Genomic DNA, 92798 nt, shown 5'->3' on the forward strand with positions numbered 1-92798 from the left:
TTACATAGGGACACCCCCCGCAGACTTTCCAGGGAAAGCAGGTTATTAGCGAACGCCGCAATGTGTGAAGCGGACCCCGTATTCCACAAGCAGGTCATGCAGGAACCGCGCGCTGTTCCTCGAAATAAGGGCGCAACGATTTGTATACAGGCAGCGAATCGATTGCGACCGGCATCGTAGAAATCACAGGTGTGGCATGGCTGTAGCAAAGCATCAGCATGCTGAGCGCAGCTCGCCGACCTCGTTGACCAGCTGCGACGACAATCGACGATGGCGTCAGCCGATCTTTCTGCAGCGCAGTAATGAGCTGGGTCGCACTGGGCATCGTCATGCCCTGCGGCCCGCGCGCAGAACATGCTCGCCCACGAATCGAGAGGGTCATCATGAATCACGGCGTCATTGTCAATGAACGTCATCGCTCAGTGTGGGACTTCTCTCGTGATATGCAGTTTGACGCGTAAACTCCCGGAGGCCTGATTTCGGGCACGTTGGTATTTCAACGTTTTCGTTGTCACATCAGCGCGAAACCTCGTCTTCGTCCATAAACTCCCGGGAGATTACCGCCATTTACGCCATTCCCGACAAAAGTCCCGGGAGTTTGCCGCCATTGTGACGTTTCCGTCAGAAGTCCCACGCACCGGACCTGTCGCGCCCGAGTATGCCGGCGAGCGCCCTCGGAAGGGTACTCTAAACGCACTCATTCGATGGCGACAACCGTCCGGAACGTGTCTGGAACGGCCTGTTTCCGTGCATTCAAAAACGGCGCGATTGCAACGTTCCTTAGGTTGGAATCGTTGGAATCGCGCCGTTTTGGCGGGGTGTGGGCGGTTACTTGGACACGTTGAACTTGAATTCGACGATGTCGCCGTCCTGCATCACGTAGTCGCGGCCTTCAAGGCGGAGCTTGCCTTCCTCCTTGATGGTGTTCATCGAACCGTTGGCCGCGACGAAGTCATCGTAGGAGACGATTTCGGCCTTGATGAAGCCACGCTCGAAATCGGTGTGGATCACGCCTGCGGCCTGCGGGGCGGTCCAGCCCTTGTGGATCTGCCAGGCGCGCACTTCCTTCTCGCCGGCGGTGAGGAAGGTCTGCAGGCCGAGAATGTCGAATCCGACACGGGCGAGCTGGTCGAGCCCGGATTCCTTCAATCCGGCGTCCTCGAGCATTTCGCGCGCGTCAGCCTCGTCAAGCTCGGTCAGATCGGCTTCGAACTGGGCATTGAGGAAAATCGCCTTCGCGGGAGCCACCAGATCGGTGAGCTTCTTGCGCAGCTGCTCGTTGGACAGTTCGGCGTCGTCGACGTTGAACACGTAGATGAACGGCTTGGCGGTCAGCAGGTGCAGGTCGTAGATGTCGTCCTTGTTGATCTTGCCCGCCTGGGCGGCGTGGTCGATGGTCTCGCCTGCTTCGAGGATCTTCTTCGCCTCGTTGACGGCGTTGACGTATTCGGGCGTCACCTTCTTGCCGCGCAGCTCCTTCTCGAGCTTCGGCAGCGCGTTTTCGATGGTCTGCAGATCGGCGAGGATGAGCTCGGTGTTGATCGTGTCGATGTCGTCGGCGGGATCGACCTTGCCGTTGACGTGCACGATGTCATCGTCTTCGAAGGCGCGCACGACCTCACAGATCGCGTCGGCTTCACGGATGTTCGCCAGGAACTTGTTGCCCAGTCCCTCGCCTTCGGACGCGCCTTTGACGATGCCGGCGATATCGACGAAAGTGACGGTCGCGGGCACGATCTTCTCGGTGTGGACGAGCTTGGCGAGCACCGGCAGCCGGTCGTCCGGCAGGGGAACGATGCCGGTGTTCGGCTCAATGGTGGCGAACGGGTAGTTCTCCGCCAGCACATTGTTGCGGGTGAGCGCGTTGAACATGGTGGACTTGCCGACGTTCGGCAGGCCGACGATTCCGATAGTTAAAGACATGCTTTCCAGTGTAGAGGCATGATGGACGTAATGCATGCCTACGGCACGTCACCGTACCGACCGGCGCGGGCATGCCGCCGGCCAGTCGATACGATTCACACGGATTCGTAATCCGTCTGCGGCAGTCAGCCTTCCACGGCCTGTACCGCGGAAATCACGTCACCGCGGAATCCGTGCTGTTCCAACGCGACCACGCCGCGGATTGTCGCGCCGCCCGGAGAGCAGACCGCATCCTTCATGGCCGCGGGCAGGCGTCCGTCGCTGATCTGCAGCGCACCCGTACCCTCGACCATCTTCGCGGCGAGACGGTAGGCGCTGGCCCGCTTGAGCCCATACTGCACGCCCGCGTCGGCGAGCGCCTCGATATACATTGCGGTGAACGCCGGGGCGCAGCTGGAAATGGTGCCCGCCTGGGACATGTGCGCGGTGTCGACGGTCTCGAGCATGCTGACCGGTTCGAGCAGCGCGTGGACGAGCCCAGCCTGGTAGTCGGTGAGATTGTGCTTGTCTTCGACGACGCTGACGCCTTGGCCCACCGCGATCGGCGTGTTGGGGATGATGGAGATGTGCGGAGTATGGTCCTCGAGCACGGCTTCGAGCTGGTCGAAGGTCCACCCCCAGGCGACGCATACGACGATGCTGTTGGCCAGCTCGTGCCTGATCGGCGTGACGACCTGTTCAATGAGGTTCGGTTTGACGGCGAGGATGACGATATCGCTGGCGGCCGCGACTTCGGTGGCGCTGTGCATGGGCCGTACGCCGAGCGCGGCAGCGGTGTCCGCGAGCTTGTCGTAGTGTCCCGCGCAGGCGAGCATGTGTGAGCCTTCAAGGACTCCCCCGTCCACGAAGCCTTGGGCCATGGCCTGCGCCATGGCGCCGTAACCGATGAATCCGACGGTGGTGTCGCTCAGTTGTTGGGTCATTGGGTGGTTCCTTTCTTGGATTGTCGCCGGCGCCATGCCGGCCATGGTATGCGTTCCGAAACGATCGCACAGGGTGCCGGGCGCGTCATTTGACGCCGGCGAGATCACCTCGCCCCAACGCTTCCCCGTATTCGCGGGCGAAGACCCTGGGGTCGGTGCGCAATCCGTCATGCTCGTACTCGTTGGTCGTCCAGTAATGGCTGTTGCCGACGCGGGACAGGGTATCAAGCTGAAGTGTCGAATCGACGTACATGTCGTCCACGTAGACGGTCGCCTGCAACGGCACCTCGTTGCGCTCGAGCTGGCCGGCATCGTAGATCTTGCCGAAATGGGTGTCCTGCATGAGGATGTCCATGGCGGCGGCGAAGGGGCGCAACGCCCGCTCCTGCCGGAACATCCACGGGAAGATCGCCTCTCCGGTGAACAGCAACGGCCGCGCGGACACGGAGAATTGCGGCCGGGCGTCGTAGGCGCGTTGGGCGGCCCAGTTGACCGGATGCTCGAGCTCGCCGTCCGCGTAGATGAACTCCTGGAGCGGCCAGTACAGGGGGCGGGACGCGGTCGTGTCCATCACATGGGTGAGGAATTCGTCGGACAGCGGGGATGAGGCATCCGCGGAACCGTCGCCGTCGACAAAGGCCTCGTCGAATAGCCAGTGGATCTGTTCGAAACTCGGTTTCATACCGAACCCGCCGCCCAAGGTCTGCACACGTTCGACGGTCAGCGGGTCGCCGTTGGGCAACGCCACTCCCCCTTGGGCCACCCGGTCGGCCACGGCGGCGACACGCTCGCGGTCCTGTGGGTAGCGCGCGTAATACTGCATGGTCTTCGATTCCATGCGCGGGAAGGTGTGCGCGTACACGTCGTCCGGGTCAGCCGGCACATGCGGAATGCCGCCATTGGTGAAGCATGCGGCAAGCCCTTGCGGGAACAGGGACAGGTAGCTCAAGGTCAGGAAGCCGCCGTAGCTTTGCCCGAGCGTGACCCACGTGCGGCCGCCGAACGCACTCAGGCGCAGATGCTCGAAGTCCCTGATAATCGAATCGGCGAGGAAACGCTTGAGATATGCCGCCTGCGCCTGCGCGTCCCCGATACGGGACATGGCATGCGAATCGACACGCGAGGAACGCCCGGTGCCACGCTGGTCAGGCAGCACGACCCGGAAATGCTTCAACGCCTCGGCAAGCCACGCGTCCCCGCCGTCATAGCCCATCGGGCGCGGACCGGCACCTCCCGGCCCGCCCTGCAGGAACAGCAGCAGCGGCAAGTCCTCATGCTCGCGACCCGCTTCGCACACCACCCGGTAGAACAGCCGGATCGTCTCGCCCGACACTGATTGCCCGGGCGTGTCGCCCCGCCAGTCCAGCGGCACGTCAATCGCATGATCTTCGATATACCGCCCCGGAACGTAATACTGCGCCAACGCCGTCACCGTACACCTCCCAGCCGTGAATCCGGCCTATCAATCCGTTATGCCCACCATAGCGCCACCCCGGCCTTACCTTGCCTTTCCCTGTCTTTGCTTCGTTCTTCCCGACTTTCATCCTCGCGCATGATGGCCGCGGTGACCGCCCGACGCTAGGGTGAATGACATGCATTGGATGACACGGATGACCTCATGGGCCAAAAGCCACGTACTGGCGGTCGATACCGCCATGACCATACTGGTCGCCGCGCTGTTCCTGTTGATGACCGCCTCTACCGGCTCCACCCCCGGCGTACTGTTCTCCTGCCCCGCGATGGTATGTAATCTGTGGCAGATCGCCATGCTGATTCCCGTAGCCACACGCCGGTGGCGTCCGGAGCCGAGCGCGTGGGCGATCGTCGCGGTCTCGGTCGCCCAGCTCATCATCGGGCCGTCGCTGGTGCCCGCGGACCTGTTCGCGTTAACCGTCCTGTACGCCGTCATCGTGTACGGCAATCCAAGCCGAAGCCGCCTGTTCGCCTGTCTCGGACTCGCCCTCGGCATCCTCGCCTCGCTCGCGCTCGCGGTTTCCACCAGCGTCGGGCCGGTGTTCGGCACCGCGACCTCGCCGATCACCGTCACGTTGTGCCAAGGCAGCGACCCGCATACCTGCGCGCAGAATTTCCTCTCGACATTCACAGGCGGCCTGATCCTGATCACCCTGTGCATTATCACCGCGATGTTCCTCGCCTACTGGCAGCGCGCCCGCAACGCCACCATCGCCGCGCTGAGGGAGCGCAATGCATCCCTCAAGGCCGGCGAGCAGGAGCGGCGCCGGATCGCCGCGCTGGCGGAGCGCGCCCGCATCGCGCGCGATATGCATGATGTGGTCGCGCACACCCTGTCGATCATCATCGTGCAATCCGATGGCGGCAGATACGCCGGCGCCTCGAATCCGCAGATCGCCAAGGACACCATGCACACGATCGAGCATGAGTCGCAACGCGCGATGGAGGACATGCACCGTCTGCTCGGCGTGTTCGGCGAACCCGACCACGCCGACTACCGGCATGTCGCCGCGCTAATCGACGAGGCGCGACGTTCCGCGGCCGATATGGACATCAGCTATCGGATCGTCGGGGAACCGCACCCGGCGCGGCTGAGCGAAACCGCGAGCACGGCGATGTACCGCATGGTGCAGGAGGCGCTGACCAATGTGCGCAAATATGCCGGCCCCAATGTGCATGTGGAAATCGAAGAAGCGTGGTCAGGCACCGGCTTGACCGTCCGCGTCACCGATGACGGGCGGGGCGCCAGCGCGGCGGCGGACGGTCACAAACCGGGATTCGGCCTGCAAGGCATGAGCGAGCGGATCGCGATGGCCCACGGCAGCGTGCAGGCCGGGCCGAGGCTCAGCGGCGGCTTCGAGGTCCTGGCGAGCGTGCCGTACCGGGACACCGAAGACCAGGCGAATGTCAACGCCACACCGGCGACCGAGACGCCGGCGACCCGCATGCCGACCGCCCGCGAGCCGATGCAGGATGCAGCCCAATCGGCAATCCGGAACAAGTCCGGCAACGTACCCGCGCATGCAACTGATATACAGCACAGCAAAACAGTCACGTCTGCCCTGCCGACCCCAACGCATATCACGGGTCTGGTGAACCGTTGTCTTCATGACAATCGCCCCTCACTGCCCAAGCCGGGAAACAAGGCGGGCGGCAAGAGGAATGCGGTCGAACGCATGTCCGTATGGTGGGAGCAGCATTACCTCATCGCGGATATCCTGACGGGCCTCATGCTCATCGCGTTCTTCGGCCTGTCCGGCGTGAATGTGGGCAACAACCTCGAATTCGTGCTCACCGGCAACCAGACCAACGCCATCAGCCAGGCCATCATCTGGACGGTGACGGTTTTGGTTATCCTGCCGTGGATGTTCCGACGTCGCTTTCCCCGGGCAAGCGCCATCTTCGCGTTTATCTTCGCAGTACTTCAACTGCTGGTCATGCCGTGCATCCTGTTCGTCAACATCATGACGCTTGGCGTGCTCTGCGCCGTAATCCTCTATGGCGACAAGCGCTCCACCAACCGTGCGGTCGCCGCCGCCGGCACCGCCACATGCCTGTGCACGCTGTGCGTGTTCTCCGGGGCCATGGGGTATGCCTCCCTGCTGGCCATGCTCGCCGACCTGACACGGCTGCAACGCCCGAACGGCACCACGCTGATCGAGACGGTCTCCGTGTTCATCACCGTCGCGCTCCTGTGCTTGATCGCCATCATCTCTGCATTGTGGAAGCGCACGAGCGGCAATGACGCGCTCGTATTGCAGGCGCGCCAGCAGGCGCTCAACGAGGAGGCGCGCCAGCAGCAGGTGCTCGCCGCGAACGTGGAGCGCGACCGGATCAGCGCGAATATCCAAAGCGAAGTCACCGACACCCTCCAATCCGTAATCGCACGTACGCATGAAGGACTCGCCATGTTCGAAGACGCCGAGCGCGAGGGCACCGAACCGGATGCGGCAGCCGTCTGCGAAGCGTTCCGGCAGATCGGGGAACAGGGGCGTGCCGCATTGGCGCGCATGCGGGAGCTGCTCGGCGTGCTACGCAAAACCGGGTTCAGCGATGAAGACCACGACCACAGCGCGGATATCGCCCCACTCGCCCCGGTTACCCCGGGGGCTGTATCCGATGCGCTACCTGCCGCCGAAACTGCCGCCTCCGGCACCCCCGCCGCCACCGCCGAATCCGCCGGATGACCCAGAACCTGAAGTGCCGAGCGTGGTCTGCACCGCGCTCTGGACTTCAACGAACCCGGCATTGAGCTGCGCACCCAGATCCGCGAAAGACGACGACGCGAATGCCGCGACACCGGACCCGCCGCCGGCTGCGATGCCGGCGATGACGGCGCTGGGCAGCATCGCCGGACGGTACATCCAGTACAGCAAGGTGCCGTCCGCGTGGTCGTCAAGCCATTGCGGGTCGGCCAGTTCGGGAACCGCATGGGCAAGTTGGGCCATCACCCGTTCGGACAGGCCGAGCGCCGCGGCATACACCAGGTAGCTGTCCCACAATGCGAGATCGGTCGTCCCACGATCCGTAAAATCGCTGAAATCGTTGAGATACCGCTTGAAAGCGTCCAACTGTGAGGCCAGCTGACGACCGTGCTCATTCAAACCGGAGAACCGCATCAGACCCATGCAAAGGGCCACACACAGCGCGACCGGAAGTATCGTCACCGCTTGCAAGAACAGGCTGTCCGCAAGCAATGCGCAACCCGCCACCAAGTAGATAAACGCGGCGATACTGACGATGATGCTCCCCCGGCCTGCGGGCACGGTGAGGTTCAGCTTCGTGAATTCCTCCTCAAGCAACGCCACCATGGTCTGCTGTTCTTTCGCGCCGTGTTCCCAATCCTTCATCAAGGAACGCATCTGCCGCATGTCGAACACCCGTGTCTTGCCACGCTCCCCTACCGTTTCAAGGAAATCCAGCAGGTCGCCCTCGCTGTCGCACAGGTGTAGCGCCGCGCGGCCGCCGGGTTCATCACAGCCGGGTTCGATAACGATGGTCACGTCATCGGGTTTGACGGCGACGGCCGCACGCCCGCCGGACCGGTCCACGCGGTATTCGAGGGCCGGAGACTGCCCGACACCCGACAGCACGGCGGCGCCATCCGCTCCGGATACATCGATGCCGTCATACGATTCGGCGGCTCCCGGGAGGATCCTGATGGCATGCTTGGAAGCGAGCGACAGCATGGTGGCGCTCAACGCGCGCGCATTCGTCTGCGAAGAGGTGCAGTGCTCGATCAGCGCGTTAAGCCGCGCGGCATTGTTCGGCGTCAGGTCTGGCGGTTCGCGGCGGTATACGGTGTCCTTGGGAAACGACGTCTTGCGGATGTTGCCGCGCAGACATGCGAGCATGGCCACACACAGGATGACGCCGATGGCCGCGATAATACAGGTGCGCATGACGAGTTCCCGGCGTTGGGCGTCACGGTGTCTCGCCCAGCTGTCCGCCTTGGCTTGCTCCGAGGCGATCAGGCCCTCCCGGTGTTCACCCAGCTCCTGGCGGGCGACATCGTTCATCTGGGAGATATCGACCATGGCGACCACGTCGAGGTACATGCCGGACTTCACATTCTTCGCATTGAAACGCACCGTGCCATCCTTGTCACGCGTAATCCGCGAGTCCGCGCCCTCGAAGTGCAGCCATGCCTTTGAATTCTTCGCCGTGACGCCATCGGGGAATGTCACCGTGCCGGTCACCTCGCCGATCGGGACGCTGTTTGTGGCGCCGATCGGCTCCCACTGGAATGCGGCGACATCGTCGTAGGCGGTGCAAACCCCTTCGAAGGTCATGGTGATGTCGAAACCCATGCTGTCGGCGTTCTCGGTCACGGGGATATTCCATCCGATCTCGATGGTGGGATATCGGTCCGAATAGCCGCCCGAGGCGTCCGGCTTGTCGCGCTCCGGGTCATACGTCTGCGTGCTGACTCCGGCGCGTTTGATATACCAGTGTCCCGCATACGTGGAGTCCCACAGTGATGCGGACTGGCTGCCGGGCACGACCGGGTCGGCCTGGGTGTAAGTCTTGCCGGTCGTGGTGTCCGTGACGCTCACCCCGGTGATGGCGGTGAGTTGGTCGGGATCAAGACGATACTGCTGGTACAGTTGCCGCCAAGGCTTGTTTCGTTTCTTCAGCATCACATCGATATGCTCACGGATTTTCAGATCGCCGTTGCGCTGGACTTCCACCTGGTAGTCGGCGCTCCGATACGTCATGTTCGCGGAAGGGTGCAAATCGGCGTAGGTCCTGACGATGACGAAGGTGCAGGCGAGCACCACCGCGATCGCGATACCGACCGCCCTTTTCCATGCGCCGGCTGTATACTTCACCGCTCACCACTCCTTGTGCTCTCTTCAAGCGACCTCTCCCGCCGCGGCGGGCAACACCGTCGGGGCCTGCGCCCGGGCGCGCGGTCCGGCATCAGGGCGCTGCGCACAGCCGCCATGGCCGGCCTCTCATCCGTACCAGTATTCCAACAGTCGGGTACATCGGGGTTCGTCGCTGCAGTCGCTGTCCGTCCCGCGAACGCATACGCGCACGATATGGGACCGCATCTGGCGAGCGCCCCCGTCACCGGATACAGTGGAGACCATGAATCAACAACAACACATCCGTGTGGTCATCGCCGACGATCAGGAACTCGTCCGCGCGGGGTTCGCCATGGTCATCGGCTCCCAGGCGGACATGGAGGTGGTCGGGCAGGCCGGCGACGGCGACCAGGCTGTCGGGTTCGCGCAAGAGCTGCATCCTGATGTCGTGCTCATGGACGTGCGCATGCCCGGCATGGACGGGATCGAGGCGACCCGCCGAATCACCGGCATGGAATCCGGTTCGCCGCGAACGGGTGACGACGGCACCGGGCATGTCACCCGTGTCATCATCCTGACGACCTTCGATCTGGACGAGTATGTGATGTCCGCCATCAATGCGGGCGCGTCGGGCTTCCTGCTCAAGGACACCGAGCCGGAGACCCTGTTGGCCTCCATCCGTACCGTGTACCAGGGCAACGCGATCATCGCCCCGTCCGCGACCAAGCGGCTGATCGAAAACATGGTCGAAGGCAAGCTCGCCCCCACCCCGCAGCCGGGGGTTTCCGACGGTTCGGGAACGCAGTACACCGATCCGGAACTCGCTGAATTGACCGAGCGCGAGCGCGAGGTGCTCATCGAAATCGCGCACGGGCTGAGCAATCAGGAGATCGCCGACAAACTGTTCATCAGCCTGCCGACCGTGAAAACGCATGTGGCGCATATCCTGGCGAAGATCAATGCGCGCGACCGGGTGCAGGCGGTCGTGTTCGCCTACGAGAACGGGCTGGTCCGCCCCTAGGCGCGACGCACCGAGCCGCATTCGGGTATGCGGAAACGCTGTGGCCCGCCACTGCATTGTGCAGTGGCGGGCCACAGCGTATCCGCCGGCTGGTCCTACCAGTGGCGCCGGCATCGGGACGCCGCTGAAAATCAGGCTTCAGCGAGCGCCTCGACCGGCGGCGTCTTGACCGCTCGTCGTGCGGGGAAGACACTGGCGAGCAGCGCGGCGAGCGCGGCGACCAGCAGGACAATCAGATCGAGCTTCCAATCACTGATGAACGCGGTCGTACCATACGGGCTGAGCACCATGTAGGAGCCGACCCAGCCGAAGGCGATGCCGAGAATCTCGCCCGCGATACCGGCGACCAGCGAGATGACCAGCGATTCGACGGCCAGCGACCAGCGCAGCTGGCCGCGGGTCATGCCGATGGCGCGCAAGGTAGCGGATTCGCGGGTGCGTTCGATCACCGACAGGCTGAGCGTATTGGCCACACCGATCAGCGCGATGAGCACGGCGACCGCGAGCAGGGCGACCAGGAGCGCGAGCATGGTGTCGACGATCTGGTTCCATTGGACGCGTTCCGCGATCGGGCCGGACAGGGACGCCCCTGCGCTTTCGCCGATCGCCGTCTGCGCCTTGGTGAGGATATCCACGGCCGACGCCTTGGACGTGTCGACGGCGGCGAGCAGGATGTGCCCGTCGGATTGCACTTGATTTCCCGTGAAATAGGATTCGTTGACGAACAGGGTGACACTCACGTCCGGGTCGACATTGCGGTAGTCCTTCTGGGTGACATCGAAGGTCAGCGATTGGGCTTCGGACGTGTCGGCGCCGCCGCCGCTTGATGCGGTGAAACTCACCTGGCCGTTCTTGAACGACAGGACCTTGCCGGTGATTGCGGAGTACGTTGGCGCCAGGGCCTTGCCATTGTCGAGGCTGACTCCGCTCAGGTCGGCGTGCAGCACCTTCGACAGGGTTGCGGTGTCGGGCACGCCGATCAGGGTGGCGCTGCGGTCCTCGCCGCCGACGACGACGGAACCACGGGCGATCGGCGCGTACAGTGTCGAGGTCACGCCGTCGATCTTGCCGATCTTGTCGGCGGTGGACTGGCTGAGCCTGCTGCCTTTGGCGATCATATCGACGCTGTAGTGCGTGTCAAGGGTGTTGTTCATCGTCTGTTTGGCGCATGCCGCGCCCGTTGCGATGCACGAGACGAGTGTCACGCCGATGAGCAACGCGACACCAGTGGAGGCGACACGCCTGGGGTTCTTCTGGATGTTGGCGTGCGCGATTTTCGCGGAAGGCCCGAACAGCGCGGCGAACGCCCCGCCGAGGCGCATGAGCAGCGGCATCCAGAAAGCGGCGGTGACCACCAAGCCGATGAAAATCAGGGCGCAGCCGGCGATCGCGGACAGCAGCATCGTCGAATACCTGTCGTTGAGATCCGAGGACGACAGCGACGAGCGGAGCATCGTCACCGCGCCGACGGTGAGCACCGTGCCAAGCACGATCAGCAGGAAGCCGATGACGCCCCGTGCAAGGCCTGCACGCTTGTTGTCGCTGATTTCGATGGGCCGCAACGCTTCCAACGGGGTGACCCGCGTGGCTGAACGCGCCGAGCCGATCGAGGCGAGCATGGTCATGACCACGCCGAACGCGAGCGGGATGACGAAGACCTGCCAGGTGAACACCAGACCGCCGGTCATGCCCAGGCTCGTAAGCGCATGGCTATGGATGACAATCGCCATGAGCGCGGCGCCGAACGCAATGCCCAGCACGGAGGAGACCAGGCCGAGGATACCCGCTTCGGCGATGACGGAACGGTACAGCTGCCCCTTCTGCGCTCCGATGGTGCGCAGCAGCGCCAAGGTACGGCGGCGTTGGGCGACCAGCACCTGGAAGGTGTTGGCGATGACGAGCGCGGCCACGAACATCGCGAGGATGCCGAAGCACATGAGGAACACGGTGACGGCGTTGGTGCCGGACTGGCTGAGCGACTTGAGCGCTTCATCCCCCGCCTTCTGCCGGGTTTCGATGCTGAAGCCTTCGGGAAGCAGCTTCCTGATTGTGCGGACTGCGGTATCGGCCTTCGATTCGTCGACCTTGAGGGTCATGCCCGAGAACATGAGGTCGGAGAAACTGTCCGCGCCCTGGAGTTTCGCCATGGTCTTGTCGCTGATCACCGCAGCGCCGCCATAGGAACCGAACGCGCCGTTGGTGTCTTCGGTGAAACCGCTCACCGTCAGCTCGACCGTATCGTCACCGCCCAAGCCCGAGCCATAGTTCGCGGCGACGGATACGCGGTCGCCGATCTTCACCGACAGCTGGTCGGCGAGCTTGGCTGGCAGGGCGATCTGCGTATCATTCGCAGGCTGGCTGCCCCTGACAATCGTGACCGGCAGCAGGCTGTCATCGCTTGACGCATTGATGGCGAGCAGCGTGGCGCTTTTCTCGCCCGCCACCGCGTTGATGGGTACGTTCTGCCCGATATACCCGGCTTTCACACCGTCAGTGGAGGCGATACGTTCGGCCTTCGCCTCGCCGACGGTCGGCATCGGACCCGAGCCGCTCATCGCCGACGTGTTTTGGATGATGTAGTTCGCCTGCGCATACTGGGCGGTCAGCTGGTTGTGCAGGGTGTCGTTGAGTGTATTGCCGAACAGGAAGGTGCAGGCGATGAACGCCGTGCCGATGAGAATGGCGATTCCGGCGGGAATCAGCATCTTCATGTTCTTTTTCATCATTTTGATCGTGATCGACCACATGGGAGTGTCCTTGCTTGTCTCGTGTCTCTCGTTCAGCGGTTGAGTCCGGCATCCGGCACGGCGGCGACGGGCGGCTGCGGCACGCCTTCGGACAGGTTGAGGGTGGCGCGGCGGCGTTCCTGCATGAGCAGTTCACTCATCTGGTCGGCGCTCGGGTGCTCGACATCGGCGACGATCTGGCCGTCCGCGAACACGATGGCGCGGTCCGCATAGGAGGCGGCGACCGCATCATGCGTGACCATGATGATGGTCTGCCCCAGTTCCTTGACCGAACGCTTGAGGAAGCTCAGCACCTCGGCGCTGGAGACGGAATCGAGATTACCGGTCGGCTCGTCGGCGAAAACGACGGACGGCTTGCCGATGAGCGCACGCGCGATGGCGACGCGCTGCTGCTGTCCGCCAGACAGCTCGTTCGGGCGGTGGCCGAGCCGCTCACGAAGGCCCAGCGTGTCCACAAGCATGTCGAACCACTCACGGTCGGGCTTCTGGCCGGCCAAGGTCAGCGGCATCAGGATGTTCTGTTCGGCGGTGAACATCGGCAGCAGGTTGAAGCTTTGGAAGATGAACCCGATCTTGTGCCGGCGCAGCAGGGTCAACTGCTTGTCGTTCATCGTCGTGATATCGGCGCCGTCCAGCAGGATATGGCCGCTGGTGGCGGAATCGAGGCCGGCGAGGGTGTGCATGAGCGTGGACTTTCCGGAACCGGACGGGCCCATGATCGCGGTGAACTTCCCTCGTTCGAATGCGACGTTGACGTGGCGCAGCGCGTGGACCGCGTTCTCGCCGGTACCGTAGATCTTCACCAGGTCGACAGCTTCGACGGCTATGGGATTCGGGGTTGTCATGGATCTTCCCTCCACTCGTTCGTCCGGAACCTTTCCTGGACGCATATCCTCAATGTACCGAAACGAGGAGGGGAAACCCATCATGCGCGAGATGGAAAACGCGTCCGATGGGGTATCATCCCCGAGAATGACGGCATCGGTGGAATCCCCGAGCATGTTGACGGCACGCCGGGGCATGGGACCGGGGACGCACCATCGGGTGGTACTTGCGGCCTACAGCGCGACCATCGCGGCGATCGCAAGGACGGTGAACACGATGGTCGCCGCGAGGATCGCCCAGTCCGCCGGCCGCATCGCCAGCCGCACCCGGTAGGAGCGCTTGACGCCGGGCAGGCCCAGGCCGCGCGACTCCATGGCCCAGCCGACGCTCCGGCTCATCCGGTAGGCGCGGATCAGGACGGCGACGATCACGGGAACCCATGCGCGCGCCCGTGCCAGCATCAGCGCGAACGGGTTGCGGATGCCTCGCATCCGTGCGCCTTCACCGGACAAATCAAGCCCGCGTGCGCGTTGGGCGTCACGCACCTGGGTAACAATCCGTGCGAAAACCGGGATATACCGCAACGCGGTCGCCAGCGTCAGACCGGCGCTGTACGGCATGCCCAAAGCGACCGCGCCGCGGATGAGCTTCGCCTGACTGGTGGTGAACAAGGTCAGGAAGCAGGCGAAGCCGAGCGCCGGAATGCGCAGGCCCATCACCGCGGCCATGAGCAGGTTCTCTTCCGTCAGCCGCAGCCACCCCCAGTCCGCGAATACATGCGTGCCGGAACGGTCGAATATCGGCCACAGCACCACGATCAGCGCGATGATGACGGAGAGAATGCGCCACACCCATGCGATGTTCTTCCACGGAATATGGTCGGTGAGGAGTATGAGATGCTCAAGGACCAACACGCCGAGGATGAACGGCCAGCTGCGCCACACCAGGCACAGGACAAGCAGGACGAGCGAGATGAGGAATTTGACGCGCGGGTCGACGCGGTGCAGCCAGCCGTCGCCGGGAACGTACAGGTCGGCGTCCATCAGCGGCCCTCCCCATGTTCGCAGGGTTCCGGCAGCCCGTGTTCCAGCTGTCCGTGTTCCTGCTGCGTGTGTTCCTGCGACTCAATCGGCCCGGCGGCACGCACGTGCCCGTCCTCGAGTTCGATGAGATAGGTGCAGCGTTCGCGCACCGTACGCATGTCGTGGCTGATCATCACCATGGTGGCGCCTTGCCGGTTGCGTTCCGACGCGGCGTCGAGCATCATGCCGGACAGGCGGCGGTCCAGCCCGGCGGTCGGTTCGTCCAGCACGAGGATCGGCGTGTCCATGGCCAGGACGGACGCGAAGGCGACCAGACGGCGTTGACCGTAGCCCAAGGTCGCCGGAGATTGTCCTGCGACGTCCTCGAGGCCGAAGCGGTTGAGCAGCCGGTCGACACGGCGGCTGATTTCCTCGCGCGGCACACCGAGACACAACGGGCCGAAGGCGATTTCCTCGCGCGTGGTGGAGCAGAAGATCTGATGGTCGGGGTTTTGGAACGCGTATCCGACATGGGAGGCCATCTCGCCGACGCGGCGGCCGCCCACATGCAGCCCGTCGACAGTGACGGTGCCGGCACTGGGTCGCAACATGCCGTTGAGATGACGGGCGAGGGTGGTTTTGCCTGAGCCGTTGCGCCCGATCAGGCCGACGAACGCGCCCCGGTCGATGGTCAGGCTCACGTCGTCGAGGGCGGCGGAACCGTTGCCGCCTTCGGGGTACCGGTAGGTGACGTGTTCGAAGCTGATCGCGGGCTGCCGGTCCCCCGTCCGCGGGACCGGGGCGGTGGCGATTGCCGGCGGGCCGGGTTCGCGCCCGGGCAGGGCGATCCCCAGCTCGACCAGCTTGTCCCGATGCGTTGTGAATAGCGTGGTATCGCCGAGTGCGGCGATGCTGCCCGAATCCAGCAGCATGATGTGGTCGGCGTACCGGGCAAGCCCGTCCGTGTCCTGCTGGGCCATGACGATCGTCAATCCACGGGTTGCGCGGATCGTGTCAAGCGCGCGGAACACTTCTCGGGTGCCTTCCGGGTCGAGCGCCGCCGTCGGCTCGTCGAGCACCAGAATGCGCGGATGGCAGGCCAACGCCGCGGCGATCGCCACCCGTTGCATCTGCCCGCCTGACAGGCTTGTCGGCACACGCCGGCGGTATCCGTCCATGCCGACCAGGTGCAGCAACCCGTCGATGCGTTCGTCCATACGGCCGGAATCGACACCGCGGCTTTCCATCGGGAAGGCGAGTTCGTCTTCCACACTGGCGCAGAACAGCTGGGATTCCGGGTCCTGCTGGACGTATCCGACATCGCTTGACAGTTCGGCGATGCTGCATTCGGCGGTGTTGCGCCCGGCGACGGTCATCGTGCCGCGCATGGTCCCCTCGTCCGGATCCGGGATGATGCCGGCAAGCGCCATGCACAGCGTGGATTTGCCTGCCCCGGTCGGGCCGATGATACCGGTGAATGATCCGGACGGGACTGAGAAATCCAGCTCGTTCAATGCCTTGACCGGTTCACCGTCGTCGGTCTGTGGGGTATACCACCAGCTGAGGTGGTTCGCCGTGATGATCGGGGCGTCGCTCATATCAGGTCGTTCGATTGCCTATGCCGTTGTCGCCGTCAGCGTGCTTCAGTTGACGCTGCCCGTCGGATGGCCGGAACCCGACGTTTCGGTCTGTTCTGCGGCATCGCTACCGGTCTTGGCACCGGTGGTTGCGCCGTTGCCGGTGTCAGCGGATGCCTCTGCCTTGTCCTCAGGAATCGCAACGGCGGGCTTAACACCCAGATTGCCCATGCGCACCAGCGGCGGATAGGCCTTGCGGACCGCGGCGAACAGGGCGTAGGCGATGACCAGGCCGACAACCATCTGCCCGGTGTTGCCCAGGACCTCACCCAAGGCCGGGCCCCAGCCGGACAGGATGCCTCCGGCGATGAGGTATCCGAGCACCTTCCACACGCCGGCGATGACTGAGCCGACAATCATATCGGCCGGACGGAACTTACGCACAATCAGCCCGACGAGCACGGCTTGCAGCCCGTCGATGACGAAGGTGAACGCCGCCCACTGCGGATAACCGGACAGCAGGTCCGACAGCGCCGGCCCCAGTCCGCCGATCACGCCGCCGACCCACGGGCCGAACGCGTAGGCGGAGAAGAAGATTATCGCGTCGGACAGGTTGAGATACCCTCGTGTCGGCGTCGGCAGCTTCACCAGCATGGTCAGCACCGTGGTCAGCGCGGTCATGATGGCGATCAGCGGAATCATACTTGCCTGGAATTTTGCTTTGGCTTGTGCGGCCATATTCCCTCTCTTCCTGAACAATCGATCCTGACGCACCCGAATGCGGGTGCGTCAGGCCAATATCTTACGTATGCCGGGCCCGCGATCGGTCCCCACGTCCATATCGCGTGAGCCCCGCGGCTCAGCTTTTGACCGTCAGCTTGTAATAGTCCGGTAGCCCCATGTAGTTGAAGGACAGCGAACCGACTTGCTTGCCGGCGCCTGCCGTCACATTCGTATACCACAGCGGGATCACCGGAAGGTCCTCGAACAGCAGTTCCTCAGCCTTGTGATAGTAACCGATCGCCCCGTCGAGCGTGGTCTGGCGCGCAGCCTGGTCGATCAGCGCGTCGAATGCGGCGCTCTTGTAATCGCCGTTGTTCAGGCCCTTGCCGTCCGCAGACGCGGAGTCATACGCCTGTACCAGGTACCCTTCGGGGTGCGGATAATCAGATTGCAGGCCTTGGATGAACGCGGCACCGACCGTTCGGTTGTGGATCGCGGTGCTCAGCTCCTTGGATGTCGAGAAAATCAGCGGTTGCGCGTCGATGCCCAGGGCGTTCCTGATGGAATTGCGAATCGCGTCGATCCACGGCTTGTTGCCGCTGTCCGCGCTGTAGGCGAGTCGGAAAGTCCCTTCCCACGGGTTGATGTCATCCGCCTGTTTCCAAAGTTTCTTGGCTTGTGCCGCATCATAGTCGAGTACGGAGGCGCCGGAGAGGATCTTGCTGTATCCGGCGATGGTCGGCGCAGTGAAGTCGGTAGCCTTGGTGGCGGTTCCGTACAGGACCTTCGTGATGATCGTCTCACGGTCGACGGCATGGGCGATCGCGGCGCGGCGCAGCTTGCCTTCCTTGCCGGAGAAGTGCGCCATATTCTGTGGTATCGTGAACGATTTGAAGCCCGGACCTGCCTTGCTGACGGTTTGCAGCTGTTCTTGGCTGTAGGTTTTCAGCGCGCTTGACGGAATGGAATCCAACACGTCGAGGTTGCCTGCCAGCAGGTCGGAGTATGCGGCGTCGAGGCTCGTATACAGTTCGTAGGTCACTCCCTTGTTCTTCGCCTTGCGCGGACCGGTGTACTTGGGGTTGGGCACGAGTTTGATTTCCTTGTCATGCGACCAGGATGCGAGCTTGTACGGGCCGTTGCCGACCGGGTGTTCGCCGAATGCGTCGATGTCCTTGTAGGCGCTTTGCGGCAGCGGCAGGAACGCCACGTCGCCGACCTTGTACGGGAATGAGGAGTCGGGTGCGGCGAGCGTGACGTCGAGCGTGGTGTCGTTGACGACCTTCAGACCTGACAGCTGGGCGTTCTTGTCGCCGTTTTCGTCTTGCAGCGCGTCGTACCCCTTGATGGTGGAGAAGATGGCGGCCCCCAGCTGCCCGTTGGCCGCGTTCGCCGCGAAGGACCATGATTTCGCGTAGGTGGAGGCGGTGATCTTCTCGCCGTCGGAGAAGACGAGTCCCGAACGCAGTTTGATGGTGTATTCCGAGGCGTCGGCGTTCGGGGTGATGGACGTGGCATCCGCGTAGACCAGTTTGCCGGAGGCGTCGAAGGTGACCAGACCTTCGTACAGCTGCGTGACCACCTTCCATCCGGCGAGGTCGTCGGTATTGCTCGGGATGAGCCCCGCCGCGGGCTCCACATTGTTGACGGTGACGATGTTCCCGGCACTCGACGACGCTGAGGCGGACGCGCCCGCGGACGGCCCCGATGAGCATCCCGACAGCATCATCGCGGATGCGGCGAGGACCGCGATTGCGGCCCGGTGCAGGAAGGCACGACTGCTGTTCTTCATGGTCGGCTCTTTCTCTCATTCGATGGGGTCATGCTGTGCGGTTGTCACGCGAACCGGCCACGCGGGCGCGGTTGCGGACGTGTATGGCGCACGTGTACGGCATGCGAAGTCCACCATCAACATTCCATAGTGTCGAGGACATTGTGCTCAGAACGCAATCCGCGGATACCCCGCCAATCGCAAGTTCACGTGTAACGTCATGGAAACCCGGCTGTCAAGCCGTGCCAATCATGGCTTGACAGCCGCACCGCGATGACACGACTACAACATCACAAAAACGCGGGCGCGACGATCACTCGCCGCGCCCGCGCAACCAATCGCACAAGGCTATGCTTGCACCTGAGTGTACTTACTTGGCGTCACTTGGCCAGACCGGACTCACGCAGCGCCTTGAAGCCGCCCTCGAGGTCCTCGATAATGTCGTCGATGTTCTCGAGGCCAATGGACAGGCGGATGGTGCCCTGGTGGATGCCCTGGTCCTCAAGCTCCTCCGGGGACTCCTGGGAGTGGGTGGTGGAGGCCGGGTGCACGACGAGGGACTTGGCGTCGCCGACGTTCGCGAGCAGCGAGAACAGGTGCAGGTTGTTGATGAACACGCGTGCCGCGTCCTTACCACCCTTGATGTCGAAGGTGAAGATGGAGCCGCCGCCGTTCGGGAAGTACTTCGCGTACAGATCGTGGTCGGCGCGTCCCGGGACCGCCGGATGGCTCACGGACTCGACTTCCGGCACGGTCTGCAGGTATTCGACGACCTTCAGGGCGTTCTGTACGTGGCGCTCGACGCGCAGGGACAGCGTCTCGGTGCCCTGCAGGAGCAGGAACGCGGCGAACGGAGAGAGCGTGGCGCCGGTGTCGCGCAGCAGGATGGCGCGGGCGCGGGTCACGAAGGCCACGGGGCCGAGGGCCTCATAGAAGTTGAGGTTGTGGTAGGAGGGATCCGGCTCGGTCAGGGTCGGGAACTTGCCCGGAACCGCGGCCCAATCGAACTTGCCGCCTTCGACGATCACACCGCCCAGGGTGGTGCCGTGGCCGCCGATGAACTTCGTGGCGGATTCCACCACGATGTCGGCGCCGTGCTCCAGCGGACGGAACAGGTACGGGGTGGCGAAGGTGTTGTCGACGACGAGCGGCAGGTTGTGCTTGTGGGCGATGTCGGCGATGGCCTCGATGTCGGCCAGGTCGGCGTTCGGGTTGCCGAAGGTCTCGATGTAGACGAGCTTCGTGTTGTCCTGGATGGCGTCCTCGAAGTTCTTCGGGTCGCTCGGCTCGACGAAGGTGGTGTTCACGCCGTCACGCGGAAGCGTGTGGCGCAGCAGGTTGAAGGTGCCGCCGTAGATGTGCTTGGAAGCCACGATATGGTCGCCGGTCTGCGTGATGTTGCGCACCGCGTATTCGACGGCTGCTGCACCGGATGCGACGGCGAGGCCGGCGGTGCCGCCTTCGAGCGCTGCGATGCGGTCCTCGAACACACCCTCGGTGGTGTTGGTCAGGCGGCCGTAGATGTTGCCCGGGTCCTGGAGGCCGAAGCGGGCCTCTGCATGATCGAAGTTATGGAAGACGTAGCTCGTAGTGGCGTAGATCGGGACCGCGCGGGAATCGGTGGCGGGATCCGCCTCTTCCTGGCCGACGTGCAGCTGGAGGGTCTCGAAACGGTAATGGTTGTTCTTCTCAGCCATGATGTGCTCCTTGGGTTGGTGGTGTGATTGTCTTTCCGTCTTGCCCTCACGCCCCTGTTGTGCAACCGGTTCGTTGAGGTGTTGATTGAGAGATTAGGACACCTGTGCAAGCACTGCAAGGGCGTTGTTATCGTGCTTAGCTATAACCGCTTCATGGCGCTTGGAATCACAGGATTTACGGCATGCGCCGAATCGTGGAATCTTGCCGGAACCAGCCGACACGCCGGGAAAGCTGCGATACTGGGGCCTCTTTCGCCCTGCGGCATCGTCATCACGCCTCCAGGTCAGGACAAGACCGCATACTACAGTCGTTGGCGACGCGGCCGCCATGCCGGCACGCAGAAAGGCTGTCCAATGACCCGAGATGTGACGCTCTACCATCGTGACCCCCGGTATATTCCCCGCGTGGCGGCGGTGCATGACATGTGTGGCTACGGCAAGTGCTCCCTGACCGCCGCGATCCCGATCCTGTCCGCCGCGGGATGCGACGTGTGCCCCGTGCCGACCGCCCTGTTCTCCGCGCATACGAGGTACGGGGTGTTCACCATGCATGACACGACCGATATCCTGGACGGCTACCTGGATGCGTGGAAGCAGGAGAACGTCGACCTCGACGGCGTGTACAGCGGGTTCCTCGGTTCCGCCGCCCAGGTGGCGATCATCAAGCGGCTGTACCGCGACTATCCGCGCGCCTTGAGGCTGGTCGACCCGGTGATGGGCGACGGCGGCGAATTGTACGCCACGTACACCGATGACCTCTGCCGAGCCATGGGCGAGCTCGTCGACGGCGCCGACGTGCTCATGCCGAACATGACCGAGGCGAGTATCCTCATCGGACGGGATTACCCCGGGCAGAACCTCGAACGGCGGCAAGTCGACGACGTGCTCGATGCGCTCCTGTCCCTTGGCGCGCGCAACGTGGTGCTCAAGGGCATCGACCGCGGGGATGGCAAGCTGCGCAATTATGTGGCCAGCGCCTCGACCGGCGTGGACGGCGCGTGCGAGCTCGTCCATGACAAGCTGCCCTATATGACGCACGGCACCGGCGACGCGTATGCCTCGGCATTGTGCGGCGCGATCATGGCGGGGCGTACGCTGGCCGAATCCGCGCGTATCGCCGGGGAATTCGTACGCCACGCCATGACGCATACCGTCGACCAGCCGCATCACGAGGAACGCGGTGTGAGCTTCGAACTCGACCTCGCCGATCTGACCGGGCTGGTCGATAGATGAACGCGATGACGATGAACACGATGACAGGGCAAACCCGCGGCATGCCGGGCCCTGTCATCTTCTGACCACATTGTCCCGTCGGGCTGGCGCTCCCGCAGCACCGCATGGTGCAATAGCCGCATGGACCACAACAACCAGATATCATCATGCAGCTATCCACAGGCTCATGGGCAGGCCGCCGACATGCTCGCGCGGATGCGCACCACCCTGCTCGAGCCGTCCACTTCGACGAAGGCGCTGGGAGCCGCGGGTGAACAGTACGCCGCATACACGCTGATCGCCCGCGACTGGCACCTTATCGCCGCCAACTGGCGCACACGGTACGGTGAGATCGACCTGATCATGCTCGCCGACGACTTGACCCTCGTATTCGTCGAAGTGAAAACGAGAAGGTCATCGCGCTTCGGCAGCCCGCAGGAAGCCGTGCACGTCGGCAAACAGGCGGCATTGCACAAGACCGCCCGCCTGTGGCTCAACGAGCATCAGGACAACCGGCCGTATTACCACGCGATCCGTTTCGATGTCATGAGCATCGAGATCGGCGGCGGCGACATCAAGGTACGGCATATCCCCGGAGCGTTCTGATGGTGCGGATCGGCAGCGCCTCATCCGTCGGGTTCCTGGGGCTGCGTGCCTTCACCGTGCATATGCAGGCATTCGTGTCCCAAGGATTGCCGTATTTCTCCATCATCGGGTTGCCTGATGCGTCGCTGAGCGAAGCCCGCGAACGGGTCAAATCCGCGTGCCAGGCCGCGGGCTTCAGCTGGCCGCAGACCAGAGTGACCGTGAACCTCTCCCCCGCCTCCATGCCCAAACGCGGATCATCGCACGATCTGGCGATCGCGGCGAGCGTACTCGGGGCGGCGGGGCGGATCAGCACCGACCTGCTCGCACGGACCGTGGTACTCGGTGAAGTCAACCTTGACGGCAGTGTCCTGCCTGTGCCCGGCGTGCTTCCCGCCGCCTTGCACGCCAAGGCGCGCGGCATGGCACGCATCATCGTCCCCGAGGCGAATGTCGAGGAAGCCGGGCTTGTGCCGGATATCGCGGTGACCGGCGTACGCCATGTCGGCGAGCTCATCGAGTTGCTGGGAGGCGAGGCGACCTACACGCTCGGTGAGACGCAGGATGTCTCCGACGGCGACGGACAGGCGGTGGAGGCGCCCGCGATCGGGGATATGGCCGAAGTCATCGGGCAGGATGATACAAAGTGGGCGCTCCAGGTCGCGGCGGCAGGCGGGCATCATGCCCTGCTCGTAGGGCCTCCGGGAGCGGGCAAGACCATGCTGGCTTCCCGGATTCCCGGCATCATGAGGCCGCTCGGCGAGGCTGAACAGCTCGAGGTCGCGTCCGTGCGCTCGCTGTGCGGCACACTGCCGCGCTTCGGTATCAGCGATATTCCACCGTACGAGGCCCCGCACCACAGCGCCTCGGCCGCCGCGCTCGTCGGCGGGGGCAGCGGCATCGCGACACCTGGTGCCATTACGCGTGCGCATCACGGCATCCTGTTCATGGACGAAGCGCCGGAATTCGCCGCCCGCGCCCTGCAAACACTGCGCGAGCCGCTGGAATCCGGATGTATCGCCTTGTCCCGGGCCAAAGGCACCGCCTGGTATCCGGCACGATTCCAGCTGGTCATGGCGGCGAACCCATGCCCGTGCGGCTATGCCTATGGTGACGGCGAGCGCTGCACGTGCAGGGAACGTGACCGGATCCGGTATTTCTCAAGACTGTCCGGCCCGATTCTCGACCGTATCGACATCCAGGTGGAGGTCCCTCCCATCAGCGGAATCGTCGCCGGTGACATGCCGCAATGCGCCAAGGACAGTGCGGCGATGCGGCAGGAGGTCGCACAGGCCCGCGATTGCGCGGCGGAACGTTTCCGCGCGCAGGGATGGTCCTGCAATGCCCAGGCCGATGGCGCATGGCTGCGGGCCAACACGTCCAGGCAGGCCGTCGAACTGGTCAACCGGGCTCTGGACTCCGGCAGGTTGAGCCTGCGGGGAGCCGACCGTGCCATGCGCCTGGCATGGACGCTTGCAGACATGCGTGGCGGAACATCGCCTGACAGGCAGGATATGGCGCAAGGCATCGCCCTGAGGACACGGATGGCTTAGAGGCGGACTCCCCGGCGGCGTTCCCCGGCGTTCCGCCCCACCTGCCTTCCACAGATGCATGAGCAATGAAAGGACCACCATGAATGCAACAGACCAATATCGGCAACCCGGTGACGACACCCTTGCGCGGGCGGCACTGACTTTCGTCGTGGATAGCGCGGACGCCTTGATGTTCGCGACGCTCAAAGGCGCGCCGGACGCCTGGAGCGTATTGTCGGCCCTCCATTGCAGCGCCCCATGGTCGGTACATGCCCGGCACGGGTTGCACGGCGCGGCGAACCGGCAGTTGGAATCCTGGTTCGCGGCGGGGACCGCCCGGTGGGGCTGCCGCGTGGACGGGCGTGCGATGTCGACATTCCGTACATCACTGGCGGGATGGCAGTCCCGGCTCGGCAAGCTGTTTGAACAGCTCGGTATCGCTGGAATATCGTACGAGCAGACACCGTGGCGGCAGGATAACGACGATGGTGTCCCGATGCCATCCGCGCTCGCACAGGCGCTTGTGGATGAAGCCACGCGGCATGGCCGCTTCTGGATCATCGGTCCGGACAGCCCGTGGTGGCCGGTTCAGATCGATGACCTGCCGATTCGCAGGAACTGGGCGGCCCCCTTGTGCCTGTGGGGTATGGGGCGTCTTGCCGCATTGCGTGCCTGCGACAAGCCGCTGGCGATTGTCGGTTCGCGCGGGGTCAACGAATACGGCCGTACAGTCGCGCATAGCCTGGCACGCCGCGCAGCAGCCGACGGGCATGCCGTGGTGTCCGGCGGTGCGATGGGCGCCGATGCCGCCGCGCATTGGGGTGCGATCCGGGCCCGCGAACGGGTGGGGATGGCGGCAGGACCGACCATCGCCGTCTTCGCGGGAGGGCTGACGCATATCGGGCCGCGCAGCAACCAGCTGCTGTTCGACGCCATCATCGGCAACGACGGCGTATTGCTCAGCGAGTCATTCCCCGGCACCATCCCGCAAGCCCACCGGTTCCTGCTACGCAACCGCATCATCGCGGCACTGGCGTCCACCGTGGTCATCGCCCAGGCCCGCCGGCGCTCCGGCGCATTGAACACGGCGACGTGGGCCGGGGAAATCAATCGGGAAATCTACGCAGCCCCAGGCGACATCACGACTCCCGGCAACAGCGGGTGCAACCGGCTCATCGCCGACGGGAAGGCCCAGCTCCTTGCCAGTTGCGAGACCGTGGACGGCATCTGCCATAGCCCGCATACCCCAGCCCACGCGGATACCGGGCCGGCCAAGCCCAGCAGCTCCCCGCAATCGGCCGGCGTACCGGCGCCTCACGCATCGGACGGGTTGCAGGAACGCGTGTTCTCCGTATTGGGCGGCATGGCGGCACGCCGTCCGGCCGGCCTGGAAGATCTTCACCGCGCATTGCTTCGCGATGGCGCGGCGGCACCGACCGTACAGGAACTGCTCGCCACGTTGGGCATGATGGAGCTTGACGGCGTGGTCATCCGTTCAGACGGTGGATTCATGCTTGCCACTGGCAGCGGCTCAGATCGACCCGCGGGCCGTCCGCACCGGCATTGCCTTGCGCCTGGGGATCAGTGAACGCCACGCCTTCGCTCTCGAGCAGCGCCCGCTGCCGGTCCGGCCCGCCGAACGCGAAACCCGGGGCGAGAGAGCCGTCCCGGAACACGACACGATGGCAGGGAATCACCCCCGGCTCGGGGTTCGAGTGCAGCGCATACCCGACCATGCGCGCATTGCGCGGCTTGCCGACGAGCGCGGCAATCTGCCCGTACGTGGCGACGCACCCCGCGGGAATCCGTTTGACGATCTCATACACCTGGTCATTGAACGATTGGCCCATACCGTTATTATCCGTCCTGCGAGTCGCCGACTCGCCCCCGTCCCCAAGGCTGCGGGGCGCTTCGTCCTGCCTTGTGCGAGAATCGAGGGTATGAGTCCGAAACATGTGGAACAGATGTACGATGCCCTGATTGTCGGTGCCGGTGCGGCTGGCTTGTCCGCCGCGCTCGGATTGCTGCGTTCGGAGCATATCTCGGCGATGGCGCAGGCCGGGCAGGCGCCGAAGATCCTGGTGGTCTCCAAACTGCAGCCGCTGCGCTCGCACACCGGTTCCGCGGAAGGCGGTATCGCGGCCAGCCTGGGCAACGTGTCCGAGGACGACTGGCACTGGCATTATTACGACACGGTCAAGGGCGGCGACTGGCTGGTCGACCAGGATGCGGCGCAGCTGCTCGCCCAGGAGGCCCCAGTCACCGTCATCAATCTTGAACGCTCCGGGGTCGCCTTCTCCCGCACCGCCGACGGCCATATCGCGCAACGCAAGTTCGGAGGCCATACCGCGCGGTTCGGCCAGCAGCCGGTCCCCCGCGCCGCCTATGCGGCGGACCGTATCGGCCACCAGATTCTGCATACCCTGTGGCAGCAGTGCATCGCGCAGGGCGTCGAGTTCGCCGAGGAATGGTACGTCACCGACCTCGTGCTTGACGACCGCCGTGAGCGTGTGGAGGGTGTCGTCGCCTATGACACGCACACCGGCAAGATGCACGCCCTGCACGCCCGCAACGTGCTGCTCGCTACGGGAGGCGCCGGGCGGCTGTTCCACACCACGTCGAACTCGTGGGATCTGACCGGCGACGGCATGGCGCTCACCCTTGAGGCCGGGCTGCAGCTTGAGGACAGCGAATTCGTGCAGTTCCATCCCACCGGGCTTGCCCACACGGGAATCCTCATTTCCGAGGCGGCGCGTGCCGAAGGAGGCGTCCTGCGCAACAGCGATGGCGAGGCGTTCATGCAACGCTACGCACCCGGGCACGCCGATCTCGCGGCCCGCGATGTGGTCAGCCGCTCGATCATGGCCGAAATCGACGCCGGCCGGGGCGTCGCCGACCCGAAGGATCCGCAAGGCCCGCACGATTGCGTCTGGCTGGATATGACCGGCATCGACCCTGACCATATGCACGCGGTGCTTCCCCAGGTCGTGGAAACCATCGAGGATTATGCCGGTATCGACCCGACCAAGGACTTCGTGCCGGTCAAACCGACCGCACACTATACGATGGGCGGCGTGCCCATCACCACAGACGGCGAGGTCTACACGTGGACGGACGGCGAACGCCACACGGTCGCCGGCCTGTATGCGGCCGGCGAATGCTCCTGCGTGAGCGTCCACGGCGCGAACCGTCTCGGCGGCAACTCCCTGCTGGACGCATGCCTGTTCGGGCAACGTGCGGGTGCCGCCCTGGCAACGCGCATCGCCAGCTCCCCCGCTGTGACCGGCCGGGCCGATACTGCGGCGTACACCATGGAAGAGGACTCGACGGACCAGCCGCTTGACATTGTCGAGGACACCGCGCGCAAGCGCCGCAGCGAGCTGGACGCCCTGCTCAAGCCGGGCAAAGCGGCCGTTCAAGATGCCGACAGCGAAGCTGCGCCGCAAGTGCAAGACGACAACGCTTACCGGCTGCTGGCGGATCTCGGTACGGCGATGGAACGCGCCCTCGCCGTACGTTGCAGCCATGAGAGCATCGCCGAGGCGTTGCGCCTAGTCGGCAACGATTTCACCGGACGGGCGCGAGCACTCCATGCGCATACCGATTCGCCCACGTTCAACCAGGAAATCACCGCAATCTGGGAAGTCAGGCATCTGCTGGAGCTCGCCAAGGCGATGCTGCATGCCACGGACGCACGGCATGAATCCCGCGGATCGCTCAAACGCACCGATTTCCCGGACCGTGATGACGAGCATTACCTCGCCCACTCCATGGTCGGCAGCGCCGGCACGGTCACCTGGCAGCCGGTGCATATCGTCGATATGCCCCCGCAGACGCGCGAATACTAATCGGGCACCGCTCGTGGCACACTATATTCGGTTTTGACAACAGGAGGCTGGCAATGAATGGAAATGACGGGACCCGTGTCCGGGTGACACTGCGGGTGCATCGTTTCACCCCGCGCCCCGAACGCGACCATGCCCGCTCCGGCAGCCCGTTCGCGAAACAGGGATCACCCTTCGGCTCGGGGACGGCGCGCAGGCGTCCGCGCGGCAAACAGTGGATCCAGGAGTACGCGCTTTCGGTTCTGCCGGACACCACAGTGCTGGATTGTCTGCTCGACATCAAACGCACGCAGGACCCGAGCCTCGCGTTCCGCTACTCCTGCGGGCATGGCATGTGCGGTTCGGACGCCGTGGCCATCAATGGCACCCCGACACTGCTGTGCACGGCGAAAGTCAAGGACTGGGCCGTCAGCCAAGCCGCGCAAGGCACGACGGACGCCGATGGGTTCCGCAAAACCACGGGAGCCACAATCGACGAATCCGGCGACAGCGCACCGGATGGTGACACCAACGCCCTCCTTGTCATCGAGCTGTCGGCGTTGCCCGGGTTTCCGGTCCAGCGTGACCTGATCGCCGACATCGACCCGATGCTCGAGCAGATCAAGCGTCTCAAGCCGTATCTTCAGGCAGACGGCCGGCTCGCCACCACGAAGGACGGCAAGATCGACGTGTTCGAATACCTCCAACGGCCCGAGCAGCTCGCCGCGTACGAGACGCTGAGCAATTGCATCGCCTGCGGCGTATGCGAGGGAAGCTGCCCGGTGTTCGCCGGCGGCGAGGCGTTCATCGGGCCGGCGGCCCTCATCGCCGCCTCACGCTTCATCAACGATTCACGCGATACCGCTGCCGAGGCGCGCATGGACGCCATCGACACCGCGGATGGCATCGCGGCCTGCCAGTCGGTACGCGCCTGCTCGCGCCACTGCCCGCGTGGTATTGATGTCGGCGAGGAAATCTGGCAGCTGATCGCCAAAGTCAAGGAACGTCAGTGATGCTTCCGGCGTACGATACACTGGACACGCCCTGTACGCCGGAACACAGTAGGTAATGGGAACGAACGCCATGGAATACACCACATCATCATCCTTCGCCTCCGCATGGTCGTATGTAGAAGATCATGCGCTTGAACGACAGTCCCCGGGTCTACGGGAGGCGCGAGCGCGGGCCACGGAGGCAGGTATGCCGCAAGGGTCCGCGGCCCAGGCGGAATTCCTGGGTGTCATCGCGCATATGATCGACGCCGCTTCGGCGATTGTCATCGGCACCGGCTCTGTTGTCGAGACCATCCAGCTGCTTGACAGTCTCGGCGAGCGCGGACAGCTGACCACAGTGGATTCATCGGCGCAAGGCATCGCACTGACCCGTACGCTGCTGCATGACGTTCCTGACGGCTCTCTGGCGACCTTGCGGGCGGTGAATGCGCCGGCGCGCGTGTTCCTCCCTCGTCTCAACGCCGAGGATTACGATCTCATCGTCGTCGCCGGGGACGCCGACAATTATCCTGCGGCCTATCTTCAGGCACCCCGGCTGCTCAGAAGCGGCGGCATGGCGGTGTTCACCGATATGCTCGCAATCGCCGGACAGACGGATGCCGGCGTACTTGACCCGGACGACCACAGCGCGAAAGCGGATGTTGTCCGGCAGCTGCTTGACGATATCGAGGCCGATGAGCGTTTCAGCAGCGTACTCACGCCGATCGGTACCGGCACGCTGCTGGCGGTCAAGCGCTGACTTGCCGCCCGGCGCGAGTCTTACCGGTTGCCGAGCGCCATGCGCACCGCCTGTTCCGCGTCATCGGTGAATCGCACCAGGTGCGGGTCGAGCGGCGAAATCATGTGGCGCCCTTCGACGGTCGTCGTCACCCAGTCGAACAGGCCCTGCCAGTATGCCGTATCGAACAGTACGATCGGCATCGACTTGACTTTATGCGTCTGGACGAGGGTGAGCAGCTCGAACATCTCGTCCAACGTGCCGAATCCGCCCGGGCAGACGATGACACCGGACGAGTATTTCATGAACATGGTCTTCCGTACGAAGAAGTACCGGAAGCTCATTCCCAGATTCACCCATTCGTTGAGCCCCTGCTCATGCGGCAGCTCGATACCCAGGCCGACCGATTTGCCGTTCATCTCGCTGGCGCCCCGATTCGCCGCCTCCATGATGCCCGGCCCGCCCCCGGTGATGACCGCGTAACCGGCTTTGGCGATATGCTCGCCCATGGTTCGTGCGGCATGATAGGCGGGTTCGTCACGCTGGATACGCGCAGAACCGAATACGCTGATAGCCGGGCCAAGCTCGGCGAGCGCCCCAAACCCGTCCACGAATTCCGCTTGGATGCGCAACACGCGCCACGGGTCCATATGCAGCCAGTCGGTGGGCTGGTTTTCACGCAGCAGGTTCGCCGTGGCGCTTTCCTCGGGGATCATACGGCCTCGGAGCATGACCGGTCCGGCCATATAGGTCATCTGGTCGTCGTCCATACGGCGGGGTGTGGGCTGCGTTGGTGCCGGGGACTGCGCGTTGTCTGTCATCGGAATGCTCCTTCAATGGGTGTCGGTATGCGCATGGCCGGCATGGCCTGCGCTGCCCCGGTTGTCAGGGAATACCACGCTGCTGACGGCTTGCGTGCCATCAGGCAATATGGTGATTTTCTCCGGCGCCCGGGTCTGTCCTGCCGCGGATGGCTGCGCCATGGACGGTGCGAGCCGCTCATATCGCCGAGACTGGCGGCTGAGCAGGATTCCGGAGATCGCCGCGGCGAGCAGCGAAGCCATGAGCACGCCGAACCGGGCCTCTGCGGACAGCTCGGCATCAGTGTAGGCGAGCGTCGCAATCAGGAAGGACACCGTGAAGCCGATACCGCATGCGCAAGCCGCCGGGAACAGGTCCCGTACCTGCAGCCCCTTCGGCATGCTCAATCCCCCGAATCGTGTCGACAGCCACGCCGTGAGCATGATGCCGAGCGGCTTGCCGACGACAAGCGCCACCATGATACCGACAACAATCGGCGAGATGAACAGCAGCAGCGACAGCGAACCGATATGTACTCCCGTCGCGAACAACGCGAATATGGGCAGCGCGAGCAACGCCGAGAACGGCTGCAGCTTGTCGTGGTACCGTTCGGCGCGCGGCGACGCCTCACCGTACATCTCTCGCGCCGGGGTCAGCAGCCCCACCAACACTCCTGCAAGCGTGGGGTGGATGCCCGCCTCGAACATCATGATCCATGCGAGGATACCGACCGCCCCCACCGCCAGCCATGGCACACGCCGGCGACGGACCAGCAGGTACCAGGCGACGGCGCATGCCGCGATACCGACGAACCAGTACCAGCCGTTGAGCGAGGAGAAGAACACGGCGATCAGGATGATGGCCAGCAGGTCATCAACGGTGGCGAGCGTCATGAGGAACGCCCTGATGGATCCGGGAAGCGCCTTGGCGAACAAGGCGAGCACCGTCAGGGAAAAGGCGATATCCGTAGCCGTCGGGATCGCCCAACCGTGCGATACCGTGCCCAGAGGCACCACTGCGCCGGTAGCGATGGTCATGCTGCCGGCCGCAGGCGGCGCGAACTGCGAGTACAGGCCGACCACCGCAATAAACAGGACCGGGGGAACCAGCATGCCTCCCACGGCACACAGCATCGGGACGGCGGCGGCCTTGGGGTTTGCGAGGGAGCCGGTGGTGAGTTCCTGTTTGAGGTCCAATCCGACCATCAGGAAGAAGATGGTGAGCAGGCCGTCCTGCGCCCAATGGCTGACTGGCAGGACCAGATTGGTGCCGGGGATGCCGATGGTGTATTCGGCCACGGCCTCGAAGCCATGCATCGTCCACGGCAGGTTCGCCAGCAACAGGCCCAGTAACGCGAAACCGAGCATGATAAGCCCGGATATACGGTCAGAGGCGGCAATACGCCTGATGGTCGTCCAAACTCCGCGTCGTTGTGTCATATCGCTCCTGTCACCGGCCATGCCTGGTATTCGGGAAAACCTTACAATCCCATTGTAAAAAACCGCTGTGCGGTTGTTCCGCCCGGAGCGGACATGACTGCACACCGTGGCCCCGGCTCGCGTACCTTCACGTACCTTCGCGTACCTTCACGCGGCGAGCGGCACCGATCGGGCAGGCCCGGCGCATCAGTGTGTCGGGCCCGCGAATCGTGTCCCGGACCGGTGATGCCGGGCTACCGACGCTCACGACACACTCAGCATCGGCACAAGGTATTGCGCTGAGGCGTTCCCCAGCGTCGGCAGAAGGTGTGATACACGGTTTGCGAGTTCCAGGAGCGGCGGCGCCAGAACGTGCGTTGGTCTATACGCCCCCCAAAGAACGAAGTCTAAAGCACCACGTTTTCCTACACGCCTGTTTTCCAGCGCCTCCCCCTGCCGTGCATGCCACGGCATACGTCACATGTCGGATACCAGGTGTTCCGCCTCACCCGGGGACGGTAATGCCGGGTTGCGTATGCCCGGGCATACGTCACGCGCCGGACGGGAGACGTCCCGCCCTATCCGGAGGACGATATACCGGGTTGCGTATGCCCGGGTATGCACAACCCGCAGGACACGGCCCTGTACCGCTGCTTCCCGTCGATATCCGCTCAGCGGTGCATGTCACGGCATACACGACGCGCACGGAGACCGGAACAGTACTCCCGGCCCCACGCCTCACCACCAGTTGGTCTACAACCCCAAGGGCGCGAGGTCCCTCTACGAGGACAGACCGGCCGGAGAACACGAAACCCCCGAATTTCTTCGGGGGTTTGAAATGTGCGCCAGACAGGATTCGAACCTGCAACCTGCTGATCCGTAGTCAGCTGCTCTAATCCATTGGGCTACTGGCGCATGTGCTTTCTTCTTGCTGATTGCTCAGCTCGTTTCCGGCAACTCCATTACTATACAATGCGATGACCAAATCACCAACTCACGGCGTGTCGCCTTGCAGGAGCGGGATTCTAGGCGACCGCATCATGCCCGGCGCGGCCCGTCACGATACGCATCATCGTCATCGGAACGAATAACGGCGATGTCGGCGGTCTGCGCATCGTCATCCCCGCCGTCCCCGCCATTCACTCCAGGCAGGGCATCACGCACATCCGCAAGCCGCTGGCCGGGAGCCAACGGTACCGGCCTCCCACCACCGTCGATGGCATCGGCGTCCACCACCACACGCGCGACATCATGCCACTGCGGCAGCTCATACATCGTATCCTCGAGTGCACGCTCGATGATGGACCGCAATCCTCTGGCACCGGTCCCCTGGCGGATGGCGGTCGCCGCGATTGCCTCGATCGCATCCTGCGTGAATTCGAGCCTCACCCCGTCAACCATGAACAGTTTCTGGTACTGCTTGATCAGCGCATCCGCCGGATCGGTGAGGATACGCTCAAGATCGGTCTGCCCCAAGGCATGCAGGGTCGTGATGACGGGGAGCCTGCCGATGAATTCCGGTAGCAGACCGAATTCCTCAAGGTCATCCGCGTTCACTTGGGCGAGCAGCTCGTCCCCGGTCGGTTCATGGTCATGCCAGGACGCGCCGAATCCGCTCTCTCTTGCGCCCGTCCTTCTGGCTACGATGTCGGCAAGCCCTACGAATGCCCCACCGCAGATGAACAGGATATCGCGGGTGTCGATCTGCACGCTGTCCTGTTCACGGTGCTTCCTGGTGCCTTCCATCGGCACCGTGGCGAGTGTGCCCTCCAGGATCTTGAGCAGCGCCTGCTGGACGCCTTCACCGCTGACATCCCTGGTGATTGACGTGTTTTCGCCGCTTTTGCGGGCGATCTTGTCGATCTCGTCGATGTAGATGATGCCGTGGCGCGCCCGCTCGATATCCCCGTCCGCCGCCTGGATCAGGCGTTGCAGCACGGTCTCCACATCGTCGCCGACATACCCGGCCTCGGTCAATGTGGTCGCGTCGGCGATGACGAACGGCACATGCATGACATTGGCCAGCGTCTGCGCCAGATAGGTCTTGCCGACACCTGTCGGCCCGAGCATGAGGATATTCGATTTCGCCACACGCACGTCGGCGAGCGGGTCAGGCATACGGCTGACCTTTCCGGCCCCCTGAAGGCGCTTCATCTGCGTCTCGGCCGTGTCCGCCGCTTCATCCTCGAGCTCCATGTTCACACGCTTGTAGTGGTTGTACACCGCGACCGACAGCGTACGTTTCGCCTCCGCCTGCCCGATGACATACTTGTCAAGGTATTGCGCAATCTGCGCCGGAGTGGGTATGTCCACCGCGTTGTCGGCGGCTTCGCGGCGCTGCTCCTCGCCGATCATGTCGACGCACAGGGCGATGCACTCATCGCAGATGGCCACGCCGGGGCCGGCGACCAGCTTGCGTACCTGCCGCTCGGTCTTCCCGCAGAACGAGCATTGCTGGATATCGTCCTGATAGCTGATCACTCGGCTCATGAAAGCTCCTTAGCGCGGTTGTGCATGGTATGGAACGCCCTGATACGAGCATACCCCCAACGTCACCGTCGGGGGTATGCCTGCATGATGCCGGAGCATCATCCTACTTGCGTGGGGAGAGCACGGCGTCGACCATGCCGTAATCCTTGGCCTCCTCGGCTGTCAGGAAGGTGTCGACCTCGATGTCCTTGCGGATCTTCTCAACGTCCTGCCCGGTGTGCTTGGCGAGCGTGGTCTCCAGCCATTCGCGCATGCGCAGCATCTCCTTGGCCTGGATCTCGATTTCCGTGGCCTTGCCGAAGCCCTGGTCGATGGACGGCTGGTGGATGAGCACGCGCGCGTTGGGCAGGATCATGCGCTTGCCCTTGGTACCGGCCGCCAGCAGGATCGCCGCAGCGGAAGCCGCCTGCCCCAGGCACACGGTCTGCACGTCGGGCTTGATGTACTGCATGGTGTCGTAAATCGCGGTCATCGCGGTCATGGAGCCGCCGGGCGAGTTGATGTACATCATCACGTCCCGGTTCGGGTCCTGGCTTTCCAGTACCAGCAGCTGGGCCATGATGTCATCCGCGGACGTGTCATCGACCTGCACGCCCATGAAGATGATGCGGTCCTCGAACAGCTTGGTGTACGGGTCCTGCGTCTTCATACCGTACGGCGTACGTTCGCTGAACTGCGGCAGGACATATCGGTCCTGCGGCTGGTACCCGCCGATGCCGCGCGGTCCTGCGAGCCGTTGCGCGCGCTGTACGAATCGTGCCTCTTCGCTTGCCATAGGTCACTCCCCCTTCGACGTGTCGGAGCTCATCGTGCCGGGCGTGGTCACGATCTTGTCCACGAAACCGTAATCCAGCGCCTCCTGGGCGGTGAACCAATGGTCATACTCGTTGTCCCGGTAGATCTCCTCCACCGTGTGGCCGGTCTGTTTCGCGGTCAGTTCGGACAGCGTCTTCTTCATATCCATGATGAGTTCGGCGTTGATGCGCACGTCGGTGGTCGTGCCGCCGATGCCGCCGGACGGCTGGTGCATGAGCACCCGGGCGTGCGAGGTGATGAAACGCTTGCCCGGCGTGCCCGAGCTCAGCAGGAACTGGCCCATGGAAGCCGCCATGCCGACCGCCACGGTGGCGACATCAGGCTCGATGAGCTGCATGGTGTCGTAGATGGCCATGCCTGCGGTGATGGAGCCGCCGGGCGAGTTGATGTACAGCCAGATGTCCTTCTTCGGGTCTTCAGCCGCGAGCATGAGCATCTGGGCGCAGATGACGTTCGCATTGTCATCCTTGACTTCGGAACCCAGCCAGATGATGCGGTCCTTGAGCAGCCGGTTGAAAATCGGGTCGGTCGGCCCCGCCGGCATGTCCTCGCCGGCCATGACGGGCAGGATTGCACTGGAATTGCTCAACCTTGTCTCCTTCGGTAAATCGTTTGTCCTCAGCCTACCGCGTCGAATCGACGCCGACCGCGGATTGCGCGGTCAGCGCACGGCGGGGCGCGGATGGCGCAGTACAGACGACAAAGCGGCGGCCTGGATGGTCCAGACCGCCGCATCATGCCGTATGCATCCCTGATGCATCGTACCGCGCCGAGGGCTCACTCCCCCGTCACGGCACGTTCATCGCTCATGCGATGTCACTCGGCATCCTTGTCGTTGGCGAGCTCATCCGCCACGGCGGCGGCAGCGGAAGCGGCTTCCACGCTCTCCTCTTCCTCGTTCTCCGGGGTGTCGCCGAGGAACTCGCTCAGATCGAGCGGCTGGCCTTCGGACGTGAAGGACACGGCGCGCATGCCGGCGAGCATACCCTTGGAGCGGCCGACTTCCTGCACCGCGGAACCGAGCTGGCCGTTGCGCACGATGGCGTTGATGAACGCGGTCGGGTCCATGCCGTACTGCTGGGCGATGGAAGCCAGGAAGTTGGTGACGTCCATCTGGGAGACCTTCACGTCAAGCTTCTCGGCGAGCGTGTCGAGCACGATCTGGTCGCGCAGTTCCTTCTCGACCTCCTGCTCGGCATCGGCTTTCTGCTCCTTGGTGGCCTTCTCGGCGTCCACGCCGTTGTTCTTGAGCTGCTGGTCGAGCATCTCGGCCTTCACACCCTTCGGCACCGGGATATCGAGGCCTTCCTGCAGCTTGGCGAGGAACGCATCACGGGCCTCGGTGGCCTGGCGGCCCTTGGCGTCCTGCTCGGCGGCCTTGCGCACGTCGGCCTTGAGCTCCTCGAGCGTATCGTATTCGGATGCTTCCTGGGCGAAGTCGTCGTCGAGCTCCGGGAGCTCCTCCGCCTTGACGGAGTTGACCTTCACCTTGATTTGGGCCTTCTCGCCCTCGTGCTCGCCTGCTTCCAGCGTGCCCTCGAAGGTGGTCTCCTCGCCGGCGGACAGGCCGTCGAGCGCCTCGTCGAGGCCATCGAGCATGGTGCCGGAGCCGAGCTCGTAGCTCACGCCTTCCTGGGAGTCGACGGACTCGCCGTCGATCTGGGCGTCAAGATCGATATTCGCGTAATCGCCTTTGGTGGCCGGACGGTCCACGCCGACCAGCGTGGCGAAGCGCTGGCGCAGGGAATCAAGACGCTTGTCGATGTCCTCGTCGGTGACCGCGGCGGCCGGCACGTCGATGGTCATGCCATCGAGCTCGGGAAGCTCGATTTCGGGGCGGCGTTCCACGGTCGCGGTGAACTTGAGCTTGGTCTCGTCCTTGGCGGAGGCGGGCACTTCCTGCACGTCGAACTCAGGCTGGGCCATCGGACGGATCTTCTTCTCCTCGAGCGCCTTGGAGTACAGCTCCGGAACGCCCTGGTTCACGGCCTCGCCGGCGACGGCACCGAAGCCGACGCGGGTGTCGATGACCTTGCCGGGAACATGGCCCTTGCGGAAGCCGGGCACGTTGATCTGCTTGCCGATCTCCTGGCGGGCCTGATCGAGATATGGATCGAACTCCTCGGGATCGACGGTGATGGTGAGCTTCACCTTGGTGGGCTCGAGGTTCCTAACGCTGATTTTCACGCTTGCGCTCCTGTTGACGAGTATGCATTCTTCTGCCGTATAAGGCAACCGTTATATGATAGCGCGACTTACGGACGCTGCAACCAGGTTCACCTGCCAGTCGCGCGCCCCCTCCTGCCTGAGGAACTCCGCCACGTTCCTGCGTTCGGGGTGATCGGTCCAGCACAGGTTGCGCAGAATCTGGGGCTTGACGATGATCTCCGCCGGCGTACGCGTATCCTGGGCGATCTGGGAGATGACGGCGCGCACCTTCTGCAAGGTCTCGAAACGGTCCGGATGATGGGTCTTCCAGTATTTCATCGACCGGGGGGCATTGGTCTGCGCGTCCGGCTGCTGCTGGGGCATGGTGGGCCACCGGCTTGGCGGGAGCGCGAGCGCCTGCTGGATGGTCGTCTTCCACAGCGAGGGCTTGACGGAACGCTGGATCGGCGCATACCGTTCGAACATCTTGTCCTGTTCGCTGCCGGTATGGATGCGCACCCGCTCGTTGAGCGAACGGATCGCGCGGAATTCGCGGTTGTTGTGCGGCTTCTTGCGGGCGGCCTCGATGATGGCACAGTCAGCAAGCAGCAGGCTCGGCTCGATGTCGTACTGCCGTGCAAGACGGTCCCGCTGCTCCCATAGGGCCTTGGCGACGGCCTGCCCCTGACGGTCATGGCTCAGGGCGGTGATATGCGAGATACGCATCCACGGCACCGGATGGATCTTGCGTGGCTGGGCGCCTTCGCGCAAGGCGTAGTCGAACTCCTCCTCGGCCCACTCCATCTTGCCTTGTCTGGCCAGATCGCGGGTCATGTGCTCGTCAAGCTCGATGAGCAGCTCGACATCCAAGGCCGCATAGTCCCGCCAATCCCTCGGTAACGGACGGTATGACCAGTCCGCCGCGGAATGCTCCTTGGCGAGGGTGACACCGAGGTAGTACTCGGTGACCGCGCTCAGCCCGAACCGATGCAGCCCCAGCAACCGTGCCGCGATCTCGGTGTCGAACAGGCGCTGCGGGCGCATGCCGATCTCGAAGAACCCCGGCAGGTCCTGCAACGCATCGTGGATGATCCATACGGCGTCCCCGACCGCGTCATTGAACTCATGCCAGTCGACGCCCTGCTCCCCCAACGCGACCGGATCAAGCAAGCCAATGCCCGCACCCTGGCGTTTGAACTGGACCAGCCAATCCTCATGGCCGTACCGGTATCCGCTGGCACGCTCCGCATCGGCTGCGACGGGGCCTTGGCCTTGCGCAAGCAAATCACAGTACCGGCGGAACCCGTCCAGCGTGTCGATGACATCCGGCACGCCGCCCCTGGGCTCGGACATCAGCTTCGGTTCCCCGTGGAACCTCGGATCGTGCTCCGATGGCGCCGATCCAACCGCACTCACCGTATCCGTCACGTGCCAGATCTCCTTCATATCGTGCATATCGTGTCGCCGCGGCACCCGGTCCGATACCGCCTGACCGTATGCCATAGTACCGGCACCGCTGACTGGGAGGGATCGCGCGGCGGGGTCAGTCTATGCCCTGCGCGATCAGCTTGGCCCATTGCGTCACCTGGATCCCCGCATCGACTCCATCGCGGCCCCCCGTGCCCGCTGCCGGCGGTGTCCAAGACGCCCGCAATTCGTACCGTGCCGACAGATCGTTTGGCGCTACGCCGAAGAAGGTATCGCGGCTGACGGTCACCGTACCGGCAATCGACGAGGCGTCGGCGCCAGCCTCCCGCAGTATGGCATTCACCGCTTCCCAGCAATGTGCGGTATACCGCGCGTCTGTGTCATGCTCGTGCCCCGGAGACGCGGGGATACGGCAGAATGCCGCGCAACGCCATCGTGAATTCCAATGCCGCGGCGGATCGCTGGAGTACAGCAGTGTGATCCAGCCCCATGCCGCCTCATCGACAATCCGGTGGACGTCTACAGGCGCGTCGAAACCGACATCGCCGTGTCCCGGATGCCGACCGAATCCATCGCCCCGATCCGCAGGCCGCGTGCCGGTCTGCGCCGTATCACCCGCACGGACTATACCTACACCAATGCCGTACTCGGCGATGGACCGGGGTACCGGCACCTCATGGAATTGCACCCCTTCCACCATGGGCATCCCGTGAACGGACAGCACGGCATGCCACACGGCATCGGGAACGTCTTGCGGCCGCGCCGGCTGCCGGTCCCGATGCATGGAAGCATGGTCGGGGAACGAGAATATCTGGGCCATAGCTACAGGGTAGAACCTGCAGATGCCCAATGGTTGCGATGACACTCGCATCATACCGACCATCACAGTATCTGCATGAATCAGGCTGCGGGCACGGCTGAGGCCCGCGTGTCAGTACACTGTGAACCCATGCGCCTCAAACTGCTTGGCGACACGGGCGCGCAGCTTCGCGTCCGGCCCCTTGGCGTCCTCGAGCGGGTACGGGATGCGCAATTCATGCCATTTGGGTCGCCCAAGCTGATGGAACGGCAACACGTCGATATGTTCCACGGCGTCGCCGAAAGTCTCGCAGATGCGTGCCACGTTCTCCACGTTCTCCTCGGCGTCGGTGAGCCCTGGCACCAGAACGAAGCGCACCCAGATCTTCTTGCCCGCCGCGGCCAGACGCTGTCCGAATTCGATGGTCGGCGCGAGCACGCCCCCGGTCACCCGGTGGTAGGTCTCCTCGTCGCCGGACTTGACATCGAGCAGGCACAGGTCGATATCCTCGATCATCTCGTCGGTGTAGTTGCGGTTGAGGAAGCCCGAAGTATCAAGGCAGGTGTGCACGCCCATCTCCTTGGCTGCGCGGAACACGCGGGAGACGAACGCGGGCTGCATCATGGATTCGCCGCCCGAGAAGGTGATCCCGCCGCCGGTGGACTTGAACAGGTCCTGATAGCGGTCGATCTTCTTGATCATCGCCTCCAGATAGACCGGCCGGCCGTCACGCATCTTCCAGGTGTCAGGGTTCTGGCAGTACTGGCAGCGCAGCGGGCATCCGCTCATGAACACGGTCATCCGTGTGCCCGGGCCATCCACCGAGGTGTTGATGTCCCAGGAATGCACGAAGCCGATATCGCCGGTATGCAGCGCCTCGATACGGTCGCGACGATCCAGGCCGATCGGCGACTCGAAACCGGACAATCCGCCCATCAGGGTCTGGCTTGCATACTGCTTGGACTTCTTGAGCATATGCGGCGTGGTCGTATGGAATCCTTGGGAACCGGTGACCGCGGACTCTGTCCGCGATTGCGATTGCGTATCTGTCGATGACATCATTGTCTCCTTCTCATGCAACCCGTGCCACATGTGGCACCGGGCAACGGCTGGGGGCGGAACCTTTCGGCCCCGCCCCCAGTCATACGGTTCGTGCGGTCATGCCACACACGCCTGCTTCAGCCGCCCGAGGGGCGGACAGGGTCAGTCGACGACCGCACCCTGATGGAAGGTGCGCGAAATCACGTCGAGCTGCTGCTCGCGGGTGAGCTTGACGAAGTTCACCGCGTAGCCGGAGACACGCACGGTCAGGTGCGGGTACTTCTCAGGATGCTCGACAGCGTCCTCAAGCTGCTCCTTGCGCAGGACGTTGATGTTCGCATGGTACAGGCCATGGCCGTTGCCCGCGTCGAGGATGCCGACGAGGTTGTTGATGCGCTCGTCCTCATCGCGGCCCAGGCCTTCAGGCGTGATGGTGTTGGTCAGCGAAATGCCGTCAAGCGCGTCGTTGTAGTCGATCTTGCCGACCGAGAACATCGACGGAAGCATGCCGTGGGAGTCCATGCCGTTCTCCGGGTTCGCGCCCGGGGCGTACGGGGTGCCCTTCTTGTGGCCGGACGGGAAGGAACCGGTGTTCTTGCCGTACTCCACGTTGGAGGTGATGGTCAGAATGGACTGGGTCGGAACCGCACCGCGGTAGACCGGCAGACGCTTGACCTGGCCCATGACCGTGGAAACGACCCACTTGGCGAGGTCGTCGGCGCGATCGTCATCGTTGCCGTAGACCGGGAACTCGCCTTCGGTGCGGTAGCCGACCACCAGATCGTCATCGGCGCCTTCGACGTACTCCTTCTCATGGCCCGGGGTGTCCTTCGCGTCCTTGTTGTAGACCGGGTACACCTTGGCGTACTTGAGCGCGGACAGCGAGTCGGCGGCGATGGACAGACCGGACATGCCGCAACCGAGGGTGCGGTACACCTCCTTGTCGTGCAACGCCATCTCGATGGCCTCGTACGCGTACTTGTCATGCATGTAATGGATGATGTTCAGCGCTTCGACGTAGGTCTCGGACAGCCATTCGAGAGCCTTCTCGTAGTTGGTCTTGACCTTCTCGAAGTCGAGCGTGCCGTCGGCCTCGGGCTTAATCGGGTCGATGACGCCCTTCTCGATGACCTGCATGCCGGTCATCTCGTCGCGGCCGCCGTTGATCGCGTAGAGCAGGGCCTTCGCGGAGTTGACACGGGCGGCGAAGAACTGCATCTGCTTGCCGACGCGCATCGGGGACACGCAGCAGGCGATGGCCGCGTCGTCGCCCCAATGGGAGCGGATCTCCTTGTCGGACTCGTACTGGATGGCCGAGGTGTCGATGGAGATGCGGGCGCAGAAGCGCTTGTAGGCTTCAGGCAGCTTCGGATCCCAGAAGATGGTGATGTTCGGTTCGGGGCCCGGTCCCAGATGCTCGAGCGTCAGCGTGTTGAGCAGGCGGAAGGAGGTCTTGGTGACCATGCAGCGACCGTCGTCGCCGAAGCCGGCATCGGACCAGGTCGCCCAGTACGGGTCGCCGGAGAAGATCTGGTCGTAGGCCTTGGTACGCAGGAAGCGCACGATACGCAGCTTCATGACGATCTGGTCGATGAGCTCCTGGGCGCCCTGCTCGTCAAGCTTGCCGGACTTCAGGTCACGCTCGATGTAGATGTCGAAGAACGCGGAGTTGCGGCCGAAGCTCATGGCGGCGCCGTCCTGGCTCTTGACCGCAGCGAGATAGCCCATGTACGTCCATTGGACGGCCTCCTGCGCGGTCTGCGCCGGGCGGGACAGGTCGAGGCCATACTCGTTGCCGAGGTTGATGAGCTTCTTCAGCGCCTTGATCTGGTCGTCATGCTCTTCACGGAAACGGATCCAGTGCTCGATCTCCGGCTCGGTGAAATCGTTGCGGTACGGCACGGAATCCTTGTCGCGCTGCTTGAGCCTGATCAGTGTGTTCACGCCGTACAGGGCCACACGGCGGTAGTCGCCGATGATGCGGCCACGGCCGTAGGCATCCGGCAGACCGGTGAGGATCTTGTTGTGGCGGGCGATCTTGATGTTCTTTGTATACACGCCGAACACGCCGTCATTGTGGGTCTTGCGGTACTTGGTGAAGATCTTCTTGACTTCGGGGTCCGGCTCCTTGCCGGCCTCGAGAATGGCCTGCTCGACCATGCGCCAGCCGCCGTTCGGCATCATCGCGCGCTTGCACGGCTCGTCGGTCTGCAGACCGACCACCACGTTGTCGACTTCCGGGCTCTCGATGTAGCCGGCAGGGAACGCGTCGATGTCGGCCGGGGTGTGGGTGTCCACGTCATAGACACGCTGGCGGCGTTCAACGGCAAGGTAGTTGTCGTCGAGGTACTTCCACATGTGCTTGGTCTTGTCGGTGGCATCAGCGAGGAAGGACTCGTCGCCCTCGTACGGGGTGTAGTTCTTCTGGATGAAGTCGCGAACATCGATATCCTGCTGCCAATGTCCGCCATTGAAGCCGTCCCATGCCTTGGCTTCGAGTTCCTCCTGGGAGAGGGCGGTCTGGTCAACTGCTGTCATATCCACTCCTTGGTGTCAGTCACCGCAACGCACCGTTACGCTGCGTTCGTCTCCTATTCTAGTGCCATCGCCATGACGTCGTGCCGTGCTGGGACGTGACTTATATCACAATCGCACGGAGCGCAATCAAGTGGAACGCAATCGGCGAATCAGCGATGCACAGTACACGCGTATACATACGATTCTGCTTCTGCCGACGCTCCAGCGTCGGAAGAAGCAGAAAGAAAAACCGGCCTACCGCGATGATGGAGGCCAGATAGTCTCGGAACCGGCAGCTGCCTGCATGGCCTGCGCTACTTGCCCCAGCGCTTCCACTGGCGGTCTTGCTCGTTCCACGTGGCGTTGCGTTCCTTGACGATCTTCCACGCGTCGAGCGCGTCCTGCCGGGTCCTGTACGGACCCATGCGCTGCGAGTCCGGCGATATCATGCCGTATTCCGGTTGCCCGGTGACCATATTGAAATACCACTGTTTGTCAGCCATATGACACCTCCCGAACTGTGTAGCTTACTCGCGGAACGCGCTCGTCACCGGCAGGCGGCGGTCGCGGCCGAAGGCGAGCGCCGTGACTTTCGGCCCGAGCGGATACTGGCGGCGCTTCCATTCGGCACGGTCGACGAGCCGCATCACCGTATCGACGGTCTTCTCATCGAAGCCATCGGCCAGCAAATCGGCGCGGCCGTGGGCGTGTTCGATGTATGCGGCGAGCACCTTATCGAGCAGCGCATATTCGGGCAGGGAGTCGGAATCTTTCTGCCCCGGGCGAAGTTCGGCGCTCGGCGCTTTGGTAATCGAATTGACCGGAATAATGATGTCGTTCGGGGCGGGTTTGCCGTGCTCCCCCGTTTCGTTCCCGACGATATGCAGTCCACCGATGCCCATGCCGTGCGCGCAAGCCTCGTTGCGCCACCGGGCGAGTTCCCACACGCGAGTCTTGAGCAGGTCCTTGATGGGCGCGTAGCCGCCGACGGCGTCGCCGTAGATGGTCGAATACCCGCAGGCGAGTTCGGATTTGTTGCCGGTGGCCAGCGCGAGCACGCCCTTCGAGTTGGAGTATGCCATGACGATGACGCCGCGGATACGCGCCTGGAGGTTTTCGGCGGCGACACCGTCCAGATGCAGCTGGTTCTGGTAGGCGACGAACAGCGGCTCGATCGGCTGGATATCATAGTGGGCGCCGATGTTGGCGGCGAGATCGGCCGCGTCGTCCTTCGAACCGTCCGAGGAGTACATGCTGGGCATGGAGATGCCCCAGACATTGGCCCCTCCACAGGCGTCCGCGGCCATGGCCGCCACGAGCGCGGAATCGATACCGCCAGACAGGCCCAGGCACACGCCGCTGAAATGGTTCTTGCGCATGTAATCCTTGAGACCGAGCACGCAGGCGGTGTAGACCTCCTCGTCCTTGTCCGGCGCCGGGGCGATGATCCCCGCCGCTTGGTGCTCGGCGTCGGTGTCGAAGTCGAACAGGCCCAAGTCCTCCACGAACATGGGCGAGCGCTGCAGCAACGTGCCGTCGGCGTCGACGGTGAAACTGCCGCCGTCGAAGACGAGATCGTCCTGTCCGCCGACCTGGTTGACGTATACCACGGGGGCGCCGACTTCCCTGGCGCGCCGGACGGCCAGATCGAAGCGGGTGTGGGTCTTGCCTTCCTCGTAGGGCGAACCGTTCATGGTGACCAGCACGTCGATGCCGCGCCCGGCGAGTTCGGCGACCGGACCGCCGTCCTGCCAGATGTCCTCGCAGATGGCAAATCCGAGCTTGACGCCGTCGACCTCGACGACGGTCGAATGGTCGCCGGGCGAGAAAATACGGAATTCGTCGAACACCCCGTAATTGGGCAGGAAATGCTTGTCGTAGCCTGCCCAGACGACGCCGTCATGCAGCACGACCAGGCGGTTGCGCGGTTTGTCGGAGGCGTGGTCGGTGCCGACCGTGCCGACGACGACATACAAGTCGCCCAGCCCATCGGCCTCAAGTTCAGTGGCCAGCCAGTTCGCCTTGTCCCACGCGGCTTTGCGGAAGGTACGCCTGAGTGCGAGATCCTCGATCGGGTATCCGGTCAGGGTCATCTCCGGGAACACGACCACCTGCGCATGCTGCCGTGCCGCGCGGTGCGCGTACTCCAGCGTCTTTTCGGCGTTGCCTTCAAGGTCGCCGACGCAGGTGTCGATCTGTGCGAGTGCTATGCGAATCTGTGCCATACCCCCAGTCTAGTGAGGGTATGGCACAACGAGGTGTCCTGCAGGTCACCGTCCCACTTCGCCAAGCACGCGCAACGCGGCGTTGATATAGAATTCGGTGCCCGTCTTGACGGCCTCGTCCTTGGCGATGAACTTGGGGCTATGCAGACCGTGGTGGCCGGGGCCGCCGTTGGAGCCGACGAAAGTGAAGACCAGCGGGCAGACCTTGCCGAACTCGACGAAGTCCTCCCCTGCCATGGACGGGTGGATCGGCTCCAGATCGGCATAATCCGGCACGTCAGCGGCGACGGCCTTCGCAAGGTCGGGGTCGGAGACCAGCGGGTCCTGGAAATCGTCCCAGCGGAAGTCCGCACTGATGCCGTATGCGGCGGCGGTATGCTCCACGATCGCGCGCATGCGACGTTCGGCGAGCTGCGAGTCCTCCTTGTAGAAGTAGCGGACGGTCCCGAGGAACCCGGCTTCGGCGGGCACGACATTCCACACATCGCCGCCGTGGACTTCCGTGACGGAGACGACCAGCGGGTGGAACGGCGTCGCATTGCGGCTGACGATGGTCTGCAGGGACAAGATCATCGAGGCCATGGCCTCCAGCGGGCCGGTGCCCAGATGTGGGTAGCCGGCGTGCGTGCCTTCGGCGTGCAGATCGACATAGAATTTCACGCATCCGGCCATCATCGGTTCGATGCCGACGGCCAGCTGGCCGGGCGTATAATCCGGGTTGTTGTGCGTTCCGACCATCGCGTCGAGATCGTCCACCATGCCGGAATCGACGACGGATTTCGCGCCGCGCCCGGTCTCCTCCGCCGGCTGGAACACGATTTTGAGGCTCCCGTCGATCCGGTCGCGGTGGGAGGCGAACCATTCGACCGCCCCGAGCAGGCTGGTCATGTGGATGTCGTGCCCGCAGGCGTGCATGACACCCGGATTGTGCGAGGCGAAGTCGAGGCCGCTTTCCTCGGTGACCGGCAGGCCGTCGATATCGGCGCGCAGCCCGACGCGCGGACCGTCGTGTTCGCCTTCGATCAGCCCGATGACACCGGTTTCCAGCGGGCTGTCGAGTACCTGGACACCGAGCGAATGCAGCTTGTCTGCGAGAAATGCGCTGGTGTTCACTTCCTTGAAGCTCAGTTCCGGCGTCTCATGCAGATGGCGTCTGGTCGCGACCAGGCCGTCAGTGAGCTCGATGTGTTCTGCCATATGGCCCTCCCCTGTACTGTGTGGTGTTGCGTGCCACGAATCGTTCAGCGCTGCCGTTTGAGCACGTGCTTGGCAAGCGCGTTGGCGATCGCCTGCACGACCTGTACCAAGACAATCATGATGACCACCGCAGACCAGGTGACCGTCTGGTCGAACTTCTGGTAGCCGTAGGCGATGGCGAAATTACCCAGACCGCCGCCACCGATGTATCCGGCCATCGCGGACATGTCGAGCACGCCGATGAACAGGAAGGCGTAGGCGAGGATCAGGGGGCCCAGGGCCTCGGGAATGAGCACGGTGCGGATGATGGTGAATTTGGAGGCGCCCATGGCCCGGGCCGCTTCGATCACGCCGGGATCTACGGGCACGAGGTTCTGTTCGACCAGCCGTGACGTGGCGAAAGTGCACATGACGACCATCGGGAAGATCGCTGCCGCCGTACCGATGGAGGTGCCGACCACCTTGATGGTCAGCGGCTGCATCGCGGCGAGGAAGATGATGAACGGGATCGGGCGGATGATGTTCACGATCACGTCCAGGATGTGATACACCACGCTGTTCTCGAACAGATTGCCCGGACGCGTCCCGTACAGGACCACGCCGAGCACGAGTCCCAGGAACCCGCCGATCAGCAAGGTGACCAGCACCATTTCCAAGGTCTGTGCCACGGATTGCAGCAACAGCGGCTTCAACACCGTCCAATCGGATTTGCCGGCGAGACTTGTCGCAGCGTCAATCGTCCATGCGTTCATCGTGTCTCTCCTTCATCCGTCGCGACCGCCCGGTCATACTCCACCGGGTGGCTTGCGGTACCGAAATCAATGACATCGCTGTCTTCGCGCAATGCCGTGAGGAATTCGCCGAACCGCGGGTTCGTGTCGTCGAACACGTAGGTGATCGCGCCGACCGCCGAGCCGCCCACGGTGTCCATGCCGCCGTAGACCAGGCCGCTGTGGATGCCGTACTGCGCGATGAGGTCGGAGATGTTCTGCCCGGACGCCTTGACCGCCGGACGGCCATCCGCCGCGGGGATGTCCTTCTGTCGCACCAGGACGCTGACGAGCCTGCCGTCCCATTCCTCATGCAGTTTCGCGACGCGCGGGGCGTCCGGCAGCCCGGACAATGCGGTGGCGATGAACCGACGGGTCACCTTGCGCTGCGGAGCGGCGAACACGTCGTACACGTCGCCGCGCTCCACGATTTTTCCTGCACTCATAACCGCCACCTTGTTGGCGATCTGCTGGACGACGTTCATCTGGTGGGTGATGAGCACGATGGTGACGCCCAGCTGCTCGTTGACGCGTTTGAGCAGGGCGAGCACTTCCGAGGTGGTTTCCGGGTCGAGCGCGCTGGTCGCCTCGTCGGCGAGCAGGATCTTCGGATTCGTGGCGAGCGCACGCGCAATGCCGACCCGCTGCTTCTGCCCGCCGGACAGCTGCGAGGGGTACTTGTCCTTGTGCTCGCGCAACCCGACGAAGTCAAGCAGCTCATTCACCCGTTTGTCCTGGTAATCCTTGCGCCAATGGTCCAGTTGCAGCGGGTAGGCAATGTTCTGCGCGACCGTCTTGGTGGAGAACAGGTTGAACTGCTGGAAGATCATACCGATTTTCTGCCGGATCGGCCGCAGTTTCGATTCGCCCAACTGGTCCACTCGCGTGCCGAGCACCGTGACCGACCCTGATGTGGGACGTTCCAGCGCGTTGACCATGCGCACGAGCGTCGACTTTCCGGCCCCCGAATACCCGATGATGCCGTAGATGTCCCCGGCGTTGATGTCGAGACTGACATCGTCCACCGCACGGGTCGTCCCATGCTCCTGTCCGCCGCCCGAACGGCGACGGTACTCCTTGACCACGTGGTCGAAGGTGATGACCGTTTCCGTCATCGTTGCCTCCTTGGTATGCCTTCCACGAAATATCCTGCGCGATGTGTGTCGCGCACGCGTCTTCCACCGTCGAAGGCCCGGCCCAGACTCTCGCCTGGTACCGGGCCCATGACATCAGGATAGGCGCAACCGCGCCATCGGCGGCGTCACTCCTGCGCCTTGGCTTCCTTCTCGATGGTCGCCAGGTAGCTTTGCAGCTGCTTGGCGGAGAACTTGCTCGCCGAGACGGCGGTGCCGTCGGACTGCGCGTTGAGCTTGTCGAAGACCGTCTTCGACTGGGCGATCTTGACGAGCTTGAGATAGGTCGCGTTGTTCACGTCCGCCTTACGGGCGACGAAGGCGTTGATGTACGGGCGGGCCTCCTCGCTTTCGGCGTCATCCTGGTAGATGGCGTCCTTGGCCTTCAGCCCTGCGTCCGCGACATAGTCGTTGTTGATCACGCCGGCGACGACCTGCGGGTCCTTGAGCGAGTTGGCGACCTGCTCGGCCTTCAGCGGGGTGACCTTGACCTTGGATTTGGCGGTGTCGATGTCGTTCGGCGTGGTGAACGCCGTCCACTTGCCCTTGAGCGTCACAAGACCCGCGGACTTGAGCACGCCGATGGCGCGCGCCTGGTTGGTCTCGTCGTTCGGGATGGCGACCGTCTGCCCGGCCTGGATGTCATCGACGCTCTTGACCTTGGTGGAGTAGACGCCCAGCGGGAAGATCGCGGTGCCGCCGATCGGCTGGAGGTCCTTGTTGTTCTTCACGTTGTAGTTCGCCAGGTACAGCAGGTGCTGGAACTCGTTGAGGTCGAGGTCGCCGGAGTCGAGCGCCGGGTTCTCGGAGGTGTAGTCCTGGAAATCGACGATCTTCACGTAGATGCCCGCTGCTTCGGCTTCCTTCTGGAATTCCACCCATTGCGGGTCGGTCGCACCGACCACGCCGATCTTCACCGGGTTGGATTTGGAGCCCTTGGCGGCGGAATCACTGCCGCCCTTGGCCGCGCGGACGCCGAAGAATGCGGCGACTGCGATCAGCGCGATCACGATGACAGCGATGACGATATTGCGCCCGGCATGGTTGACGCGGACCGGTTCCTGCGGGTCGGACAGCGGCGCCGCCGGCTGGTTCTGCTCGGATGATGCTTGTGCCATGATAATGTTCCTCTCTCTCTTGCGCGATGCTGTACACCGCGATCCATATCGCCGGACCCCTCCGGCTTGCCGTATCCAACACCATAGCCGCCGTTGGGCGAGGATCCGCCGGTTTTACGCGAATTTCCCTATTCGTGTTCGTTATAGCCTGCATCGAAACCCTGGGGATTCAAGGATTTCCCGGTGCACGCCCATCTCGCCCTGTTCCGTTTGCGCAGTCCGCTCCCATGGTCCGCGTCTCCGTGCGTGTACGGGCCTACCGCGTACACTGGTGGCGGATACGGACAAGGAGCGACATCGACATGACTTTCCAGCTTTCCTCCCAAGCGGCGGCGAACATGAAAACCGCGTTCTTCGACATCGACGGCACGCTGACCAGTTTCGTCACGCATATCGTGCCGCAGTCGACGATCGACGCCCTGCACGCGCTCCAGGACCGCGGTATCCGCGTGTTCATCTGCTCGGGGCGCGCGCCCTCGCATATGCGGGTCGTGCTGGACACGATCCCGGTGCATTTCGACGGCATCGTCGCGCTCAACGGCCAGTACTGCTTCGATGACGCGGGATATCACGAGAGCGAGTCGCTCGACCCGGACGATATCCGCACCATCGTGGCCTGGCTGGACGCCCATCCGGACGTGGTCGCGAATTTCTGCGAGCGCGACTACGTGTATTTCAACCAGATCACCGACACCATGCGCGAAACATGGCGCCAACTGGGCAAAACCGCGCCCAAGGTGTTCGTCGGCGATCCGCATGAGCGCATCCCCCAGCACGTGACCTACCAGATCAGCCCGTACATCACCCCTGAAGCCGAGCGCGAACTGACGTCACTGTGCCGGCACACCACGGGTGTGCGCTGGCATCCCTCGTTCACGGACCTCATTCCCGCAGACGGCGGCAAACCGCGCGGCATCCAACGTTTTTGCGACCATTACGGCTTCACGCGCGAGCAGACGATCGCGTTCGGCGACGGCGGCAACGATGCAACCATGCTCGCCTACGCCGGGCTCGGCGTGGCGATGGGCAACGCGACCGATGACGCCAAGCAGGCGGCGGATTGGGTGACCGATGACGTGGACCATGACGGCATCCTGCACGCCTTGGAACATTTCGGCATCCTGTGATGGCGGCTGCGGGGTTTGTGTGCGTGGCCCGCATCGAATCCGCCAAGTAGCGCAATGGCCGGGCAACGCCGCCGACCGGCGCTTGGCGCGGGGAGCGTAACAGCCGCTCCCCCGTCCCCTCGCTATGAGACGATGGAGGCATGACCACAGTTATCATGCATACCACCGAGGGCGATATCACCCTCAATCTTTTCGACGACCAGACCCCGAACACCGTGGCGAACTTCCTCGGTCTCGCTACCGGCGAACAGTCGTGGCGCGACCCCTTCACCGGCGAGGAGAAGCATGACCCGTTCTATGACGGCCTGACCTTCCACCGCATCATCAAGGATTTCATGATCCAGGGCGGCTGCCCGATCGGCAACGGCACCGGCGGCCCGGGCTATGAGTTCGATGACGAGATCGTCCCCGGCCTGGTCTTCGACCGCCCGTATCTGCTGGCCATGGCGAACGCCGGCCTGCGCCGCGGTCGCGACGGCCAGCCGCACGGCACCAACGGTTCGCAGTTCTTCATCACCACAGTCCCCACCCCGTGGCTCAACGGGCATCACACCATTTTCGGCGAGGTCGCCGATGACGCTTCGAAGGCGGTCGTCGACAAGCTCGACGCCGTGGCGACGGACCGTTCGGACGCCCCGCTGGAGCCGGTCGGCATCACGTCCATCGAGATCGTGAAGTAAGCCTTCGGGCTGACGCGCCTCACGCCGGATTCAAACGACGCCCCCGTACAGGTGTGCGGGGGCGTCGTCGTATATTCCACGATGCGGCGTCTGGCAGCCCTGGCGCCTCACGCCTTGCGAGGCTATTCCTGCATGCGGCGCAGCCGCGGTTCGGCGGAATCCTTCGCGCCGGTGATGCGGTAGACGTCGAAGACGCCGTCGATCTTGCGCACGGCTGCCAGCAGCGTGTTGAGGTGCTGCGGCTCGGCCATCTCGAAGGAGAACTGGCTGGTGGCCACGCGGTCGGATCCCGTGGAAATCGAACCGGAGATGATATTGACCCCGTGATCGGACAGCACGCGCGTCACGTCGGACAGCAGGTGCGGACGGTCCAGCGCCTCGACCTGGATCTTGACCATGAACAGGCCCTTGGTGCTGGTCCATTCCACGGGGATCACACGCTCGGGCTGGTGCTTCTCCAGGTCAAGCATGTTCTGGCAGTCGGTGCGGTGCACGGAGACGCCCTGGTTGCGGGTGATGAAGCCGATGATGTCGTCGCCGGGCACCGGTGTGCAGCAGCGCGCGAGCTTCACCCACACGTCATCCACGCCCTTGACGGAAACGCCGATCGAGTTCGAATGCTTCTTGCTGCGTTCCACCTGCCGCAGCGGCAGCACCTCCTGCTCGACCTCCTCGTTGACTTCGGAGGGACCGGCGTCCTTGACAAGGCGGGCGATCACGTTCTGCGTGGAGATCTGGCCGTTGCCGATCGCCGCATACACGGCGTCGGGGTTCGGGAAGTTGAGTTCCTCGGCCACGCCGACCAGCGCCTCCGGGGTCAGCAGCGTGGCAATTGGCAGATTGCGCTTGCGCATCGCGCGCGTCAGCTCGTCCTTGCCTTCCTCGATCGCCTCGGTACGGCGTTCCTTGCTGAACCATTGGCGGATCTTGTTGCGCGCCTTCGGGCTTTTCACGAAGCTCAGCCAGTCGCGCGACGGGCCTGCAGTGTCGGATTTCGAGGTGAGCACCTCTACCGTGTCGCCGCTTTCAAGCTTCGTGTCAAGCGGGACGAGCCGTCCGTTGACGCGGGCGCCCATGGTGCGGTGCCCCACCTCGGTGTGCACGGCGTACGCGAAATCGACCGGCGTGGCGTCCGCGGGCAGGGAGACGATCTTGCCTTTCGGCGTGAACACGTACACTTCGGAGGCGCCGAGGTCCTCCTTGAGCGAGCCGAGGAACTCGTTGGAATCCGGCGTCTCGCTGGTCCAGTCGGCCAGCTGCTGGATCCATTTGAGGTTGTCGGCCTCGTCGAGGTCCTTGCCGCCCTCGCGCTTGCGGTCGTCCTTGTCCGGATCGCTCAGCGCGCGGCCCGCCTGGCCGTTCGCCTTGTACTTCCAGTGCGCGGCGATGCCGAATTCCGCCCGCCGGTGCATGTCCCACGTGCGGATCTGGATCTCGACAGGTTTGCCGCCGGGCCCGACCACCGTGGTGTGCAGGCTCTGGTACATGTTGAGTTTCGGCATGGCGATGTAGTCCTTGAACCGGCCCGGCACCGGGTTCCACCGCGCATGCACGGCGCCGAGCGCCGCATAGCAGTCCTGGATGGTGTCGACGATGATGCGCACGCCGACCAGATCGTAGATATTCGAGAAATCGTGCCCGCGCACGATCATCTTCTGGTAGATGGAGAAGTAGTCCTTCGGACGTCCGGTGACGGTCGCCTTGATGTTCAGGTCGTCGAGGTCCTCGTTGATCTCGGCGATGATCTGCTTGAGATAGACCTCGCGCTGGCCTGCCCTGCGGGCGACGAGCACGACGATCTCATTGTAGATCTTCGGGTAGAGGACCTTGAAGCTCAGCTCCTCGAGTTCGGTTTTGATGGCGTTCATGCCGAGCCGGTTGGCGAGCGGCGCGTAGACGTCCAGCGTCTCGCGCGCCTTGCGCTGGGCGTTCGCCGGCTTGACGTAGCGCCACGTGCGGGCGTTGTGCACGCGGTCGGCGAGTTTGACGACGAGTACGCGCACGTCCCGGCTCATGGCGACCACCATCTTGCGGATGGTCTCCGCCTGGGCGGAATCGCCGTACTCCATCTTCGAGAGCTTGGTGACGCCGTCCACGAGCCCGGTGACGGTATCGCCGAATTCGGCTCGGCATTGGGCGAGTGTGTAGTCGGTGTCTTCGACCGTGTCGTGGAGCAGCCCGGCGGCGACCACGACCGGGCCCATGCCCAGGTCCGCGAGGATCTGTGCGACGGACAACGGGTGGATGATATACGGCTCGCCGGATTTGCGGCGTTGGGCCGAATGCTGGACGACCGCGCGACGATACGCGCGCTCGAGGATGCCCATATCCTCGTCCGGATGGTGGGATCGGCACATGCGCAGGATGGGCTGGAGCGGGTCGAGGGGATCTTCGCTGATCTCGCACCCCAGCATATGCGCGGATTGGAATTCCCCGTCCCGCGCACTCTGATCGTCGTTACGCGATACCGCCGAAGACCGGTCGGCACCCCCCTGCGCAGGGGACACATCCGACAAATCGGCAGCCTCACCCTCATGCGATGCTCGGATGTCGGTCATCACTCCACCTCCCTTGACACGCGCGCAAGCCGTGCTCCCACGCCTATGCCCGTTGTATCACGGATAGTACCACTCCCGTTCGCATTCAGGGACGGGACAGCCCCGTCGAGCCGAATCCGCGCTCCGCGCGATCCGATCCCGGCAGCTGTCCGGCAGGTAAGAACGTCGCCTCGACATACCGCTGGATGACCAGTTGGGCAATCCGATCCCCCGCATGGAATACGGCCGTGTGTTCCGGGTCGAGGTTGATCAGCGGCACTTTGATCTCACCACGGTACCCGGCATCGATTGTCCCCGGGGCGTTCAGCACCGTGACACCCTGTTTCACCGCGAGGCCGGAACGTGGATGGACCAGCCCGACATACCCGGCCGGCAACGCGATGGCGATGCCCGTGGGGACCAGGGCGCGTTCGAACGGCCGCAGCGTGACGTCCTCGCTTGCGGTCAGATCGGCGCCGGCATCACCGGCATGGGCGTATCGCAAGGTCTGCGGGTACGGTTCATGCAGGTACTTGACCAGTACTTCGGTGTCCTCCGGTTCGACGTATCCTTCGTCGATCGACATCAGGCCGCGCACTCCTTGCACACCGGTTCACCGTCAGGCGTGGTGTAGGCGAGCTGGCTGCGGTGCTTGACCAGGAAGCATTCGGAGCAGATGAACTCGTCGCCTTGCATCGGGATGACGGTCACCGAAGCGTCCTCATTGCTCAGATCGGCACCGGGAAGCTCGTAGTCCTCGGCGATGGCGTTCTCGTCATCGTCCTCGTTCGACGTGTTCTGGTTGCTCTTGCCGAGCTCCTGCAGCGACTCATCATCCTCGTCCTTGCCGCGTGGGGAATCATAGTCCTGGGCCATCGCATCCTCCTCATGAGTAGTGTGTTACGCGCCATAGAATACATGACCTGTACCCCGCATAGGATACACGTTTCTCGAACATCGTAAAATACGACACGGGGAATGCGGACATCGGGGTACTGTAGGAGTTGTTCCCAAGGACGAGGAAAGTGGTGCGCACATGCCTGAGAATCCTATACAGGAAGCCAAGTTCGACCATGTCGGGCCGGACGGTGAACTGGTATTCGCCGTTCGAGGCATGCTGTTCGGCGTCATGGTGGATGACACGCTGGAGCACGCCATACTCGAGGCGAAGCAGCTGAGGACCGAGCAGGTCAGGCAGGCCCAGCCCGCCCAGACACAGGGGTTGCCGATCTCGCAGATCCAGGCGCTGATCCGCGCCGGCGCGGAACCCGAACAGGTCGCGCAGCGCTACGGGCTGAGCGAGACACTGGTGCGGCGGTTCTCGAGCGGGGGGGAGACCGAGAAGCAATACGCCATCGAGCAGTTCTTCATGCTGCCTGCGCCAAAGGACTCCCGGGTGCATACGATGTCGGAGCTCATCGAGCGCACGCTCGCCGCCGCCGGAATCGGCATGGAATCCGTATCATGGACGGCGACACGCCGTGGCCTCGAACCATGGAAGATCACGGCGCGCTTCGAGTCCGCCGGCCGTCACGTCACGGCATCATGGTCCTGGAACATGCGCGATAACGCGGTAGCCTGCCTGGATGCCACGGCGAAGAAGCTCATCGGCGAGAATCGTGCGGACGACACGCAGGGGGACGGGCCGAACTTCCCCATCTCGCTGAACATCCCGGGCAATTCGGTCAGGTCGGCGCGCATCGAGCGGGCGGTCTCGGCATGGCGTGAGCCGCAGGACGCCGATAAGACCCCGGGCGCATTACGATCGAACGCCCGCGCAGCGGCCCCATCCACTCCCATCCAGCCGGGGAACGGCGAACAACCGCAACAGGCGCCGAACCGCCTCGCCGGCCCATCAGTGCCGGCTTCGCCTTCGTCCCCCCAAGCGTCCGCGACAGGCGAGCAGCAGCCCCGGGAGCAGCATTCCGCCACCGGCAAGAACGCGGCGCATCAGCAGACCCCTCCCCTGCCCGCCAAGCCCGGGCACTCCGAGACCCCTGTCAACGCACCGGCGACATCGAACACAGACCAGGACGGCGACCCCGACCGCCCGCAGGCCGCATCATCCGATGACCAATCCCGGCACACCTCCAAACGCGCCCACGGACGCGGGCGCAAGATGCCCAGCTGGGACGAGATCCTGTTCGGGGACTGACGCTCCGCCGGCGCCTGTGTGAGGCGGATTTCAAGCCATATCCATGATGAGCGGGATATCCATCTCAGCCATGCTCAGCGACCCGTGGACACTGGGCAGCCGTGTCGCCTTGTCGCTTTGCGTTCCGGAATCCACGATGGTCACACGCTGCGCGGCATGAACAATGACGTCCCCCAGCATCGGGACGATGCGGTCATCGACCTTGCCGAACAGGCCCTCCGCAATCGCCTGCCGGCGCGTGCGCACTTGTGCCAGGCCACCGAGCGCCTCCTGCCAACGTTGCGCGACATCATCGGGATCGGCATCGTCGTCGGTGTACAGCATCGGCGCACGGGGCTCTCCCCCGACCATGCGCACGCCCCGGGCGAGTTCGGGGTGTTCGGCGACGTCGATCCTTTGGCCCGGGTCCGTCTCGATCATGCCGTGGTCGGCGGTGATGACGATGAGGGTGCCGCGTGGGGCGCGTCTGCGCAGCATATGCAGTTGGGCGTCGACCCCTTCGAATGCGCCGATCCAGTGGTCGGAATTCCAGCCGTAGTTGTGGCCGACCTTGTCGGTATCCCGGATGTACAGGTAGGTCAATCCCGGTTCCCGTGCCGCCTCGCACGCCAAGCGTATGCGTCCGGCAGGGCTAAGGTTGCCGTGGTAGTCGCTGCCCCGCAACGCCGCGCGGGTCAACGGCGAGTTCGCGAATTTCGGCAGCCCGACGCTGGTGACACGCACCCCACGCTGCGCGAGCGCTTCGAACACGGTGGGCATGCGTTGCACATCCAACGGGTCCGGCGCGTCCCGGAACTGGATGAGTTGGCACAGCCGCCCGGTGTCCGGGTTGCGCTGTGTGTAGCCGGTCATGCCGGTCAGCCCCGGACACGTACCGGTGCCGAAGGTCGCCATGGCGGCCACCGTGGTGGACGGCGTGCAGGTGCTGATCGGACGCTGGTTCACACTGTCGGCGAGCAGCGAGCGCAGATATGGCGCGTGGCCGATACGCGAGGCGATGTTCCAGTATCCCAGACCGTCCACGAGCACGACGATGACGCTGGAGGCCTGCGGCATGCCCAGCGCGCCGCGTACCACGACGGGATCCGCGTGAATGCGGGTGCCTACCGGGCTGCCGAGCGCATCGGATACCGCGGGGAGCACCGAAGACAGATGAAGCGCCCCGCCCCGGAGTGCCTTCCCGTCACCGTAGGCCACAGGGGAGGTTAGTCGTAGCAATGCTTCACGATCGGGAATTTCGACACTCATATGTCCCATTGAAGCACCGCAGCACGAAAACGGCATGCTGGGTGGGCTTGAGGGTAGAATGGACCGGTTATCTGTGAAGGAGAGCACATGGCATCACACCGCAAGCCGGCACGCCCGTCATACGATCCGCGGTCGGTCAAGGAGAACATCGTCGAAACGCCGCTGAAGGACGAGATGAGCAAGTCCTTCCTCGAATACGCGTACTCGGTGATCTACGCGCGTGCCCTCCCCGACGCCCGTGACGGTCTGAAGCCCGTGCAGCGGCGCATCATCTACCAGATGGGGCAGATGAACCTGACTCCCGACCGGCCGTACATGAAATCGGCGCGTGTGGTCGGCGAGGTGATGGGCAAGCTCCACCCGCACGGCGATTCCGCGATCTACGAGGCGATGGTGCGTCTCGCCCAGCCGTTCGCGATGCGCCTGCCGCTGGTTGACGGGCACGGCAATTTCGGTTCGCTTGACGACGGGCCCGCGGCCTCGCGATACACCGAGGCGAGGCTGGCGCCCGCAGCGCTCGGCATGAACGCGGACATCGACGAAGATACCGTCGATTTCACGCCGAACTACGACAACAAGCTCAAGGAGCCGGCTGTCCTGCCGTCGGCCATCCCGAACCTGCTGGTCAACGGCGCTTCCGGTATCGCCGTCGGCATGGCGACGAACATGGCCACGCATAATCTGGGCGAGGTCGTCCAGGCGGCGAAGCATCTGATGCGCCACCCCGACGCCACGCTCGAGGAGCTGATGCGTTATGTGCCGGGGCCTGACTGGCCGGGCGGCGGCATCATCATCGGCCGTGACGGCATCCGGCAGGCGTACGAGACCGGGCGCGGCGCGTTCGTCACCCGCGCGGCGACGCATATTGAGAATGTCACGGCGCGCAAGAAGGCGATCGTGGTGACGGAACTGCCGTTCATGGTCGGCCCGGAACGCGTGCTGGAACGTATTTCCGAAGGGGTGAAGAACCGCCGCATTGAAGGCATTTCCAGCGCGATCGACCTGACGGACCGGCATAACGGTACGCGGCTGGTCATCGAGATCAAGACCGGATTCGACCCCAATGCCGTGCTCGCGCAGCTGTTCAAGCACACGCCGCTCGAGGACAGTTTCACCATGAACAATGTCGCGCTCGTGGATGGGCGCCCGCACACCATGGGGCTCAAGGAGATGCTCGAGGTGTGGATCGCGCACCGGCGCAATGTGATCCGTCGCCGCAGCGAATTCAGGCGCAAGAAGGCGTTGGAGCGCCTGCATCTGGTCGACGGGCTGCTGCTCGCGCTGGTGGATATCGACGAGGTCATCCAGGTCATCCGCACCTCCGACAACGCCGACAAGGCGAAAACCCGCTTGATGGCGGTGTTCGACCTTGACGAGGTGCAGGCGCAGTACATTCTCGACCTGCGGCTTCGCCGACTGACGAAGATGAGCCGGATCGAGCTTGAGGCCGAACGCGACGAGCTCAAACGCAAGATCGAGGAGCTGGAACGCATTCTCGGCTCCGACGAAGAGCTGGACCGCGTGGTGGTCGAGGAAATGGACCAGGCGGTCGCCCAATGGGGTACGCCGCGGCGCACGGTGCTGCTCGACCTCAACCCGGATGGGTCGTTGGCAGCGGTTACGGCACAGGGCCAGGATGCCGTGCCCGATACTGCGGTGGAGGCCATGCACGCGGCCTCACGCGTATCCGCCGCCGCCGAGGATGTCGCCGCCGCGGCTGCGGCCCGCAAGGCCGGCAACGAGGAGGACGCCACAGCGGCCCTCCAGCTTGAGGACACGCCGTGCGCCGTCATGATGAGCGCATCAGGATTGATCGCGAGGACCACATCGAGCGCGGTGGACGTATGGAAATCCCACGCCTCGAACGGCGCGCAGAACACCACGGAACGCGCGGCCGACGACCAGATCGTCACGGTATTCCCCACCACGACCAGGGCGCGCTACGGACTGGTTACCTCCGCGGGGCGTCTGGTACTCGCGGACGTGGCCGAACTGCCCGCCCTGCCCGCGCAGGACACGTTGTCCGTAGCCGGCGGCGTGCACGCCGAGGAGCTGCTGCGTTCAACGGAAAGCACCGATCCGGTGATCGGGGAACGCGTGGTGACGGCCGTGTCGATGTCTGACGGGCAGCCGCCGCTCGCCATCGGCACGCTCAACGGCGTGGTCAAGCGGTGGAACCGCGAGTCGCCGACCACCATGGACTCGTGGGGCATCATCGACTTGAAGGACGGGGACAGCGTGGTGTTCGCCGCTCCGGCATCCGACGAGGATCGTCTGGTGTTCATTTCATCCGATGCCTCGCTGCTGACCTATGAGGCAGGCAATGTGCGGCCGCAGGGGCGTACCGCAGGCGGCATGGCAGGCATCAGACTGGCCGGGGGCTGCCATGTGGTCGCGTTCAATGCCATCGAGGCAGGCAAGATCGCGTGGACCTATGAGGAAGGCGACAACGGCCTGTTCTCCGCGTCCGGAGCCGTGGTGCTGACGGTCGCGGGCGATGCCGAAGCGCTGCCCGGAACCGACAACGGCGCCGCGAAAGTCACGCCACTGGAGATGTACCCGACCAAGGGCCGAGGTACAGGCGGCGTGAGGTCGCAACGCTTCCTCAAGGGGCAGAACGCGCTGCTGTTCGCTTGGGTCGGCATGTACCCGCTGCATGCGAGCACGGAGCATGGCACCCCGGTGGAGTTGCCGAAGCCGGATATGCGTCGCGACGGTTCGGGCGTCGAGCTCGCCGCCCCCATCGCCTTCGCCGGCTGAACCGAACTCTCTTCCGCTTCTACCGACATCTACACTCTGCCCAGCGTCGGCAGAAGCGGAAGAAGTCAAGCTTCGCCAATCATACCCACGCGGTTCAGGCGTCTGCACGCTGACGCCGAAGCACCTCATGCATAGCGGTCATCACGGCGAGCAGAACCAGCAGATACCACGGGTAGATGGCAATGGATGTGTGTTGTGCAATCAAGCCGAACAACGGCGGCATGACCATGGAACCCATGTATGCGCAGGCCATCTGCACGCCGACAATGGCCTGTGACAGATCAGCTCCAAAATACGCCGGCGTCGAATGGATGACACACGGGTAGATCGGCGCACAGCCGACGCCGGCGAGCACCAAGCCACAGCACGCCGGAACCGTTCCCGGCAACGGAAGTATCATCAGCACCAGTCCGGTCAACAGAATCGCCTGTCCCATGCGGATCATCGTGGGGTCGTCGAACCGCATGGTCAGGAATCCACTGATGCCACGACCGGCAGTAATCCCGAGGTAGAACAGACTCGCCCAGCTCGCGGCGACGACCTTGTCGACCCCGTGATACATCACCAGATAGCTGCTCGCCCATAACCCGGCAGTCAGCTCGATGGCGCAATAGCAGAAGAACATGAGGAGAATCGCCTTCGCGCCACGGATTCGCAGGACCCCGCGGATGCCAAGCGGCTTTCGCGCTGCGACGGCGCCGGCATCATCCGCAACGGAAGACGCGTTGTCCCTCATGTTGTTCTGCCTGTTCTTCCACAACGGCAGACTGAGCACGATAATTGCGGTCAGCACAATCTGGACAATGGCGATATACCGGTACCCCCAATGCCATCCTTGACCGCGGGAAAGCGCGAAACCCATGATATACGGGCCGGCGGTAGCGCCGAGCCCCCACATGCAGTGCAGCCAGCTCATATGCCGACTCGCGTAATGCAGGGCGACATAGTTGTTCAATGCGGCGTCCACTCCCCCAGCCCCGAGACCATACGGTATGCCGATTGCAAGCAGGATCCAGTAGTTCGGCGCGAATGAGAATCCGAGCAGCGCCGCGGCGGTCAGTCCGACACTGGTCGCCGTCACCACGCCGGGGCCGAATCGAAGCGTCAAGCGATCCGACAGGAGCGCGGAGACGATGGTGCCGGCGGATATCACCATCGATATGCCGCCCGCCCAAGACATCGGCACCCCGAACTGCTGATTCATCGACGGCCACGCCGCACCAAGCAGGGAGTCAGGTAGCCCGAGGCTGATGAAAGCAAGGTAGATTACAGGAAGCAACAGGCTGAACACGCTGGTTCTTCTCCTCTCATGGCTCATTCCGTTCAGATTTCCCTGATGCCTCGGCAAGAGTCTACCGGCACATGCTTGCAGGGATTGATACGAGCGTATCCAAGGGCTTTGGCATTCGCGTCCCGCATGTCGCGCGCCCGCGAGTGGTATGGATTACGAGATGGTATCATCCCCGTCATCTTCGCGGATCCATTGCAGCACGTCGCCCGGCTGGCAGTCGAGTGTACGGCAGATGCCTTCGAGGGTGGAGAAACGGATCGCCTTGGCACGGCCGTTCTTGAGCACGGAGACATTCGCCGGCGTGATGCCCACCTCTCTGGCGAATTCCCCTACCGACATGCCCCGCTGGGCGAGCAGGACATCGAGATTGACCTGGATCGCCATTCAAATCACCGCCTGAAGTTCGTCACGCTGCGCCGTGGCCGAGACCAGCAGGGCGCGCAGGACGATGATGAGCAGCAGCATCGCGAACAGCCCCAAGGCGACGAGCAGCGCGCCCAACGGCACCGCAAGCGGTTTGAGATGCGCGATGAACGCGGTATGCACGAACAAGGCGAGCGCGATGATTGCTGCGATGCTGACGCAGGCGATGATGATATCAACCCAGACGAGGGAATCATGCGTGAACACGATGCCGCGGCCCGACAGCGACGCCAGTTTCCATACGGCGACCAGACCGATTTCGAAGCATGCGAGCGCCGCGATCACCGCCAGCAGGTAGCCGGTCGCATATGGCGCGTATTGCGGGGCGTCCTGGGCACTGCGCCGTGCGACAAGCGGCAGGGCCCATACCTGCGCGGCAACGGACACGGCGATGAATACGACCAGCGCGACTTTGAGCACCACGATTACGACCGGGCTGATGCCGCTGTCTGAATCCGCGGTCTGTTGCTCGGCGGACGGATCGTCTCCCCAATCGCCCGACGTAGCCGGTTCGTTGTGTCTGCTGCGCACAGGCGGCTTCCCATTGCGCTGCCGTGGATGCTGCAGCTGTTCGATCATGGATGCCTTCCTTCCCCCACGCGGCGGTTGCCGCGTCGGCATGTCCAGCATAGCAGTATCGATAAACGAGAGAAATATATCGTTTCTCGATGTGTAATATCCGTGATGAATCGATTATCGATAGACATGTATCGACATTCGATACTTACGATGGGGATATCCAAGGTCGAGAAGGAGCAACCATGACATCGCCGACACCATCGCAACATCAGAGCGAGCCAGTACATCAGGCCCAACAAACACAGACACGGCAGACACAGGCGCAGCAAATGCCTGAATCTGCGCAACAGCGGCACCCCCTGCCACCGACACGACCCTGTCCGCAGGCGGTTGCCGGCACGTCGTACACCACCCCGCCAGCAACGCCCTTCGCCCCCAGACGCGACCCGCTCGCCGCCCCCGACGGCTCGACACCTGCCGACCGCAGACTCCTCGCCATCGCCAGCGCGGCGATTATCCTGCCGATCCTGTGTGACCGGCTCGTGTTCGCATGGTCGGACGCCAACACATACACGCCATGGTTCGACGGATTCTGGCTGGCAGTCATCGCCACCGTCACCGTCCTGTTCTTCCGCACCGCGCATCGCAGCCTCATGTGGTGGTTCACCACCATCGCCACGGCGATGCTGTGCGCCTACGCAATCGCCATGCATGCGGCCGGCAACATCGACGATAGCTGGGTGACCACCACCTTCCTCGCGATTCCATGCCTGTTGATGATGACGTTGCAAATCTCGGATGGCGGGTTCGATCCCCACCACCCGTGGCTGACCGTCAAACGCTGGCTGCTCGGGTGGATTTCCCCCTTCACCAAGCTCAATGCGGTCGGCTCGACGCTACGGCACGCCCAACACGCGATTCATGCGCTGCCCCAAGACCAGAGCAGTGCATCGTCCGCAGGTACTGACACCGCCGGCAGCGAGCGGCGTACAGAACACATGGGCACGGCCCGCCGCATCCTGCTCATCATCATTGTCGCCGTCCCCCTGCTCGTCGCTCTCACTGCGCTTCTGGCTTCCAGCGATCTGGTGTTCGACTACGCGCTGCGCCGCATGATCGGATCGATCGACATCTCCGAATTCGTACGCCACGTGCTCATTATCGTGTTCCTCTTCCCCTTCTGCCTGTCCATCCTCGCGCAGACCGAAGTCACCAACCGGCTGCGCATGCACGCGTGCACGCCGTCCGGTACGGGGGACGCCACAGCCAGCCGGAATGAACGCACCTTCGACACGACAGTGGCCGCGGTTGTCCTCGCACTGGTGCTCGTCCTGTACGCGATGTTCTGCGCGATCCAGTTCGCCTTCCTGTTCAGTGGCCGGCAACTGCCCGACGGCTACACCTACTCCCAGTACGCCCGGGAAGGATTCTTCCAGCTGCTCGCCGTCGTATGTGTGAACCTCGCCGGCTACGCGCTGGTCCTATGCCGGGTGCGCCACACCACACCCCTGACCGGCATGCTTGTCGTACTGATCGGCGAAACCGGAGTCATGCTCGCCTCAGCCCTGTGGCGTCTGCACTTGTACATCGGCGCGTATGGGCTCACCTGGCTGCGTCTGGAATCCCTGACCTTCATGTGGATGCTCATCGCCGTGCTCGTCCTGTGTCTCGTGCGCCTGTTCGTACCTCGTCTGCCGCTGGCGACCATCGGTTTCATCCTCGTGGTCGTATGGTATGTGGCATTGGTGCTGTCGAACCCGAACACCATCATCGACAGCTACAACCAGGCCCGTCAGATCACCGACGCGATATGATCGCAAGCCGCCTGACCCGGAACGCGCCCGAGCGGCATTAGACTGGAGACCATGTCGTACCGCATCGCATTCGTATTCGATGACACGCTTGACGTGCTTGACGGCGTGCAGCAGCATATCGTGACCCTGGGCAAGGAACTCGCCCGCCGCGGTCACGACGTGCATTATCTGGTCGGGCAGACCGAGCACCCCCCTGTCCCCAATACGCACGTCATGTCCCGCAACGTGATGGTGAGCGCGAACGGGAACCGCATGCGCATCCCCCTGCCGGCAAGCCGTCGGCTCATCGCACGCACACTTGCGGAAGGCGATTTCGATATCCTGCACGTCCAGGCGCCATACAGCCCGTTCATGGCCGGACGTGTCCTCCAGGCGGCATCGCCGGATACGGGCGTCGTGGCGACCTACCATATCGCGGTCAGCGACCCGTTGTCCGCCATCGGCGGGCTGGCGCTGGGGGCGATCAACGCGCACACCCACCGGCGTATCGACGAGGTCATCGCCGTATCCGACGTCGCGGCGCGTTATGCCGCGATGACCGCTCATACGCAGGCGCATGTCATCGCCAATCCGGTGAATGTCCGTATGATGCGCGACCGGGCGGCCGCTGTCGATGCCGGCGCGTTGGACAGCGACACCATGGCACCGCATATCGTGTTCCTCGGCCGTTTCGTCAAACGCAAGGGGGCGGATGTCCTGCTCGATGCGATCGAATACGGCGAACAGCACCGGCTCTTCCCCGCCGGCACCCATGTCACGATGGCCGGCAAAGGCCCGCTGCTCGAGGAGTGCCGGCACCGGGCCGCCGGATTCGACACGCCGGTCACCTTCACCGGATTCATCGAGGAATCCGCCAAACCTTCCCTGCTGCGCAGCGCCGATGTCGCGGTCTTCCCCGCGACGGGCGGTGAATCCTTCGGCATCGTGCTGTTGGAGGCGATTGCCTCCGGGGCGAAGGTCACGTTGGCCGGGGACAATCCCGGATACCATTCCACGCTGCTGGGCGATACCGACGCGCTGTTCCCTGTTCGTGGGCGCGATACCGCCCGGGTGTTGGCACAACGCATTGCACGGGCGATTGACGACGCCGCGTGGGCCAGGCAGGTGCATCAACGTGAGGAACTTCTGCTTGAACGCTATGACGTGCGTACCATCGCCGACCAGGTCGAGCAGGTGTACGCGAGGGCGATAGCCAAGCGTCGAACAGCCTGAGAACAAACATTCGCAGCACCGACCGATACAACGATTCGAGGCCGCACCAGGGGCAGGTAGCGGGATGCCCGCGAACCCCGGCCCGATGCGGCCTCAATCGTGATACCGTGTCTGCTGGCGGTCTTCACACGCCGGCGGACACCACAGGCACCGAATCAGGTGTCGATCTTGCTGCGGTCGAAATCGTCCGCGTTCTCCACGATGAACTGGCGTCTCGGCGGCACTTCCCCGCCCATGAGCAGGTCGAAGATACCGGCCGCCTTCTGCGCGTCCTCCATGCGGATGCGACGCAGCATACGCGAGCGCGGGTCCATGGTCGTGTCCGCCAGCTGGTCGGCGTCCATTTCGCCCAGGCCCTTGTACCGCTGGATATCGGGGTTGTAGTCGATATGCCGGCGATCTAGGTCTGCAAGCTTGCCGGAAAGCTCGTCGTCCGAATAGGTGTAGATGAACTCGCCCTTGTGCTTGCCGGCGAGCGCGATGCGGTGCAGCGGCGGGACGGCCGCATACACGTGGCCGGCTTCGATCAGCGGGCGCATGTACCGGTAGAACAGCGTGAGCAGCAGGATGCGGATATGCGCGCCGTCGACATCGGCATCGGTCATCATGATGATCTTGTTGTACCTCGCCTGGCTCAGGTCGAAGCTCGCGCCGGAACCCGCTCCCACCACCTGGATGATCGAGGCGCATTCCTTGTTGGACAGCATTTGCGACAGGCTCGCCTTCTGCACGTTGAGGATCTTGCCGCGGATGGGCAGCAGGGCCTGGAAGCTTGAGTTCCTGGCGGCTTTCGCGGTGCCGAGTGCGGAATCGCCCTCGACGATGAACAGTTCGGCGATATCGTCGTTGCCCGGCTGGCAGTCGGAGAGTTTCGCCGGCATGGACGCGGCCTCGAGCGCGTTCTTGCGGCGGGTGACCTCCTTGGTCTTGCGCGCCTGGATGCGCGCGTGCATCTCGCCGACGATCTTCTCGAGTACCCTGCCGGACTGCTCCTTGTAGCCTCGCTTCGAACCGGTGATCATCTCGCCGAACTGCTGCTCGGTCATCTTCGAGACGATCGGACGCACCGGGGCCGTGCCGAGCACGTCCTTGGTCTGCCCCTGGAACTGGGGTTCGGCGATGCGCACGGTGACGACCGCGACCAGACCGGCGAGGATGTCATCGCGTTCCACACGAGTCTTGGAATCCTTGAGATTCACTTTGAGCTTGCGTGCGTTGTCTTCGACGCTTTTGCGGATCTGTTTGGTGATGCCTTGCAGGAAACCGTCGACGTGCATGCCGCCGCCCGGGGTCTCGACGACATTGACGAAGCTGCGCAGGGTGGTGTCATAGCCGTTGACCCAGCGCAGGGCGATATCGACCTTGCATGTGCGCTCGATGTTCTGCGCGTGCAACTCGCCTTTGCTGTCGACCGCCTGCGTCTCCTCGACGTAGGTGTCTTCGCCGGTGATGCGCCAGATGTCGCACACGGGCTCGCCTTTGGACAGGAAGTCCACGAAATCCTTGACGCCGCCGGTGTGGAGGAATTCCTCGACTCTGCGGTGGGAGGGCTGCGGTGTCGCCGCTATGACCTGCTGGGCTGCCGTCTGCGGCTCACCGTCGTCGGGACCGTCAAACGAATCCGGCATGTCCGGTGTCTCGGCGCTCTCGGTGTCGGCGAATGTCGCCGTGCTGGCATCGCCGGATTCGGATGGTGTTGGGAATGCCGGCTCATCCGCCTGGTCGACTTCCAGCATCGCGTCGACGGACGCGTCGCCGGTCTCGGGAATGTTCTCGTCGATGACGGTGATCTTGAGCCCGGGAACAAGGAACGTGGTCTGACGGACCCGGTCGATGAGCTGCTCGTAGCTGAACCGCGCGGTATCGTTGAAGATCTCCGGGTCGGCCCAATACCGGATACGCGTGCCCGTGGTCTTCGGCGAGACCTTGCCGATGACTTCAAGCTCGGTCGCGCGGTTCTTGCGCGTGCGTTTGAACGGGGAGTCTGGAGAGGGCTTGGACGGGTCGGCGTCCTGGTAGACACCGGGATGTCCTTGGTGAAAGGCCATATGGTAGGTCTTGCCGTTGCGGTCGACCTCGACGTCGAGACGTGAACTCAACGCGTTGACCACAGACGAACCCACGCCATGCAGACCGCCGGCGGCATTGTATGAGGCGTTGCCGAATTTCGCGCCGGCGTGCAGCTTGGTCAGGACGACCTCGACGCCCGTCAGGCCGGTTTTCGGCTCGACATCGACCGGGATGCCACGGCCGTTGTCATCCACCTCGATCGAGCCGTCAGTATGCAAGATCACCTTGATGTCATTGCATGCCCCGGCGAGCGCCTCATCGACGGAATTGTCGATGATCTCCCACAGGCAGTGCATCAGACCCTGGCTGTCGGTCGTGCCGATATACATGCCGGGGCGCTTGCGCACCGCGTCGAGCCCCTCGAGCACGGTCAGGCTGTCGGCGCTGTAGTTTTCCTTTGCCATAATCCCCATTCGTTATCTTGCGTTTCGTTTCCCGCCGTCGCCTGCCCGTATGCGTACCGCCCTGACAATCAAGGGCGGCCCGCATGCGGCGCTGCGTCACTGGTCGAGGAAGTCGCGCAGGGTCTGCGAACGCGAGGGGTGGCGCAGCTTCGACATGGTCTTGGATTCGATCTGGCGAATCCGCTCACGGGTCACGCCGTACACGCGACCGATATCGTCGAGCGTCTTGGGCTGGCCGTCCTCAAGGCCGTAACGCATCTTGATGACGCCGGCCTCGCGCGGAGACAGCGTTTCCAGGACCTGCTTGAACTGTTCCTGCAACAGCGAGAACGCGACGGCGTCGGACGGGGCGATGGCGTCGGTATCCTCGATGAGGTCGCCGAATTCGGAGTCGCCGTCCTCGCCGAGCGGGGTGTGCAGGGAAATCGGTTCGCGACCGTACTTCTGCACTTCCTGGACCTTCTCGACCGGCATGTCGAGTTCGCGTGCCAGCTCGTCGGGCGTAGGTTCACGGCCAAGGTCCTGCAGCATCTGCCGCTGGACGCGGGCGAGCTTGTTGATGACCTCGACCATGTGGACGGGCACGCGGATCGTGCGCGCCTGGTCGGCCATCGCGCGCGTAATCGCCTGGCGGATCCACCATGTGGCGTAGGTGGAGAACTTGAAGCCTTTCTTCCAGTCGAACTTCTCGACCGCGCGGATCAGGCCGAGATTGCCTTCCTGGATGAGGTCGAGGAACAGCATGCCGCGCCCGGTGTACCGCTTGGCCAGCGACACGACCAGACGCAGGTTCGCCTCGAGCAGGTGGTCCTTGGCTTTCTTGCCGTCGGCCGCGGCCCACTTGAGTTCGCGCTTGCGCTTGAAGCTCATACCCTCGCCCTCGGTGTCCAGCAGGTGCTGGGCATACAGGCCCGCCTCGATGCGCTCGGACAGGTCGACTTCCTGCTCTGCGTTCAGCAGGCTGACCCGGCCGATCTGCTTGAGATAGTCCTTGACCGGGTCCGCGGTCGCACCGGCTGCGATGACACGGCGCTTGGGGTTGCCCGACGGCGTGAGGTTGTCGTCGTCATCGTCGTCACGCATGACGAACGCGCCCTTGGCCTTCGGGGGGACCTCCGGCTCATGGTGCTGGTGCTTGTCCTCGTCACCGTCGTCGTCCTCAGCCTCGTCGCCGTCGTCCTCGGACTCGTCGTCGTCAAGGTCGTCATCGTCGAGGTCGTCAGGCTCATCACCGTCATCAAGGTCATCGAAATCCTCGATGTCCTCATCCTCGATCTCCTCGTCATCGAGCCGGTCGTCATCGCGCTCGAGCGTGGCATCCGGGTCGGCGGTCTTCGCGGTCCGCCTGCGCGCGGTCTTGGTCGCCGTCGTGCTCTGCGCGGCTTCGGTCTTGCGGCTCTTGGAGGCTTTCGCGCCAGTGGTCTTCGACCCTTCGGATGCCGTCTTGCGCGTGGTCTTCCGACGCGTTGATGATGCGGGGGCCTTATCCGCCGTCCTGGACCTTCGGGTGGTCGTCTTCGCCGCCGTGCTGCGGGTGGATGTGGTCTTCTCGGTTTGATCAGCGTTCTTCTTGCTTGCCGTCGTTTCCTTGGCCAAACTTATCCTCCTGCGTGATCCCGCCATGCCGCACCTGTTCAAGGGCGCAATTATGGCAAGGGCAAATCGTCAACTATAGGAGTTAACCATCTTCTGTGGACGATTATTCCCGCACGATTGAAACAACGACTTGATGCCACGGAGCTCAATACACGACGTCTCCTGCGCGATGTCATAGATTGCACCATTGCGGCTTCGTATCGTTGCGCAGCGCATCGATGACGATGCCGGCGAGTGTGCATCCGGGGTCGATATGCCGGGCGATCTGCGCGATGATATCAGTACGCGAATCATCCACCCACCACATGAGATACGCCAGACACGCCAGGACATTCACCCGATAGGGCACCGGCACGAGTTCCAGCATGCGCTCAAGCATCTTCGCGGAAGCGCGCATGCAACCGATACGCGGGACCGCCTTGGGCTCGTCGAACGCTTCGGTGAGCAGCTTGCCCATCGTCACTGCATGCCCCGGACAGGACGGTTCCGCCGCGAACCGCAACAAGGTCTCCGAATCGATAGGCCTGATGCTGACCGCCGAGACGATCAAAGCGTCACGAATGGCGATATTCTGCCGCATTCCCACCGCAAGCCTGAGCAGCAGCTGGTCGTCTGCAGGCAGGTGCGACCCGCCCTCGCGCTGGTTGCGATGCCACATCTCCAACGCCTCCCCTGCCCACAGTCGAGTGCCGATGACGACGCCTTCCCCATGGCGCAATCGCCGGTATCGCGCGTTCTGGAAGTCAACCCAGGCTTCAGGCAATAGCCCGGGCGATTTCCACACCCTCCATGTCCCCTCCGGCTCGGGCAGTTCCTCCCACCGGCGCAACGGCAAGCGGCCCCCTTGCGAATACCAGTATCTGGGAAAAAGCCGCGAAGCATCCGCCCCGGGCAGCGGCTCCCCCTTTTCGTACGTCCATTCCCAGTAGCGTGCCAACGCGTTGAATACCAGCCGACTCATTTGTGGCTGCGTGCCGTCCTTGTTGCCGTCTTCCATGGTTCCCCCATCCCCCGGTCGGTTCCGGGACTTCGTGCGGACGCCCCGTGCATCCGCCCTTGTTCAGCTTGAAGTACCACGACGGCTCCAGTCCAGTGTGACAGACGAATGTGGTCAAAGGATGCGAACCGCCCCAGGTATCGCTTCAGCGCCGCCTCGCCGCACCAGCCGCGTACACCGGAACATCCCGCTCGCCGGCGCTCGCCGCGTTCAATGCCGACTGTCGCCGTTCATTGCCGACCGTCCCCGCGCGACACGCCCTCTGCCAGCCGCCAGCAATGTCGCAACGCTGTGGATACCCTCGTAGACATGAGCATGCCGTCAGATCTGGAACGTATTGAACAGCGCATCGATGACCTGGTCCGCGAACACCTCGCCGTGCCCGACGCCGAAATCGCCGCATCGTGCCGAGATGTCCTCCACGAGGTCGCCACGCAAGCGGTCGTCTCAAGCCAAGGAGGCAAACGGCTCAGAGCCCGCCTGGCGCTTGCCGCGTTCGATGCCGCCGGCCTGCCGGTTACGCCGCAGGCACGGGAGACGATGACCGACCTCGCCTGCGCGATCGAAGTGTTCCAGACCGCCGCGCTCGTCCATGACGACATCATCGACGATTCGGACCTGCGCCGGGGCAAGCCGAGCGCCCATCGCGCGCTCGCGCAGCAGACGCACAGCGAATCCATCGGCCGCGGCCTCGGGCTCATGCTCGGAGACATCCTTGCGACTGTAAGCATCTCGATCGCCAACGCCGCGGCATCGTCGCTGGGCAATCCCGACACGCTGCGTTCGGTGTTCCTTGGCATGCAGCGCGATGTCAGCGTCGGTCAGGTGCTTGACCTCGCGGTCGAACTCACCCCGTTGAGTGACCCGGCACGCCTCGCGGATGCCTCGCTCAACGTTTTCCGCTGGAAAACCGCCAGTTACACGACTATGGCACCGCTGCAACTGGGGTTGACGGCGGCGGGGACCAATCCGCAGATCGCAGGGCTGCTCAGCGAGCGCATCGGCAAGCCGCTCGGCGTCGCATTCCAGCTTGCCGACGATCTGCTCGATGTCATCGGGTACACGAAGAACACCGGCAAACCCGTCGGCGGAGATATCAAGGAAGGCAAACGTTCCGTACTACTCGCCGACGCCCTCTCCCTGTCGTCGCCGTCAGACCGCAGCGAACTGACCGCCATGTACGAGGCTCCCTCGCGCGACGCTCAGCAGGTGCGCCGCGGCATCGAAATCTTTACCGCAAGCGGGGCGGTCGAACTCTCGCGCGAACGGATCCGCAAGCTCTGGGCGCAAGCCGGCCAAGCCATCGCCGAAGCAGAACTGCCGCAAACCTCACGCGACATGCTCCTCGAGGCGTGCCGCACCTTCATCCCCGATTCCTGCCTGTGATCCGGCTGCAACGTTTGCAGGCCCCGACAGCCGGCGAGTAGCCAGAGGCATGTAGACTAGTGTCATCACTATTAAGTAAAGGGCCTGCGAACATGACTGAAACTGCGAACGAGGGGCAGATCATCGACGACCGGTACCGTATCGTGCGCAAAATCGCCGACGGCGGCATGGCTACCGTGTATGAGGCGATCGACATGCGTCTTGACCGGCATGTCGCCGTCAAAGTGATGCATGCGCAGCTGGCGCAGGGACCGCATCGCGAACAGTTCGTGGAACGATTCCACCGCGAGGCCCGGTCCGCGGCGGCCATAGCGAACCCGCATATCGTCCAAGTCTACGACACCGGTGAGGTCGAGGGCCGTAACTATCTGGTCATGGAATACGTCCATGGGGTCAATCTGCGCTATGAGATGAATCAGCAGGGGCCGTTCACCGTGCGTGAGGCCCTGCGCGTCGTGGCGGAGACGCTGGACGGGCTTGCGGCGGCGCATCGAGTGGGGGTCGTGCACCGGGATATCAAGCCGGAGAACATCCTGCTCAACGACCGCGGCCATGTGCAAATCACTGATTTCGGGCTGGCGAAAGCCGCGTCGCAGGCGACGCTGTCCACGACGGGCACGCTGCTTGGCACGGCCGCATATCTTGCCCCCGAGATGATTGAGAACAACCAGGCCACACCCCAGGGAGACCTGTATTCGGTGGGCATCATGGCATGGGAGATGCTTGCCGGCGAACCGCCGTTCCAGTCCGACAATCCCGTGACCATGGTCTTCAAACACGTTCACGAGGACGTTCCTCCCATCTCGTCAAGGTGCCCGGGCATAGACCCGGAAGTCTCGCGGTTCATCGCGCTGCTGACCATGCGATCGGTCGAGGCGCGCCCGAAAGACGCGATGGAGGCGCAACAGGCGCTGCGCGGTATCATCGCCAAGCTGCCGATGAGCGCCTGGCAGTACCGCCGTACATCGCAGCCCGGCCACGGCACCATGGCATCCGCGACCACGGCGTCCACGACCACGGCCCCGTCCGGATTGGTCGCCGAGCCGGCAACGGCATCCGACACACCGCCTCGTGCAACGGTATCGTCCCTGCGGCGCGACGATACCGTTGCCGGCAATCGCCTTGCGAGCGTCGCCCAGGCCTCCCCGCACCCCGCCGATACAGATCAGATGCGGCAGCCCGTCCCCGGCACCCGGACCGGCATGTCGGCCACCAGCATCCTCGAGCCGCGTGAGACGCATCCGCGCAGTATCAGCAGCCAGGACGCGTTCACCCAAGCCATCGGCTCGCCGGACACGGCGGCGCAACAGCCGTCCCCGGCGGTCGGGCATGCGCGTGACGGCAAACGCCCACGCAGGAAAGCGCCGGTCATCATCGCCGCCATCATGGCGGTCGTACTCGTCGGCGGCGCCGGATGCTCGGCATGGTGGTACTATCTCGGTCCCGGCAGCTATTGGACCATGCCCCGTCCGACGGACCTGTCGTGCACGAGCGGCAAGGCCTGCACCATCAAGAACGTCTCCTGGAAGTCGTTCCGCAGCACACTGAACGTGGCGGGCATCCCCTATTCGGTCGCCCAGGAGTACAGCGACACGGTCCCGGAAGGCGAGATCATCTCCACCACCCCGTCCACGGTCGGGGCGCATATCAGCAAGCGCAATGCGGGCAATATCACCGTGACCGTCTCCAAGGGGATCCGGCAGTCGACCATTCCCGCGGATATCACGGACGCTTCCACCGCTGACGGCAAGGATCCGATGGCCGCCTTGGAAAAAGCCGGCTTCACCAATATCGCGCACAATAGCAACGACGATGACTATTCGCTGACCGTTCCCGAGAACGCGCTGCTGAGCATCTCCCCCGACCCGGGAACGACGATGGACCACAACGCCAAGGTCACCGTCGTGCTGTCGCTGGGGCCCATGCCGGTGAATATGCCCGATATCGTAGGCAAAACGAAGGATGAAGCCCAGAGCCTGTTCGACAGTCTCCAGCTCAAGGCGACATACTCCGAGGAGTACAGCGACACGGTCGCCAGCGGCAGGATCATCTCCGCTTCCCAAAGTGTCGGCACCCAGCTGCATTGGGGCGATTCCGTCAGCGTGGTCGTGTCCAAGGGCCCGCAGACGGTGACACTGCCCGACGTGACCGGCAAGAGCACCAGCGAAGCGACCGCCACGCTCCAGGCGCTCGGACTTGAGGTCAAGGTGAGCGCCCCGCTCGGGGATATCACGCACACCGTGCGCCTGCAATCGCCTTCGGCCGGCCAGCAGGTGCGGGTCCGCGACGACAAGGGCAACAAGACGGTGATCACGCTGACCGTGGTCTAAGCCACTCGGGCACATGTCCATCACGTGCGGGCCGAATGCCGGGCATGTGAGACGGCTCACCCGCCTTCATGCGCCCGGCAACCCGTCAGTCGTCCTGTCGGGTCTTGGCCTCCTGCTGTGCCTTCAGCCTGGCCTTGACGGTCTGCGCGTACTCGTCCACGTATTCCTGCCCGCTCATCTCGCCGATGGCCTTCACCACCCGATCGGTGAGCTCGCGAAGCTCCTCATGCGTCACATCCTCGGGACGCTTGCGCGGCACAGGAATCGGCTTGCCGTAGATGACCTTCGACTTGCCCTTGCCAGGAATCACCTGCCCGGGCTGTTGCAGATCGCGAGAGCCGATAATCGCGGTCGGGATGATCGGGCATCCCGTCTCGAAGGCGAGACGGGCAGCACCGGTGTGGCCACGGTACAGGCGGCCATCAGGGCTTCGCGTGCCCTCGACGTGGATGCCGAACAGATGGCCTTCCTCAAGGATCTCCTTGGCATGGTTGAGCGCGCCCAGCGACTTGGAACCGCCCGAACGGTCCACCGGGAACACGCCGACGGACGTGAACCACCATTTCTTGAACCTGCCCTTGATGCCCTTGCCTTCGAAATATTCGGCCTTGCCCATGAAATGAATCATCCGCGGGCAGGTCATCGGCAGCAGGGCGTCATCGATGACCGCCAGATGGTTCGCCGCGATGATCGCCCCGCCGTGACGCGGGATGTTCTCGAGTCCCTCAACGGTTGGATTGAACCGACGTCTGGCAATCGGACCGAGGGTCCGGACGAAAAACCAGTAGAGCACGAGAGGCTCTCCCTTCCCAGCGACTTGACATGACGCTCGTTTACAGTGGTAGCTATGACTGAGCACAACAATACCAATGCGTCAGGAGCGCGTCCAACAGACGGTTCCGACGGCGCTTCATCCGGCGAACCGCTCGACGCCTCATGGGAGGCGTTCGCTCAGGAGCATGCCGACGACCTCGCGGATGTCGCACGATCCCGTAATGCGAAACGGTTCGAGAAACATGCCGAACGCGCACAGAAGAAGGCGATGCTGTCGGTGAATGACCTTGACCAGGGCACGTTCACCGATGACGCCATAGGCCCCGGACGCGGCCCGCGGGACACCACCGCGTCCAGCTGGCTGGATACCGACGTGGTGATGGACCGGTATGGCGGGGGGTTCACTCCCCCGACCTCCTTTGCGCCGACCTCGCGTCGCCTCATCGTGTTCGCCGCGCTGACCGTGATCGGCGTGCTCGGCATCATCGCCTCGGTGCTGGTGCCGCGATTCACCGGCATGCTGGGCACGGTGTTCGGCGCCGTCCTGCTGGTCGGGATTGCCGGGTTGGCTGCGAGCCGTCGCGGCAAGCGCCATGACGACCCGTTCGACGACGGGGCGCGCGTCTGACACCGGTGCGTGTGCCGTATCACGCGGCGTGATTGGCGTGATTGTACGTACGGCCATGACCGGGGCGTGCCAGGCGTCATATGCTCAACCGTTCGATATAATTCGGGGGCTATCGGCGGATTCGCGCTGATAGCCCCCGGATGTCATTGATGCCGGAATGTCACGCCGGAGCGTTTCACTCCCCCTGCGCGGCCCGCTTGGAGCGTGCAAGCTCTACCCAGCGGTCAAGCAGGTCCTTCGCCTTGCCGGAATCGACGGTCTGCTCGGCAAGCGCATACGCCTGCCTGAACTTGTCGGCAAGCGAACCGTCCTGGATGAGATGGCCGTCCGCGACGATCGCGGACGCGGCGTTCAGCAGGGCGGTCGAGCGCGAGGCGACCGACTTGCCGTCAAGGAAATCACGGAAGATCCGGGCATTGAGCTCAGGCTCGCCGCCACGGAGCTGTTCCACGGTCACCGGCTCGATACCCAGTTCCGTCACCGGGTCGAATTGTGCCTGCGTGACCTTCCCGCCGCCGATCAGCCATACGGATACCGGTCCGGTCGGAGCCATCTCGTCCAAACCTTCGCTGGACGTGTAGACCATGCCGCTCTGCCCGCGGTTCGCATACACCTGCGCCATGAGCGGACTGAGTTTACGGTCGGCGCATCCGATGGCGACATGCTGCGGGTTTGCCGGGTTGGTCAGCGGCCCAAGCACGTTGAAGACACAGGGGATGCCCAGAGCGGAACGCACCGGCCCGACAAACCGCATCGCCGGGTGGAACGTCTTCGCGAACGCGAAGGTGATGCCGATCTCATCGCCGATCTGTGCCACATATTCCGGCTTGAGATCGAGCGGGACGCCCAAAGTTTCGATGACATCGCCGGATCCGCATTTCGAGGATGCGGCACGGTTGCCATGCTTGACGATCTTCACGCCGGCAGCCGCTGCGACCACGGCGCCCATCGAAGACAGGTTCACCGTCGAGGCCTTGTCCCCACCGGTGCCGACGATATCGGTGGTTTCCCCGGAGACATTGAGCGGCACGGCATGCGATACCATTGCCTTGGCTGCGCCCTCGATCTCGGGTGCCGTCAGGCCGAGCTGCTGCTGTGTGGCGAGCACGGCTCCAACGCATGCAGGATTGGCATTGCCGTTCATGAGATCGTTGACGAACCACCAGGACTCGTTCGCATCCAGATGATTGCCGTTGACGAGTTGCGCGAGAATCGACTTCCATGTGATCTCAGCCATCATGCCCTCCTGTGCATCTGACGTTGGATTAGGTTCGTGGCTTATTCTAACGTTTCCAGGTTATCGTCCGGGCAAACGTCCACATTATGGGGCATCAGCCACAATACAACGGTGGGGCCGGCACGGTTTCCCGCACCGGCCCCACCGTCATGGAGTGGTCAGATCATCCCCGTGCCTTTGCGGCACGCGGGTTCACTGCTCGTTATGGCCATGGCACATCTTGTACTTACGTCCGGAACCGCAGGGGCACGGCGCGTTCTTCGCAGTGCCGGGGAAGGTACGGCCATCCGCCCACGGCGTCTTGAGCTCTTCGCTCTTGGGGCGCTTGCTGGCGGGGAGCTTGACATCCTCATGGCTGATCGGCTCCGGGCCGACGATGCCTGGCTCGGCGTCCGCGGCAGCGTCCGCCTCATCGGCGGTCTCGTCCACGTCATCAGGATCCTCGGGGGCGGAGCTGACCGCGGTCGGCTCGTCCTCGGCATCGGTAGACGTGATGCCGACGGTTTCCTCGGCCTTGTCCACAGCGGCATCCTCATCATGCTCGCTGGTGATGTCCTCGTTCTGCGCGACTTCCTGGATGTCAATGTGGAAGAGCAGCTGGATGGTCTCTTCCTTGATCGCCTCGATCATCTGGTTGTACATCTGGTAGCCTTCACGCTGGTATTCGACCAGCGGATCGCGCTGGCCCATGCCACGCAGGCCGATGCCGTCCTTGAGGTAGTCCATCTCGTAGAGGTGCTCGCGCCACTTGCGGTCAAGCACGGCGAGCACAACACGCCGTTCGAGCTGATGGAGCGCCTCGTCGCTCAGCTTCTCGCCGAGCTGGGCATAGGCCTCCTTCGCCTGCTCGACGATAAGCCCCCGCAGCTTGTCGGCCGCCTTCTCGCCCTTCAGCCCTTCGACGGCCTTCTTCGCCTCGTCCTCGTCGATGTCCACGGTGATGACTTCGGACAACGCCTTGAACAAGCCGTCCCAATCCCAGTCCTCAGGCTTGGCGGAGCCACGGTTGGCGCCGCGGATGTAGCTGCCCACGGTCTCGTCGATGAAGCGCAGGATATCCTCGTGGATATTCTCGCCCTTGAGCACGGCCTGACGCTCGGCGTAGATGACCTTGCGCTGCTTGTTCATCACGTCATCGTACTTCAGGACGTTCTTACGGATTTCGAAGTTCCGTGATTCCACGGCCTTCTGTGCGTTGCGCACGCCCTTGGACACGCTCTTCGACTCGATCGGCAGGCCTTCCGGAAGGCCGCGGGACATGACACGGGCGACCAGCTGCGTGTTGAACAGACGCATGAGGTCGTCCTCGAGGCTCAGGTAGAAGCGGGACTCGCCGGGGTCGCCCTGACGGCCGGAACGGCCGCGCAGCTGGTTGTCGATACGGCGGGACTCGTGGCGTTCGGTGCCCAGCACATACAGACCGCCGAGTTCGGCGACCTCGTCATGCTCGTCCTTGACCTGCGCCTTGACTTCGGCAAGGGTGCCCGGCCAGCGCTTCTCGTACTCCTCGGGCGTATCGTCGGGCGAATAGCCTTCCTTCTTGAGCTTGGCGTCCGCAAGGAACTCGACATTGCCGCCAAGCATGATATCGGTACCACGGCCGGCCATGTTGGTGGCGACGGTCACAGCGCCCTTGCGGCCGGCCACGGCGACCACGGCGGCCTCCTTCGCGTGCTGCTTGGCGTTGAGCACCTGATGCGGGATCTTCGCGACATCGAGCAGCGAGGAGACGACCTCGGAGGATTCGACGGACGCGGTGCCGAGCAGGACCGGCTGCCCCTTGGCATGACGCTTGGCGACATCCTTGACGATCGCCTGGAGCTTCTCCTTCTTCGTACGGAAGATGAGATCGTCCTGGTCCTTGCGGATCATCGGCTTGTTCGTCGGGATCGGGATGACACCGAGCTTGTAGGTGCCCATGAACTCGGCGGCCTCGGTCTCGGCGGTGCCGGTCATGCCGGCGAGCTTGTCATACATGCGGAAGTAGTTCTGCAGGGTGATGGTCGCGAAGGTCTGGTTCTCGGCCTTGACCTCGACGCCTTCCTTCGCCTCGATCGCCTGGTGCAGGCCCTCGTTGTACCGGCGGCCCGGCAGGATACGGCCCGTATGCTCGTCGACGATGAGCACCTCGCCGTTGGTGACCACATAGTCGCGGTCGCGCAGGAAGAGTTCCTTGGCCTTGATCGCGTTGTTCAGATAGCCGATCAACGCGGTATTGCCCGGCTCATACAGGTTGTCGATGCCCAGGTAATCCTCGACCTTGCTGATACCTGGATCGAGGATGCCGACGGTCTTCTTCTTCTCGTCGACCTCATAGTCCTCGTCGCGGGTGAGCTTGGGCACCAGACGGGCGAACTGGCGATACCAGCGCGTGACATCGCCTTCCGCCGGACCGGAGATGATCAACGGGGTACGTGCCTCATCGATGAGGATGGAGTCGACCTCGTCGACGATGGCGTAATGGTGGCCGCGCTGGACGAGTTCGTTCTTGTCCCACGCCATGTTGTCGCGCAGATAGTCGAAACCGAATTCGTTGTTCGTGCCGTAGGTGATATCCGCGTTGTACTGCTTACGACGTTCGGCGGGCTTCTGGTCGGTGATGATGCAGCCCACGCTCATGCCAAGGAAGCGGAAGATACGCCCCATCAGCTCGCTCTGGTAGCTGGCAAGATAGTCGTTGACGGTGACCACATGGACGCCTTTGCCTTCAAGGGCGTTGAGATAGCTCGGCAACGTGGCGACCAGGGTCTTGCCTTCGCCGGTTTTCATCTCTGCGATGTTGCCCCAGTGCAACGCCGCACCGCCCATGAGCTGCACGTCAAAGTGGCGCAGGCCGAGCGTGCGCTTCGATGCCTCGCGCACCGTGGCGAACGCCTCCGGCATGATATCGTCAAGGCTCTTGCCGTTGTCAAGCTCCTGCTTGAACTTGGCGGTCTGTCCTTTGAGTTCCTCGTCGGAGAGGGCCGATATCTCGTCCTCAAGCGCATCCACCGCTTTCGCGACGTTCTCCAGCTTCCTCAGCTGGTGGCCTTCACCCATACGTAGGGCCTTGTCGACGATGTTTACCACGTTTCGCTCCCTAGTTCATTCAGCACAACGGTCGTGCGGGGCTGCACAGCCCTCACTGACCCATTTCATAGTACGCGACGGAGAGGATTTTACACGCAATCCATCAGTTTCATCCGATATGGCGGGGCGGACATGGCGGGGGGGCCCCCGCCGTCAAAGGCACCGGGGCCCCCCGCCGCACTCCCGATACGCTGTCCGCAGACAGCTTATGGATCAGGCCTCCTTCTTGGCCTTAGCCACGTTCTCTGCGGTGTCGATCTCGAAGACGCCATAGCTCCATCCGTGACGGTGATACACCACGGACGGACGGCCGGTCTCCTTGTTGACGAACAGGAAGAAGTCATGGCCGATCAGCTCCATCTCGTACAGGGCCTCATCGATGCTCATCGGCTCGGCGATATGCAGCTTGCGGCGAATGACAATCGGCGTGTCGCCTACCTGGACCTCGACGGATTCGCCAGGACCGAGGTCGGATGCAACGGCGGCCTGTGGGCTGTTGTTGGGCTCTTCCTCCTTCGACGCCTCTTCCTGCTCGACCTCGATCGGGCCAAGATCGACCGGAACCGGGTTGACGTAGCCACGGCGGTGATCCTTGCGACGATCACGGGTACGGCGCAGACGCAGCGTCAGCTTGTCAAGCGCCATATCAAGAGCACTGTACTCGTCGGAGCTCGACGCCTCGGCGCGGACGACGGTACGTCCGGCCACCACGGTGATTTCCACGCGCTTGGCGGTATCCGCCTGACGCGGGTTGCCTTCGTGGGTCACGACAATCTGAGCGCGCTGGGCGTCCGGAGCGATTGCGGTCACACGATTCATCTTGCTTTCAACGACGTCACGGAATTTCTGACTGACCTGCGTGTGGCGTCCGGTGATGACGATTTCCATGTGGACCTCCTAGCCTCAAGCGGTGTTGCCCGCTGTGTGTGGGTTGTTCCGAACCGCGTCTTCGCCGTCCGGGTACGATTCATTGTAGCCGAATAATCGGCAATGTGAAGCCAATTCGCTTACGGGTGTCGGAAATCTTCCCGACATTGCGGTGTACCGGGTCTGTGCATATAATATTGTATTTGAGACCCCACGGTGGCCGCGGCCGATTCGGCTGAGGAACTTCCGGGCTCCGCAGAGCACGATGGCGGATAACGTCCGCCCAGGGTGACCTGAGAGATAGCGCAGCAGAGAACAGACCGCCCGGCTTCGGCCGGGTAAGGGTGAAACGGCGGTGCAAGAGACCACCGGGCCGCTGGTAACAGCGGTCGCATGGCAAGCCTCATCGGGAGCAAGGCCAAGCAGAAGACGTCAAGGGTTGCTCGCCCATGTCTTCGGGTAGGCTGCTAGAGCCTGGCGGCAACGCCAGGTCGAGATGGATGGCCATCCGTGTGGCGACACACGACAGAATGCCTCATTAGGCATCCTTGCCGAACAAGCTGTGCGATATGTCCCGCAGGATGTCAGGACTATGACCTTTGCGTCCGCCGGCAGCCCAGAACCGCCTCAGCCTGACTTGCAGATCGAGCCCCTCTGTACGAGCAGCGACGCTACGCCCGAGTTCCCAAGCCGCATCGACGAATACGCCGGCTTCACGGGCTTCGCCGACCACCTGTTGAGACAGCGCTCGGTCAACACGTTTGCGCGACAACTCAAGTAGCGTACCGCGCTCCCCCAGCATGCGCCCCGCGCAATACCTGACCACTGACCTGGCGTATTCCTCATCGTTGACGAGACCGACTTCACGCAATCTCGTTACGACAGCGTCGGCGACGGTTTCGTCGTACCCCTTGAGAACAAGACGCTCCATCAGCGCCGCACTCGAGCGATCCGCACAGTCCAGCAGACGCAATGCCGCTTCCCGGCAAGCATCCTCATCACATGGATCGCTCGGCCCCTGCTTGGGTGCGGCAGCGCCTTCGGCACTAGCGCCCCTGGCCCACCTTCCGGCTCGTTTGACTCTTCCGCGCCCCCAACCACGTGCATACGCCCGGACATCATGTTGATTACGGTCTTCCGTATGCCCGTCGTTTGCGTCTTCGAGGGCATCCGGCCGAGGCGCGCCCATCGCCGAGCTTGATACGGCATCATGCGCGGCGACGGGAGTACCGTGTTGCGCGATAAACGCTTCGGCGTCAATCATCGGACGTCAGGCTTTTTTCGATGCCGCCGCAGAATCGGCAGCAGCCGCTTTACCAGCCTCGCCATTTGTCGGCTCGGCGGCAGCTGCCGCTTCATCGCCTTCAGCGAATTGGTCAGTTGGCTCAATCAGGCCGAACGCCTCCTTGACCTTGGTCTCAATCTCGTCGGACAGCTCGGGATTGTCCTTGAGGTACTTGCGCACGTTCTCACGACCCTGACCCAGCTGGTCACCACCGTAGGTGAACCATGAACCCGACTTCTTGATGACATTGCTCTGCAATGCCATGTCGATGATCGAGCCTTCCTTCGAGATGCCCTCACCGTACAGCACATCGAATTCAGCGGACTTGAAGGGCGGCGCCATCTTGTTCTTGACGACCTTGACCCGGGTTCGGCTGCCGACAGCCTCGTCCCCGTTCTTCAGGGTCTGGATGCGGCGGATGTCCAGGCGCACCGACGAATAGAACTTCAGCGCCTTTCCGCCGGTGGTGGTTTCCGGATTGCCGAAGAACACGCCGATCTTCTCGCGCAGCTGGTTGATGAAAATAGCCGTGGTATTGGCCTGTGCGAGAGCACCGGTCATCTTGCGCAACGCCTGGCTCATCAGGCGCGCCTGGAGGCCCACGTGGCTGTCGCCCATATCGCCTTCGATTTCGGCCTTCGGCACCAGCGCCGCCACGGAGTCGATGACGATGACGTCCAAGGCGCCGGACCTGATGAGCATGTCCGCGATTTCCAGCGCCTGTTCGCCGTTATCCGGCTGGGAGACAATCAACGAATCGGTATCCACACCGAGATGACGGGCATACACCGGATCGAGGGCATGTTCCGCGTCGATGAACGCGGCGACACCGCCGGCTTTCTGGGCGTTGGCGACGACATGCAACAAATCCCCACGATGCGGCCTCGCGGCAACCCGCCGATGCCAAGGGCCATATCAAGCGCGAGTGAACCGGTGGGAATCACTTCGACATTCTGCTCCGGCCGGTCGCCCAGACGCATAGCCGAACCTTTGCCAAAGCTTTTCTCGACCTGTGCGAGTGCGGTGTCCAACGCGGCTTTGCGTCGGGGATCGATCTCGTGGCTCCCGGATTCCCGTACGGACCCGTCCGCCTTGGCGCCCGCGGCCTTGGCCGATTTTGTCTGCTGTGCCATGTGTTCTCCTTATCTTCACGATTTCAGCGACGAACTCCACGCTACGTGAGCCACACCGATGCTTCCACCCGATGCCGGCAATGTGGTCAAAGGACGCATCACCCGCCGGAAGGAATGGTTCACGGGGTTTCCATCACGGAATCGTGTCGTACGGTGACAACTATACCGCACTATACGAACAAATGTTCGAATACGCCACACTGGTCCGACCGGGACGATTGTACGTCACCGGCCTGCGGGGAGAGGCGGCGCATTGTGGTCTTTCCCCCAGCGTTTGGAATCGGGGATATCCATCTGGTCGCACAGCACATTCCATACGACACGCGGCTCCTCCCCCGCGTCAAGTGCCTCGACCACCGTCATATCGCCAAGCTTGGGCAACCGCTGGTCCCGTGACAGGCTCCGGCCGTACACACGGCCGAACACCTCCTCCAGTAACTGCCAGAATTCACGTTCACGCACGTTGCAAGTCTCGCACACCCACGCTACATCCGCCAGGCCGGCACAAGCCGGTATCAGCGGCATACGGCCCCTGAATACTGCGATGCCTCCCCACCGCAATGGGGAGGCATCGCATAGTCACGCCCGATCAGGCATGAACGGAATCAAGATAGTCGGCGACCATACGCAGCATCTGCGCGGTGCTCAACCCGAGCGAGGCGGCAATGGAGCTGAGCAGCTCGGAACTCGCCTCTTTCTGGCCACGCTCGACTTCCGACAGGTACCCGAGCGATACGCCGGCCTTCTCGCTGACCTCACGCAGGGTCTTGTGGTCGCGCGTCCTCAGATCGCGCAGAACATGCCCGATCGCCTCGCGGAGCGAGACGTCCTTGGTCTGGTCGGATTCCTCATGCCGGCGGACCGTGGCGCGGGCCCTGGCGTGGTCGGCATCCTCTTCCTGCCACATGCGGTTGAGCGCGGACTGGCGCTCATCCTTGGCCTTTTTGGCGGCACGCGCACGCAGCACCTGCTGCTGGGCGAACATGACAGCACGGCGCTGTGCCGGAGTCAGATCACGCATACGTGCCGACTGCGCGGTCCGGGCGGAACCGGCATCCCCTTCGGTCTTGGTTTCCATCATCTCGTTGGTCCGGGTCATCGTTTCCATCTGCGTAACCCCTTTCGGCTTGGTGTCGTTTTCGCTACACCATGAACAACCTACGGCACGGCGAAATTATTCCTGTAGCCCAACTGTGAGCTGCCTCACATTCTTCAGCACGTGCCATACCGTCTGCTCACGCACCTGTTCACGGTCGCCATCCAGTCGCAGTTCCACTGCCGATTCGGTACGCTCCCCGTCCACAAGGCCCGCCGGAAGGGAACAGCCGATGTATACGAGCCCGGCAGGCTTGTCCCCGTCCGGCCCGGGCCCCGCGACACCGGTGGTCGACAGCCCGACCACGCGATCGCCGTACTCGTGCTGGCCATACAGGCGGACGGTCGCGGCCGCCATCTGGCGGGCGACCTCGGGATGCACCGCCCCCTCATGTGCCAGCAGATCGGCATCGACACCCAGGATCTTCGCCTTCGCCCGGATGTCATAGGTGACGGCAGACCCCAGGAACACGTCGGATGCCCCGGGGATGCGCACGAACGCGTCCGCGAGCAGACCGCCGGTCAGTGACTCGGCGGCTGCGACCTTCAGATCATGGCGTCTGCAATAATCCAGCACCTGCGCGGCGAGCTCGTCACGCCTGGCCTGGTCGTACCCGATACCCGGCATTCAGCGCCCCGCGGCCTGGCCGGCGTCCCGGCGCGCCTTGACGACACGGTAGACGTACAACGCCCCGGAATACAGGCACAGGAACAGCGCCACGTAAATCAGGAAGTTCGTGATGAACGCGTACACGTTCAGCGCGGTGGCATTCGTGATGAACGTATACGCCGGGACCAGCAGCATGCCCAGGCCGATGCACTGGCACAGGGTCTTGTACTTGCCGGCCTTGTCCGCGGCGATGACCTTGCCGCCGGTGTCGATAACGAAGAACCGCATGACGGTGATGCCGATCTCACGGACAAGGAACAGGATGGTCACCCACCAGAACACCTCGCCGAACACGGAGGCGACAATCAGCGTCGAGCAGATCAGCAGCTTGTCCGCAATCGGATCCATGAGCTTGCCCAGCTCGGTGACCTGGTTGTACTTGCGGGCCATCCACCCGTCGAGCTTATCGGTCGAGGCGGCGATGATGAACAGGATCGCGGCCGCCCAGCGCATACCGATGCTGTGCGCGCCCTGCGGCCCTGCCGCGATATCCAGCCCCAGGAAGACCAGCACCAGTACGATACGCGTATAGGTGACGATGTTCGGCGGGCTGTTCCACCCGTCCAGAAGCGATGGTTTGTGTTCACGTTCAGTCTGCATACCGTTCACCTTACCTCTTGTACACTACCGGTTCATGAATACGCGCTGGGTATTCGCCGCCAACGAATCCTTAGCCACACGTCACGCCTCGTCGGGCGCGTCACCGGCAGGCGCGGCGTCCGGCGCGCCCAACGATGAGGTCTGCCCCTTGATGAACGCGAGGACCTGGGGCAGATCCTGGGGTTGGACAAGCACCTCCCTGGCCTTGGATCCTTCGGAGGGGCCGACCACCCCGCGCGATTCCAGCAGGTCCATCAAGCGGCCGGCCTTGGCGAAGCCGACACGCAGCTTGCGCTGGAGCATCGAAGTCGAACCGAACTGCGTGGTCACCACCAGTTCCGCGGCCTGGAGCAGCACATCCATGTCGTCGCCGATATCCTCGGTCGGGTCGACCGTATGCTGGTCCGCCTCCTTGGCCATCTGCTCGATGTCCTCACGGTAATGCGGCTTGCGCTGGGTGCGCACGAATTCGACCGCCTTGCGGATCTCGGACTCACCGACCCACGAGCCCTGCACACGGATCGGTCGCGCCTGCCCCATCGGCAGGAACAGCGCGTCACCCTGCCCAATCAGGGTCTCGGCGCCCGTCGTGTCGAGGATCACGCGCGAATCCGTGGCCGACGAGGTCGCAAACGCCAGACGTGACGGGATATTCGCCTTGATCAGGCCGGTCACCACGTCAACTGACGGGCGCTGGGTGGCGAGCACGAGATGCACGCCGGCCGCACGCGCCAACTGGGTGATGCGCTGGATCGAGCTTTCGACATCGTTCTTGGCGACCATCATGAGGTCGGCCATCTCGTCGACGACCACCAACAGGTACGGGTACGGGGCCACCTTGCGCTTCGAGCCGGCCGGGGCATGCACCTTGCCTTCCATGACCGCCTTGTTGAAGTCCTTCATATTGCGGAAACCGAAGAACTGCAGGTCGTCGTAGCGGGCGTCCATCTCCTTGACCACCCATTCGAGCGCCTGCGCGGCATGCTTCGGGTCGGTGATGATCGGCGTGAGCAGATGCGGGATTCCGGCGTATGCCGACAATTCGACGCGCTTGGGGTCGACGAGGATCAGACGCACCTGCTCGGGCGTGGCGCGCATGATGATCGACATGAGCATCGAGTTGATGAAGCTGGACTTGCCCGAACCGGTCGCGCCGGCGACCAGCAGATGCGGCATTTTCGTCAAGTCGGCGGTCACGAAATGCCCCTCGACATCCTTGCCGACGCCGGCGAGCATCGGATTGGGGTCGTTGCGCGCCTTGTCGGAACGCAAGACGTCGCCGAGGTGCACGATCTCACGGTCAACGTTCGGGATCTCGATGCCGATGGCGGACTTGCCCGGGATCGGCGAGAGGATACGCACGTCGGAGCTGGCCACCGCATACGCGATATTGCGTTGCAGATTGGTGACCTTCTCGACCTTGACGCCCGGCCCGAGTTCGACCTCGTACTGGGTGACGGACGGCCCGCGCAGGAAGCCGACGACCTTCGCATCGACCTTGAACTGTTCGAAGGTGCTGGTCAGGGCGCGGATGACGTTGTCGTTGGCGGGCGTGCGCATCGCATGAGGCTTGCCCTTGACCAGCATGTCCAGATCAGGCAACTGGTATGGGGCGTTCTCATCCGGCGTCACAGGGACGGCAGGGGCGTCCGGGGCGTCCGGATTCCCGTCGCCCTGCGGCTCGGGTTCGGCCCCATACGCCCCTTCGGCATGGGTATCGGCCGGGTTGCCCGGCACGGCGGCACCGTTGCCTGATTCACGGGCAGCGACCGTCGCCCACGGGTCAGCGCCCGTCGACGGGACCGGTACGATGGCAGGCGCCGGCACATGAGACACCGGCGTCGTCGCCGGCACATCGGCACCCAGACCACCGGACGAGACGCTACGCGGGGCGGCGATCATGGTCTCCGCCGCTTCACCGTGCCGTTTGGCCGCATGGGAGAACGCCTCGTCACCGGCGTATTCGTCGAGCCGCCCGTCGTTGTCTTGCCTGGATTTCCTGTGGAACAGCCGTGAGAACAGGCCGGGCCGGCGCTCATGGCCACGCGGGTCCTCCTCGTCGGAACCGTCATGGGCGGGAACGCCTTCAGCCATCTGCATAACGTCGTCGCCGACACGGATCTCGTTGGGGAACTGACCATCGTCTTCGCCGCCTTCCGGCCCGTCCTGGACGGTGTCGCCGCGGAACCGTTCAGACAAAGCCTGGAAGCGTTCCGGAAGCTCCTCGACATGCGTGCGCGTGATCATCAACAGCGAGAACAGCGCGACGATGACGAACACGACGATGGCGAAGGCCTTCGACAGCCCCCATGCCAACGGGGAGCCGAGCAGGAAGCCGAACATGCCGCCGGCGTTCTCCAGCACATCAAGGTTGAACCCGCGCATATCCGAAGCTTTCGCGGCATCGATGATGGAGCAGATCGCCCACAGGAGCAGCGCCCATCCGGTCACCACCCGCGGATTGTCGGAGCCCTTGCCGGCGTTGCGCATGAGCCGGAACGCCACAATCGCGAGGAATACCGGAAGCACGACGCTCATCACGCCGAACGCGCCCGCGGCGATGGTATGCAGGACGCGCCCCAGTGCCCCGTCGACCCGGAACCATTCCGAAGCACAGAACAGGACCGAAAGAATCACCATGACAAAACACAAGCCGTCACGCCGGTACGTGGGATCGTATTCACCGACACCGGTCAACGCCCGCACCGCCGCACCGAAGCCACGGGGGATGGCGAGCAGGAGCTTCCTCCACAGCGGCTCCTCGCCGGCGAGACGCTCGTCATCGGACAGAACGCGGGTGCTGGCGGCATCTTCGCCCTTGGTACGTTTCGATGACCCGCTCGCCCTGCGGCGGGCCTGGGGTTTCTGCTCTTGGGAAGAGGATGAGGTTCGTGCCATAACGATTCGATTCTAGCGAGCGGCGGTCACATCACCGGCAAGTCGGGGCTCAGCCTTGGATATCGCCGAGATGATGCTGGGCATATTCATCGGCATGGGCGTCGATTGCGTCATACTCCCCCGCGTCGGCATGGTCGATGATCGCCATCGCGTTGTCCAACAACGCCGGGTTGAGCGCCTCAAGCCAATGGATCCTGGGGTCGCGGCCGAACCATCCCATCTGCTTGCGGGCCAGCCGACGGGTTTTCTGCGCGATGTCGAAAAACGCGTCATCCTCGTCCCAGATGCCGTCCAGATAGTCGATGATCTGCTGGTAGCCCAGCGCACGCCCCGCGGTGAATCCCAGATGCGGCCGCAACCGGCGCACCTCGTCGACGAACCCATGCTCGCGCATCGACTCGGTACGCTGCATGATCCGTTCGTCAAGCTCGCGGCGCGGCAGATCAAGCCCGATCTGCACGCTGGGAATCACATAGCGGTAGCGTGGCAGGCTCGCCGAATACGGGCGCCCGGTCACCTCGATGACCTCGAGCGCGCGGATGGTGCGACGCGGATTATGCGGATCCATGCGCGCGGCCGCTTCGGGATCCTTGGCCTTCAGCTCCTCGAACAGGGCGGCGGCACCCTCATCATGTTCGCGCTGTTCCAAACGCTTGCGCACCTCGGGATCCGTGCCGGGGAAGGAGATGTCGTCGATCGCCGCGCGCGCGTACAGGCCGGATCCACCGACCAGGATCGGTCTGATGCCTTGCGCTTGCAGGTCATGGATGCATTCGCGCGCCAGGGTCTGGAAACGGGCGACGCTCATCGTGTCATCCGGGTCGATGATGTCAAGCAGATGGTGAGGGACTTCCGCCTGCTCCTCGGCGGTCGGTTTCGCCGTACCGATATCCATGCCCCGGTACATCTGGTAGGCGTCCGCGTTGACGATTTCCGCGCGCTCGCCACGATCCGCGAGGGCTTTCGCAATGGCGATACCGAGTCCCGTCTTGCCTGAGGCCGTAGGGCCGACGATCGAGACGACACGCGGGACCGAGGCGCCTGCGGACACGGTTGGTGACTGCCCGGAGCACTCCGGCAGCCCGGAATCCTTCTGTTCTCCCATCGGTTCGCTCTCGCCGTCCGCTTGCCGCATACGCGCCTCCATGTCTGTCGTTTCTCTCCTCCACTGTACTCATGGCACCCACCGCTCGCCCGACGCTACAAGGGCCAGGCACCCCGCTATTCAGCCGCGACGCACCCGGTATGTCTGTCCCGCGGCCGGATCGGGGTCGGCGATGAGATTATGCTCGCCGGCATGGGTGACGGTCGCCGTCACGAAATCGCCGACCTGCGGCTGCGGGCAGCCTTCGGGCACGCCGATATGCACCAGCGCCCCGGTGCGCTCACGGCCAGTCACGCGATGTGTTTCATCGTCCTTCTTGCCGTGGGTGCCCGTGACCATGACCTCCACATCACGCCCTTCGAACTTGTCAAGCTCCTCCTGGGTGATCCGTTGCTGAAGGGCAAGCAGGCGGTCGAAACGCTCCTGGACGACCTGCTTGGGGATCTGCTCCATCGCGGCGGCCGGTGTGCCCGGGCGCGGGGAGTATTCGAAAGTGAACGCCGTGGAAAACCTCGCCTGTTCGACCACGTCGAGCGTACGCTGGAAATCCTCCTCGGTTTCCCCGGGGAACCCGACGATGATATCGGTGGAAATACGGGCGTCAGGCATCGCCTCACGCACCTTGGACAGGATGGTAAGGAACCGTTCGGTGCGGTACGAGCGCCGCATGGCACGCAACACGCGGTCGGAGCCCGATTGCAGCGGCATATGCAGCTGATGCATGACATTCGGCGTCTGGGCCATCGCGTCGATGACATCGTCGGTGAAGGCGGCGGGGTGCGGCGAGGTGAACCGCACGCGTTCCAGCCCCTCGACCTGCCCGCAGGCGCGCAACAGCTTGGAGAACGCGTACCGGTCTCCCATCCCGTAACCGTAGGAGTTGACGTTCTGCCCTAGAAGCGTCACTTCTTTGGCGCCGTTCGCGACACATTCGCGCACCTCGGCGAGCACGTCGCCCGGACGCCGGTCGTGCTCGCGGCCGCGGGTGGTCGGCACGATGCAGAAGGTGCAGGTGTTGTTGCATCCCACCGAGATCGACACCCACGAGGAAATGCGCGACGAGCGGGCCGCCGGCAGCTGGCTGGGGAAATAGGCCAGGTCGTTGGCGACATCGATCTGCGGCTCGCCGGTCGCCCGTGCCTGGTCCAGCAGGCGAGGCAGCGAGGCGATGCTTTTCGTACCGAACACCGCGTCGACCCACGGGGTACGCTTGGCGATACGTTCGCGATCCAGTTGCGCCATGCACCCGCCGATGGCGATCTGCACGCGCGGATTCGCATGCTTGTACCGCGCCCAGCGGCCGATGGTGCCATACATGCGTTCGGCGGCATTCTCCCGCACCGCGCAGGTATTCATGACCACAAGATCAACGTCATGCCGTTCGATCTGCTGTTCGGTCGCCGGCACGTAGCCGTCCTGTTCGAGGACGCCGGCGATACGCTCGGAATCATGCACGTTCATCTGACAGCCGAGCGTACGGATATAGAACACGCCCTTGCCGCGACCATCCGGTCGGTTGTCCCCTGCCTGTCGCCCGGCAGCCGGTCTCGAGGCGCGCTCCGCCTCGGTCATCATCGCTTCATCCATAACCGCCGATTGTAACGTCCGGTCGGCACACCGGCGGCGCCGCCCATCCCCGGCATGTCGCCGTGGAATCCGACGTATCCGGGAACCCCACGCTATCATGGTCAATCGTGATACTTGACCGACATAACCGCATCAATACCGGAGAGATGAAAGCGCGGCTGGGCGATGTACAGCTCGGCGAACGGTTTCCCGCCGAGGAGATCACCGAGTTCATCGACCTCATGCAGGTCTATGAAGGCGCGATGTACGAGATCAGCACGAAGCTGGAGATCCTCGACAGCGAGTTCCAGGTGAGGTTCTCCCATAATCCGATTCATCATATGGAACGGCGACTGAAGTCGGTGGATTCGATCATCGGCAAGCTCGAGCGCAAATCGCTGCCGATCAATACCCGGTCAATCAAGGACAACCTGTTCGATGTCGCCGGTATCCGCGTCATCTGCAATTACCGTGATGACGTGTACTCCGTGTCGAACTACCTGTCGGCGCAATCGGATATCCAAGTACTGCGCGTCAAGGATTACATCAAGAACCCCAAGCAGAACGGCTACCGCAGTCTCCACGTGATCTACGCCGTACCGGTGTTCCTGTCCTCCGGCGCGCATTACACGCCGGTCGAAGTGCAGTTCCGCACCATCGCGATGGACTATTGGGCGAGCCTGGAGCATCAGCTGCGCTACAAGTCGGACCTGCCCGATGCCAAGCTCGCCGAGCATTCGCAGACGCTGCTCGATTGTGCCCGCAGCCTGCAGAACATCGAGGCGCAGATGCAAGGCATCCACCGCGATATCACCGGGGCGCCACGCGTGGAGGAAGCCCCGCAGGCCTGATTCGCGCCGACGCGATGCCTGTTGCGCCCTGCTTGCCCTGCTTTGCCGGCAGAGTACAACAGGCCTGTTGCGGTAGAGTGGGCCGCTACCGCAACAGGCCAGGACCAGAGAGCCCTTGGATTCTAGAATCCGAGCGCGGGACGGGTGAGCCCCTGTTCGAAGAAGCGGAACTCATGCTCCGATGAGACCAGCGCCGCGTGCATCATATGCTCGTATTCGTCGATGGACGCCTCAGCCGCCAGCCGGTCGCAGATCTGGACTTCGCGCAGCGTGCTCTCGGTGAATTCCGGGTCGGAATACATACGGATCCACTCACCGAAAGGATGCGTATCGACATCGATATGCTTGGCGCGAACCTGCTCGCGCATCTCCTTGCCCATCGCGGCATACAGCCAGAAGCAGGGCATGACCACGGCGGCGAGCCGTGCATACGAACCGGAATCCGCGACCCGGTGCTCGTGGCCGATGTAGGCCGCGGTCACTTCGGAGCGGGATGTCGGTGAGGGGTCGAACCCATGCTTGACGAACCAATCATGGTGGAACATGACCTCGGAATCCACGCCGCCGGAGGCCGCCTGCGCGAAGAACACCCGCTCGTCCAGCCGTTCGGCGCGAGAAGAGGCGAGCGCCAGCAGCGAGGTGTAATCGGTCAGGTAGATGTCATCCTGATGCAGGTAGAATGCGAAATCCTCCAATGACAATGTGGCGTCCACCATGCTGGTGATGAAACGCATGCCATGGATCCGTTCGCGGATCGGCCGCACCCGATTCCAGTAATCGGCACTGAACCGCAGGCCGGTGGGCGCATGCTGCCACGTGAAATCGACCGGCCCGTGCCCTTTGCCGACATGCAGACGGTCGGCGGCGGCGATTGCTCCGTTCATCCATGTTTTCGCACGGCGTGCGGCCTGCTCCCACGTGTCGCATTGCGGTCGCAGCGCGGCGAGCGTGCTGGACAGGGTGTCGCCCGTGCCGTGGACGTTGTGGGTGCGCACCGCCCTGCCTTCGATTCGCGTGGTATGGATGCCGCCGGGACCGTCGGACGGTTCCGCGAGGATATCGGTGCTCGACGTGCTGCCGGCGAGCGCGAGCGCGCCGCCTTTGGCGTAGACGGCCACACCATATCGTCTGCACACCTCGCCCGCCATGGTTTCGAGCGTGTCGATATCCGCG

General features: G+C 63.5%; 71 protein-coding genes, 1 tRNA gene, 1 other RNA gene and 1 pseudogene. 20 read left to right on the top strand and 54 right to left on the bottom strand.

What is annotated here, in order from left to right; translation table 11 throughout:
- Positions 1 to 94 precede the first annotated feature (94 nt).
- From WD012_RS06225 to WD012_RS06240, 4 genes are all read right to left on the bottom strand, one after another.
- Positions 95 to 385, bottom strand: a complete 291-nt coding sequence (locus tag WD012_RS06225; RefSeq protein WP_339562905.1) for a hypothetical protein — start codon at positions 383 to 385, stop codon at positions 95 to 97.
- Between the two features lie 443 nt (positions 386 to 828).
- Positions 829 to 1923 (bottom strand): redox-regulated ATPase YchF, encoded by a 1095-nt coding sequence (gene ychF / locus WD012_RS06230; RefSeq protein ID WP_015450329.1) that lies wholly within the window; start codon positions 1921 to 1923, stop codon positions 829 to 831.
- A 125-nt stretch (positions 1924 to 2048) separates the two neighbouring features.
- A complete protein-coding gene (gene proC / locus WD012_RS06235; protein WP_339562906.1) occupies positions 2049 to 2846 on the bottom strand; it encodes a pyrroline-5-carboxylate reductase in 798 nt (265 codons plus the stop codon).
- An 85-nt stretch (positions 2847 to 2931) separates the two neighbouring features.
- Positions 2932 to 4278, bottom strand: coding sequence for an alpha/beta fold hydrolase (locus WD012_RS06240; protein WP_339562907.1), 1347 nt, complete (start codon positions 4276 to 4278; stop codon positions 2932 to 2934).
- Between the two features lie 160 nt (positions 4279 to 4438).
- On the opposite strand from WD012_RS06240, the gene WD012_RS06245 reads away from it, so the two are divergent.
- Positions 4439 to 7006: a sensor histidine kinase gene (locus WD012_RS06245; protein WP_339562908.1), complete on the top strand. Its 2568-nt coding sequence runs from the start codon at positions 4439 to 4441 to the stop codon at positions 7004 to 7006.
- Here the strand turns inward: WD012_RS06245 and WD012_RS06250 are convergent.
- Positions 6944 to 9151: a DUF2207 family protein gene (locus WD012_RS06250; RefSeq protein WP_339562909.1), complete on the bottom strand. Its 2208-nt coding sequence runs from the start codon at positions 9149 to 9151 to the stop codon at positions 6944 to 6946. The two genes, WD012_RS06245 and WD012_RS06250, sit on opposite strands and share 63 nt — an antisense overlap.
- A gap of 262 nt (positions 9152 to 9413) precedes the next feature.
- Between WD012_RS06250 and WD012_RS06255 the strand changes: the two genes are divergently transcribed.
- Positions 9414 to 10151, top strand: coding sequence for a response regulator (locus tag WD012_RS06255; protein WP_339562910.1), 738 nt, complete (start codon positions 9414 to 9416; stop codon positions 10149 to 10151).
- Between the two features lie 131 nt (positions 10152 to 10282).
- On the opposite strand, the gene WD012_RS06260 is transcribed toward WD012_RS06255, so the two are convergent.
- From WD012_RS06260 to WD012_RS06290, 7 genes are all read right to left on the bottom strand, one after another.
- Positions 10283 to 12898 carry an ABC transporter permease gene (locus WD012_RS06260; protein WP_339562911.1) on the bottom strand — a complete coding sequence of 872 codons (2616 nt, stop codon included), beginning with the start codon at positions 12896 to 12898 and terminating at the stop codon, positions 10283 to 10285.
- Positions 12899 to 12930: 32 nt separating this feature from the next.
- A complete protein-coding gene (locus WD012_RS06265) occupies positions 12931 to 13743 on the bottom strand; it encodes an ABC transporter ATP-binding protein (RefSeq protein WP_339562912.1) in 813 nt (270 codons plus the stop codon).
- Between the two features lie 213 nt (positions 13744 to 13956).
- Complete coding sequence (locus tag WD012_RS06270) at positions 13957 to 14766, bottom strand: energy-coupling factor transporter transmembrane component T family protein (RefSeq protein ID WP_339562913.1); 810 nt, start codon at positions 14764 to 14766, stop codon at positions 13957 to 13959.
- Positions 14766 to 16343 (bottom strand): ABC transporter ATP-binding protein, encoded by a 1578-nt coding sequence (locus WD012_RS06275; RefSeq protein ID WP_339562914.1) that lies wholly within the window; start codon positions 16341 to 16343, stop codon positions 14766 to 14768. The genes WD012_RS06270 and WD012_RS06275 overlap by 1 nt, the downstream gene beginning before the upstream one ends.
- A 45-nt stretch (positions 16344 to 16388) precedes the next feature.
- On the bottom strand, positions 16389 to 17060 hold the full coding sequence (locus WD012_RS06280) for an ECF transporter S component (protein ID WP_339562915.1): 672 nt from the start codon (positions 17058 to 17060) through the stop codon (positions 16389 to 16391).
- 121 nt (positions 17061 to 17181) lie between these two features.
- Positions 17182 to 18837 carry a peptide ABC transporter substrate-binding protein gene (locus WD012_RS06285; RefSeq protein ID WP_339562916.1) on the bottom strand — a complete coding sequence of 552 codons (1656 nt, stop codon included), beginning with the start codon at positions 18835 to 18837 and terminating at the stop codon, positions 17182 to 17184.
- Between the two features lie 359 nt (positions 18838 to 19196).
- Positions 19197 to 20513: an O-acetylhomoserine aminocarboxypropyltransferase/cysteine synthase family protein gene (locus WD012_RS06290; protein WP_339562917.1), complete on the bottom strand. Its 1317-nt coding sequence runs from the start codon at positions 20511 to 20513 to the stop codon at positions 19197 to 19199.
- 354 nt (positions 20514 to 20867) lie between these two features.
- Here WD012_RS06290 and WD012_RS06295 point away from each other — a divergent pair, with 354 nt between their 5' ends.
- The 4 genes from WD012_RS06295 to WD012_RS06310 all read left to right on the top strand — a co-directional run bounded on the left by WD012_RS06295 (position 20868) and on the right by WD012_RS06310 (position 25430).
- Positions 20868 to 21746, top strand: coding sequence for a bifunctional hydroxymethylpyrimidine kinase/phosphomethylpyrimidine kinase (locus WD012_RS06295; protein ID WP_339562918.1), 879 nt, complete (start codon positions 20868 to 20870; stop codon positions 21744 to 21746).
- Positions 21747 to 21866: 120 nt separating this feature from the next.
- On the top strand, positions 21867 to 22331 hold the full coding sequence (locus tag WD012_RS06300; protein WP_339562919.1) for a YraN family protein: 465 nt from the start codon (positions 21867 to 21869) through the stop codon (positions 22329 to 22331).
- Between the two features lie 2 nt (positions 22332 to 22333).
- The gene (locus tag WD012_RS06305; RefSeq protein ID WP_339562965.1) at positions 22334 to 23863 is read left to right on the top strand and encodes a YifB family Mg chelatase-like AAA ATPase; all 1530 of its coding nucleotides are present in this window, start codon (positions 22334 to 22336) and stop codon (positions 23861 to 23863) included.
- Between the two features lie 79 nt (positions 23864 to 23942).
- Positions 23943 to 25430 (top strand): DNA-processing protein DprA, encoded by a 1488-nt coding sequence (locus tag WD012_RS06310; RefSeq protein ID WP_339562920.1) that lies wholly within the window; start codon positions 23943 to 23945, stop codon positions 25428 to 25430.
- On the opposite strand, the gene WD012_RS06315 is transcribed toward WD012_RS06310, so the two are convergent.
- Positions 25351 to 25692, bottom strand: coding sequence for an MGMT family protein (locus WD012_RS06315; RefSeq protein WP_339562921.1), 342 nt, complete (start codon positions 25690 to 25692; stop codon positions 25351 to 25353). The two genes, WD012_RS06310 and WD012_RS06315, sit on opposite strands and share 80 nt — an antisense overlap.
- A 90-nt stretch (positions 25693 to 25782) precedes the next feature.
- Between WD012_RS06315 and WD012_RS06320 the strand changes: the two genes are divergently transcribed.
- The 3 genes from WD012_RS06320 (at position 25783) to WD012_RS06330 (ending at position 29418) form a co-directional block, all read left to right on the top strand.
- On the top strand, positions 25783 to 27690 hold the full coding sequence (locus WD012_RS06320; protein WP_339562922.1) for an FAD-binding protein: 1908 nt from the start codon (positions 25783 to 25785) through the stop codon (positions 27688 to 27690).
- Between the two features lie 53 nt (positions 27691 to 27743).
- Positions 27744 to 28679, top strand: coding sequence for a succinate dehydrogenase/fumarate reductase iron-sulfur subunit (locus tag WD012_RS06325; protein WP_339562923.1), 936 nt, complete (start codon positions 27744 to 27746; stop codon positions 28677 to 28679).
- A gap of 70 nt (positions 28680 to 28749) precedes the next feature.
- On the top strand, positions 28750 to 29418 hold the full coding sequence (locus tag WD012_RS06330) for an O-methyltransferase (protein WP_339562924.1): 669 nt from the start codon (positions 28750 to 28752) through the stop codon (positions 29416 to 29418).
- A 20-nt stretch (positions 29419 to 29438) separates the two neighbouring features.
- Here WD012_RS06330 and WD012_RS06335 read toward each other — a convergent pair whose 3' ends face one another.
- The 17 genes from WD012_RS06335 to WD012_RS06415 form a co-directional block, all read right to left on the bottom strand.
- The gene (locus WD012_RS06335) at positions 29439 to 30167 is read right to left on the bottom strand and encodes an LOG family protein (RefSeq protein ID WP_339562966.1); all 729 of its coding nucleotides are present in this window, start codon (positions 30165 to 30167) and stop codon (positions 29439 to 29441) included.
- 63 nt (positions 30168 to 30230) lie between these two features.
- On the bottom strand, positions 30231 to 31637 hold the full coding sequence (locus WD012_RS06340; RefSeq protein WP_339562925.1) for a Na+/H+ antiporter NhaA: 1407 nt from the start codon (positions 31635 to 31637) through the stop codon (positions 30231 to 30233).
- Positions 31638 to 32457: 820 nt separating this feature from the next.
- Positions 32458 to 32531 (bottom strand) — tRNA-Arg (locus WD012_RS06345).
- Positions 32532 to 32654: 123 nt separating this feature from the next.
- A complete protein-coding gene (clpX, locus tag WD012_RS06350; RefSeq protein ID WP_339562926.1) occupies positions 32655 to 34106 on the bottom strand; it encodes an ATP-dependent Clp protease ATP-binding subunit ClpX in 1452 nt (483 codons plus the stop codon).
- Positions 34107 to 34209: 103 nt separating this feature from the next.
- Positions 34210 to 34881: an ATP-dependent Clp protease proteolytic subunit gene (locus tag WD012_RS06355; protein WP_339562927.1), complete on the bottom strand. Its 672-nt coding sequence runs from the start codon at positions 34879 to 34881 to the stop codon at positions 34210 to 34212.
- Between the two features lie 3 nt (positions 34882 to 34884).
- Positions 34885 to 35511, bottom strand: a complete 627-nt coding sequence (locus tag WD012_RS06360) for an ATP-dependent Clp protease proteolytic subunit (RefSeq protein WP_339562928.1) — start codon at positions 35509 to 35511, stop codon at positions 34885 to 34887.
- A 227-nt stretch (positions 35512 to 35738) separates the two neighbouring features.
- Entirely contained in the window at positions 35739 to 37109 is a 1371-nt protein-coding gene (tig, locus tag WD012_RS06365) for a trigger factor (RefSeq protein WP_339562929.1), read from the bottom strand.
- Positions 37110 to 37160: 51 nt separating this feature from the next.
- Positions 37161 to 38423: an HRDC domain-containing protein gene (locus tag WD012_RS06370; RefSeq protein ID WP_339562930.1), complete on the bottom strand. Its 1263-nt coding sequence runs from the start codon at positions 38421 to 38423 to the stop codon at positions 37161 to 37163.
- A 190-nt stretch (positions 38424 to 38613) separates the two neighbouring features.
- On the bottom strand, positions 38614 to 39318 hold the full coding sequence (locus tag WD012_RS06375) for a DUF3000 family protein (protein WP_339562931.1): 705 nt from the start codon (positions 39316 to 39318) through the stop codon (positions 38614 to 38616).
- A 111-nt stretch (positions 39319 to 39429) separates the two neighbouring features.
- Positions 39430 to 40272, bottom strand: coding sequence for a pyruvate formate-lyase-activating protein (gene pflA / locus WD012_RS06380; protein WP_339562967.1), 843 nt, complete (start codon positions 40270 to 40272; stop codon positions 39430 to 39432).
- A 228-nt stretch (positions 40273 to 40500) separates the two neighbouring features.
- Positions 40501 to 42876 (bottom strand): formate C-acetyltransferase, encoded by a 2376-nt coding sequence (pflB, locus tag WD012_RS06385; protein WP_339562932.1) that lies wholly within the window; start codon positions 42874 to 42876, stop codon positions 40501 to 40503.
- 293 nt (positions 42877 to 43169) lie between these two features.
- Positions 43170 to 43358, bottom strand: coding sequence for a hypothetical protein (locus tag WD012_RS06390; protein ID WP_015450292.1), 189 nt, complete (start codon positions 43356 to 43358; stop codon positions 43170 to 43172).
- A gap of 24 nt (positions 43359 to 43382) precedes the next feature.
- Positions 43383 to 45080, bottom strand: coding sequence for an NAD+ synthase (locus tag WD012_RS06395; protein WP_339562933.1), 1698 nt, complete (start codon positions 45078 to 45080; stop codon positions 43383 to 43385).
- A gap of 45 nt (positions 45081 to 45125) precedes the next feature.
- A complete protein-coding gene (locus WD012_RS06400; protein ID WP_339562934.1) occupies positions 45126 to 46277 on the bottom strand; it encodes a M20 metallopeptidase family protein in 1152 nt (383 codons plus the stop codon).
- A gap of 44 nt (positions 46278 to 46321) precedes the next feature.
- On the bottom strand, positions 46322 to 47029 hold the full coding sequence (locus tag WD012_RS06405; RefSeq protein ID WP_278769251.1) for a methionine ABC transporter permease: 708 nt from the start codon (positions 47027 to 47029) through the stop codon (positions 46322 to 46324).
- Complete coding sequence (locus WD012_RS06410; RefSeq protein ID WP_339562935.1) at positions 47026 to 48162, bottom strand: methionine ABC transporter ATP-binding protein; 1137 nt, start codon at positions 48160 to 48162, stop codon at positions 47026 to 47028. Before WD012_RS06410 ends, WD012_RS06405 begins: the two co-directional genes overlap by 4 nt.
- A 146-nt stretch (positions 48163 to 48308) precedes the next feature.
- Entirely contained in the window at positions 48309 to 49298 is a 990-nt protein-coding gene (locus WD012_RS06415) for a MetQ/NlpA family ABC transporter substrate-binding protein (protein WP_339562936.1), read from the bottom strand.
- A gap of 302 nt (positions 49299 to 49600) precedes the next feature.
- Here WD012_RS06415 and WD012_RS06420 point away from each other — a divergent pair, with 302 nt between their 5' ends.
- Together WD012_RS06420 and WD012_RS06425 are read left to right on the top strand one after the other, a co-directional pair.
- Positions 49601 to 50425 (top strand): Cof-type HAD-IIB family hydrolase, encoded by an 825-nt coding sequence (locus WD012_RS06420; protein ID WP_339562937.1) that lies wholly within the window; start codon positions 49601 to 49603, stop codon positions 50423 to 50425.
- Between the two features lie 140 nt (positions 50426 to 50565).
- Positions 50566 to 51105 carry a peptidylprolyl isomerase gene (locus tag WD012_RS06425; protein WP_339562938.1) on the top strand — a complete coding sequence of 180 codons (540 nt, stop codon included), beginning with the start codon at positions 50566 to 50568 and terminating at the stop codon, positions 51103 to 51105.
- Positions 51106 to 51227: 122 nt separating this feature from the next.
- Here the strand turns inward: WD012_RS06425 and WD012_RS06430 are convergent, their stop codons facing one another.
- From WD012_RS06430 to WD012_RS06440, 3 genes are all read right to left on the bottom strand, one after another.
- Complete coding sequence (locus WD012_RS06430) at positions 51228 to 53519, bottom strand: RelA/SpoT family protein (RefSeq protein WP_339562968.1); 2292 nt, start codon at positions 53517 to 53519, stop codon at positions 51228 to 51230.
- Between the two features lie 229 nt (positions 53520 to 53748).
- Positions 53749 to 54228: a dUTP diphosphatase gene (gene dut / locus WD012_RS06435; RefSeq protein WP_339562939.1), complete on the bottom strand. Its 480-nt coding sequence runs from the start codon at positions 54226 to 54228 to the stop codon at positions 53749 to 53751.
- Complete coding sequence (locus WD012_RS06440) at positions 54228 to 54518, bottom strand: DUF4193 domain-containing protein (RefSeq protein ID WP_339562940.1); 291 nt, start codon at positions 54516 to 54518, stop codon at positions 54228 to 54230. The genes dut and WD012_RS06440 overlap by 1 nt, the downstream gene beginning before the upstream one ends.
- Positions 54519 to 54678: 160 nt before the next feature.
- Here WD012_RS06440 and sepH point away from each other — a divergent pair, with 160 nt between their 5' ends.
- A complete protein-coding gene (gene sepH / locus WD012_RS06445) occupies positions 54679 to 55797 on the top strand; it encodes a septation protein SepH (protein ID WP_339562941.1) in 1119 nt (372 codons plus the stop codon).
- A gap of 30 nt (positions 55798 to 55827) precedes the next feature.
- Here sepH and WD012_RS06450 read toward each other — a convergent pair whose 3' ends face one another.
- The gene (locus tag WD012_RS06450) at positions 55828 to 57045 is read right to left on the bottom strand and encodes an alkaline phosphatase family protein (protein ID WP_339562942.1); all 1218 of its coding nucleotides are present in this window, start codon (positions 57043 to 57045) and stop codon (positions 55828 to 55830) included.
- An 87-nt stretch (positions 57046 to 57132) separates the two neighbouring features.
- Between WD012_RS06450 and WD012_RS06455 the strand changes: the two genes are divergently transcribed.
- Positions 57133 to 59805: a DNA gyrase/topoisomerase IV subunit A gene (locus tag WD012_RS06455; protein ID WP_339562943.1), complete on the top strand. Its 2673-nt coding sequence runs from the start codon at positions 57133 to 57135 to the stop codon at positions 59803 to 59805.
- A 94-nt stretch (positions 59806 to 59899) separates the two neighbouring features.
- Here the strand turns inward: WD012_RS06455 and WD012_RS06460 are convergent, their stop codons facing one another.
- The 3 genes from WD012_RS06460 to WD012_RS06470 all read right to left on the bottom strand — a co-directional run bounded on the left by WD012_RS06460 (position 59900) and on the right by WD012_RS06470 (position 62098).
- Positions 59900 to 61096 (bottom strand): MFS transporter, encoded by a 1197-nt coding sequence (locus WD012_RS06460; RefSeq protein ID WP_339562969.1) that lies wholly within the window; start codon positions 61094 to 61096, stop codon positions 59900 to 59902.
- A gap of 153 nt (positions 61097 to 61249) precedes the next feature.
- Positions 61250 to 61480, bottom strand: coding sequence for a helix-turn-helix domain-containing protein (locus tag WD012_RS06465; RefSeq protein ID WP_339562944.1), 231 nt, complete (start codon positions 61478 to 61480; stop codon positions 61250 to 61252).
- Entirely contained in the window at positions 61481 to 62098 is a 618-nt protein-coding gene (locus WD012_RS06470) for a DUF2975 domain-containing protein (RefSeq protein ID WP_339562945.1), read from the bottom strand. It abuts the gene before it with no gap.
- 269 nt (positions 62099 to 62367) lie between these two features.
- Between WD012_RS06470 and WD012_RS06475 the strand changes: the two genes are divergently transcribed.
- Together WD012_RS06475 and WD012_RS06480 are read left to right on the top strand one after the other, a co-directional pair.
- A complete protein-coding gene (locus WD012_RS06475) occupies positions 62368 to 63852 on the top strand; it encodes a DUF4153 domain-containing protein (protein ID WP_339562946.1) in 1485 nt (494 codons plus the stop codon).
- A 51-nt stretch (positions 63853 to 63903) separates the two neighbouring features.
- Positions 63904 to 65064, top strand: coding sequence for a glycosyltransferase family 4 protein (locus WD012_RS06480; RefSeq protein WP_339562947.1), 1161 nt, complete (start codon positions 63904 to 63906; stop codon positions 65062 to 65064).
- A gap of 155 nt (positions 65065 to 65219) precedes the next feature.
- On the opposite strand, the gene WD012_RS06485 is transcribed toward WD012_RS06480, so the two are convergent.
- The 3 genes from WD012_RS06485 to WD012_RS06495 form a co-directional block, all read right to left on the bottom strand.
- The gene (locus tag WD012_RS06485) at positions 65220 to 67538 is read right to left on the bottom strand and encodes a DNA gyrase/topoisomerase IV subunit B (RefSeq protein WP_339562948.1); all 2319 of its coding nucleotides are present in this window, start codon (positions 67536 to 67538) and stop codon (positions 65220 to 65222) included.
- A gap of 96 nt (positions 67539 to 67634) precedes the next feature.
- Positions 67635 to 69161 carry an RNA polymerase sigma factor gene (locus WD012_RS06490; protein ID WP_339562949.1) on the bottom strand — a complete coding sequence of 509 codons (1527 nt, stop codon included), beginning with the start codon at positions 69159 to 69161 and terminating at the stop codon, positions 67635 to 67637.
- Between the two features lie 145 nt (positions 69162 to 69306).
- Complete coding sequence (locus WD012_RS06495; RefSeq protein ID WP_339562950.1) at positions 69307 to 70131, bottom strand: hypothetical protein; 825 nt, start codon at positions 70129 to 70131, stop codon at positions 69307 to 69309.
- Positions 70132 to 70440: 309 nt separating this feature from the next.
- Here WD012_RS06495 and WD012_RS06500 point away from each other — a divergent pair, with 309 nt between their 5' ends.
- Positions 70441 to 71517: a polyprenyl synthetase family protein gene (locus WD012_RS06500; RefSeq protein WP_339562951.1), complete on the top strand. Its 1077-nt coding sequence runs from the start codon at positions 70441 to 70443 to the stop codon at positions 71515 to 71517.
- 92 nt (positions 71518 to 71609) lie between these two features.
- Positions 71610 to 73847, top strand: coding sequence for a Stk1 family PASTA domain-containing Ser/Thr kinase (locus tag WD012_RS06505; RefSeq protein ID WP_339562952.1), 2238 nt, complete (start codon positions 71610 to 71612; stop codon positions 73845 to 73847).
- A gap of 85 nt (positions 73848 to 73932) precedes the next feature.
- Here the strand turns inward: WD012_RS06505 and WD012_RS06510 are convergent, their stop codons facing one another.
- The gene (locus WD012_RS06510; protein WP_339562953.1) at positions 73933 to 74640 is read right to left on the bottom strand and encodes a lysophospholipid acyltransferase family protein; all 708 of its coding nucleotides are present in this window, start codon (positions 74638 to 74640) and stop codon (positions 73933 to 73935) included.
- 54 nt (positions 74641 to 74694) lie between these two features.
- Between WD012_RS06510 and WD012_RS06515 the strand changes: the two genes are divergently transcribed.
- Positions 74695 to 75249 (top strand): hypothetical protein, encoded by a 555-nt coding sequence (locus WD012_RS06515; protein WP_339562954.1) that lies wholly within the window; start codon positions 74695 to 74697, stop codon positions 75247 to 75249.
- Positions 75250 to 75424: 175 nt separating this feature from the next.
- On the opposite strand, the gene trpD is transcribed toward WD012_RS06515, so the two are convergent.
- The 3 genes from trpD to hpf all read right to left on the bottom strand — a co-directional run bounded on the left by trpD (position 75425) and on the right by hpf (position 80443).
- A complete protein-coding gene (gene trpD / locus WD012_RS06520; RefSeq protein ID WP_339562970.1) occupies positions 75425 to 76486 on the bottom strand; it encodes an anthranilate phosphoribosyltransferase in 1062 nt (353 codons plus the stop codon).
- A 192-nt stretch (positions 76487 to 76678) separates the two neighbouring features.
- Positions 76679 to 79555 carry a preprotein translocase subunit SecA gene (gene secA / locus WD012_RS06525; RefSeq protein WP_339562955.1) on the bottom strand — a complete coding sequence of 959 codons (2877 nt, stop codon included), beginning with the start codon at positions 79553 to 79555 and terminating at the stop codon, positions 76679 to 76681.
- Between the two features lie 213 nt (positions 79556 to 79768).
- The gene (gene hpf, locus WD012_RS06530; protein WP_339562956.1) at positions 79769 to 80443 is read right to left on the bottom strand and encodes a ribosome hibernation-promoting factor, HPF/YfiA family; all 675 of its coding nucleotides are present in this window, start codon (positions 80441 to 80443) and stop codon (positions 79769 to 79771) included.
- A 183-nt stretch (positions 80444 to 80626) separates the two neighbouring features.
- Between hpf and rnpB the strand changes: the two genes are divergently transcribed.
- Positions 80627 to 80964, top strand: an RNA gene (rnpB, locus tag WD012_RS06535) — RNase P RNA component class A.
- On the opposite strand, the gene WD012_RS06540 is transcribed toward rnpB, so the two are convergent.
- The 9 genes and pseudogenes from WD012_RS06540 to miaB form a co-directional block, all read right to left on the bottom strand.
- A complete protein-coding gene (locus WD012_RS06540) occupies positions 80961 to 81686 on the bottom strand; it encodes a regulatory protein RecX (RefSeq protein WP_339562957.1) in 726 nt (241 codons plus the stop codon). The two genes, rnpB and WD012_RS06540, sit on opposite strands and share 4 nt — an antisense overlap.
- Before the next feature lie 6 nt (positions 81687 to 81692).
- Positions 81693 to 82840 (bottom strand): annotated as a pseudogene (recA, locus tag WD012_RS06545) (recombinase RecA).
- A gap of 225 nt (positions 82841 to 83065) precedes the next feature.
- Complete coding sequence (locus WD012_RS06550) at positions 83066 to 83302, bottom strand: DUF3046 domain-containing protein (RefSeq protein ID WP_339562971.1); 237 nt, start codon at positions 83300 to 83302, stop codon at positions 83066 to 83068.
- Positions 83303 to 83429: 127 nt separating this feature from the next.
- Positions 83430 to 83948, bottom strand: coding sequence for a helix-turn-helix domain-containing protein (locus WD012_RS06555; protein ID WP_339562958.1), 519 nt, complete (start codon positions 83946 to 83948; stop codon positions 83430 to 83432).
- Positions 83949 to 84014: 66 nt separating this feature from the next.
- Positions 84015 to 84563 carry a CinA family protein gene (locus WD012_RS06560; RefSeq protein ID WP_339562959.1) on the bottom strand — a complete coding sequence of 183 codons (549 nt, stop codon included), beginning with the start codon at positions 84561 to 84563 and terminating at the stop codon, positions 84015 to 84017.
- Positions 84564 to 85205 carry a CDP-diacylglycerol--glycerol-3-phosphate 3-phosphatidyltransferase gene (gene pgsA / locus WD012_RS06565; protein ID WP_339562960.1) on the bottom strand — a complete coding sequence of 214 codons (642 nt, stop codon included), beginning with the start codon at positions 85203 to 85205 and terminating at the stop codon, positions 84564 to 84566.
- Positions 85206 to 85286: 81 nt separating this feature from the next.
- Positions 85287 to 88103, bottom strand: a complete 2817-nt coding sequence (locus tag WD012_RS06570) for an FtsK/SpoIIIE family DNA translocase (protein WP_339562961.1) — start codon at positions 88101 to 88103, stop codon at positions 85287 to 85289.
- Between the two features lie 49 nt (positions 88104 to 88152).
- Positions 88153 to 89238, bottom strand: a complete 1086-nt coding sequence (gene miaA / locus WD012_RS06575; protein WP_339562962.1) for a tRNA (adenosine(37)-N6)-dimethylallyltransferase MiaA — start codon at positions 89236 to 89238, stop codon at positions 88153 to 88155.
- 90 nt (positions 89239 to 89328) lie between these two features.
- On the bottom strand, positions 89329 to 90795 hold the full coding sequence (gene miaB / locus WD012_RS06580) for a tRNA (N6-isopentenyl adenosine(37)-C2)-methylthiotransferase MiaB (RefSeq protein ID WP_339562963.1): 1467 nt from the start codon (positions 90793 to 90795) through the stop codon (positions 89329 to 89331).
- Positions 90796 to 90941: 146 nt separating this feature from the next.
- Between miaB and WD012_RS06585 the strand changes: the two genes are divergently transcribed.
- Positions 90942 to 91625: a GTP pyrophosphokinase gene (locus WD012_RS06585; protein ID WP_339562972.1), complete on the top strand. Its 684-nt coding sequence runs from the start codon at positions 90942 to 90944 to the stop codon at positions 91623 to 91625.
- Positions 91626 to 91747: 122 nt separating this feature from the next.
- Here WD012_RS06585 and WD012_RS06590 read toward each other — a convergent pair.
- The coding region (locus WD012_RS06590; protein WP_339562964.1) for a thiaminase II/PqqC family protein at positions 91748 to 92798 on the bottom strand (1051 nt) is incomplete at its 5' end.

It is taken from the genome of Bifidobacterium thermophilum, assembly GCF_037482445.1.
Classification (GTDB): domain Bacteria; phylum Actinomycetota; class Actinomycetes; order Actinomycetales; family Bifidobacteriaceae; genus Bifidobacterium; species Bifidobacterium thermophilum_B.

Excerpts from the sequence above, each read along its gene's own strand:
- WD012_RS06225 (WP_339562905.1), bottom strand. The coding sequence starts at position 385 with ATGATGACCCTCTCGATTCGTGGGCGAGCATGTTCTGCGCGCGGGCCG.
- ychF (WP_015450329.1), bottom strand. The coding sequence starts at position 1,923 with ATGTCTTTAACTATCGGAATCGTCGGCCTGCCGAACGTCGGCAAGTCC.
- proC (WP_339562906.1), bottom strand. The coding sequence starts at position 2,846 with ATGACCCAACAACTGAGCGACACCACCGTCGGATTCATCGGTTACGGC.
- WD012_RS06245 (WP_339562908.1), top strand. The coding sequence starts at position 4,439 with ATGCATTGGATGACACGGATGACCTCATGGGCCAAAAGCCACGTACTG.
- WD012_RS06255 (WP_339562910.1), top strand. The coding sequence starts at position 9,414 with ATGAATCAACAACAACACATCCGTGTGGTCATCGCCGACGATCAGGAA.
- WD012_RS06260 (WP_339562911.1), bottom strand. The coding sequence starts at position 12,898 with ATGTGGTCGATCACGATCAAAATGATGAAAAAGAACATGAAGATGCTG.
- WD012_RS06265 (WP_339562912.1), bottom strand. The coding sequence starts at position 13,743 with ATGACAACCCCGAATCCCATAGCCGTCGAAGCTGTCGACCTGGTGAAG.
- WD012_RS06270 (WP_339562913.1), bottom strand. The coding sequence starts at position 14,766 with ATGGACGCCGACCTGTACGTTCCCGGCGACGGCTGGCTGCACCGCGTC.
- WD012_RS06275 (WP_339562914.1), bottom strand. The coding sequence starts at position 16,343 with ATGAGCGACGCCCCGATCATCACGGCGAACCACCTCAGCTGGTGGTAT.
- WD012_RS06280 (WP_339562915.1), bottom strand. The coding sequence starts at position 17,060 with ATGGCCGCACAAGCCAAAGCAAAATTCCAGGCAAGTATGATTCCGCTG.
- WD012_RS06285 (WP_339562916.1), bottom strand. The coding sequence starts at position 18,837 with ATGAAGAACAGCAGTCGTGCCTTCCTGCACCGGGCCGCAATCGCGGTC.
- WD012_RS06290 (WP_339562917.1), bottom strand. The coding sequence starts at position 20,513 with ATGGCTGAGAAGAACAACCATTACCGTTTCGAGACCCTCCAGCTGCAC.
- WD012_RS06295 (WP_339562918.1), top strand. The coding sequence starts at position 20,868 with ATGACCCGAGATGTGACGCTCTACCATCGTGACCCCCGGTATATTCCC.
- WD012_RS06300 (WP_339562919.1), top strand. The coding sequence starts at position 21,867 with ATGGACCACAACAACCAGATATCATCATGCAGCTATCCACAGGCTCAT.
- WD012_RS06310 (WP_339562920.1), top strand. The coding sequence starts at position 23,943 with ATGAATGCAACAGACCAATATCGGCAACCCGGTGACGACACCCTTGCG.
- WD012_RS06315 (WP_339562921.1), bottom strand. The coding sequence starts at position 25,692 with ATGGGCCAATCGTTCAATGACCAGGTGTATGAGATCGTCAAACGGATT.
- WD012_RS06320 (WP_339562922.1), top strand. The coding sequence starts at position 25,783 with ATGAGTCCGAAACATGTGGAACAGATGTACGATGCCCTGATTGTCGGT.
- WD012_RS06325 (WP_339562923.1), top strand. The coding sequence starts at position 27,744 with ATGAATGGAAATGACGGGACCCGTGTCCGGGTGACACTGCGGGTGCAT.
- WD012_RS06330 (WP_339562924.1), top strand. The coding sequence starts at position 28,750 with ATGGAATACACCACATCATCATCCTTCGCCTCCGCATGGTCGTATGTA.
- WD012_RS06335 (WP_339562966.1), bottom strand. The coding sequence starts at position 30,167 with ATGGACGACGACCAGATGACCTATATGGCCGGACCGGTCATGCTCCGA.
- WD012_RS06340 (WP_339562925.1), bottom strand. The coding sequence starts at position 31,637 with ATGACACAACGACGCGGAGTTTGGACGACCATCAGGCGTATTGCCGCC.
- clpX (WP_339562926.1), bottom strand. The coding sequence starts at position 34,106 with ATGAGCCGAGTGATCAGCTATCAGGACGATATCCAGCAATGCTCGTTC.
- WD012_RS06355 (WP_339562927.1), bottom strand. The coding sequence starts at position 34,881 with ATGGCAAGCGAAGAGGCACGATTCGTACAGCGCGCGCAACGGCTCGCA.
- WD012_RS06370 (WP_339562930.1), bottom strand. The coding sequence starts at position 38,423 with ATGTCCGAGCCCAGGGGCGGCGTGCCGGATGTCATCGACACGCTGGAC.
- WD012_RS06375 (WP_339562931.1), bottom strand. The coding sequence starts at position 39,318 with ATGGCCCAGATATTCTCGTTCCCCGACCATGCTTCCATGCATCGGGAC.
- pflA (WP_339562967.1), bottom strand. The coding sequence starts at position 40,272 with ATGCTCAAGAAGTCCAAGCAGTATGCAAGCCAGACCCTGATGGGCGGA.
- pflB (WP_339562932.1), bottom strand. The coding sequence starts at position 42,876 with ATGACAGCAGTTGACCAGACCGCCCTCTCCCAGGAGGAACTCGAAGCC.
- WD012_RS06390 (WP_015450292.1), bottom strand. The coding sequence starts at position 43,358 with ATGGCTGACAAACAGTGGTATTTCAATATGGTCACCGGGCAACCGGAA.
- WD012_RS06395 (WP_339562933.1), bottom strand. The coding sequence starts at position 45,080 with ATGGCACAGATTCGCATAGCACTCGCACAGATCGACACCTGCGTCGGC.
- WD012_RS06400 (WP_339562934.1), bottom strand. The coding sequence starts at position 46,277 with ATGGCAGAACACATCGAGCTCACTGACGGCCTGGTCGCGACCAGACGC.
- WD012_RS06405 (WP_278769251.1), bottom strand. The coding sequence starts at position 47,029 with ATGAACGCATGGACGATTGACGCTGCGACAAGTCTCGCCGGCAAATCC.
- WD012_RS06410 (WP_339562935.1), bottom strand. The coding sequence starts at position 48,162 with ATGACGGAAACGGTCATCACCTTCGACCACGTGGTCAAGGAGTACCGT.
- WD012_RS06415 (WP_339562936.1), bottom strand. The coding sequence starts at position 49,298 with ATGGCACAAGCATCATCCGAGCAGAACCAGCCGGCGGCGCCGCTGTCC.
- WD012_RS06420 (WP_339562937.1), top strand. The coding sequence starts at position 49,601 with ATGACTTTCCAGCTTTCCTCCCAAGCGGCGGCGAACATGAAAACCGCG.
- WD012_RS06425 (WP_339562938.1), top strand. The coding sequence starts at position 50,566 with ATGACCACAGTTATCATGCATACCACCGAGGGCGATATCACCCTCAAT.
- WD012_RS06430 (WP_339562968.1), bottom strand. The coding sequence starts at position 53,519 with ATGCTGGGGTGCGAGATCAGCGAAGATCCCCTCGACCCGCTCCAGCCC.
- dut (WP_339562939.1), bottom strand. The coding sequence starts at position 54,228 with ATGTCGATCGACGAAGGATACGTCGAACCGGAGGACACCGAAGTACTG.
- WD012_RS06440 (WP_339562940.1), bottom strand. The coding sequence starts at position 54,518 with ATGGCCCAGGACTATGATTCCCCACGCGGCAAGGACGAGGATGATGAG.
- sepH (WP_339562941.1), top strand. The coding sequence starts at position 54,679 with ATGCCTGAGAATCCTATACAGGAAGCCAAGTTCGACCATGTCGGGCCG.
- WD012_RS06450 (WP_339562942.1), bottom strand. The coding sequence starts at position 57,045 with ATGAGTGTCGAAATTCCCGATCGTGAAGCATTGCTACGACTAACCTCC.
- WD012_RS06455 (WP_339562943.1), top strand. The coding sequence starts at position 57,133 with ATGGCATCACACCGCAAGCCGGCACGCCCGTCATACGATCCGCGGTCG.
- WD012_RS06465 (WP_339562944.1), bottom strand. The coding sequence starts at position 61,480 with ATGGCGATCCAGGTCAATCTCGATGTCCTGCTCGCCCAGCGGGGCATG.
- WD012_RS06470 (WP_339562945.1), bottom strand. The coding sequence starts at position 62,098 with ATGATCGAACAGCTGCAGCATCCACGGCAGCGCAATGGGAAGCCGCCT.
- WD012_RS06475 (WP_339562946.1), top strand. The coding sequence starts at position 62,368 with ATGCCTGAATCTGCGCAACAGCGGCACCCCCTGCCACCGACACGACCC.
- WD012_RS06480 (WP_339562947.1), top strand. The coding sequence starts at position 63,904 with ATGTCGTACCGCATCGCATTCGTATTCGATGACACGCTTGACGTGCTT.
- WD012_RS06485 (WP_339562948.1), bottom strand. The coding sequence starts at position 67,538 with ATGGCAAAGGAAAACTACAGCGCCGACAGCCTGACCGTGCTCGAGGGG.
- WD012_RS06490 (WP_339562949.1), bottom strand. The coding sequence starts at position 69,161 with ATGGCGGGATCACGCAGGAGGATAAGTTTGGCCAAGGAAACGACGGCA.
- WD012_RS06495 (WP_339562950.1), bottom strand. The coding sequence starts at position 70,131 with ATGGAAGACGGCAACAAGGACGGCACGCAGCCACAAATGAGTCGGCTG.
- WD012_RS06500 (WP_339562951.1), top strand. The coding sequence starts at position 70,441 with ATGAGCATGCCGTCAGATCTGGAACGTATTGAACAGCGCATCGATGAC.
- WD012_RS06505 (WP_339562952.1), top strand. The coding sequence starts at position 71,610 with ATGACTGAAACTGCGAACGAGGGGCAGATCATCGACGACCGGTACCGT.
- WD012_RS06515 (WP_339562954.1), top strand. The coding sequence starts at position 74,695 with ATGACTGAGCACAACAATACCAATGCGTCAGGAGCGCGTCCAACAGAC.
- trpD (WP_339562970.1), bottom strand. The coding sequence starts at position 76,486 with ATGGCTGAGATCACATGGAAGTCGATTCTCGCGCAACTCGTCAACGGC.
- hpf (WP_339562956.1), bottom strand. The coding sequence starts at position 80,443 with ATGGAAATCGTCATCACCGGACGCCACACGCAGGTCAGTCAGAAATTC.
- WD012_RS06540 (WP_339562957.1), bottom strand. The coding sequence starts at position 81,686 with ATGATTGACGCCGAAGCGTTTATCGCGCAACACGGTACTCCCGTCGCC.
- WD012_RS06555 (WP_339562958.1), bottom strand. The coding sequence starts at position 83,948 with ATGGAAACGATGACCCGGACCAACGAGATGATGGAAACCAAGACCGAA.
- WD012_RS06560 (WP_339562959.1), bottom strand. The coding sequence starts at position 84,563 with ATGCCGGGTATCGGGTACGACCAGGCCAGGCGTGACGAGCTCGCCGCG.
- pgsA (WP_339562960.1), bottom strand. The coding sequence starts at position 85,205 with ATGCAGACTGAACGTGAACACAAACCATCGCTTCTGGACGGGTGGAAC.
- WD012_RS06570 (WP_339562961.1), bottom strand. The coding sequence starts at position 88,103 with ATGGCACGAACCTCATCCTCTTCCCAAGAGCAGAAACCCCAGGCCCGC.
- miaA (WP_339562962.1), bottom strand. The coding sequence starts at position 89,238 with ATGCGGCAAGCGGACGGCGAGAGCGAACCGATGGGAGAACAGAAGGAT.
- miaB (WP_339562963.1), bottom strand. The coding sequence starts at position 90,795 with ATGGATGAAGCGATGATGACCGAGGCGGAGCGCGCCTCGAGACCGGCT.
- WD012_RS06585 (WP_339562972.1), top strand. The coding sequence starts at position 90,942 with ATGAAAGCGCGGCTGGGCGATGTACAGCTCGGCGAACGGTTTCCCGCC.